Annotated in this window: 85 protein-coding genes and 1 pseudogene (1 of these 86 running past the window's edge); 28 read left to right on the top strand and 58 right to left on the bottom strand. The window is 44.2% G+C overall.

Translation table 11 applies throughout. The annotated features are described in order from the left end of the window. From FW774_RS13910 to FW774_RS13865, 10 genes are all read right to left on the bottom strand, one after another. A protein-coding gene (locus FW774_RS13910) for a beta-N-acetylhexosaminidase (RefSeq protein WP_149348814.1) crosses the window boundary here: on the bottom strand, positions 1–1,529 show its 5' portion. Its footprint begins 94 nt before the window's first position; the window shows 1,529 of its 1,623 coding nt (coding positions 1–1,529); the start codon lies at positions 1,527–1,529; its stop codon lies off the left edge, out of view. A 58-nt stretch (positions 1,530–1,587) separates the two neighbouring features. Continuing rightward, a complete protein-coding gene (locus tag FW774_RS13905; RefSeq protein ID WP_149348813.1) occupies positions 1,588–3,144 on the bottom strand; it encodes a DUF4955 domain-containing protein in 1,557 nt (518 codons plus the stop codon). Between the two features lie 176 nt (positions 3,145–3,320). Further along, positions 3,321–4,580 carry a glycoside hydrolase family 88 protein gene (locus FW774_RS13900; protein ID WP_242457837.1) on the bottom strand — a complete coding sequence of 420 codons (1,260 nt, stop codon included), beginning with the start codon at positions 4,578–4,580 and terminating at the stop codon, positions 3,321–3,323. Positions 4,581–4,817: 237 nt separating this feature from the next. Continuing rightward, entirely contained in the window at positions 4,818–5,696 is an 879-nt protein-coding gene (locus FW774_RS13895; protein WP_149348812.1) for a DUF5017 domain-containing protein, read from the bottom strand. A 26-nt stretch (positions 5,697–5,722) separates the two neighbouring features. After that, entirely contained in the window at positions 5,723–7,282 is a 1,560-nt protein-coding gene (locus FW774_RS13890) for a RagB/SusD family nutrient uptake outer membrane protein (RefSeq protein WP_149348811.1), read from the bottom strand. A 44-nt stretch (positions 7,283–7,326) separates the two neighbouring features. After that, entirely contained in the window at positions 7,327–10,455 is a 3,129-nt protein-coding gene (locus FW774_RS13885; protein ID WP_242457836.1) for a SusC/RagA family TonB-linked outer membrane protein, read from the bottom strand. Positions 10,456–10,632: 177 nt separating this feature from the next. After that, positions 10,633–12,027 carry an alpha-L-fucosidase gene (locus FW774_RS13880; protein ID WP_149348810.1) on the bottom strand — a complete coding sequence of 465 codons (1,395 nt, stop codon included), beginning with the start codon at positions 12,025–12,027 and terminating at the stop codon, positions 10,633–10,635. A 157-nt stretch (positions 12,028–12,184) separates the two neighbouring features. Then, positions 12,185–13,663: a T9SS type A sorting domain-containing protein gene (locus FW774_RS13875; RefSeq protein ID WP_149348809.1), complete on the bottom strand. Its 1,479-nt coding sequence runs from the start codon at positions 13,661–13,663 to the stop codon at positions 12,185–12,187. A 37-nt stretch (positions 13,664–13,700) separates the two neighbouring features. After that, positions 13,701–15,167, bottom strand: coding sequence for a sulfatase (locus FW774_RS13870; RefSeq protein ID WP_149348808.1), 1,467 nt, complete (start codon positions 15,165–15,167; stop codon positions 13,701–13,703). Positions 15,168–15,169: 2 nt separating this feature from the next. Continuing rightward, a complete protein-coding gene (locus tag FW774_RS13865) occupies positions 15,170–19,516 on the bottom strand; it encodes a polysaccharide lyase family 8 super-sandwich domain-containing protein (RefSeq protein ID WP_149348807.1) in 4,347 nt (1,448 codons plus the stop codon). Between the two features lie 174 nt (positions 19,517–19,690). Between FW774_RS13865 and FW774_RS13860 the strand changes: the two genes are divergently transcribed. Then, the gene (locus FW774_RS13860; protein ID WP_149348806.1) at positions 19,691–19,921 is read left to right on the top strand and encodes a hypothetical protein; all 231 of its coding nucleotides are present in this window, start codon (positions 19,691–19,693) and stop codon (positions 19,919–19,921) included. 551 nt (positions 19,922–20,472) lie between these two features. Next, positions 20,473–20,937, top strand: coding sequence for a response regulator (locus FW774_RS13855; RefSeq protein ID WP_149348805.1), 465 nt, complete (start codon positions 20,473–20,475; stop codon positions 20,935–20,937). Positions 20,938–21,238: 301 nt separating this feature from the next. Here FW774_RS13855 and FW774_RS13850 read toward each other — a convergent pair whose 3' ends face one another. The 6 genes from FW774_RS13850 to FW774_RS13825 form a co-directional block, all read right to left on the bottom strand. After that, positions 21,239–21,640, bottom strand: a complete 402-nt coding sequence (locus FW774_RS13850) for a response regulator (protein WP_149348804.1) — start codon at positions 21,638–21,640, stop codon at positions 21,239–21,241. 4 nt (positions 21,641–21,644) lie between these two features. Beyond that, positions 21,645–22,730, bottom strand: a complete 1,086-nt coding sequence (locus FW774_RS13845) for a hybrid sensor histidine kinase/response regulator (protein ID WP_149348803.1) — start codon at positions 22,728–22,730, stop codon at positions 21,645–21,647. A gap of 115 nt (positions 22,731–22,845) precedes the next feature. Continuing rightward, on the bottom strand, positions 22,846–25,005 hold the full coding sequence (locus FW774_RS13840) for a 7TM diverse intracellular signaling domain-containing protein (protein WP_149348802.1): 2,160 nt from the start codon (positions 25,003–25,005) through the stop codon (positions 22,846–22,848). Positions 25,006–25,100: 95 nt separating this feature from the next. Further along, positions 25,101–25,814, bottom strand: coding sequence for a hypothetical protein (locus FW774_RS13835; RefSeq protein ID WP_149348801.1), 714 nt, complete (start codon positions 25,812–25,814; stop codon positions 25,101–25,103). A gap of 2 nt (positions 25,815–25,816) precedes the next feature. Further along, the gene (locus FW774_RS13830) at positions 25,817–28,129 is read right to left on the bottom strand and encodes an Rv1355c family protein (protein WP_149348800.1); all 2,313 of its coding nucleotides are present in this window, start codon (positions 28,127–28,129) and stop codon (positions 25,817–25,819) included. Positions 28,130–28,666: 537 nt separating this feature from the next. Continuing rightward, positions 28,667–29,125: a carboxymuconolactone decarboxylase family protein gene (locus FW774_RS13825; protein ID WP_149348799.1), complete on the bottom strand. Its 459-nt coding sequence runs from the start codon at positions 29,123–29,125 to the stop codon at positions 28,667–28,669. 394 nt (positions 29,126–29,519) lie between these two features. Between FW774_RS13825 and FW774_RS13820 the strand changes: the two genes are divergently transcribed. Both FW774_RS13820 and FW774_RS13815 read left to right on the top strand, forming a co-directional pair. Next, positions 29,520–30,824, top strand: a complete 1,305-nt coding sequence (locus FW774_RS13820) for a PQQ-dependent sugar dehydrogenase (RefSeq protein ID WP_149348798.1) — start codon at positions 29,520–29,522, stop codon at positions 30,822–30,824. Between the two features lie 578 nt (positions 30,825–31,402). Then, complete coding sequence (locus tag FW774_RS13815) at positions 31,403–31,846, top strand: c-type cytochrome (RefSeq protein ID WP_149348797.1); 444 nt, start codon at positions 31,403–31,405, stop codon at positions 31,844–31,846. 8 nt (positions 31,847–31,854) lie between these two features. Here the strand turns inward: FW774_RS13815 and FW774_RS13810 are convergent, their stop codons facing one another. Then, on the bottom strand, positions 31,855–33,252 hold the full coding sequence (locus FW774_RS13810) for a polysaccharide lyase 6 family protein (protein ID WP_149348796.1): 1,398 nt from the start codon (positions 33,250–33,252) through the stop codon (positions 31,855–31,857). A gap of 82 nt (positions 33,253–33,334) precedes the next feature. Further along, on the bottom strand, positions 33,335–35,257 hold the full coding sequence (glgB, locus tag FW774_RS13805) for a 1,4-alpha-glucan branching protein GlgB (protein WP_149348795.1): 1,923 nt from the start codon (positions 35,255–35,257) through the stop codon (positions 33,335–33,337). 266 nt (positions 35,258–35,523) lie between these two features. On the opposite strand from glgB, the gene FW774_RS13800 reads away from it, so the two are divergent. The 3 genes from FW774_RS13800 (at position 35,524) to FW774_RS13790 (ending at position 37,357) form a co-directional block, all read left to right on the top strand. Continuing rightward, entirely contained in the window at positions 35,524–35,889 is a 366-nt protein-coding gene (locus tag FW774_RS13800; protein WP_149348794.1) for a hypothetical protein, read from the top strand. After that, entirely contained in the window at positions 35,890–36,555 is a 666-nt protein-coding gene (locus FW774_RS13795; protein WP_149348793.1) for a CBS domain-containing protein, read from the top strand. Positions 36,556–37,177: 622 nt separating this feature from the next. Then, a complete protein-coding gene (locus tag FW774_RS13790; RefSeq protein WP_149348792.1) occupies positions 37,178–37,357 on the top strand; it encodes a hypothetical protein in 180 nt (59 codons plus the stop codon). Positions 37,358–37,427: 70 nt separating this feature from the next. Here FW774_RS13790 and FW774_RS13785 read toward each other — a convergent pair whose 3' ends face one another. After that, entirely contained in the window at positions 37,428–39,893 is a 2,466-nt protein-coding gene (locus FW774_RS13785) for a glycoside hydrolase family 31 protein (protein WP_149348791.1), read from the bottom strand. A gap of 175 nt (positions 39,894–40,068) precedes the next feature. Here FW774_RS13785 and FW774_RS13780 point away from each other — a divergent pair, with 175 nt between their 5' ends. The 3 genes from FW774_RS13780 to FW774_RS13770 are packed head-to-tail and all read left to right on the top strand — an operon-like array spanning position 40,069 to position 43,887. Beyond that, entirely contained in the window at positions 40,069–42,501 is a 2,433-nt protein-coding gene (locus FW774_RS13780) for a penicillin acylase family protein (RefSeq protein ID WP_149348790.1), read from the top strand. A gap of 3 nt (positions 42,502–42,504) precedes the next feature. Then, entirely contained in the window at positions 42,505–42,879 is a 375-nt protein-coding gene (locus FW774_RS13775; RefSeq protein WP_149348789.1) for a hypothetical protein, read from the top strand. A gap of 24 nt (positions 42,880–42,903) precedes the next feature. Further along, a complete protein-coding gene (locus tag FW774_RS13770; protein WP_149348788.1) occupies positions 42,904–43,887 on the top strand; it encodes an acyl transferase in 984 nt (327 codons plus the stop codon). On the opposite strand, the gene FW774_RS13765 is transcribed toward FW774_RS13770, so the two are convergent. The 3 genes from FW774_RS13765 to tyrS are packed head-to-tail and all read right to left on the bottom strand — an operon-like array spanning position 43,888 to position 46,162. Then, complete coding sequence (locus tag FW774_RS13765; RefSeq protein ID WP_149348787.1) at positions 43,888–44,343, bottom strand: RES family NAD+ phosphorylase; 456 nt, start codon at positions 44,341–44,343, stop codon at positions 43,888–43,890. Continuing rightward, on the bottom strand, positions 44,343–44,828 hold the full coding sequence (locus FW774_RS13760) for an antitoxin Xre/MbcA/ParS toxin-binding domain-containing protein (protein WP_149348786.1): 486 nt from the start codon (positions 44,826–44,828) through the stop codon (positions 44,343–44,345). Before FW774_RS13760 ends, FW774_RS13765 begins: the two co-directional genes overlap by 1 nt. 53 nt (positions 44,829–44,881) lie before the next feature. Continuing rightward, a complete protein-coding gene (tyrS, locus tag FW774_RS13755; protein WP_149348785.1) occupies positions 44,882–46,162 on the bottom strand; it encodes a tyrosine--tRNA ligase in 1,281 nt (426 codons plus the stop codon). Between the two features lie 135 nt (positions 46,163–46,297). Between tyrS and FW774_RS13750 the strand changes: the two genes are divergently transcribed. Further along, positions 46,298–46,972, top strand: coding sequence for a hypothetical protein (locus FW774_RS13750; protein WP_149348784.1), 675 nt, complete (start codon positions 46,298–46,300; stop codon positions 46,970–46,972). After that, positions 46,972–48,069 carry a hypothetical protein gene (locus FW774_RS13745; protein ID WP_149348783.1) on the top strand — a complete coding sequence of 366 codons (1,098 nt, stop codon included), beginning with the start codon at positions 46,972–46,974 and terminating at the stop codon, positions 48,067–48,069. Before FW774_RS13750 ends, FW774_RS13745 begins: the two co-directional genes overlap by 1 nt. A 56-nt stretch (positions 48,070–48,125) precedes the next feature. Here FW774_RS13745 and FW774_RS20735 read toward each other — a convergent pair whose 3' ends face one another. Beyond that, on the bottom strand, positions 48,126–48,248 hold the full coding sequence (locus tag FW774_RS20735) for a hypothetical protein (protein ID WP_262714443.1): 123 nt from the start codon (positions 48,246–48,248) through the stop codon (positions 48,126–48,128). Between the two features lie 119 nt (positions 48,249–48,367). Beyond that, on the bottom strand, positions 48,368–48,778 hold the full coding sequence (arfB, locus tag FW774_RS13740) for an alternative ribosome rescue aminoacyl-tRNA hydrolase ArfB (protein WP_149348782.1): 411 nt from the start codon (positions 48,776–48,778) through the stop codon (positions 48,368–48,370). A 66-nt stretch (positions 48,779–48,844) separates the two neighbouring features. Here arfB and cmk point away from each other — a divergent pair, with 66 nt between their 5' ends. Further along, a complete protein-coding gene (gene cmk, locus FW774_RS13735; RefSeq protein ID WP_149348781.1) occupies positions 48,845–49,531 on the top strand; it encodes a (d)CMP kinase in 687 nt (228 codons plus the stop codon). A 218-nt stretch (positions 49,532–49,749) separates the two neighbouring features. Here the strand turns inward: cmk and secDF are convergent, their stop codons facing one another. The 6 genes from secDF to FW774_RS13705 all read right to left on the bottom strand — a co-directional run bounded on the left by secDF (position 49,750) and on the right by FW774_RS13705 (position 56,293). Next, positions 49,750–52,734, bottom strand: a complete 2,985-nt coding sequence (gene secDF / locus FW774_RS13730) for a protein translocase subunit SecDF (RefSeq protein ID WP_149348780.1) — start codon at positions 52,732–52,734, stop codon at positions 49,750–49,752. 122 nt (positions 52,735–52,856) lie between these two features. Then, complete coding sequence (locus FW774_RS13725) at positions 52,857–53,345, bottom strand: dihydrofolate reductase (RefSeq protein WP_149348779.1); 489 nt, start codon at positions 53,343–53,345, stop codon at positions 52,857–52,859. A 106-nt stretch (positions 53,346–53,451) separates the two neighbouring features. Beyond that, positions 53,452–53,766 carry a preprotein translocase subunit YajC gene (gene yajC / locus FW774_RS13720; protein ID WP_149348778.1) on the bottom strand — a complete coding sequence of 105 codons (315 nt, stop codon included), beginning with the start codon at positions 53,764–53,766 and terminating at the stop codon, positions 53,452–53,454. Positions 53,767–53,782: 16 nt separating this feature from the next. Then, positions 53,783–54,214: a DUF1573 domain-containing protein gene (locus tag FW774_RS13715; RefSeq protein WP_149348777.1), complete on the bottom strand. Its 432-nt coding sequence runs from the start codon at positions 54,212–54,214 to the stop codon at positions 53,783–53,785. Positions 54,215–54,217: 3 nt separating this feature from the next. Next, complete coding sequence (gene nusB, locus FW774_RS13710; protein WP_149348776.1) at positions 54,218–55,165, bottom strand: transcription antitermination factor NusB; 948 nt, start codon at positions 55,163–55,165, stop codon at positions 54,218–54,220. A gap of 39 nt (positions 55,166–55,204) precedes the next feature. Next, positions 55,205–56,293: a Glu/Leu/Phe/Val dehydrogenase dimerization domain-containing protein gene (locus tag FW774_RS13705; RefSeq protein ID WP_149348775.1), complete on the bottom strand. Its 1,089-nt coding sequence runs from the start codon at positions 56,291–56,293 to the stop codon at positions 55,205–55,207. Positions 56,294–56,686: 393 nt separating this feature from the next. Between FW774_RS13705 and FW774_RS13700 the strand changes: the two genes are divergently transcribed. The 3 genes from FW774_RS13700 (at position 56,687) to FW774_RS13690 (ending at position 62,364) form a co-directional block, all read left to right on the top strand. Then, positions 56,687–58,477: an ABC transporter ATP-binding protein gene (locus FW774_RS13700; protein ID WP_149348774.1), complete on the top strand. Its 1,791-nt coding sequence runs from the start codon at positions 56,687–56,689 to the stop codon at positions 58,475–58,477. 82 nt (positions 58,478–58,559) lie between these two features. Further along, the gene (locus FW774_RS13695) at positions 58,560–58,889 is read left to right on the top strand and encodes a DUF3276 family protein (RefSeq protein WP_149348773.1); all 330 of its coding nucleotides are present in this window, start codon (positions 58,560–58,562) and stop codon (positions 58,887–58,889) included. A gap of 496 nt (positions 58,890–59,385) precedes the next feature. Next, positions 59,386–62,364: a choice-of-anchor Q domain-containing protein gene (locus FW774_RS13690; RefSeq protein ID WP_149348772.1), complete on the top strand. Its 2,979-nt coding sequence runs from the start codon at positions 59,386–59,388 to the stop codon at positions 62,362–62,364. 170 nt (positions 62,365–62,534) lie between these two features. On the opposite strand, the gene FW774_RS13685 is transcribed toward FW774_RS13690, so the two are convergent. From FW774_RS13685 to FW774_RS13675, 3 genes are all read right to left on the bottom strand, one after another. Further along, positions 62,535–62,720, bottom strand: coding sequence for a histone H1 (locus FW774_RS13685; RefSeq protein ID WP_149348771.1), 186 nt, complete (start codon positions 62,718–62,720; stop codon positions 62,535–62,537). A gap of 327 nt (positions 62,721–63,047) precedes the next feature. Then, positions 63,048–64,019: a type IX secretion system membrane protein PorP/SprF gene (locus FW774_RS13680; RefSeq protein WP_149348770.1), complete on the bottom strand. Its 972-nt coding sequence runs from the start codon at positions 64,017–64,019 to the stop codon at positions 63,048–63,050. Then, positions 64,016–67,579, bottom strand: coding sequence for a PKD domain-containing protein (locus tag FW774_RS13675; protein ID WP_187774902.1), 3,564 nt, complete (start codon positions 67,577–67,579; stop codon positions 64,016–64,018). The genes FW774_RS13680 and FW774_RS13675 overlap by 4 nt, the downstream gene beginning before the upstream one ends. Positions 67,580–68,143: 564 nt before the next feature. Between FW774_RS13675 and lon the strand changes: the two genes are divergently transcribed. Beyond that, positions 68,144–70,627 carry an endopeptidase La gene (gene lon, locus FW774_RS13670; RefSeq protein ID WP_149348768.1) on the top strand — a complete coding sequence of 828 codons (2,484 nt, stop codon included), beginning with the start codon at positions 68,144–68,146 and terminating at the stop codon, positions 70,625–70,627. Between the two features lie 42 nt (positions 70,628–70,669). Continuing rightward, a complete protein-coding gene (locus tag FW774_RS13665; RefSeq protein WP_149348767.1) occupies positions 70,670–71,632 on the top strand; it encodes a lipid A deacylase LpxR family protein in 963 nt (320 codons plus the stop codon). 231 nt (positions 71,633–71,863) lie between these two features. Here the strand turns inward: FW774_RS13665 and FW774_RS13660 are convergent, their stop codons facing one another. The 4 genes from FW774_RS13660 to glmM form a co-directional block, all read right to left on the bottom strand. After that, on the bottom strand, positions 71,864–72,481 hold the full coding sequence (locus tag FW774_RS13660; protein WP_149348766.1) for a YhcH/YjgK/YiaL family protein: 618 nt from the start codon (positions 72,479–72,481) through the stop codon (positions 71,864–71,866). Between the two features lie 148 nt (positions 72,482–72,629). Then, complete coding sequence (locus tag FW774_RS13655) at positions 72,630–73,940, bottom strand: sugar MFS transporter (RefSeq protein ID WP_149348765.1); 1,311 nt, start codon at positions 73,938–73,940, stop codon at positions 72,630–72,632. Between the two features lie 3 nt (positions 73,941–73,943). Continuing rightward, the gene (locus FW774_RS13650; protein WP_149348764.1) at positions 73,944–74,609 is read right to left on the bottom strand and encodes a carbohydrate-binding family 9-like protein; all 666 of its coding nucleotides are present in this window, start codon (positions 74,607–74,609) and stop codon (positions 73,944–73,946) included. Positions 74,610–75,386: 777 nt separating this feature from the next. Further along, positions 75,387–76,775, bottom strand: coding sequence for a phosphoglucosamine mutase (glmM, locus tag FW774_RS13645; protein WP_149348763.1), 1,389 nt, complete (start codon positions 76,773–76,775; stop codon positions 75,387–75,389). A gap of 103 nt (positions 76,776–76,878) precedes the next feature. Here glmM and FW774_RS13640 point away from each other — a divergent pair, with 103 nt between their 5' ends. The 6 genes from FW774_RS13640 to FW774_RS13615 all read left to right on the top strand — a co-directional run bounded on the left by FW774_RS13640 (position 76,879) and on the right by FW774_RS13615 (position 83,693). Continuing rightward, positions 76,879–77,616, top strand: coding sequence for a class I SAM-dependent methyltransferase (locus FW774_RS13640; protein ID WP_149348762.1), 738 nt, complete (start codon positions 76,879–76,881; stop codon positions 77,614–77,616). Then, positions 77,609–78,190 (top strand): phosphatase PAP2 family protein, encoded by a 582-nt coding sequence (locus FW774_RS13635; protein ID WP_149348761.1) that lies wholly within the window; start codon positions 77,609–77,611, stop codon positions 78,188–78,190. The genes FW774_RS13640 and FW774_RS13635 overlap by 8 nt, the downstream gene beginning before the upstream one ends. Further along, entirely contained in the window at positions 78,172–78,882 is a 711-nt protein-coding gene (locus tag FW774_RS13630; RefSeq protein WP_149348760.1) for a ZIP family metal transporter, read from the top strand. The genes FW774_RS13635 and FW774_RS13630 overlap by 19 nt, the downstream gene beginning before the upstream one ends. Before the next feature lie 331 nt (positions 78,883–79,213). Then, positions 79,214–81,346 (top strand): ribonuclease R, encoded by a 2,133-nt coding sequence (rnr, locus tag FW774_RS13625; RefSeq protein WP_149348759.1) that lies wholly within the window; start codon positions 79,214–79,216, stop codon positions 81,344–81,346. A 177-nt stretch (positions 81,347–81,523) separates the two neighbouring features. Next, complete coding sequence (locus FW774_RS13620) at positions 81,524–82,492, top strand: polyprenyl synthetase family protein (protein WP_149348758.1); 969 nt, start codon at positions 81,524–81,526, stop codon at positions 82,490–82,492. A gap of 589 nt (positions 82,493–83,081) precedes the next feature. After that, entirely contained in the window at positions 83,082–83,693 is a 612-nt protein-coding gene (locus tag FW774_RS13615; protein ID WP_149348757.1) for a TlpA family protein disulfide reductase, read from the top strand. A gap of 160 nt (positions 83,694–83,853) precedes the next feature. Here the strand turns inward: FW774_RS13615 and FW774_RS13610 are convergent, their stop codons facing one another. From FW774_RS13610 to FW774_RS13580, 7 genes are all read right to left on the bottom strand, one after another. Next, the gene (locus FW774_RS13610) at positions 83,854–84,939 is read right to left on the bottom strand and encodes a metallophosphoesterase (protein ID WP_149348756.1); all 1,086 of its coding nucleotides are present in this window, start codon (positions 84,937–84,939) and stop codon (positions 83,854–83,856) included. A gap of 47 nt (positions 84,940–84,986) precedes the next feature. Further along, on the bottom strand, positions 84,987–85,586 hold the full coding sequence (locus tag FW774_RS13605) for a histidine phosphatase family protein (RefSeq protein ID WP_149348755.1): 600 nt from the start codon (positions 85,584–85,586) through the stop codon (positions 84,987–84,989). A 365-nt stretch (positions 85,587–85,951) separates the two neighbouring features. Then, entirely contained in the window at positions 85,952–87,385 is a 1,434-nt protein-coding gene (locus FW774_RS13600; protein WP_149348754.1) for an FGGY-family carbohydrate kinase, read from the bottom strand. Then, entirely contained in the window at positions 87,385–88,830 is a 1,446-nt protein-coding gene (locus FW774_RS13595; RefSeq protein WP_149348753.1) for an FGGY-family carbohydrate kinase, read from the bottom strand. Before FW774_RS13595 ends, FW774_RS13600 begins: the two co-directional genes overlap by 1 nt. Before the next feature lie 4 nt (positions 88,831–88,834). Beyond that, a complete protein-coding gene (locus tag FW774_RS13590) occupies positions 88,835–89,809 on the bottom strand; it encodes a 2-hydroxyacid dehydrogenase (protein ID WP_149348752.1) in 975 nt (324 codons plus the stop codon). Between the two features lie 25 nt (positions 89,810–89,834). After that, positions 89,835–90,503 carry a GDSL-type esterase/lipase family protein gene (locus FW774_RS13585; RefSeq protein ID WP_149348751.1) on the bottom strand — a complete coding sequence of 223 codons (669 nt, stop codon included), beginning with the start codon at positions 90,501–90,503 and terminating at the stop codon, positions 89,835–89,837. 13 nt (positions 90,504–90,516) lie between these two features. Then, on the bottom strand, positions 90,517–91,800 hold the full coding sequence (locus FW774_RS13580; RefSeq protein WP_149348750.1) for an MFS transporter: 1,284 nt from the start codon (positions 91,798–91,800) through the stop codon (positions 90,517–90,519). Positions 91,801–92,176: 376 nt separating this feature from the next. Between FW774_RS13580 and FW774_RS13575 the strand changes: the two are divergent. Both FW774_RS13575 and FW774_RS13570 read left to right on the top strand, forming a co-directional pair. Continuing rightward, positions 92,177–92,613, top strand: a pseudogene (locus tag FW774_RS13575) (7TM-DISM domain-containing protein); the annotation flags it as partial. A 57-nt stretch (positions 92,614–92,670) separates the two neighbouring features. Next, positions 92,671–94,137, top strand: coding sequence for a 7TM diverse intracellular signaling domain-containing protein (locus tag FW774_RS13570; RefSeq protein ID WP_410522743.1), 1,467 nt, complete (start codon positions 92,671–92,673; stop codon positions 94,135–94,137). Between the two features lie 236 nt (positions 94,138–94,373). Here the strand turns inward: FW774_RS13570 and FW774_RS13565 are convergent, their stop codons facing one another. From FW774_RS13565 to FW774_RS13500, 14 genes are all read right to left on the bottom strand, one after another. Continuing rightward, positions 94,374–95,474, bottom strand: a complete 1,101-nt coding sequence (locus FW774_RS13565; RefSeq protein ID WP_149348747.1) for an SGNH/GDSL hydrolase family protein — start codon at positions 95,472–95,474, stop codon at positions 94,374–94,376. A 418-nt stretch (positions 95,475–95,892) separates the two neighbouring features. Then, positions 95,893–97,758 carry a beta-N-acetylhexosaminidase gene (locus FW774_RS13560; protein WP_242457835.1) on the bottom strand — a complete coding sequence of 622 codons (1,866 nt, stop codon included), beginning with the start codon at positions 97,756–97,758 and terminating at the stop codon, positions 95,893–95,895. 281 nt (positions 97,759–98,039) lie between these two features. Beyond that, the gene (locus FW774_RS13555) at positions 98,040–99,512 is read right to left on the bottom strand and encodes a sulfatase (RefSeq protein ID WP_149348746.1); all 1,473 of its coding nucleotides are present in this window, start codon (positions 99,510–99,512) and stop codon (positions 98,040–98,042) included. A 37-nt stretch (positions 99,513–99,549) separates the two neighbouring features. Continuing rightward, positions 99,550–101,118, bottom strand: coding sequence for an arylsulfatase (locus FW774_RS13550; protein ID WP_242457834.1), 1,569 nt, complete (start codon positions 101,116–101,118; stop codon positions 99,550–99,552). Continuing rightward, the gene (locus FW774_RS13545; RefSeq protein ID WP_149348744.1) at positions 101,084–102,178 is read right to left on the bottom strand and encodes an SGNH/GDSL hydrolase family protein; all 1,095 of its coding nucleotides are present in this window, start codon (positions 102,176–102,178) and stop codon (positions 101,084–101,086) included. Before FW774_RS13545 ends, FW774_RS13550 begins: the two co-directional genes overlap by 35 nt. A 397-nt stretch (positions 102,179–102,575) precedes the next feature. Continuing rightward, a complete protein-coding gene (locus FW774_RS13540) occupies positions 102,576–103,985 on the bottom strand; it encodes a Gfo/Idh/MocA family protein (protein WP_149348743.1) in 1,410 nt (469 codons plus the stop codon). Positions 103,986–104,153: 168 nt separating this feature from the next. Continuing rightward, positions 104,154–105,497, bottom strand: coding sequence for a BNR repeat-containing protein (locus tag FW774_RS13535; protein WP_149348742.1), 1,344 nt, complete (start codon positions 105,495–105,497; stop codon positions 104,154–104,156). A 4-nt stretch (positions 105,498–105,501) separates the two neighbouring features. Continuing rightward, positions 105,502–106,503 (bottom strand): nucleoside hydrolase, encoded by a 1,002-nt coding sequence (locus FW774_RS13530; protein WP_149348741.1) that lies wholly within the window; start codon positions 106,501–106,503, stop codon positions 105,502–105,504. A 72-nt stretch (positions 106,504–106,575) separates the two neighbouring features. Then, on the bottom strand, positions 106,576–109,089 hold the full coding sequence (locus FW774_RS13525) for a phosphocholine-specific phospholipase C (RefSeq protein ID WP_149348740.1): 2,514 nt from the start codon (positions 109,087–109,089) through the stop codon (positions 106,576–106,578). Between the two features lie 85 nt (positions 109,090–109,174). Next, entirely contained in the window at positions 109,175–110,095 is a 921-nt protein-coding gene (locus FW774_RS13520; RefSeq protein ID WP_149348739.1) for an endonuclease/exonuclease/phosphatase family protein, read from the bottom strand. Between the two features lie 78 nt (positions 110,096–110,173). Continuing rightward, positions 110,174–111,556 carry an FAD-dependent oxidoreductase gene (locus tag FW774_RS13515; RefSeq protein WP_242457833.1) on the bottom strand — a complete coding sequence of 461 codons (1,383 nt, stop codon included), beginning with the start codon at positions 111,554–111,556 and terminating at the stop codon, positions 110,174–110,176. 288 nt (positions 111,557–111,844) lie between these two features. Further along, a complete protein-coding gene (locus FW774_RS13510) occupies positions 111,845–113,089 on the bottom strand; it encodes an MFS transporter (protein ID WP_149348737.1) in 1,245 nt (414 codons plus the stop codon). 209 nt (positions 113,090–113,298) lie between these two features. Beyond that, positions 113,299–113,784 (bottom strand): hypothetical protein, encoded by a 486-nt coding sequence (locus FW774_RS13505; RefSeq protein ID WP_149348736.1) that lies wholly within the window; start codon positions 113,782–113,784, stop codon positions 113,299–113,301. Positions 113,785–113,975: 191 nt separating this feature from the next. Continuing rightward, on the bottom strand, positions 113,976–114,329 hold the full coding sequence (locus tag FW774_RS13500) for a FecR family protein (RefSeq protein WP_149348735.1): 354 nt from the start codon (positions 114,327–114,329) through the stop codon (positions 113,976–113,978). A gap of 111 nt (positions 114,330–114,440) precedes the next feature. Between FW774_RS13500 and FW774_RS13495 the strand changes: the two genes are divergently transcribed. Together FW774_RS13495 and FW774_RS13490 are read left to right on the top strand one after the other, a co-directional pair. Further along, a complete protein-coding gene (locus FW774_RS13495) occupies positions 114,441–114,686 on the top strand; it encodes a hypothetical protein (protein ID WP_149348734.1) in 246 nt (81 codons plus the stop codon). 1 nt (position 114,687) lies between these two features. Beyond that, on the top strand, positions 114,688–115,020 hold the full coding sequence (locus FW774_RS13490; RefSeq protein ID WP_149348733.1) for a hypothetical protein: 333 nt from the start codon (positions 114,688–114,690) through the stop codon (positions 115,018–115,020). The last annotated feature ends 323 nt before the right edge of the window (positions 115,021–115,343 follow it).

The following is a 115,343-nucleotide window of genomic DNA, read 5'->3' as shown; positions in this document are numbered from 1 at the left end:
AGCCCCGAGGCCTTATACAAGGCCAGATGCGGATTTAACCGGTTCTTGAACTGTCCAAAATCTTTATTAGCCGGAGCTGTCCATGCAGATTCTGCCAGGGCTGCAATCCGGGGAAAAAGCATATATTCCAAACGCTGTGTGGTGGCAATCTTTTCCGTCCACAGGTTGGCTTGCATGCCTAATAGCAATGAATTGTTACCGGCATTTGGAATGTATTCAGTCCCCGAAAAGTTGTATAGCTTGGTCAGCGATGCAAAATCCCCGGCCCACCTGCGACCTACCTGGTGGGTACTATCCTGCACAAAATCAAAATACAGGGGTATTCGCGGACACAGCACCACGCTGTACTTTTTATCCAGGGCCATCTTCAACTGCTGTGGTTTATCATGCCGCCACCAAAGCACAATGGTCTTGTTAGCCGGCAGGTTGGTGCTAACGGCTTCATCCCAGGCCAATACTTTATTATTCATGACAAATACGCTATCGGCCATACGCTGAATGAAATAATCTTCAACCGCTTTCAGGTCTTTTAACTGGTACTTGCTCCTGAGCGCCTGAATGCCGGAGTCAGTGGCCCATTTCTCATTTCCATAGCTCACCTCGTCTCCGCCCAGGTGAATCATTTGCGATGGAAATAACGCATCAGTTTCTTTCAGGATATTGGTCAGGAAAGCGTACGTTCCTTCCTTACCGGGATTAAAAGTAAAATCGGGATGCGCCGCCGAACCGCCACCGCTATAGGCTGGATATGCCTTATTGGCCGCGGTTGCATGTCCCGGCATGTCCACTTCTGGGATTACTTCAATAAACCGCTCGGCCGCGTAGCTTACAATTTCCTTAATATCTTCCTGCGTGTAAAACTGTGCCGGCTTTGCAGGATTCGAATAATCGCCAATACCGCCAACCAGTGCCAGCTTAGGATATCTTTTCACCTCAAATCGCCATCCCGGTTCATCGGTTAAATGCCAGTGAAAACGGTTCAGCTTATAAAAGGCCATCCAGTCGAGGATATTTTTCACAACTTCTTTTCCGAAGAAATGCCGCGATTCATCTAACATGATACCACGCCAGCCGTATAAAGGCTTATCGCTGATGTTCCAGCAGGGAATCTGTACAGCCCGTCCGTTATTCGGGGAAAATAAAGCCAATTGCAAGAAACTCTCTATCCCGTTAAATAAACCTTCGGCAGAAGCCGAGCTGATAGTTACTTTGGCCGGTTGTATCTGCAGCGTATAAGCTTCTCCGTCGGCCCTTCCGGGAATTAAATTCAACTCAATAGCAGGCGATTTCCCAACTGTATTTTCTGCCAATGCAATACCGGTTAGCCGCAATACTTCCTTCTGAAGATAATAAGCCTGGGAAGCTGATGCTTTCCCGCGGATGGCAACAGTAGCCCGGCTATTCAGGTTAAAGGTTCCGGCATTTTTCTGACAGGTTGCCGGTTGTGGAATAATCGGACAGGTTTCTGCTACGGCACTACCCGTGATGATACATAACCATAATGCAATGAAGGAATAAGCTGTTTTCATCAAGTTGAAGATTAAAAAAGTTGAAAGTTGAAGGTTAAAAGTTAAATTTTGTTACAGTTCAGTTATCATCGCCGGATTTTAATTTGAGCACCCAGTCCGGTATTTTTTTAAGACGTAATTTTAACTGGGCCTCATACAAGGACTCAGGCTCAACCGGCTGCCCGATGGATTCTGAATATTTAAGCTGCTCCGGTTTAAATGTTGTTGCAGCGCCATGAAATCCTACAATTACAGGATTCGGGATTTTCCAATAGCGCCGGTTTGCAGGCCAGAAATCAAATCCGGCAACGGCTTCATTGGTTTGCTTATAGTTCCATAAAATTAAATTTTGCATGTGGTTGGGCATATTCTGTATGGCTCCGCCCCCACGGTTATCCAGCAAGCCGCCCTGTACACAATCTAATAATGTATTCCGGGGTTGTGACGAATGGCTTTCAAAACAGGTAGTTGGCGGATAAGTTACCCGCCAAACCACCGTGTTCATGGAAAGTGCATTTGTACCAACTGAATGCCACATGCCTGCTTCATCGGTAATTTTGCCGAAAAACACATTGGTTGAACCGGTATTTGTAATGGCTTCATGCCCCTCGTTACCGGTAATGATACAGTTTATAACTGATATATTGGCGCCCTGCGTAGTGGTAAATCCAACATTTACATCGGTAAACCGGCAGTTCCTGACCCAGGAATTGGTAAGCCGGGCAAACCGCAGCATGGTCCAGCCGCTATCGTGCACCCAGGATTTATGATGCACAAATTTCTCTTTCCAGTTACCCACAAAGGCAATATCTTCTACCCCAACCTCGCTGCTGCCGGCGGCTTTATATACCTCCCATTTATACTTCGGGTCAACCGGGTAAGTTAACGGCTCAACCAGCGTGACGTAGTTATTCGATACTTCTTTTACCTGATGATAGACCTTGATAAAAACGCCGTTTTTCACCAGCGATGTCCAGGCACTATCCGGCTTGTAATTACCCAATTCTGCCTGTATCAGCGCCGGACTATTGTTCTGCATCCGTAGCATAACCCAGTCGCCCGGCTCAAGACTTCCCGTTGAGGTCAGCTTGATATCAAACGTTCCTACTGCGGCCTTATTGGCTATTTCGCCAATGCGCTCGTCTTTTTTTGCCGTGGTAAATACAAACATGGGCGGTGTGGTCCACATTTGCTCCGGGTTAGCCGGTTGTAAACTGTTCTTCATGTACAATTCTGTGCCACCCGGCCCGCTGCCGCTGCCACGAAATACAATATTGCCTGAGGTAATGAGTATGCTTTCGGGCTTATCAGTATCTTCATTAACCCGGAAACGGCCTTTCGGGAAAAATATAATGCCCGAACCGTTAATGCGTGCTGCCTGAACGGCTGCCTCAATGGCCGCTTTATCAGAAATGGTATCGTTGGGCACAGCACCGAATTTGGTGACATCAAATACCCTGTAATTCACCGTTGGGATAGCCTGTTCGCCATGATGATAACCGGCGTACGAAAAATCGGGAAGGATAGCTCCTGCCGGCTTTTTTTTGAATGACTCAAACAGGGTTGATTCCTTTTGCCCATATCCTGAAAGGGTGAACAAACATAAAACAACACTATATATGCAAAACCTGGACATTTATGATTTATGATTTTAGAATTACGATTTACGATTCCATGTCGTTTAGCCGGGTGTTTCGTGAAGACACGAAACACGGCATCAAGGACATTTACGATTTTAGATTTACGATTTTAGATTTCATGTCATTCAACGGTGTTTCGTGTCTTCACGAAACACGAGCCTGATTTACGATTTTATCCTTCTTTTTGATACCGCAGCAACGCCTCTAAAAAATAGTAGTCGGCATAAATTAACGGAACATCTATTTCTGTACCGTGCGGAATACTGCCCACCGAATGCTCTAAAATAAAATTGTTGTTAGAACCGGGTTTAGCCAGGTAATCCGGAGACGATAATGATTGCAGTATTTTTTCGGCTGCCTGCTTATACTTCTTGCCGCCATTGCCCAGATAAGTGCTCATTTCAAACAAGGCCGAGCTTACTACGGCTGCCGCCGATGCATCCCGCGGCACTACCGGAAACTTCGAAGCATCGTATTTCCAGTCGGGCTTATAACCCGGCTGATTTACGTTAAAGTCCCAATAGGGCACTTTATCTGCCGGAAGATTTTTATTATTCAGGTAGAAATCGGCCATTTTACGGGCAGTTTCCAGGAAACGCTTGTCTTTGGTTTCGCGGTATACCATGGTAAAGCCGTAAATACCCCAAGCCTGACCGCGTGCCCAGGTTGAATTGTCCGAAAATCCCTGGCAGGTTTGCCGGTTCAGCACCTTGCCGGTTTCAGGATCATAGTTTACCACATGATATGAGCTGTAATCCGGGCGAACGTGGTCACGCATGGCATTTTTCGCATGGCTGATAGCGATATTCCGGTATTTGGGATTTCCGCTTACTTTGGATGCAAAGAACAACAATTCCAGGTTCATCATGTTATCAATAATTACCGGGTAATGCCAGGTGTTTTTACCATCCCACGACGCTTTACTGTTCCATGACTTGATAGAACCTACTTTGGGGTCAAAACGGCTCGACAACGATTCTGCCGACTGGATTAACACTTTTTTATATTCGGGATTTTTGGTTAAACGGTAGCCATTGCCATAGCTGCAATACATTACAAAGCCAACATCGTGATGGACGGTATTATACTGACCTTTTGCCAAAGCTTCTGTCCATTTTTCGGCAGCCTGTTTCCACTTTACGTCTTTGGTATATTCATACAAATACCAGAGCCCGCCGGGGAAGAAGCCGCCTGTCCAGTCGCCTACACCGGTATATTTTAATGTACCGTTGGGCGCTGTGGTACGCGGAAATTTGGTTAGATCTGTCGCTACGGTAAGCATCCGGCTATATTGATTCTCGGCAAGGGCAAAATCTTTTTTGATCAGGTCGTCTTTTCCGGTTACCATGCCGGCCACCTGGAAAGCAACAATACCGAGACCTATGCCATAAACAGCTATTTTGTTGAATACGTTATTTTTTGTTAACCCCATTTCTAAACTCTTTGGCTAAAAATACATACGATATAATTTACAGCAACCACTAATTTTATTTGGAACAGCGTGTATTTTCAATACATTGCCTTCCCTGAAACACTCACTACTCACAATTCCGGTTCGAAACGGGGCTGACCAAAAAGCGCTGGCTTCAGCCGCTGCTGGTGTCCCCACCAGCAGCAATAAAGCCATTGTTTCATGAAAATTAAACATGTTCTTAATCTAAATATCCCCCTAAGGTGCAACTGTTATACTTAACTGTTTCGAAGTAGTTTCTGAACCGTAAATATTGGTATTCGACGCTACAAATACCGGCGTATATGAGCCGGCTGTAGTATAAACATACTGGTATTCTTCCATACGGGTACTCACGTTTTTCAGAGCTACTCCCCTATCCGGGCTTACTTTAGTTAAAAAAACCGGCTTGGTAATTATCCAGCCTAAATTATCGCCAATACCTGCCGCACCACCCTGAAACTGTATCTGGGTAGCATTATAGGTCCAGCTTCTGGGAGAATTATTCAGATTAATGGGAACCCAGCCTGCATCGGCGATAGTAGTTACAGCTATTTGACTGCCGTTGCTCAATACATTATTAATTACCAGGTTTTTAATGGTCCAGGTTCGTTGCGTTGAAGCTGTTGAACCGTTAAATTTAAAAGCCAGGTACATCGGCTTATCCGACTTGAAATCTGATAAATCAATCACTCCGGACGGGGTATTATCTGTCCCGGTGGAAAGCGTGGCACGCGATGTGATATCTGTCCAATGAGCAGCAGCAATACCATCTGCGGTGTACGTGTTGTTAAAATCGGTGGAAACCAGGATGTTCAGTGTGTTATTTTGTGTACCATATTGCCGGTACGAAGTAAACTGAAGCTGCGGCGTACCATCGGCATTAGTACGGTCTTTATATTCATACTGGTGCCCCGGCTCTCCGGAATAAAAAGTCAGAAAATCGGGATTACCGCTTATTTTGAAAGTTACGGTATCGCCTGCTTTGATAGCCGTTTTATCGGCAGAAACATCAAAATGTAATGAGGCTACTTCCTTTTTATTGCAGGCTGCCAGCACCAGAAGCAGCGCAGGAAGAATAAATATCTTTTTCATCATTGATCTCTTTATGTATTCATAAATAATTACCAGCCGGGATTTTGCACCATTGCCCGGTTCAGCGAAATCTCATTAATTGGAATAGGGAATAATTTGTGTTTCACCCGCACGTTTTTGCCGGCCAATGCACCGTATGAATAATTGGTTCCGCCGGTATTGGTTATATCTGTGCCGATATCATTCATGGTGGATACAAATTCGCCCCAGCGTATCAGATCGTGTTTGCGCAACCCTTCAAAGGCCAGTTCGCGGTAGCGCTCGGCTTTAACCAGCTTTCTAAAATCTCCCGGATCTGAAATTGCTGTGGTCAGATCTGAGGCATGAGCACGATCCCGAACCTCCTTTAACGCATTTTTGGCAATATCGGTTGGCCCATTGACCTCGTTTTCTGCTTCGGCTATCATCAGCAATACGTCTGAATAGCGTAATAACGGAAAGTTGATGGGTGTATAATTCTTGTTTCGCGGCAGCACTTTTTCATAAATGCGACGCCATTTACCACAGTTACGATTATATATCTGTGTAGAAGTAAAGAATGTAGAATCTTTAACCGTACTTACACCGTTTACCACATTATATGTATACTGGTAAGGAGCAATGGTCCAGTCGCGGCGGGTATCCGTACTCTCGTAACTATTATACAGCTTGGCCGTGGTATTGATAAATCCGTAAGAATAACCATAATCCTGGTCATTGCATTGCAGCCCGATGGTATTGCCAATACGGCCGGCTTCAAAATCGCCACCACGGTTACCATACAGCTCTACTTCCCACATGGATTCTTTGATGTCATACTGGTCACTGCAATAACGGATAAATATATTCTTGAAGTCGGAGTTGAGACTGTGCAACCCGGAAGCTTTTACTTTCTGCGCCCACTTCAATGCATCGGCATATTTAGAAACGTCTTTCAGTGGCTCGCCGGCCATAGTAAGATAAACACGGGCCAGAATGCCTTCTACCGTAGTTTTTGAAATACGTCCGCCATAGCCAATTTTATCTGCTGTATATACCATTCCTTCGGCCTCTTCCATCTCGCTTACAATAAAATTATACACTTCTTTTACAGGCGTACGGGCAATATCCACATTATTAACAGAAGTGCTTGGCGTTGTTTTCAGCGGTACATCACCAAAATAATCTACCAACATAAAATAGTAGTACGCCCGAAGGAATTTGGCTGCGCCTTTAATAGCGTTCTTGGCGGCTTGGTCGTCTACAGGCACATTGTCTATGTTAGCAAGCAGCAAATTAGCACGTTCTATACCCTGGTACAGGTAAGTCCACAGCCACCCTACGGATGAATCTGATGCATCGAAATTATATACCTGGGTTCCGGTGGTTTGCGCACTGCGTGAATAAAAACCTTCGTCGGCCTGTGCATGCATTAACGGAATATAACTGCCATATACTTCTTCTTTACCCAGAATATCGTATACACCGGTCAGGGCCGAGTTTAAACCGGCTTCGTTAGTAAAATAGTTCTCTGGCGAAATAAAATCCGTAGGTGTCTCTTCCAGGAACTTTTTACAGCTTGTAGTCAGTAATGCTACAAGGGCTATGCTGATTGAAAATATCTTTCTCATTTTACAATGATTTATGGTTACAATAGCTATGTTACAGGCCATGCTTATAATGAAACATTAAGGCCGAATATGATTGTTTTTGGACGCGGATAAGATGAATAATCAAATCCCGGCGTTAACGCGGTATAATACACAGACACTTCCGGGTCATACCCTGAGTAATTTGTCCAGGTTAACAGGTTTTGTGCCGAGGCGTACACACGCAATGTTTTCACATTGATCTTTTTGAGGAATGAGGCCGGCAAAGTATAACCCAGCGATACTGTTTTTAACCGCAGATACGAGCCATCTTCTACTACCCGGCTGGAATAAGCTACCGGGCCTTGTCCACCTACCCGGGGCATGGTCGTATTGGTATTATCCGGCGACCACCGGTTTTCGTAGGTGGCATACTGGTTGAGGTAAATTTTATTTCCGGCCTCAAACAATAACCTGTTGGCATTGAAAATATCGTTACCGTACGACCATTGCAGGAACACGTTCAGGTCAAAATTTTTGTACCGGAAGTTATTCGAAAAGCCTCCCTGGTGAATCGGATAGCCACGACCAATAATAGTACGATCATAATCGTTAATTACACCATCGCCATTCAGATCGCGGTATTTAATATCACCGGGCTGTGGTAATGTATTCCTGTCTGTTGCATTGGTAGTTACGTTATCTTTCAGCTTGTAGCTGCCATTGGGCAGTTTATCAAAATCATCATACTGATATACGCCGTCCCAGATATACCCGTAAAGCTGGCCTAAAGGCTGACCTATTTTGGATATGTATAATGGCAGGTTCCTGTAGTTCTGATCCCAGTTAACGGTCGTCAGCAAGCTTTCCTGGTTTTGCGTAAGCGCTAAAACTTTATTGCGGTTAAAGGCAATATTGAAGCTGCTTGTCCAACCGAAGTTCTTGGTATCAATATTATTGGTGTTCAATGTTAATTCAAGACCGGTGTTGCTGGTTTCGCCGATATTTTTGTATGCCTGTGCGTAGCCTGATGTTGGCGGTAACTGGGCATTAAGCAATAAGTCGGTTGTATTTTTATGATAAAAATCTGCGGTAAGCGTAATGCGATCTTTTACAAAGCCCAAATCAAGACCGATATTACTTTGTGCTGTATTTTCCCATTTAAGGCCCAGGTTTGCCAAACTTGACGGATATACTCCCTGAACCAGGCTGTTATCAAAGGCATAATAAGCATTGTACTGGCCGCTGGTATTATCAAAGCTTAACCGGGCATAGGTAGCATATTCGTCTACACGATTATTTCCGGTAACGCCCCAGCCCAAACGTACTTTGGCATTAGAAAGTATATGCTGATTTTTCATAAAATCTTCGTCGATCAATCGCCATGAGAGCGCTGCCGAAGGAAAATAGCTCCACTGATTTCCTGAACGGAATTTTGACGATCCGTCTGAACGGAAGGTGACCGTTGCATAATACCTGCTCTTGTAATTATAATTTACACGGGCAAGTGCAGACATCAATGTCCACGCAGATGTTATAGCCGTTACCGGCTGCTGAATACCTTCGTCTAAACCGCTAAGCCCTAACGATTCGTTGGGAAGATGCGTAGCTTTTGCACCATAGCGTTTATAATCGCTACCCTGGAAAGTAATACCGCCTACTACGTTTAGCGAATGATCTTTGTTAAACTTCTTATTGTAGGTTAACGTATTTTCATTTAACCAGTTATTCACATCGGTATACAGAACAGAACCGTTTACTTTATCGGTACTGCCCGAATAACCGTAGCGGGTTTGTGAGTTATTAAATGTTTCGTTACGTGATGCTGACCGGTTAACACCGCCGGTAACCCGAAGTTTCAGATCTTTAGTTATCAGATACTCAGCGTAAACATTACCAATAAAGTTATTTTTAAATGTTTGACGGAGCTCGTTTTTAGCTGACAAAATAGGGTTTATACGGTAATCATTTGCCGGATTGACGTCCGGATCTACCAGTGAATTTTCAAGGTCTGAATTACCTACCGCAACCGGGCGATAACCCCAAACACTGTACATGAGATAGTTCATGGCAGAAAATGAGGCATCGGGCGCCGAAGGCGATGTTCCGAATGTTTTGGTACTGGTATATGTAATGTTCGTACCGGCTTTTAACCTTTTATTAATGGTTTGATCAAGCGTGGCCCGGCCCTGGTATCGTTTAAACCCGGAGTTGATGATTACACCATCCTGTCCGAATAAATTACCAGATACAGAATATTTAGTTGCCGATGTACCGCCACTTAATGATAACGCATGATTTTGCATTGGTGCTGTTTGAAACAACAGATCCTGCCAGTCTGTACCTTTTACACCAAGATAGTCCTCAGGAGTTTTTCCATTGGCCAGGTAATTTAGCTTTACGCCTACGGGATCCAGCTCCTGCTGGAGCTTTACAAATTCATAAGGCCCCATTAATGGTATAGTATTGATATTGTTCTGGAACCCGTAATACCCGGAATAGCTGATCACCGGCTTGCCGGTTTTACCTTTTTTGGTAGTGATCATTACCACCCCGTTAGCCCCGCGGGCCCCGTAAATGGCTGTAGCCGATGCGTCTTTCAGCACCTCGATAGATTCTATCTCTGACGGATCAATGATATTATTGTCAGGGCCCTCTATCGGGAATCCGTCTATAACATATAAAGGTGAGTTACTCTGCGTAAGCGAGTTAGAACCACGTACAACAATGTTGATACCCGCACCTGGCTTACCTTCGGTAGAGCTTACCTGCACACCGGCAACCCGGCCAGCCAGGGCCTCGTCAAACGAGCGTACAGGCGCTTTATTCAAATCGTCCATTTTTACCGAACCTACTGCGCCGGTAAGATCTTTACGGGCAACCTCGCCGTAGCCGATCACCACCACTTCATTCAGTTCCCTGGTGTCGGTTGCCAATGTTACATTAATTACCGTACGGCTGTTTACAGCCTGTTGCTGCTGTATAAAACCAATGTACGAAAATGTCAGTGTGGCGTTTGACGGTGCCTTTATAGTATAAGCACCATTGGCATCAGTTGCTGTAAATGTTGATGTTCCGCTAACCCTTACCGATACGCCGGGCAAAGGATCGCCTTTTTGGTCTTTCACTGTACCTTTAATAGTAATAGCACTTTGAGCTATCGCCATGTAACAGGCAAAAAGCAGACACATTGTAAGTGTAATTCGTTTGCTCATAATTTAAAATTTGGTTAAACAAATATGATCTAAATGTTAATTTCCGGGGGGATATAAATTCGTTTAAATGGGGGTAAAAATCCGCACAGATAGCAATGGCCCACACTATTTCAAAATACCAAGGCCATTACAGAATAAAAGGCTGCACGATAATTGTCTCTTTATACTTTGTCATAATTACTTGCTGATAACTTTAAAAACATATATGGGTAAATTGCCGGGCAATTGTTTGGGTACATCAATTAACAGGCTATTAGCATCTTGTTTCCAGGATAATTTATTGTTGCTTCTGTTTAATAATTCAACACGTTTAATGTTTATATTTTTTGTGCTTAAGCTTTTAGCTTCTATTTTTCCTGCTTTCCAGCTACGGGCGTATAAATAAACAACATCCCCCTTTTGTGAGAAATAGAGATCAGGGCTTATCTGCTTAGAGGTATTATCATTATCGGTATCTTTTATAGCATTGGGATTATTTTTTGCTCCCTGCTCCGTTTGTATACCTTCATTTGTTATTTTCCAGGGAGTTACACCATAAATAGCCTCTTTATTACTATTCATCCATTGATGAATAGCCTCCAGGTTATCAATGCTTTTCGCTGGAAATTCGCCCTGACCATCAGGATTTACGTTGAGTAATAAATTTCCGCCTTTACATACAATTTCTATCAACTGCCGGATGATTAGCTCCGGGCTTTTCCATGCATGATCATATTTATTAAAGCTCCATTTACCGCTCATAGTAATGCAGGCTTCCCAGGGTTTTAATACAGCATTAGCCGGTATTTTCTGTTCAGAAACAAAATAATCACCTTCTCCATTCCCAATACGGTTATTGATAATGCAATCCGGTTGTAATTTCCTGATAAGATTTTCTAATTCAACACTTTGACTTTTTGTAATAAAGCCTTCGGGAGTGTCAAACCACATCACACCAACCGGCCCGTAATTGGTCAATAATTCGGTTACCTGAGGTTTTACCTTTCGTTCAAAATATTTAGAGAAATCTTTGGCATCTTCGTCCGGAAAATCCCAGGTATTACTGCGTCCTCCTTTTGTTGGCCAATCGGTTGGCACATCCGGATCTTCCCAATCACGCCCAAGCGAATAATAAATACCTAACTTCAAACCATATTTTTTACAAGCTGCGGCCAATTCCTTTAACGGGTCTCTGCCCCACTTAGTAGTTTTTACAACATTATAATCACTGCTTTTTGAATTATACATGGCATAACCATCATGATGCTTACTTGTAAATACAATATATTTCATCCCTGCATCTTTAGCCCGTTTTACCCACAGATCGGCATTAAATTTTACCGGGTTAAAATCATCAGCGATTTTCGCGTATTCTTTTACGGGAATACGCTCATACAACATAAAGTGTTCATTACCCCTGGATGGTTTGCCGTTCCACTCTCCGGCAGCCTGTGAATAAAGCCCCCAGTGTATAAACATGCCAAACTTGGCGTTCTGCCACCATTGCATACGGCCAGGAAGAGCATTTACCTGCTGTGCCACGACTACAGATGCAACCAGTAGCAAACTCAATAAGATCTTTAATATCTTCATTTAGAAAATTAGGAGAATTTAAAACAATCCCTTATAACGACGATTTGAGACTGTTGCCTAAAGTTTTTCTATTACAAACACAGGCAACAGTCTCACTTTAATAAAATTCCCAGCGCAGACAGCGTTTGGAACGCTGTCTGCGTTAATCTACCTGTTTTTATTTCACAAACTTTACGCTTTGCTTATTACTGCCGTCGGCAAGCACCGCCACGTAAATACCAGGCTGCAGGACAGGCAGATCCAGGATAAAGCGGTTATATCCCTTTTTAAGTTGCAGTGAAGTGTTTAACAGTTGTTGTCCCGACAGGTTCAGCACCCGGATAGCTGCACTGCTTCCGTTAACCGAATATACTGTTGCATTCAATTGATTGCCAGCCGTAGCAAATACCGAAAATTTATTTTCGTTCAAACCGGCCTCAATAGCCACAACACGGTCATTATAAATGGTTTCCCGGCCATCGCCATCTACCTGTTTCAGCTTATAGTAATTTATCCCGGCCAACGGACTAAAATCTGTAAATGAATAGTTCTGTGGTGTGTTTGAGTTGTTATGACCGTCTTTACGGCCAATGGCTGTAAACTGCTTTCCATCCGCAGAACGCAACAGCTCGAAATAGGCGTTATTTTGCTCTGATGCTGTATTCCAGTTTAATACTACATTATCACCTTGTTTTTTTCCGTTAAACGAAAGTAAGGAAACGGGCAGGGTGCTTACGTTGTAGTTTAAAGTAATACCTCCGTCAATAAGCATATTCGCATAGTTACTGGTATTAGCTGAGCCTTGTGCCAAGAATGAATTTAATGAAGTATTCGCCACAATACTTAAATCGCCCGTTGTGCCGCCTTGTGATGTTTCCACTGGTTTAGGTACATCATAAGTCGGGCCGGAAATATAATATCTTTTAGCATTTTCCGCATCGGTAACATTCGTTGCCCAAATATGGTAACAGCCTGGGGCTACGGTATACATATTACTGTTTTTACTATAATCTTTAGAAACAGACGAGTTATTAGCATATATCTCTACCGCGTATTTTTTATTAGACAAAAATGTACCGCCGCTTAAAGTTGACCAAGTGGTTGTAGCCGCAGAAGCACTTGTTTGTGTGGAACTGGCCCTATACTGTAATGTATAACTACCGTTGGTAAGGTTATATAACCATCTTAAAGCAACAAAGAGCGCATTAGGTGAACTGGATGGCACATTAACCGCGTTTGAATTACTATAGAGATTTCCTGTAGTATAATTACCTAACGACCAGACAAAAGCTGTATTGTTTGCAGGAGCTGACGTCTGACCAAATGTCATTGAAAATGCTATGCTGGCTATTTCTGTAACGCCTGAAATATTATATGTGGTAAATTTACTTACCCCGGATGCACCACCAACTATATTCAGTGTATTAGCTGTAGCATCAAGAGTTATCGGGCCACCGGAATTTGATGCGACAAAAACTGTGGGAGTTCCTGAAGGAGGCGCTGGCATAAAAGTGGTGCTTACTGCACTTGTACTATACGTACCTGATGTCCCGCTTGTAAAATCATACACCCAGCTTGAACCGGGGTTTTCCCATTGTGCCTGGGCAAATCCAATACCCAGTGCAAGTACAGACGAAAGTAGAATTTTCTTTTTCATGTGATTTAAATTTTGTGGTTAATATGCTGTTGTTAAACTAATCGGGCAATGTAAACGGATCATTTGTTTTGGCAAGCCAGGCTTTAAGCTGTTTTGTAAGCGCTGCCACTACATCTTTCTTCTCATTACTGATGTTATTCAGCTCGAACGGGTCTTTTTGCAGGTCAAACAGGTACACCTTTTTGGTCTTACCTGAAGTTTCATAAGCCAGCTTATAATTTGTATTCCGAACTCCGCGGAAACCGGTATCCTTATTGGAAGGACTAATGCTTCCCATAAAATACTGCACAGCCGGCAGCTTATCTTTCCGTTTCAGGAAGTAACCGGCGTAGCTTGTGCCTTCAACAGTATTGGATAACCTGTTTTGCAGCGGAAGCATATCCAGCAAGGTGGGATAAATATCAGCCACGGTAAACAACAACGTATGGTCGATTGCCGGCATGATATGTCCTTCCCAATGGATGATAAACGGTATGCGTACCGATTCTTCGTAAATAACATTTTTAGAAACCTCATCATGCATTCCCAGGCAATTACCATGGTCGGCCATAAAGATCACAATGGTATTTTTGCTCAGCCCGCTTGCCCGGAGCTGTCCCAGCAACCGGCCAACCTGCTCATCCACGCCGGTCATAGCAGCATAATACTCGCGAATGTTTTTGCGATAGAAATCGCCCATTTCCGTGCCGGCAGCAGGAATATTAGGCTCCTTCAGCATCGCTTCATCTGGAATATCCTTATAGCGGTCAACATATTTTTCCGGAGTACGGTTATACGGCGAATGCGGCGGATTGATGGACACAACCAGCGAAAAAGGCTTTCTATTATCGCGGTAGCTGTTATCTGTATTTTTCAGGAACTCAATCGCTTTATCCACATCATGTTCCGGCTCCCATTGCTTTACGTAATGAAAATCGTCCCGGCCGGCATGGGTATCCCAATACATGGGCATATCGTGCTCATCGTACGTACCATACGCATACCAATAATCAAATCCGTGCCTCCTGTTGGGCGGCGTCCATTCATTCCAGGCAACACCTCTCATGTTATTTGAGGTTGGAATATAGGGTTCGTGCGGTGCATCCAGGTGCCATTTACCAATGTAACCGGTGCTGTAACCATTGGCTTTCAGCACATCCGACCAGCAGGTCATATCTGTAGGAAGCTCTACCCCGTACGGCGTTGATTTAGAGTTTACATTGCTGTACACATTGTTCTTTAAGGGGTAATTACCGGTCATTAAGGTGGCCCTGCTGGGCGAACAAAGCGGATAATTGGTGATGGTTTGCGCCAATACCAGGCTTTTCCCCGCCAGCGAGTCCAGGTGAGGGGTTATTACCGGTTCCTGCTTCAAAACGCCAAGCGCCTCGCCCCGCCACTGGTCAACTAAAACAACCAGTACATTAGGTTTTGATTGCGCAGGTTTATCATCTCCTGAGGCAAACGAGCTTGTTAGCCCGCCTATACCTGATAATGCTAAAAAAAGAGTCTTTGCGTAATTCATTTTTATTGTTTAATCAGTTTAACTTTTTCATGCGTAGCAGCGCCGGTTACAGTAACCAGGTACATGCCCGGTACTAAAGCCGACAAATCCATAGTAGCACTATTGTAACCCGCCGTGACCGGGAAAAGCTTGTTAACTACCAGCCTGCCCGATAGATCGCTTACGCGAATGGTTGTTGTTTCGCTGATCCCCGCCAGGTAGCGCAGCTCTGCCGTGCTTACAACCGGATTAGGAGCTATAGTAAGAACCCCACGGTTAAGGTTGAGTTTTACCGGGATGGTATGGTCATAGCTGATTGTGCCATCTTTATCTGTAGCCTGTAACCGGTAATATATTGTGCCGGAATACCCGGATATGGAATTATCGGTAAACGTGTAGTATTGTTTTTCCGGGCTGTTCCCTGCTGCCTGTACCGTACCCATTACCGTAAAATTGACACTGTCTGTACTGCGCAATACGGTAAAATAACCGGTGTTCAGCTCCATGGCAGTTTGCCAGTTCAGCCTGACACTATTGTTTCCGGCGCTGCCGGTAAAAGCCAGCATGGAAAGCGGCATTGCCGTAGGCTCTGCATAGTTTACCTGGATATTGCTTAATGTAATTTCGGCCGCATTGGCGTAAGGTGCGGTGCTTGAAGCACCCTGGAATAAATAGCTGTTCAATGTCATTTCCGGCACAAGCTCTCCCGAGGATGGAATATCGTAGCTTGCGGCATACATCATCCGCACACTGCCGGATAAACCACCGGCCGGATGTACCCACAGCTGAAATTTTCCGGGGGCAATGGCATAGCTCACTCCGCCACGGGTATACGACTGTTCTACAGCAGAATTATTACAATAGATTTCTACCTGGTACGCTTTTCCTTTGGCAAATGCCGAAGCACTGATCAGGCTGTATGTACCACCCGTTTCACTGGCAGACGAGCGGAAATTAAAGGTTATCCCGCTTGCAGTAATTACCCATTGCAAAGCGGTAAACAACTCGGTTGTTTTTTTATATACAGCGCTCGAATTAGTAAATAAATTACCGTCTGTACCGGTGTGATTACCAATAGCATAGATCCATGTACCATTGGTAGAAACATTATCAAAGGCAATAGTAAAAAACAGGGATGCCACGGTGCTGGCATCAGCAATATCATACGTTAACAATTTATTATTGCCGCTCGCCGCAGATGCCGGCATTTTTATGGAATTGTTACTATTCAATACAAAAGTCCCATTAGAGCCGGATGCTGCATCAACCAGTATGACCTTGGCGTTTCCGGAGGGCGGATAAGGCAAAAATCCTGGCGTTGAGGCCGATGAAACGGAATAGCTGTATGTGCCGGTATCAGTACCACTACCCTGCTGAAAGATTGGCGGTGTGCCAAATTCGGCCAGGCTTGTGCCCGTGCCCAGGTCATAGTTCCACGAACCTTTAGGCGCATCCCATACTCCCGGCGCATCTGATGAAGATTCATCTTTCACCAATTTAATTACCGCAGAAGCCCCATCAATAAGCGAGAACGTAGCTGTAAGCGAATTATCCTGCTTGGATATCCCTGCATTTGAACTGTTTTCTGCCACATTCCAGTTGCCGGCCAATTCAATGGCTACCGTACTGGCTGTAGAAACCCAGGTGCTGCTGGTATTGGCAACTGTATTCAGATCTGGATTGGCAATGTGTATCAGCAATGAATCGCCGCTTTCGCGGATGCTTACCAGCGCCCGGTTGCTCACACTTTTTAGGTAACCGATGTTGATATCGTTTTTGGGTAAAAAGCAGACATAACCGGTCAGGTTTTGCGGGATATATTTCACCACATGCAGTGAATCGGTTTGTCTTAATACGGTATAAACCTGGTTGCCGGCCAGCTTAGCGGATAGCGCCTCCATTTTGGCGGGCGTAGTGCCGGGCACTACGACGTACTGATAAGTGGCGGCGCCCGGACTTACGCCATGTTCCAGCCAGGCTTTGCTGGCATTGGCGGTATTGGTCAGGCTGCCATCGTTACTGCTTTCGTCGGGTGTGGTTTGGGTTCCCCGGAAAATGTGTACGGAACTGTTCCCCTGCGGGATATAGAAACCAGTGGTCTGCCCGTTAACCAGCCATAAGCCGGAGCTTGCTGTTGACAGGCTCTGGTCGTAATTAGCGCTTAAGGGATTAGTGCTGTTGATGTAAATAGCGGGATTGGCTGACGCGTTAATTCCCTGGAATAGTGTCGTAATAACGGCATCGGATGCGTTGGTTGAGCTGATGCCGCTGCCCAAACATACCATGATACTGTCGAACGCGAACACTGACTTCCTGAATTTCAGGTTGCTGGTGGTGTATTTGTTTCCTGCATTCTGTACAAAGTTCATCCCGAACAGGCCGTTATTGCCCAGGGTCAGGGCTCCGGCAAAGGCGTCGCCCTGGTATTCGGAGGCTGTTCCTGAAATGGCGGGCCGTAATGCCGTCCAGCTTTGCTGCACGGTGGTTGTTCCCGGCATCATATTCCAGTCCCAGCCTTTACCATCGGCAATGTAGCCGGTTGCGGCCAGGCTGCCGTCGTACAGTATTTCCAGCGAGCCATAGCTCTGGTACCGGCCGTAACGGTTTTCGGAAGCATAGATCTCGCTTCCAAACAGCTTATCGGTAAAGCCACGCATCGTGGCTACCCAGTTATTTTTACGCCACACGCCCAACTGGGCATAATTGAACTGGTGAAAGCCATCCAGGTTTACAGCGGGCACGGCATAGGTATTGGTTTTATAGATGTAGTTATACAGGGCCGCCATTTCCGGTTCAACCGATGCATTTATTAAATCGCCGCCTACCTGCACAAATCGTTGAAAGTTTGTTGAAGTTACAGGTACAGACGAGGGAAACGGCCCCCTGCCCGATTCTGAATGAGAATAAATTGCGCCTTTAGAGGTTTCCAGGAAGAGGCTTTTCAGTGCAAAGCTCATGTTGGTGTAGGCGGTATTGCTTATGCGGAAGGGGGTTCCTTTTAGCTCGTAGGCCCGGGTTATCCAGGTGCCGAAGGCATACATATAGCTTACATGGTGCGAGCCGTGGTGGAATCCCGTACCGTCGGGCTTTATACCGTCGCGGGCGCCCTGGCCGATGTAGGTAAATTGTTCCAGGTACCGGCTAAAGCTTTTCAGGTCGCGGCTTACCTGGTCATTGGTATCGCCGGCAAGGGCAAGCTCTACTAAAAAGTTGGATTTTACATGCAGAAAGTCGGTATTCAGGCCCGGTGTAACAGTGGCTGCATAAATGGTATTATAGGCGTTTGACCATTTCAGCATGTTGAGCACGTCTGTGCGCAGCGTACCGGTATAGTAAGGCAATGCTTCCAGGAAGCCTACCGGAAAGGTCCGGCTTTTGGTGTAGTCGTTGGTGGGCATTACGTCCCGGCAGCCTTCGGCTACGCCCTGGTCTACCAGGTATTCGGTGAACTGGCGCAACATGGTCAAGGCTTCGGTGTCGTTATTGCGGCCGTAAGCCCGTGCAAGTGTACCGCAGTACGTCGATAGTTTAATGAGTGTGTCGGCATTGGTGGTGGCCACGAGGCCCCGCCCGGTAATCGAACCATCGGTATTGCGGCTAATAGTGCAATAGTTGACATAGTTTTTGGCTGTTTGTACATCGGCCGGTGTTACGGTGCCCAGCGTACGGGTGTAAAAGCTTTTCACCTGTGCTATACCGGCCAGCTCATCGCTGCCTGGTGTGGTTGCGGGTATATCCGGTGTATTGAGCCAGCTTTGTAAGGGATTGGCTAATGCGCTACTTTCGTCGTTTTTTACAAAATGCACATAATCCAGCAGCAGGTGCGGGCCGGGCAAACGGGCTTCGGTATTGCCTATGAGTGTGGCTTCATCGATATAAATGGTTTTTGACGTTCCGGCATTGGCCGCTTTATACTGGATGGTCATGGTGTTCAGGGCGAAAGAGGCCAGCTCATTTCCGTTGTTATAATCGTAACGGTAGCTGCGGTGGTATTCCCGCCAGCCCTGGTAGTTCAGCAACATGTGACCTTCGCGTTTGAGATTGCCTGAGTTATCTAAGAACTGGAAAACCAGCGTATCATTGGAAACTGCCGGACTATAGATGAAGATCTGTGCGGAGCTGGCTGATGAGCTTCCTGTTTCGGACGAGGGAATGGCCAGGTTGGTTGCGGTCAGCTTATCGCCATCGTGCACTGCCCATTTCAGGGATCTTGCACCGCCTTTAACGTGCTCTGTGCTTAGTGCAAGCGGTGTGGTTCCCGATGTTGTCCAGCCTGACGGTAAAGTGCTGTCAAAGCTCACAAAACGCTGCTGGGCCTCGGCCTGAACCTGTAATAAAAATAGTACGCCTATTAGTAAAGGTATCCTCATAATTGATTGTTACGGTAAACGGCTGTTTGCATTTACATAACGAAGTTGGGCATCCCGGAAGAATTACAGGGGTGAATAATTCGTGCAAATGAGGGTACAAATTCGTTTCCCGGAAGAATTTACAGGTTCAACTGAATGAAATAAATCCTAATTTTAACTATTAAACCGAAGCGTATGGCTCATTCATTTCAATTTTATATTCACCACAACGGACGTAAGGAATTATGTAACATCACGGTAAATGATGATAACTACGACGTGTATTTCGATGATAAATTTATCACTCATCTCCGTTACGACCATCACGGCAAATGGTACCGCCTGGGTGGAGAAGAGTTACCCGAAGAAACCGTAGAAAAAATTGGCGACGGGATTGACAGTTATTTATTGTCCGGAGGAGGATAATTTTTAGAAAAGCACAACCTGCATAATATTGGTTAGGGTAGCCCGGCTTTACGCTCATACGCCTGCAAGGCCTTAGTCACAGGCCGGTATCCGCTACAATCCGGTTTAGCTAACATAGGGCAGTGCCTATAAAAATATCTCAATAGTTCTTTATTCGTATTAAAATAACCTTTCATAAAGTATCACTTTATTTAAATTTCAATATGTGTTGGTCATTGTGAATGAGGGTGTTTAAAAAAAGTCATAACAATCATTCCGCTGCGGGTACCCGGGAGATCCGGAATCTCCCCTAATGGCGGCATAAGCGCCGCTTTGATCCTATTCAATCCGGGACAGGATGACGGAGAATCGGACTTTTCAGACACCCCTCATGACCCTGGCTGCTGATCGGGGCTACCAGCAGCAACAAAAACATTATTTCATGAAATTTAAAAACATGTCTAAAAAAAATATAACTTTATAGCAATTTGCATATTAATTAGAACAAATATCCTTCAACGGGGTTTTTAACTTTATTGTGTTATTATTGCATGATTTTTAAATAAGCGCTCATGTCTGATAAAAAAATCACGGTGTTATACGTTGATGATGAGGAGAACAATCTGGTATCATTCAAAGCCACTTTCAGAATAAAATACAATGTGCTTACCGCAATCAATGCCGACGAGGCAATGAAGGTAATGGAAACCAAACCTGTTGATATTATTATTACCGACCAGCGCATGCCTGGTATGACCGGCGTGGAATTTCTTGAAAAGGTGTTGGAAAAATTCCCCAATCCGATGAGAATATTACTTACCGGGTACGCCGACATGAACGCAGTTGTTGATGCTGTTAATAAAGGTAAGATATTTCACTACCTGGCTAAACCGTGGAATGAGGAAGAGCTTGACATGACCATAAAACGGGCCTATGAAGTGTACCAGGAGAATGAAAAGATAAAGGATATGAACGAGAAGCTCTCGATATCTAACAACCAGTTAGAGTTTCTTTTACGCCAGAGATTGTTATCGTAGAAAGGTTAGAAAGGCAGAAGGTAAAGGAAGGTTTAAGGCATAGGGTAGCTAATGGCTTATGGTTCATGGTTCATAGTCCGGAAGCCGGGAAAGTCAGAAAAGACCGGAAGCGAGAACGGTGGAAGGCATAGGGTAGCTAATGGCTTATGGTTCATGGTTCATAGTCCGGAAGTTGGAAAAGTCAGGAAGTAAGAGAGAAACAAGAATATAGAAGCAAGAAACAAGACATAGAGAGGTAAAAAGTGGAAGGTTTAAGGCGTAAGGCAAACTAATCACTAACAACTAACAACGATCTCAATACTTAATCCCACTCCAAACCTTCCTGGCTAATGATGGCAGAAACAGCATTAATGGTTACGGGTTTATCTATCACTCCTTTTACAGCTTCATAATTCTTAATACGGGCTATATCTGTTTTATTCATAGATGACGTAATGGCAATGATCAGAAACTGTTGCTGCACCTGAGCCGGCATAGTGATGAATGATTCTAAGAAATCAAAGCCATTCATCACCGGCATCATAATATCTAATAAAATAACCGCTTTATCACCATCAGGCTGTTGTTTGCTGATATGTTCTAATGCTGATGCTGCATCGATAAAAGATTTAAATCCGGCACTCTTACCCGTATGGTTAATCAGCTTCTCTGCAATATAACAGTCAAGCTCACTATCATCAATCACAATAAATGAAAACTTCATTAGCTTATTTATTTGGTATTTTAATAGTAAAAGTAGAACCTATGCCAAGTGTGGAATCTACATGCACCTGGCCATTTAATTTTAACAGCGCATCTTTTACATTGTATAACCCGAAACCGGTTCCGGCATCAAGGGCACTGGCCCTGAAAAACAGGTTAAATATTTCGCCAATATGCTTTTCGGGAATGCCAACACCGTTATCTTCTACTACAAAGGTAGCCATACCATTCTGTACATCAATACTAAGTTTTACCATGTGGTAGCTATTGTCTCTTTTCTGGTATTTAAAAGCGTTTGAAAGCAGGTTATTCAGGATAATTTTAAGCGATAATTCATCACTGCGAAAAGGCTCTGTCTGGTGTACACTGGTTTCAAAATGAATATTCCTGGTGGTGGTATATATCTTATAAATTTCTTTCAGATCGGTTATCAGGTTATCAAAATTTATATCAGCAATATGCAGCTCGCCTCTCTTCAGCGAATAATAATCGTGCATGCTCATGATAAATTCATCGAGCTTTTTAACCGATTTACCCATTAACCTGAGCATATCTTTAATTTCGCCGATATCGTTCATCTCACTGGCCAGGGTAATAGCTCCGGCTATACCTGAAAGCGGCCCCCTGATATCGTGGCTGACACTGTATGCAAACTTATCAAGCTCGTTATAGGCCTTTTGCAGGATATCGTTTTTAACCGACAGCATGGAATTTGCCAGGTAAAATTTATTTCCTTCGTCTATGGCCGATACAATGTCTTCATTAATCCAGGGCTTTTTAACATACCTGTAAATATGACTTTTGTTAATGGCGTCTATAACCGACTCGATATCGGTATAACCCGTTAACAATATCCGTATAGGTAAGGGATATTTCGCCCTGACATCCTCAAAAAACTCCACACCTGTTTTATCAGGCATACGCTGATCGCAAAAAATGATCCGCATATCGGGATGGGATTCCAGGTGCTTCAAGGCGTCTTGTGTATTATCAGCAGTATAAATCTGATAATCTAATCGGAATGATGCTTTAAAACTGATCAGGTTATTCGGCTCGTCATCAATATACAATACTTTTATCTTTTCTGACATGCGGGTTTCTTATTTAAACTTGCAATGCTTTCCCGGCATCAATCCACATTTAGAATAGCCAGATGGGTGTTTAAAATTAGTTTCTATCAGGACTTGGTATACGTACATATTGACTTTAGGTTGCCTGTATTTTGTGTACAATTGGCAACTCCAGTATAAACGTTGTCCCTTCTCCAACGGCAGACTCTACAAAAATCTGGCCATTATGTTTTTTGATGGTATTGTATGCGATAGACATTCCCAGGCCTGTACCCTCACCAACTTCTTTGGTAGTAAAAAAAGGTTCGAATATCTTTTTCTGTGTATCGGCATCCATACCTGTACCGTTATCGGTAATTTTCACAAAAACATTGTCGGCATCAAAGTAAGTACTAATGGTTAATTCGCCGCCCGTATTATCGCCAAATACAGACTTTATAGCGTGTATGGCATTGGTTAACAGGTTTAGAAATACCTGATTCAATTTACCCGGATAACATTCTATCAAGGGCAGGTCGGCATAGTTTTTTGTGACTTTGATTTTGTTGTTCAGCAGGTTATTTACAATAACCAATGTTGAATCTAACCCGGCATTAATATCGGCACGCTTTAAATCGTCTTCATCCACACGTGAGAAAATACGTAAGCCCTTAACAATTTCTGCCGTACGCGAAGCGCCCTCATGAATACCGTTCAGCAAATGTGATATTTCAACCTTAAGATAATCGAAATCCATTTCTTCTTTCAGCTCATCAATGCGTTTCTGCTTATCGGCAACAGCCAGGTCTGATACGCTCAATTCTTCGAGACTGGTAATAACGTCTAAAAGCTGGCCAACATCACGCTTTAGCGGATTTACGTTTGAGGTTACAAAGTTGATGGGGTTGTTGATCTCGTGTGCTATACCGGCAGTTAACTGACCCAACGAGGCCATCTTTTCTGACTCTACCAATTGTGTTTGCGCCTGTTTCAGGTCTTCAAGTGCTTCATTCAGCTCTTCGTTAGCGGCCTTTAATTCCAAAGTGCGTTCATTTACCTTTGTTTCAAGTATAACGTTTTGCTCACGGATAATGCGTTCGTTTTCCTGCAAGGCCCTAACGGTTTCTTCCTGCGATCTTTCTTTCTCCTTTTTATAGATGTTGATCTTATCGGCCAACGCAAACGAAAGCAGGGTTGCTTCTAAACCTGAGCCGATCAAAATGGCGTTGCTGGTAAAATTATTCACCGGCAGCACACCGGCATCTTTCAGGATATATATAATTACTCCACCGAGGAAAAACGACCAGGAAATGTTAAAAAACAACGCTGGCTTATATCCCTTTTTATAGGTATAAAATCCACACGATAATATTACTACCGACACCAGGCTAGTATTTGCCTGTAGAATTTTCTGCCCGGCTATATACCCTCCACTCAGATATACAGCTATAGATACAAAGTAAATTACAATCAATGTATTTAATACTATATATACCTTGTGCGCATATTGCCTGACATGCAAAAAGTTAAATGTAAACAGTATTGAAAAAATACCTGAGCAGGCAGTAATAATATGAGGCGCCTGGCGTATCAACCACTCATTATTGGGCCACAAAAATTTTACGGCGTACCCTTTCAGACAGGCTTGTGTAAGCCCAACAACCAGTATATAAAACACATAATACAGGTATTGATCATCCTTGACTGTGAGATAAATGAAAATATTATATAAAAACATGATCAGGATGATACCTGAATAAATACCAAAAAACCACTGATCCAGATTGATATCGTCTAATATGCTGACATCACTTTTAAGACTCATGGGCAAATCCATCACATTATTGCTCGAAATTCTCAGATAGCATGTAAGGGCAGAATCAGGTAAAAGTGTGACTTTGAATAAAGGGTACTGGCTATTAAACTCTCTTTGTTTTAACGGTGTGGTATTCTTTATAACCTGGGTATTGATCAGCCCATGGTTAACCGTATAAAATATAGAATTTGAGATAGTTGCATTCTGAATTTTAAATAAGAAATCCTGTTCATTAGTATGATTGATCATATCTATTTTGAACCAGTAAACCGAATTTGTTAAGCCGTAGTTGGGTGCGTTGGTTAATAAAGGCTGAAATTTCTGATTGGAGATATTGTTTATAGTTAACCGGCCATCTTTGTCTTCTAACACTTTTATAGAGTAGACTAATCCTCCACTCTGCTTTATTTCTTGTTTTTTCTGTGCATACAATACATTAGAGCCGACTAATTGGCAAAAAAACACAAACCCGTATAAAAACCTTAATTGTAATATCTTCATTAACGTGATTTATTTTTTTTTATAGTATCTATTTTAATCTAAAAAGAATGACGTTAGGGGCTTTTTAGCCATTCTTTAAAATCATGAAGCTATAATTAAATGGCCTGATCAATATTATTAAGTAACAAATTATATTCTACCATGATCTCTCCCTTTGGGCCCTTCTCAATTCTATTCTGTACAGGATGATTAATAAAATCCTCAACAAATTTTCTATTTTCTTCGGTAGCGCTCGGAATATTATTAATATCCTCAATAACCATTGCTGTAGCTATAAGATCTAATTTCGGATAATTGAAAAATCCATCATTTCCTAAAGATTTCTCAATAATAAAACCGGCTTTTGCACACATATTCACCGTGGCAGGAGCGCAGAGTGCAAAAAGTGTTTTAATATTAAGCTGTCCTCTGGCCAACGCAATAGCTGCTCTTGTTAAAAAGAAACTCCCAATACCATAACCTGCAATTTCACGCGAATTCCACAAACCACAGAGTTCTGCCGTACGCTGTGGCCGGTGACTTTTAACAACGTCAAATATTCTTTTATCTACAATTCCAACTGCATCTTCGATAGGAAGTAAAAGATCATCATCTGCAATTTGCAAACGTGCCCCACCTAAAGGTCTTCTATCTTCTATCGATTCTACTAAAATTACATACGTATTTTTATGATTTACCCACAATGCTTTATTAGAAGTGATCATTGTAATTCCGAATATTTCAAGCACCTTTCTGTGCCCTTCTATAAAACGGGCACATGATTCAGGCTCATCTATAGCACGAAATGCTCGGAATGCGACAGAGATCATCCTTATTTTTTGCTGGTAAAGTAAACCTTATCTAAGTCTAACCGAAGGGATTTTGAGCTTGGTTGTTCACCTGTAAATAATCTAACCAGGAACAAGGGTTCTTCCTGCTGTCCATCCAGCTTAAACAGCTTATTAAAATCTTTATTTAATTTTCTGAACTCCTGCTGAATATTTGCCGGCATATCAATGCCATTACCGTAATTTAAACGGGCAAAATGCAGTATGGCGGCCATTATTGGCTGTAATGAAATAGCATGTTTATTGGCGGTAAGCCACACACGCTCTAACGCTACACCAGCCCGTATACAATTGACCGGATCAAAGGCGGGCATAGTTATCAATGCTGCGGCAGCAGATGTTGCCACCAGCTTGGCGGTCATGTTTTCTAACGCTTTTCCTTTATTCCAGGAAGCAACCATCTGCACAGCCCTGAGATCTCTGGCTACGCGGAATCCGATAGCATCTTTGGGACTTAATTCTAACGTGCGTATATCTAATCCATCTTTTGCGGTCTCAACTTCTTCTTTGCTCCAACGCATTTCTTTTTCAAAAAGCTCGTAATGACCTTGCGGGATAAAAAGCCGCAGCTTTTCGGCCTGACCGGTGATATCAGCCAATGCCTCCATATTCTGTTTTCCTTCAATGATCTTCAGTGCTGCCCCGGGAACCTCTGAAGCAACCGAACGCATTTCGGCCAGTTGATCTGCTTCTATCTGACCACCCTGCCCTAAATGCCGGTTGGTAAAACGGATGGTTATATAGTTTACCAGGTCATCTTTACGAACGGCTGCTTTCTCAAAGCTGAATACGGCGATCAACAATGGCTGACCCTCTAACGGGAATAGTTTTTCTGTTACTTTCAGGCCTAACCCGGCGGCCTTAAGCTTCAGGTTTTCGATAGCTGTACCAAACGTTACGTACGACACCATATTTTCAAAATCGCCGTACGATTCTGAACGTTCTATATCATGAAAAAGATAGATCTGCTTACCGTCTGAGTACCATTTCCAGGGTTGGTTATTACCTGCCGAGGGTGCTATGGCCGCCGCTGCTACCAGTGTTTTTAACGTATCGGCATCGGTTACGCTGTTCTGATGATATAAAGGCTCAACTTTTGCTGCTTCGGCAGCCATTTGCTGCTCATTTAACGATCTTTTGGTATACCGGAATACCGGTTCTTCTTCCTTCGGATCACCAACCAGCTCTTCGATATCAATAAAATACCGGCCAGACTGATGATACTGATCCAGCAGCACCCTGCGGCATATATCGGCAGTCATGCCACCGCCCATAGTTACCGCACTGGCCAGCTGAGGCCACGTAGATATGGTTTGTCCTATTTCTATTGCCGAGGCTTTAAGACGGGTCGACATGGTTTCCACACCTACTATCGGTAATATATAAGGCAGTTTTTCTTCCATGGTTTTGGCATCCTTAACGTTAGAGAGATCCAGATGCTCAACGTACCCGTGTAAAATAGGCCTGTCGGGCTCCAGGTCAAAACGCTCTACATCAATAGTTGCCCTGTCGCTGGCTTCCATCAGTACCGGGATACGATGTTTTTTAGCGGCTATGCGGCAATTAATTTTCACATCTACCCCATCGCACTCATCAATCAGCACATTCAGCTTGCCACCTTCCAGTAAAAAGGCTTCCATATTGGTATCGGTTATCCCCTCGTGAAAACAGGTAACTTTCAGAAAAGGGTCTATCTCGGCAATTTCACGGGCAACCAGAACGGTTTTTTTCAGACCCATGTTGTGTATGCCGCTTCGTAAACGGTTCAGGTTGGTAATTTCAAGCTCATCAAAATCGGCAATACGCAACTCGCCAAAGGTACGCTCCATAGCCAGTGTAAGCGATACGGATTGCCCAACTGATAACCCGATCACGCCTATCCTCTTTTCAGAAAGCTTTAACCGTTCTTCATCAGTAATTTTATACCGGTTCCGGTTGGTTCTTAAAGCAATAAATTCTGCCTCATCTACTATATGCACCAATTTCTCGCTCCACGGATAGTATACCCAAACGCCATAATCATGCGGATCGATACCATTCAGGTGTCTTTCAACAGCTTCATGCTGCTCTTTATCGGTTAATGTTTCGCTGGGCTGAAAAGATTTTACCAGTTCTCCAAGTTGCGACTGAATAGTGTCATACACCGTTATGTATGGTTTTTCAGTAAGCAGGTCAAACAATTGCTGCTTTTGCGCACGATCTGCAAGCCTGAAAAACAAAGGCTGATAGCCATTGTAATGCTGCTGGGTTGAGCTTTTTTTAGTTAAAATCTCATTTATAGAAAGCTGGGATGCCATTTTTATGTATTTTAATGTTTTTATTAACTGGTAAAATAAAAGGTAACAAATGTGATTTTTATCTACCGATTACAAATTAAAATAATTGCTCCTGAATATTTTTAAACACGTTTACCTTCGAACAATAAAAGTATATGAAAAACATGAAAAAAGGCAATTTAAAAAAAATTAAACCTTACTTTGTTTTCCTCCCGGTTCGGGAATCTGGTTTAAAGCGTATTGGATAATGTTTTTTTAGATAGGCCCACAAGGCTCAAAGACACTAAAAGCCTGTTAGTTAGGTTATACGGAGGGGGGCTGACTAAAAAGTCAAAAAGCAGCGTCATTTCGATCCCGAAGTCTCGCATAGGCGTCAAGTTAATTTTAGGGTTTTTGCTATCAATTTATTGATTATTAGACAGTTATTAGCAAAAAAACGGCAAGTAAAGTGGGAGCACAGACAGAGCTAATACGAATAGCCGGGATCTCACTACGTTCAACCCCCAACCCCGAATTACTCGGGGGGATCGCTGTGCTCAACTTTTTACTTTTAACTTTTCAATGCTGCCCTACTTTATAATTTCCGGGAACACTTCCAAACGAACGCATCAAACGGTTCCAGGAATTGATCTGGGCCACAGCAAGGCTAAGGTATGCTATTTCCTGTTTAGAGAAATATTTCAGCAGATCTTCATGGATATGGTCGCTGTGCTCCTCTTCCCGCATCCGCGTAAGCGTTTCGGCGAAAGCCAGCACTGCTTGTTCTTTTGGCGAATAATATGGCGTTTCCCGCCAGGCTGATACAGAGATCAAACGTAACGGCGTTTCGCCTGCATGAATAGCTTCTTTATAGTGCATATCCATACAATAGGCACAACTGTTTATCTGCGATACTCTCATACGTAGCAGCTCAAGCAGCTTGCGATCAAGTCCTGAACCGTTAATGTAAGCTTCTACCTGCCTCATAACCTGCATCAGGCCGTCCGGCAGCTCGTTGTACGATATTTTTTCCATCATTAAATTATTAAGCAATTAAAACTGTCAACCTGTGTTCTTAGGTTTCCATGAGCCTAAAAGTAATATTCTGAAACGTATTATCTGATATTTATAATAAAGTTGTGATTACCATGATTATCTGCCCATAACCGGACAAGCCCGGGCTTAAAACGGGTATACCCAAAGCCAAATTCTCAAAACAAAAAGCCAAACCCGGTTATTTTTTATATCGGCTGGTTTTAGCAACTTTACGCTTGATCTGAAAACAAATTGGCCGGGTATTCAAACCGCTGATTGTAAACGGTGTTATATTTTATTGATAAACAATTATCTCATGAAACCAGCATGCTTAAAATAAACATTAGATAAGCATCGAAGGTTTCATCTGACCATTAAAAACATAAAAAACAAACAGATGAAAAAGCCCGTCATTTTTCTCCTCCTGACAGGAATTTCGAGTACTGCTTTTTTTGGATTTTGCGCCAATCATGAACAACCGAAGACAGCCCCGGCTCAAACGTTACCTGCTCCTGACCAGGACAATGCTGGTTTAAAGCTTCCGGCGGGGTTTAGTGCGTTAAAAGCTGCCGACAAATTGGGCAAAGCCAGGCATCTTGCCGTAACGCCCCAGGGCGATATTTACGTAAAGCTTGCCCGCCCGGTTAATAACAATGGGATCATCTGGCTGCATGATACGGATAACGATGGCCGCATGGATGAGCAAAAAGGCTTTGGAAATTATGGTGGCACAGGCATTTACTTAAAAGACGGTTATTTGTATGCCTCATCTAACGAGGAGGTTTTCAGATACAAGCTGGATAATACCAATAAGGTAACCGATACAGACAACCCTGAAAAGCTGGTTACCGGGCTGATATCACGCCGTCAGCATGAAACCAAATCGATTGTGCTGGATAATGACAATAACATTTACGTCAACATTGGCGCTTATAAAAATTCCTGTCAGGTTCAGGATCGCACCCAGGGCTCACCGGGCATTCCGGGCTGTCCGCTGCTTGATTCGGCCGGTGGGATCTGGCAATTTAAGGCCAATAAGCAAAACCAAACGTATAGTGATGGCGTACATTACGCAACCGGTTTACGTAATGTGGTTGGCTTAGACTGGAATACTCAAAACAATACATTATTTGTCATGCAGCACGGCCGCGATCAACTGGATATGTTCCCGCAATATTATGATGCCAAGGCTTCCGCCGATTTGCCTGCCGAATGTATGTATATGATAAAAAAAGGCGACGATGCCGGCTGGCCATACACCTATTATGATCCTTTTAAAAAGAAAATCATGCAGGCGCCGGAATATGGCGGCGATGGTAAAAAGGAAGGAAGTAACAAATACCTGAAACCTGTGGTTGCTTTTCCGGCCCACCTCGCCCCTAACGGATTACTATTTTATACCGGATCGATGTTCCCGGAAAAATATAAACACGGTGCCTTTATTGCCTTTCACGGTTCGTGGAACAGGGCTCCTGAACCGCAGGCCGGTTATTTTGTGGCATTTGTTCCGTTTAAAGACGGAAAGCCATCCGGAGAATGGGAAATTTTTGCCGATGGTTTTTCTGGTGTCAGCGAGGTTAAATCCCCAAGAGATGCACAACATCGTCCCTGCGGTTTAGCTCAAGGGCCTGACGGCTCGTTATATGTAACAGACGATGCAAAAGGAACGGTTTACCGGATTATGTATCAGGGTGGGAAGTAGCTGGTCACGGCTCATAGTTCATGGTTCATGGCTTATAGTCCGGAAGTCGGCAAAGTCAGAAAAGACCGGAAGCTTACTTGCTGATGGTTCATAGTTCATGGCTAATGGCTAATGGCTAATGGTTCATAGTTCGGAAGTCGGCAAAGTCAGAAAAAACCGGAAGCTTACTTGCTGATGGTTCATAGTTCATGACTAATGGCTAATGGCTAATGGTTCATAGTTCGGAAGTCGGGAAGGTCAGAAAAGACCGGAAGCAAGAAAGGTGGAAGGCAGAAGGTTTAGAGGTAGAAGGCTCAAGCTAAACAAATCGCACTGCCCGGTTCCCTTCTTCCGCCAGTTGGCGGAGTTAGGGATGAGGCCAAGCAAGGACATAGATGCAGGAAACGAGATGAATAGCACAGTCTTACTCCTTCCCTTGCGCCACCACTAAAGCTAAGGCGGCACGCGGTTGGGAGGGTCGGGGTGGCCCAGGCAAGAGACAAGACAAGGAGCAGAAACTACTCCCCTTCTGCCAGCCGGCGGAGGGTTGGGGGTGAGGCCTAACAACGAATGACGAACAACTAACAACTAACAACTAAATGAGAAAATACAGTCTTACTATAGCTATCGCTTCCTTGTTTATTTTTTTCGTACAGGCGCAAACTAAAAAGCCTGCCGTTCAGCCTAAAAAACCCACTGGCACAATAGTACAAACAGCGATGATCCATGGCAAGGCGTTGTACCTGCAATATTGCGTTACCTGCCACCAGGCAGACGGAGGTGGCGTTCCCAACCTGAATCCACCACTTATTAAAACTCCGTATGTATTAGGCGATAAAAAACGCCTGATCAAGATTTTGCTCCAGGGGCTTAATGAAGATATTGAAATAGATGGCGAAATTTACTCTAACGCAATGCCTGCATTCAGCATGAAAGACCAGGAAATTGCCGATGTGCTGACCTATGTACGCAACTCTTTTGGCAATAAGGGCCCGGCTGTTACCGCAGCAGAAGTAAAAAGTGTTAGAGCAACGTTAAAATAACGGTTAAACTAAAGTTTCACTTCGAGCTTTTCATTACGCTGCAGCCATTGCGGACCAATATCTTTTCCCTGTAGTAAATCATCAGGGTTAACGTATGTTTCTTTTATCGGCATTTTACGCTTTTGAGATAGCTCAGCGTTTAATAACGTTTCAGCTTTACTGCCTTTTTCAGGCAACCATAACCCGTTACCGGTTTTACGTATTCCCAGCTTATCCTGGGTAAATCCATCTGGACTACTCTTACCGGGTTTACCCTCGATCCAGTTATTTTCAATGGTTTTACCTTGCGGTTCGTCTGTAAATTTTATGGCGGGAGTTGATACCAGGATATTATTGATAAGCGATAAATTCTTCGGCGGCACCACCCGCTTGCCCTCTTTTCCATCCCGGCCGGCTCCAATATCAAAACCCTGCCTGCAATTCACCATCATGTTTTGTGCGATCAGCGCATTTTTCACCTGCCAGTATTCAAACAGCTGGGGATTTTCAAAAGCATCCATTACCGATATGGAGGATCGTAAACCATCACCGGCAAGCCCCTGCAAATAGTTCCGGTAAACCTGATGATTTTCGCCAATAACGCGGATGCCCCCGGTATTTTGCACACCGTTACCTATAAAATAATTTCCGTAAACGGATACAAAATTACCGTGCCGTAAGGTGAGCGTACCCACAGATTCGTAAAACAGGTTATTGCGAATAATATTGTAGCAGCTCTTGTTCGAGATGATTTCCATCTCGCCATCGCAGTGATAAAAAATATTATCTTCTACCAGTGTACGCGATTCGTTCATAGAAACCTGACTGGTACCAATCCGGATGGTTTCGCCGCCATTCGCACCCAGATCGGGACGGTCGGCAAAGAAATTATGGTCGATACGATGCTCGTTCGGCGTATTTTCTACCCAAACTACCAGTGTTGTTCCCTGGTGGGTTTTACCTTTAATGTAGCAGTGGTCAACACGATTATGGTTACCAAACAGCGATATCCATTTGTAATCCAGCTTTTTATCGGACGGATTATAATTTATAATTGCCGAATTGGTAAAACGGCAATGAGATGAATTCTTAGAAAAAACCACCACATCACTTTTAGAAGAATAACCGTCCCGGAAATTCAATCCATCAACTTCAAGATACTTACCGTCAATTAATAAGGTTGTTTCACCGGTTAGAACTGTTGCTTGCGGATTCTCGGCCTGCAAAATAACCGGCTGAGCTTCGGTTCCCTGCGCTTTAAATATCAAACGCTGGTTTTTCCATTCGCCGGATTTTAACAGTACTTTATCGCCCGGTTGCAATTTAAGGGCTGATAGCTCTGCAGCTGAACTTATTAAATAATCTTTCGCCTGGGCAAAATTACAAGCGAGAAGCAGCAAAAAGCCGCTTAACTTCAGTTTGTACATTGTTCGTTAATTCGTTGTTTTGATCTTTTGGTTATTTGGTTGCCCCATATCTTAAATACCTTATACAATCCTCAATACATTGTTATTTCGCCCGCTTTAATACAATACCAGCCAGTGGCGGTAATTGTATAGCTAATGAATGTTGCTTGTTCATCCACAGAATAGCTTCTGCTGTTAATTTGCCTTTCTGGCTTATGCCGCTACCATTATATACTGGTGAATCGCTGTTAAATATTTCCTTCCATTCGCCTGCTCCCGGAACACCAATCCGGAAATCATTTCGTACAACGGGTGTCATATTGAGTACAATAATCAGCTCATCATCCGGCCAGTTACCTTTCCGGGCATAAACCAGCACCGAGTTTGCTGCATCATTTACATCGATCCATTCAAAGCCATCGGCAGAAAAACTCCGTTCAAATAAAGCTGGTTCTGAGCGGTATAATGCATTCAGCGATTTTACCAGCTTACTTACGCCAACATGGGGTGCATACTCCAGCAGATGCCAGTCTAACGATTGAGCGTAATTCCATTCTGAGCTTTGCGCAAATTCATCACCCATAAACAACAGCTTGGTTCCCGGATGTGTAAACATATAAGTGTACAGTAGCCGTAAATTGGCAAATCGCTGCCAGTCATCGCCCGGCATTTTGTACAGCATAGACCGTTTGCCATGCACTACCTCATCGTGCGAAAGCGGAAGCATAAAATTTTCGGTAAAGGCATACACGGTGCTAAAGGTGATCTGTCCGTGATGATATTTCCGGTAAACGGGCTCCAGCTGAAAATAGCTGAGTGTATCGTTCATCCAGCCCATCATCCACTTCATCCCAAAACCTAAACCGCCCGAAAACACCGGTTTGCTTACGCCTGGCCATGCGGTCGACTCCTCTGCAATGGTCTGCACATCCGGAAAATTGCCATAGACCGCCGTATTGAGATCTTTAAAAAAGCTGATGGCATCCAGGTTCTCACGACCGCCAAACTGGTTAGGTATCCACTCACCTTCCTTGCGGGAATAATCCAGGTACAGCATAGAGGCCACGGCATCAACCCGTAAGCCATCGGCATGAAAACGGTCCAGCCAGAAAATCGCGTTACTGATCAGGAAGGCTCTTACCTCGTTACGCCCGTAATTAAAGATGTACGATTTCCAATCGGGATGGAAACCCTGCCGTTCATCGGCATGTTCATACAAGTGCGTTCCGTCAAACCGGTATAAACCGTGGGAATCGCCCGGAAAATGTGACGGAACCCAGTCTAAAATAATACCAATATCATGCTGATGCAGCTTTTCTACCAGGTACATCAGATCCTGCGGCGCACCGTAACGCGACGAAGCTGCAAAATAGCCGGTAACCTGGTATCCCCATGAGGGATAATACGGATGTTCCATCACCGGCATAAGCTCAACATGGGTAAAGCCCATTTCCTTAACATAAGGAACCAGCTTATCGGCAATTTCGCGGTAGCCCAGAAACTGGTCGGGCGATTCCGGACTGCGGGCCCAGGAGCCAATGTGCACTTCATAAACCGAAACAGGCTTATTCAGAGCGTTTTTCTCAGCCCGTCTGTCCATCCATTTTTCATCGTTCCACTCATACCAGGTATCCCATACAATAGACGCTGTATGTGGCGGCTCTTCCCAACGCAACGCAAAGGGATCGGCTTTTTCAAGCTCCTCGCCGTTATGCGAACGTATAAAATATTTATAGGTTTCGCCGGTTTTTACACCGGGAATAAAGCCTTCCCAAATGCCCGAACCATCCCACCGGACATACAATGTGTGTGTGTACCGGTTCCAGCCATTAAAGTTACCCATAACCGAAACCCGCTCGGCATTGGGAGCCCAAACCGCAAAATAAGTTCCGGAAAAACCCTGATGATCTGTAACATGTGACCCAAATTTTTCGTATAATTTAAAATGTTTCCCGGCTCTGAACAGGCTTATATCAAAGTCTGTAAAACGTGAAATAGCAATTACCTGGTTCGGCTCTTTTTCCATCAGGAGATATTTTTTAAAGTAAAAACAGTTTTACAAGTTATAAAAAGAATTGTGAGAATGAGAAAATAAATATGCAAATAATGGAGATATCTTTGGGGGGCGGCTCTGAATATATCAAACACGGGGTAACCCGCTGATAGCCATTGCAAAGTACATCCGGTTGAAAATTATCTCTAAGAAAGTGTAACGATTTACATTTTTTTAAATAAAGAAATTAACTTTTAAAAAATTATATTAAATTTGTTTCAATAGTTTATCAGGCAATTATGAGCAAGACAGCCCGGAATAACAAATCAGAGCCTCATTACAGCATCAGCCTCTCTTTTGAAGAAATAAAACTTCCGCCTTTTCATGATATATTGGTAGTTGGCAAATATTCTCCGCAGGGGAAACATGGACTAAGCCGGTCTTTTGATCTGCTTATACCGAATGGTTTTGAAATGTTCGAAGTAAAAAATGAATATGTTGAGGCCGTATTCATTAATAAAAAGATATTAAGAAAAATACCACATACAAAGATCATTGATATTTTATCGGTAAAGGTATTTCCTTTTATTGCCGAAGGAGAATTGTTAAAAGTTGATTTTAAAATAGCTGTTTCGTTTTCAAATATTGAGCAATCCGACATATAAATGAATATCTCAGAACTGATACGCTATGATTTCAAAGTAGTAAAACCCTATGTAAGTATTAACTCTGTAAGACAGGAGCTGATTACATATAAGGCGCTTGCTGTTATTGATGATGATACAAATATTTTTCTTGGAGTGCTTACTCCGTTTGATGTTACTGCAAAGCCTCACAACCTGGTAATTGATTGCCTTACGGAGAAAACTATCCTTACGGCCGATTGCTCGGTTACTCATGTCCTGCAAACTATGGAGGATGGTCATTCTGAGGTATTGCCCGTTTTTAAAGAACAGCAACTGGATGGCCTGATCTTTAAAAAAGACATTGTGGATTTTCTCTCTTCCCGGAAGATCGAACTGGAAGAAAGAATTGCAACCGAAGAACAAACGGTATTACAGCAACACCAGGCGTTGCAAAAACAAAATCAGTTACTGAAAGAGATTATTCATACGCAATGCCACAAGCTCAGACGACCGGTTGCCAATGTGCTTGGCCTTATGGAAATTATTGACTACACCAGTCTTTCTGCAGAGAATCAGCGCACTATTGCCTTACTAAAGGAGTCTGTAGAACAATTGGATGATGTGATCAAAGATGTTGTGCGGAAAATTAACGATACTGATAATGATATTACACCAGATTTCCCGGATGATAGTTTAACGGTTTAGCACTAAGAAGCTGTTTAAAAATGAAAAAGATAAGTTATGCAGAGCAACACCAGCCCCCGCTGAGACCATGAACGGTGTCTTCACCGTCCATGAATTAAGCCTGTAAAAACTTTATATAAAATTTAAACAGCTTCTAAGTTTTACCGCTGCGTGCTATTGTTTTAAACAGCAAAAGAGCCTTTGATTTTAGATAATAATCTCATTCCTTTGTAACTATGAGATTATTATCGGTTCTATTAATAACCTGCATCATTTTCATATCCTCTTTTAACGGGATAATGAAGCCTGTTATGGAACCGGTGAAAAATAGCTCATGTTGTCAATACCTGTCTGGCAACCTTGTCTGCCATCGTAATGCAGCAAATAAGCAAGATGACAATTGCAATAAACCGGGATGCCCGATGATGTTTTCCTGCAGTACATGCGGTTTTTTGTTTTCAGAACCCATCAACATCCGCAAACCTGCTACAAACCAAATCCAAAAACCGGTACTACTACACAAAATAGGGCATGTATCTGCCTATTATTCTTTACATTGGAAACCTCCCAAAGCCTGTTAATAAATAAAGCAAACCTGAACCGTTGCAATTTTATATTTATTAACATTTAATTCTAAAAAGAAATGAAAAAAATAGGTTTAAGCATGCTGGCAATTGTATTTGCCGCTGCTACTGTTATAGCTAACGGAGAAGTTCCCGTTAAAAAGGCCAATACCAAACAAGCAACTTGTACCAGTTGTAGCAAAGACCATTGCACAACTAAGGCAGATTGTCCGGCAAAGGAAAATTGTCCTTGTAAATAACGGTCTGTTATAGCACAAAACCCTGGTCTCCCAGGGTTTTGTTATTTTAAGTAGCTATAGCTTATACCCATCAAGCCAGCACCTGTATGTATTTAAAGTTTTTATTCACCTTTATCCGGATACATTTCAGTTCATCTTCCTCCAGCGATCCGGCATAATCTTTATTATCAACAACAATACGTGCCGGTTTAAAAGGCAGGCTAATGATCTTCAGATCATAAGTTTCATATCTCGGTGTAAACAAACCTTCTATAGATTGCCTGATGGTAAACGAAGAAGCGTCACCATTTACAACAAACTTCTTTTCCATGTAGATATCCTGCTCGTATGCAAAGGTATCGCCGTGGTCTTCGTAGCAAAATGAGTTAACTTCATAATCGGCATAATAAACCTGGAACATTACCTCGTCCGGTTCAAATTCGCCAACATATTGCATCAGCGGCGATTCGGGAATAACCGAACCAGCCCTGACAAAGATCGGCATACTGTCTAATGGCGTATTTACAGTAATTTCAGCGCCCCCTTCAATCAGGTCGTGCGTCCAGTAATCGTACCATTTACCTTTCGGCAGATAGACGATCTTGCTTTTCTGACCAGGCTCTGTTACAGGAGCAACCAGGATTTTATCGCCAAATGTAAATTCGTTCTCACGGTAGTGATTAGTTTGATCTGCCTGCTCAAGCATTGCTACGGGCCTCAATATCGGGAAGCCATAACGATGTTGTTCCCAGAATGCAGAATAGATATAAGGCAATAAACGGTATCGCAGCTCAATGAACTTACGGTTTATAGCCTCGTATTCCTCGCCAAAGCTCCAGGGTTCGCGTTCGCGGGTATCGCCGGCCGAATGGGCCCGCATAAATGGCGAGAATACGCCAAACTGTATCCAGCGGGTAAATAATTCAGCATCGGGCTCACCGCTAAATCCGCCGATATCCGTTCCGCAAAATGAAATGCCCGACATCGATAATCGCTGGCATTGCACTGTACCCAGCTTAAGGTGTTCCCACGATGCCACGTTATCTCCTGTCCAGACAGAAGAATACCGCTGAACGCCGGAATAGCCGGCTCGTGTTATAGTAAACGGACGTTTGCTTTTATATTGTTTTTTAAGCCCGTCGTACGTGGCACGCACCATTTGCATACCGTAAACATTATGCGCCTTGCGGTGCGACCCGCGATAACCATCGTAATTATGCCGCACATCTACCGGGAATGTACCGGTTCCGAAAACTGCAGGCTCGTTCATATCATTCCATACTCCTGCAACGCCGGTTTCCGCCAATTCTTTAAACAAACCGCCCCACCATTCACGTACTTCAGGATTGGTAAAATCAGGAAACTGACAGCGTCCGGGCCAAACATAGCCTTCCATAAAGTAATCGTCACACCGGCGACAGAAATACCGTTTTTCCTTTCCTTCGCGAAATACCCAGTAATTTTCATCTACTTTAATTCCGGGATCGATAATTACAACCGTCTTAAATCCATCATCCGCCAGCTCTTTGATCATCCGTTTTGGATCGGGAAAATATTTTTTATTCCAGGTAAAACAACGGTAGCCATCCATATAATCAATATCCAGGTAAATGGCATCACATGGAATTTTACGTTCCCTGAAGTTCCGGGCTATATCCTTTACTTTACTTTCGGGATAATAGCTCCAGCGGCACTGATGAAAACCTAAAGCCCACATAGGCGGCAACTGGTGAGTTCCGGTTAAAATATGGTAACGTTTTACCACATCTATCATTTTAGGCCCGTGTATATAGTAGTATTGCAGTTCACCGCCATCGGCCCAGAAGCTGGTTTGCCCGGCATTTTCATGGGCAAAATCAAACTGTGTTTTAAAGGTATTATCAAAAAATATCCCGTAGCTGGTTTCGCCGTTTATGCCGATATAAAAAGGAATTGAGCGGTACAAAGGATCCTGGCCTTTGGCAAACGAATAGGTATCCGAATTCCAGTTTTGCAGGCGTGAGCCACGAAGGTTAAGGTCTACGGTTTTATCGCCCAGGCCATAAAAGGCTTCGGTTTCGGTAGCTTTTTTAGTTGCATAAACGTAGTAACCGCCATAATCCAGGTTTTCCTCCCAATGCATGGCAATCGCGTCCTCGTTAATAATCGTATCTATATTATCCGCAAAAGCGATGTGGAAATTTTCCTTATAAATAATACATGCAATAGTGTTGGTAGAAACTTTATACGCATCAACAGTCTCGTTGAACGAAAATACAGTTGCCCGCTGCTCTGTTTGCGGAACAGCATACGAGAAATCTTCCAGGAAAGTACCGTGGGGCGCCATCCGCACACGGATTATTTCATCGCTAACCACTCTTACCTCTACCCTGGCATCGCCATCAGAAAAATAAAAATTATTATAAAGCTGGTTATATTCTTTTACGGCTGTTAAGTATTTCTTTTCTACAGGCTGCACACCTACAACCGGGTTATTTACATGCTGTATGCCTTCATCCAGTTGCTCTATACTATATTGATTCTGAGTCTCTTCCGTAATCTCTTTCTTATCTTCCATTGTGTTCATTTCAGGCCATTAAACTCAAATATACACAGATATCGCAATTAAACGCATTAAACATATCAACATCGCAATAAATTCAACAAATTATTAAACATCTAATGCACAAAGCCTCAAAAAAATCAAACTTTAGCAACCGCACAAATACGTGTTTATTTGTACTTTAGCTTGTATGAAATACGCTAAAGCTATTGGTCTATCAGCCTTTGTTATTGCATTCACCATCATTTTAAATACCAAATTAGGCGATATCCCGCCATTGGGTAAATTTTTAAATCCATTCCGGGGATTCTGGAAAAACGCCGAGAAGATCAACCGGTTTTCTTTACAGGATATGGCGCTGGATAGCCTCAGAAGCCCGGTAAGCATCACGTTTGATGAACACCGGATTCCACACATTTTTGCCCAAAACGATGATGATCTATACTTTATTCAGGGATATTTAACCGCCCGCGACCGTTTGTGGCAAATGGACTTTCAAACCCGTTTCGCGGCAGGAAGGCTATCGGAAGTTGTGGGCGCCAAGGCCCTGGAGTTAGACCGTTACCAACGCCGTATGGGGATGGGCTACGGCGCCGAAAATATGGTTAAGCAGTTGGATAATGATCCTGAACAGAAGCGGGTATTGCAACGTTATGCCGACGGTGTAAACGCGTACATCAACCAGCTAAAGCCCGGAGATTACCCCATCGAGTTCAAGCTACTGGATTACAAACCCGAAAAATGGGAGATCATTAATTCGGCCTTATTGCTCAAGCTCATGTCGGCTACGTTGGCCGGAGGTTCTGATGAATTTTATATGAGCAATATCCTGAAAAAATACGGCCCCGAAATTACCAGCGACCTGTTTCCCGATTTCTATTACAAATCCAACCCGGTCATACCCGCCGGTACAACCTGGAATTTTAAGCCCGTAGCCATTCCAGAAATACCAGATACCTATACGGCATTCAATTCAACTATCACGACAAAGCAACATGAAAGCGGCATTGGAAGTAACAACTGGGCCTTATCCGGCAACAAAACAGCAAGCGGGCATCCCTTGCTGGCTAACGACCCACACCTTAACCTCACCTTACCGGCCATCTGGTACCAGGTGCAGCTCAGTTCGCCCGGAATGAACGTGTATGGTGTATCAATTCCCGGCTCGCCGGGCGTCATTATCGGGTTTAACCAGCATATTGCCTGGGGCGTTACCAACGTATATGCCGATGTGCTGGATTGGTACAGCGTAAAATTTAAGGACAACCAGCATAAACAATATTGGTATAATAACCAATGGAATACTATAAAGCAACGTATTGAAACTATCCGTGTTCGCGGTGGAAAAACCGTATCAGATACGGTTCTGTACACGCACCAGGGGCCTGTGGTTTATCTTGAAAATCAAAAACCGGGCAATTTTTCAAAAGCCGCCAATGTGCCGCAGGGATATGCCTTACGGTGGATTGCACACGACCCGTCATCAGACATCAAAACATTTTACCTGCTTAACCGGGCAAAAAATTACGATGACTATCGCAAAGCCCTTACCTGCTTTACGGCTCCGGCACAGAACTTTATCTTTGCCAGCACCAATAACGATATTGCCATTACACCCAATGGTTACTTCCCGCTAAAGTGGAAAGACCAGGGCAAATTTTTGCTGGATGGCAGCAATCCCCAAAACGACTGGCATGGCCGCATCCCGGCAGACCAGAACCCAACGGTAAAAAATCCGCCGCAAGGTTACCTTGTTTCGGCTAATCAACCTTCTACTGATAGTACATATCCTTATTACGTTAACTGGGAATTTTCGCTCAACGAACGGGCCGAGCGCCTTAATGCCCGCTTGTCTGCCATGAGCAACGCCACCGTTGACAGTATGCGCAACCTGCAAAACGACAATTACAGCATGCTGGCAGACGAGATTCTGCCTACTTTATTATCATACCTTAACCGGGATAATCTTTCAGCTACCGAGGGTGAATGTTTATACCTGATGAAAAACTGGAACAAACGCTATAATGCCGATGAAAAAGCAGCTAGTATTTTCGAGATATGGCAGCAAAACCTGTCAAAAGAAATTTGGGATGATGATTTTGGCGACACGAAATTCCCCATGCGTTATCCATCGCAGGATAGAACCGTTCAGCTTATTCTACACGAACCGGATTCCCGCTGGTTCGATAATGTAAAAACCCCGCAAAAAGAAACACTAAAAGATTTGGTTGATAAATCATTCCGTTATGCGGTTGATAGCCTGGTAAGAGGATTCGGCCCTGTAAGTTACCAATGGCAGTGGGGCAATGTAAGAAGCCGGCGGGTAAATCACCTGGCTAAAATTGCCGGATTTGGTTCCAGGATATTGCACATTGGCGGCGCTAAAGGCGCAGTGAATGCCTTAGGGCCGGAAAGCGGCCCTTCATGGCGTATGGTTGTTGATCTAAGCAACCCTGTAAAAGCCTACGGTATTATTCCCGGCGGGCAATCCGGTAATCCCGGCAGCTTTTACTACGATGATATGCTGACCATCTGGTCAACGGGCAACCTGGATAGCCTGCATTTTCTTATTTCGCCCGTAACAGATAAAAAGTTCCATACGGTTAAATTTTCAAATCGCTAAGCCATGTTATTTTTATTTATACTGATTGTCGCTTTTATTTTGCAGCTCTTTTTACCCTGGTGGATTATTGTTCCTGTAGCTTTTGCTTTGTCATTGTGGCGCTCAACAGCCGGCAAAAACGCTTTTAAATCCGGGTTCTGGGCAATTTTCTTGTTATGGATAGGCACTGCCTTGTATTATACCATTCCTAACCAAAATTTGCTGGCCAACCGGGTAGCGCAGTTGTTTATGTTACCCGAAACCAGCATTAGTTGGATAGTAATTTTACTGGTTACAGCTTTGATCGGAGGACTTGTTGCCGGCTTGGCTGCCCTGGCAGGATATTTTTGCAAAGCAGCATTTTTTACAAAAAGCTTAAATCCGGAACACAAGGCCTGAATCTTTTAGCTGTATCTTTGCCCTGTGAATATTCCTATTCAGCAATTATTTTCAGCGCACAGCCCTGTCCGCTTTGAACAGTTAGCACTTGATATTTTCCGGTATCAGGCCACGGCCAATAAAGTATATGCCAGTTTTGTTAAAAACCTGGGAATTGACATACCTGCTGTCAGACAAATTGAACAGATCCCGTTTTTGCCTATCGGGTTCTTTAAATCGCATGATGTAATTTGTGACGACGCTAAACCGCAGATTGTGTTTACCAGTTCGGGAACAACAGGAATGGTTCAAAGCAGGCACCTGGTAACGGATGTATCGTTGTATGAACGAAGCTATCTGGCGGCTTTTAATCATTTTTACGACGACGTGTCACATTACGCCATATTAGCGTTGTTGCCCTCTTACCAGGAGCGTGAAGGCTCATCATTAATTTATATGACGGATGACCTTATCCGTAGAAGTAATCATACGGAAAGCGGTTATTTCCTGTATAACCAGCATGATCTATATCAAACGCTGCAAAACCTCAAAGCCCTGCAAATACCAACTATCCTGCTGGGTGTAACCTATGCCCTGCTGGATTTCATCGAGCAGTATACCGTTGATTTCCCGGAATTGATTGTGATGGAAACAGGCGGTATGAAAGGCCGGCGAAAGGAAATGATACGCACCGAGCTACACCAATTGCTTTGCAAAGGCTTTGGAGTAACGGCAATCCATTCTGAATATGGGATGACCGAGCTACTCTCGCAGGCATATTCAAAGAGCGATGGAATTTTCCGGTGCCCGGGATGGATGAAGGTATTGCTTCGTGATACCAACGACCCGCTAAGCCTGATCGAGCATGGCCACACCGGAGGAATTAATGTTATCGACTTAGCTAATATCCACTCGTGTTCCTTTATTGCCACGCAAGATTTAGGAAAGTTGTATCCTGATGATTCGTTCGAGGTTATTGGCAGGTTTGACAACAGCGATATCCGCGGATGCAACCTGCTGGTGCAATAGTTACTCCTTCAGGCGGTTATCAAACTCAAAAATCTTCTTTTCTACCAACCTGACTTTCAAAGCATCCGGATGCAGTGGATTAAGCAGGTAATTATATTCGCCCTCAACAATTGCCGAGGGCACTTTCATCAGCAAATGCTTTTTTTCGGCTATAAAATATTTTCCAATGTATTTGAGGCGCAATGCCCTGGCGCTATCTTTCCAGTCTATGGATAAATCGGACATTGAAATAGTGTCAATACTATTTTCAGGCACATCAAAACAGGCTGAGCAATAATCTCCCTGAAGCTGGTCAGGCCGGATATGCACCAGCACTTCCAGCACAGCCAGAGGTTTTGAAGATGCAAAATATACCATGGGTACGCCAACTTCATTCCAGCGGCCACCGTACAAACGGGCACCGGTGCCACTTAAATCGGTAACATAAGCGCAGGTAGCTATCCGGTATATGAGCATTAGCAGAATATACCATGTTCTATACGGCCAAGCTCTGCAAGCACCATATCGAACCCGATTGACGTATCTAATAAACTTAACGGAACTTCGTTATGCAAGGCATAATTGGGGGTGTTCATCCAGGATTTAAACGCCTCTAAAGTACCCAGAACCTCTACCCCACGGGCATACAAACGTGCAAGCTCAATGGCCTTTTCTGAGTGCTCCGGCTTAATCAGGGCGTTATCATCATAGCGTTGCAACGTACGCTCTGAAATATGCAGAATATCTGCGATATCCTGAATGGTAAGCGATATTTTTTTAGCCAGTGTTAGCAATGACTTTTTGGGGATACCCCGCCGGGTAAGATTTAAAAACTCAAAATCTGAGCTTAATGACCCGGTTAGGTGCAAAATATTTGCCCCCCCGAACAGGTTCATTACCGAAGATTGCGGCAGGGCATTGTATGCAACAGCAGGTTCTGAAACTTGATTTTTCTTTGCCATACATCAGACATTAATACTCAAAGCTACGACAAAAGTCTGAAAAAAATCAAATTTTATTGAAAAATAACCAGGTAATAATTCTTCTTCCCTTTCTGGATAACCATAAACGCATTATTAACCAGCTTATCTGTCGTCAGCACTTCATTAATATCCGTAATCTTAACCCGGTTAATGGCAACACCACCGTTTTGTATCATTTTCCGGGCTTCGCCCTTAGACGGAAAAATACCGGTATCAGCCAGCAGATCCATAACAGGAATACCTGATTGTAAACCGGTTTTTGATGCATTTAATTGCGGAACACCATCAAACACGTCCAATACTTCATCAAAGGTCATATCCTGTAAAAATGCAAGCGAACCATTTCCAAAAAGGAATTCCGAGGTTTTTAAAGCGGTTTGCAGCGCTTCCTCAGAATGGGTACGTGCAGTGATTTCTTCGGCAAGCGCCTTTTGTAAAATCCGCAGGTGCGGGGCCTGGTCATGCTCTGTTTCAAGCGCTTCTATTTCTTCCTGTTGTTTTAAAGAGAATATACGTATCCAGCTTTTTGCATCTTCATCCGTAGTATTCAGCCAGAACTGGTAAAATTTATAGGGCGATGTTTTTTTCGGGTCAAGCCATACGGCGCCACTTTCAGTCTTACCGAATTTGGTACCATCTGCTTTTTTAATAAGCTGGGTTGTTACGGCAAATGCGGTTCCGGCGGCCTTGCGCCTGATAAGCTCTGTTCCGGTAACGATATTCCCCCACTGGTCTGAACCGCCCATCTGTATCTTACAGTTTTTTTCTTTCCAGAGCCAGTAAAAATCATAACCCTGCACCAACTGATAGCTGAACTCGGTAAACGACATTCCGGCATCGCCTTCAAGGCGCTTTTTTACCGAATCTTTAGCCATCATGTAATTAACGGTAATATGCTTACCTACATCACGAATAAAATCCAGGAAATTAAAATTTTTGAACCAATCGTAATTGTTCACCATTTCGGCACTATTGGCCCCGCAATTAAAATCCAGGAATTTCTTCAGCTGTGCTTCAATGCAGCGAACATTATGCGTTAATATTTCTTCCGAAAGCAGGTTACGTTCAGCAGATTTCCCGGATGGATCGCCCACCATACCGGTAGCGCCACCTACCAGTGCAACCGGCTTATGACCGGCCCGCTGAAAATGAATTAAAGTCATGATCTGGGTAAGATGCCCCACATGCAACGAATCTGCTGTCGGGTCAAAACCGATATAGCCCGCGACCATACCTTTGTTTAATTCTTCTTCGGTACCGGGCATTATATCGTGGAGCATACCTCTCCATTTCAGTTCTTCAATAAAATTCATGGATGAAACTAATATTAAAATTCGCGTTGCAAAGATAGGAGAATTGTACAAACGAGCTAAGCTTGCCTGAAATCACGCTATACACATTTCGGCTATTCTGAAAAAATCCTTATTTTGTAGGAACAGGAAACGAACATGAACTTTTTATCACATTTTTATTTCGACCGGTATTGTCCTCATCCCGAAAGGGTACTGGGAACGGTGCTGCCCGATTTGATAAAAAATGCCAATAAATCATGGATCATACATCCCAACAAGCATGCGGAACAATTACAGGCTGATACGGCGTTATCTCTTATCCTTAGGGGATGGAACCGGCACCTCGAAGTAGACAAGCATTTCCATAACTCCACTTATTTTTTCTCACAGACACAGCTAATTAAGCAGGCTGTTCTGCCGGTAATCGGAGAATCGCCGGTAAGGCCTTCCTTCCTGGCTCATATAACGCTTGAGCTTTTGTTAGATCATCTGCTTATCACAAAAGAAATTGTTGATGCGGGGGATTTCTATAATTATCTGAAACAGGTAGAAAAAACTGCAATCGATCAATTTTTAGCTATAAATGGCATTGATCAGATCCCTCATTTTTTCAGGTTTTATGACGAATTTATACGTAGTGCCTACCTGCATCGCTACAGCGAAATAGAAAACATTACCTATTCCCTGAACCAGATATGCGCCCGTTTATGGAAAAATCCGTTTACCGATACACAAAAAGCTCAGCTAAGCGATGTAATAAGCAATTATGTCAATAACTTTGATTTTGATTTTATGATTATATTTGAAGAAATTGACACCCGCTTAAATTAATGCGCCTTACTTTTTATCTTTTCTTTTTGTTTTTTATCCCATTAGCGGGATTTGCCCAGCAGAAATACAGCAACGAATTTCTAAGCATTGGCGTTGGCTCGCAGGCATTTGGCATGTCGCAATCGGTAGTGGCATCGGTAAATGATGTAACTGCCGGGTACTGGAATCCGGCGGGGTTAATGCGGATGGAAAACCCAACACAGGCCAGTTTGATGCACTCCGAATATTTTGCCGGATTGGCCAAATATGACTATGCCGGCTTTGCCACTGCCGTTGCCGACCATACGGCTGTTGTGGGCGCTTCCATTATCCGCTTCGCGGTAGATGATATTCCGGATACATCAGAGCTCATTGATGCTGATGGCAACATTAATTACGACCGTGTAAAATCTTTCTCTTCGGCAGACTATGCGCTAATACTATCGTATGCCCGAAGAAAAAAGAACAACCGTAAAGATAGTACGGGCAGTATCATCCCGGCAAATGGGCTAACTTATGGCGCTAATGCAAAGATCATTCACCGTAAGGTTGGACAGTATGGAAAATCGTTTGGATTTGGAATTGATATTGGCCTGCAATATAAGCTTGGCAAATGGGGTTTTGCTGCTGTTGGACGTGACATTACCACCACCTTTAACTCCTGGAGCTACAATGCCGATAAGCTAAGTACGGTTTATACTACCACCGGGAACGATATACCTGAAAGCAGTACCGAAATTACCTATCCACGTATTATTTTAGGTACCTCGTATAGCAGCAATATCGGCAAGAATATCGGCCTGACCGGCGAAGTTGATCTCAATTTTACAACCGATGGCAAGCGAAATGTCCTGGTTTCGGCCAAACCGGTAAGCATAGATCCAACCGTGGGGTTAGAAGTTAATTTCAAAAAGATAGCCTATCTGCGTGGCGGAATCGGAAACATTCAGCAATCAATTGATTTTGAAGGCCGTAAAAATTATATGTACCAACCGAATATGGGTGTTGGTGTACGCATTAACAATGTTTATATTGATTATGCGTTGACTAACGTTGGTAAAGCATCTGATGCTTTGTACAGCAATGTGTTCTCGTTAAAACTTGATCTGGGAAAATAAGAACAGGCAACGATTATATGAATAATTGCTGCAATATTAAGTACAGCTGTTCTCCATTACTGGTTGCATGAATTGATGATCATGGTTACCAGCAGTAGTACAAACAAGATGCTGTATAAAGCAAAATTGTAATCGACAGACCGTTTTACCTTGTACTTGTAAACATTTTTTGTTTTCATAAATTCCTGTTTTACAGATAAAGTTCAATAAATGCACCAAAGTTAAAAAACAGCTTTTAACAAAGCGGGAAGACGGTTTTCACGACCAAAGTGTATATTTTTAAATACAATTATACTATCTAATCAAAGAAATCACTACGACGCCCCATTTTCTTAAGCGCCTGCTTCCGTTTTTGCTCTAACCTGCTCTCAATTGCCGAACGCTTTGGTTTAGTCGCCTTACGGGATTTGTTAACTTTTAATGCCTGATGCAACAATGCGATCAGCTTATCCTGGCAGCGTTGCTTATTGGCAAGCTGGCTACGGTCTTGCTGGCAAATAATCTGTAACATACCGGTTGAAGATATCCGGTTAGCTAACCGGTCCGTGATCAGTTGCTTTTGTTCCGGTGTAAACAACGAAGATTGGCTAATATCAAAATTCAGTTCAACCTTTGATGATACTTTATTGACATGCTGACCACCTTTTCCCCCACTCCGGGAAGTTTTATACGTAATATTCGGCTGTAAATCGCCAATGGTAAAGTGCATGTACAAAGTAAGCAGAAAATCAAGACTAAATTACTGATTAATGTTTTAAACATTACATTTGCTGTGATGGGTAATATTATCATTGCCATTGATGGCTATTCTTCATGCGGAAAAAGTACACTGGCCAAAGCATTGGCTAAAAAGCTTCATTTTATTTATATCGACAGCGGCGCCATGTACCGGGCTGTAACATTGTATTTTTTACGTAATCATATTGATTTAACCGACGAGAAAGCAGTTGCCAAAGCGCTTGAGGATATTCATCTCAGTTTTCATTCCCGCGATTACCAATCGCATATCACACTGAATGGAGAAGAAGTTTCCGAAGAGATCCGCCAGATGCCGGTTTCTGAGAATGTAAGTGCCGTGAGCGCCATTAAAGCCGTCCGTACCGATATGGTAAAACAGCAACAACGGCTGGGCAGATCAAAGAATATCGTGATGGATGGCCGGGATATCGGCACAAAGGTTTTTCCGGATGCCCAGCTAAAGTTTTTTATGACTGCCGACCCAAAGATCAGGGCCGAGCGGCGCTACAATGAGCTGATCACTAAAGGCGAGAGCATCACCTTAGAGGAAGTTTTCGAAAACCTGGCTCATCGCGATTACCAGGATACTACCCGCGAAGAAAGTCCGCTGGTAAGGGCCGAAGACGCTATTATTTTAGATAACACCAATCTAACCGAGGAAGAACAATTACAATTTGCAATAGAGAAAGTAAAGGCTTTAGGCTGGAATAGTGAAACAGCTTAACGCTGGCAACATCCCAAAATGCTGCCAGATCTTCTATCTTTTTAATCTTACTCATCCTCTTCTGAGCGCAAACCGTAAGCAACAAACAATTTCCCAGAGGTTTTGCCATTATTGCCTCAAAAAGAGTCAATGGCAGGGCAATATCGTCTTCATTATAAATACAAAAAGCCCCAATTTTTCAATTGGAGCCTTCTGCTATTATTATGAAAACAAAATACTTATTTGGTTTCTTTACTACCGAAGTCGATTACTATCGGGGTAGAAATACACAGCGATGAGTATGTACCGATGATACGACCGATCAGCAATGCAAATATGAAGCCCCTGATGCTGTCGCCACCGAAAATAAAGATCACCAACAATACGAAGAACACGGTCAGCGAGGTCAATATCGTACGGCTCAATGTGCTGTTCAAAGCAAAGTTGATCAACTGGTTACGTTCTTCGCCGTGGAGATCAGATTTGCCCCGTTCGGTAAGCTTTTCACGGATACGGTCGAATACAACAACGGTTTCTGTCATGGTATAACCCATTACCGTCAGAATTGCGGCTATAAAGTCCTGTCCAATTTCCAGAGAGAAAGGAACCAGGCCATCTAAAATAGTATAGAAAGAAAGCACCAGGAACACGTCGTGGAACAAGGCCACCACAGCACCCAAACCGTATTGCCACTTTCTGAACCGTACAACAATGTATATAAACATCACCAGGCAGGAGAACAATACGGCTGCATAAGCGCCATATACAATGTCATTCGCAATAAGCGGGCCTACCTTTTGCGAGCTTAATATATCATACTTCACCCTGCTTTCTGCCAGACCTTTTTCAAGCGCTGTTGTCACCACTTTATCAGCCTGCTGATTTTGGTCGGCTACATGGTACGTGGTAGTAATTTTCAGCTGATTATCTCCACCTGCTGTTTTAACTTCAGGCACTTCATTATCAAAATGAGGGGTCAGCTTGGCTTTTATATCCTCAGCATTAACATTCTTATCAAAATGAACGATATATGTTCTACCGCCCTTAAAGTCGATGCCTAAGTTTAAGCCTCCATGTTTCAGGTAGAAGATAATACCCAGAACAATGATAGCCGATGATATGGAATAGTACAGCTTACGATGGCCTACGAAATTAAAGGCTATATTCCTGAAAGCATCATGGGTAATTTTGTTATCAAATGATACGTGATGTTTATGATCCAGCAGGTATTCAAAGATAACACGTGAGATGAGCACCGCGGCAAACAATGACGACACGATACCGATACATAACGTGGTGGCAAAACCCTGTACCGGGCCGCTACCGAATATATACAGGATAATACCGAGAATTAAAATGGTAACGTTAGAGTCGATAATGGACGACATGGCATGCCTGAATCCTTCACGTATCGCGATTGATATCTGCTTTCCGTGGGCAAGCTCTTCACGCACCCGCTCAAAGATAAGAATGTTCGCATCTACCGATAAACCGATGGTTAACACAATACCGGCGATACCGGGCAGTGTCAGTACAGCTCCCAGCGATGCCAGTATCCCCATGATGAAAAACAGGTTGATCAGCAACGCAACGTTGGCCACCCATCCGGCACGGTTATAGTAGAATGCCATGAAGATCAATATCACACCAAAAGCTACTATGAATGAGAGCAAACCGTTATGAATAGCTTCCTGACCCAATGAAGGGCCAACAATATATTCACCGGCAATCCGTGCAGGTGCTGGTAAACGTCCGGCTTTTAACACGTTGGCTAAGTCCTTGGTATCGCTTAGCTGGAAGTTCCCGGTAATTTGTGATATACCGTTAGGGATTTCGTTTTGTACCGTAGGAGCGGAATACACTACATCATCCAGCACAATGGCAATACTTTGCTTATTGTTAGCATCAGCCGATGCAGCGGCCGTGATCCGGCGCCATTCACGGGCTCCTTCGGAGTTCATGTACATGGTAACATCCGGGTTACCGTGCTGGTCAATATCGTCTTTAGCATCGGTAATTACACTTCCATCTAAAATGGGAGCTCCATCGCCACGGGTAATTTTGATAGCGTATAACTCGAACACTTTGGTTTCCGGCGACATTGGTTTCACTGACCACAGCAGCTTAACATTTCCCGGAATAATGGCTTTAACGGCTTCCGAATGGAAGTAGTTGTTTATCTTAGCCGTATCTTTCTGAGCAGCATATCCTACAACCGGGCCGGGGCGCAGCGCTTGTTGCCCGTTTTGTGTTTGGTAGAAGGCCGGGGTTAACAGTGAAAATAGAGGGTTATTTTTAACCTGCTCTGCCATATTTTTGGCCAAACCTGCGCTGTCTTTACCGGTGGTATCTTTTTTAGCGCCCAATGCTGCCAGCTTACCTCCGGCTTTTTGAGCAGCAGTATCCGCACTACTGGTAGCAACTGCTTTTTTGGTGGTATCGGTGCTGCTTTGGTTGGCAGCCAGAATTTTATTGATATTTTCAAGCAACGGGAAAATCTGCGTATTATCAAATGTTTCCCAGAATTCCAGCTTCGCCGATCCCTGAAGCAACTTACGTACACGGTTAGGGTCAGATACGCCTGGAAGCTCGATCAAAATACGGTTAGTACCCTGCTGACGCTGAATATTGGGAGAGGCAACCCCGAACTTATCAATACGGGTACGTAATATGTTAAACGAGCGATCTATGGCACTGTTGGCTTCCTTTTGCAGGAAACTCAGCACATCGCTGTTGCTTGCATTAATTTTAAGGTTATTGGCATTATCTTTTGTAGCAAAGAACTGAACCAGCTTCCCGTTAGGGTTTAACTTTTCATATTCTTCGCCAAATAGTGAAATAAAATCCTTTTGTGATGTTTTGGTGCGGGCTTCGGCATTCTGCAAGGCTTTGTTAAAGTTGGCATCGCTCGGGTTATTGGCCAGGTTACGTACCAGGTCTTCCAGCGAAATTTCCATGGTAAGGTTCATACCGCCCTTTAAGTCAAGGCCCAACGGAATTTCACGCTCTTTGCAATACTGGTAAGTAAACTTGGTAAAACCTAAATTATACACCGGCACGGTAGCTATAGAATCCAGGTAAGCTCTTTCTTTAGCGAGATCACCTTTGGCATATTCCTTAGCATCTTTTTCAACCTTACGCGATACCCAGGTGAAAGAAAGCGAATACAAACACGCAATGGCCAGCGCTATAGCCACAAATTTTATCAGTCCTTTACCTTGCATTTTAATGAATTGTAGTTCTTTTAGTTATAAAGCTTTTTTTAATAAGACGGCAAATCTAATTAAATTTTTTATTCTTAATAATTAGTTTTTGATTTAAGCCAAACAATATCCAAAAATGAGTGTTACACGCCCTTCTTCCGCTTATACGTAATAAATGTATAAGGATACGGGTTTTTATCATCGGCTTGATGTTGTTCTGCGTGCATTTCTTTCCAAACCTGCGCATCAAGTTCCGGGAACCAGGCATCGGCTTTAAAGCGGTGATGAATGCGGGTCAGCTCTACTACATCGGCTAATTCAATTGCTTGCCGGTATAGTGTTGCACCACCAATCACAGAAATTTTTTCACTGCCCTTACATAAAGCAATAGCTTCTTCCAATGAATGGGCAATGTCGCATCCTTCAATAGTTATATCCTGATGCGTTACCACGATATTCTTTCTTCCGGGTAAGGGTTTACCGATAGATTCAAATGTTTTACGCCCCATAAGTACCGGGAAGCCTACCGTGAGACTCTTGAAATGCTTCAAATCAGCAGGTATATGACACAGTAACTGGTTCTGATAACCAATTCCGTTGTTTTCATCGGCAATTACGACAAGCTGTACCATGATTTAAGTTAAAAGTTGAAGGTAAAAAGTTGAAAGCTGTTTACGTATACAAAAATATCCCGCTTGTGTCTACAAGCGGGATAATAATATAAACGCTATTCTAACCTTACTTTTGCGTGTTTGTATTCAGCGCTTTGGATGCGTCAAGCGATATAGCCGACTTATCAAAACGGATCTTACCGCCACCTTCGGTCTCGATCAGAAAAGTTGTTTCGTTCATATCCACAATCTTACCATGTATCCCGGCGGTGGTGATAACCCTATCGCCTTTTTTAAGCTCGGCTACATATTTTTTAAGGTCTTTCGCTTTTTTCATTTGGGGGCGTATCATAAAAAAATAAAACACCACAATGATTAAAAGCATGGGTAACATACCCATTAATCCAGAGCCTCCGGCTTGTAATAAAATAGTTCCTGACATAGTTTTGAGTTTTAATTTATTTTGGTTCCTGTACTTCGCCGTTCAGATAAACAACCGAAGTTGCCGGTACGGCGTTTGACGTTATAGTGATTGATTTGGTTTGCTTTCCTGATTTGCCGGCGCTGTTAAATACTACTTTTATAACACCATCGGCGCCGGGAGCAATAGGCTCTTTCGGGTATTCGGGCACGGTACAGCCACAACTGGCCTGCGCTGCCGAAATTACCAACGGACTTTTACCTGCATTGGTAAATTTAAATTCATGTGTAACCTTTTCGCCCTGTTTTATTACACCAAATTCGTAATTGGTTTCTTCAAATTTCAACACGGGCGCATTTACAGAATCGGTTACGGCTGCTGTTGAATCTGATGCGGAACCGTTACGTTTTTCGCTGTTACAAGCGGCTATAGCCACTGCCGCAAATGCAATTAAAATTATTTTTTTCATCTGTTATTCAATTAGTCCACGACCAAATTTATGAATCTTACCGGCCGATTTCAGGTCGGCAAGAATTTTATCTAAGATACCATTTATAAATGAGTTGCTTTTCGGTGTACTAAATTCCTTCGACAGCTCGATATATTCATTAATAGTTACTTTAACGGGTATAGACGAGAAATGTAACAATTCAGTGATGGCCAGCTTCATCAGCAGCACATCCATCATGGCGATACGGTCGGCTTCCCAGTTCTTGGTTTTTTGTGAAATCAGTTCCTGGTATTGTTCATCGTACGCTATGCACTTGCTAAGCAATGCTGTGATAAACTCTCTGTCTTCAGACCAATTGGCGCATAATTCGGCGAGGTGATTTTCTGCCGGGTTATCGCTGGTAAAGTTTTTAAACGTTTTCGCAATAAGCGCCTGCAACACTTCTTTATCTACCGGCCAGTTTATAAACTTTTCTTCAAAAACCTGCTCTATTGCCGGTGTTTTCAGGATAATCTTCTTGAAAATATGCTTAATGATCTCTTTCTCGGCCCGCATATCGTCGGCCGGATTTTGAAGATATGCCTCGTACTCGGGCGAGGTTTTTAATATCCCCACAATGGAACGGGCAACTTCAGGGTCAAAGCTCCAGGAGATCTTATACTTTTTTACGGCATCCATATACTCCGGATTGTTACGCAATGATTCGATGAATTTATTGGTATGTAACCGGGTATTGGCATTCAGGTCTTTTTCGGTAGGTAAAAATTTGTTGGCCCGCTCTTCGGCATCCAGCACCACATAATCGGCCACTTCAATAAACAATGAAAGTACCCAGACATACATCTCATAAACCTCATCTACATTTTTCAGCAAACTTTTTTCAAAAGCCTTTACCGATTTGTTTTCTGACTGATGATAAGCGTAAAGTGTTTGCAGTACTTTTACCCTGAGGTGCCTTCTGTTTAGCATATAATTTATAAGAACGACCGGCCGAAACCGGGAATAATTTTAGTATAATCCTTTTATTTTTTTGATGTCAGCAATACGTTTTTCGGCAATGCGGTCGGCTGCTATATTGGTTGGAATATTCTCTGCCTTTGATTTCCGCAGCACTTCCCGTGTGGCCTCATATATGTTTTCTGTTAATTGCAGTGTGCGCTTTTTGTTGTGTCCGGCAATTTCAGAATAGGCACTGATAATTCCCCCGGCATTGATGAGATAATCGGGAGCATATAAAATTCCTTTTTCCAACAACATCTGCCCGTGTAACTGCTCGTCTGCCAGCTGGTTATTGGCTGATCCGGCTATAATAGCACATTTCATTTTGTTGATAGTATCGGTATTTACGGTTGCTCCCAGAGCGCAGGGTGCGTAAATATCGTACTCCATATCAAAAATATTATTGTTTGAAACTGCTTCAGCGCCATAACGTTTGGCAACCCTTCCCAACTCATACTCATTGATATCGCTTACGTACACCTTAGCATTTTCTTCGCGTAATAAAGCTACCAGCTTTTCGCCTACGTGACCGATGCCCTGTACCGCAACCGATTTCCCGGCAAGCGTATCGGCTCCAAAAAGTTCTTTCAAGCAGGCTTTGATACCCATAAATACACCACGTGCTGTTATTGGCGAAGGGTCGCCGCTGCCTCCCATTGATTCGGGTATACCTGTAGCGTATTTGGTTTCCATACGGATATATTCCATATCTTTCGGACTGGTTCCCAACTCTTCGGCAGTAATAAACGAACCGTTAAGGTTTTGTATAAACTGCCCGAACCGGCGCATCAACGCTTCACTTTTATCTTTACGACTATCGCCAATGATGACCGCTTTTCCGCCTCCCAGGTTCAAACCGCTTATAGCCGCTTTGTAGGTCATGGTTTTCGATAAACGCAACACATCCTGCAAGGCTTCGTTCTCTGAACGGTAAGGCCACATCCGCGTTCCTCCGAAAGCCGGGCCTAACGTGGTATCGTGTATGGCAATAATGGCTTTAAGCCCCGTATCTTCATCGCAACAAAAAACTACTTCTTTATGACCTGTTTTCTTGAGCTGATTAAAAACGGTGCTTTCTTCTGGATTGATCAATGTCATATTTTTATTATGATGGATACGGCTTGGGCACAAAAGTACTAAAATTTATAATTTATACAGGGTTGTGTATTTGTTGTTTAAAGCCTCACCCCAACCCTCTCCAAAGGAGAGGGGGTAAAACTGTGCTATTCATCTCGTTTCTTACATCTATGTTCTTGCTTGGCCTCTCTCCCAGCTCCGCCAACTGGCGGAAGAGGGGAGCTGAACCATGCACACATTGTCAGTTGTCAACTATCCATTGTCCATTATTAAAGATTACTTTCGGTCTTTTCTGACTTCCCGACTATAAGCTATGAACCATAACCCATAAGCCCTTCTCATATCGTAACTCTAAAATCATAATTCATAAATCACATAACTACTGCTATAAAAAAAGCTAATTTTACCAACCGAATGAAAGACCTGGCTTACCTTAATAAGTTTCTGTATAAATATCGCTGGCGGCTGATACCGGGTATATTCTTTGTTATTGTATCTAACCTGTTTGCCGTACTGCCCGCCCAGGTCATTCGTTTAGCCTTTGACCTGGTAAAAGAAAATATCAGCCTGTACCGCTTGTTTGACGGTTTTAGTAGGCAGCAACTGGTTTATCAGACCTTTGGCTACAGCCTGTTTTTTTTCGGCGCTGTTGTATTGCTGTTATCCATTATACGGGGGCTATTCCTGTTTTTTATGCGTCAGACCATCATCCTGATGTCGCGGCATATTGAGTATGACCTTAAAAACGAAATTTACGGACATTACCAGCAACTTTCAATGGCCTTTTTCAGGCGCAATAATACCGGTGACCTCATGAACCGGGTAACCGAAGATGTAAGCCGTGTCCGGATGTACCTGGGTCCTGCAATCATGTACACCATTAACACCAGCGTGCTGTTTATTCTGGTAATTTACGCCATGTTCAGCGTAAACGTCCGGCTGGCCGTATTCTGTTTACTGCCTATGCCCATACTGGTCTTTGCTATTTATTACGTAAACGGGATAATCAATTATCGCAGCGAGCGCATTCAGCAACAGCTTTCAAATCTTTCCAGCTTTGTCCAGGAAACCTTTTCAGGGATTCGTGTGATAAAATCGTACGTTCGCGAAAGCGACAGTCGCAGTAAATTCAGGCATGAGAGCGATGAATACCGGCATAACTCAATGGCCCTGGTAAAAGTTCAGGCACTCTTTTTCCCGTTAATGATGTTATTGGTGGGAATCAGCACGATCATAACGATCTATGTAGGCGGCACCGAAGTGATAAACGGCAGTCTCACAGCCGGAAATATTGCCGAATTTATTGTTTATCTTAACCAGCTGACCTTTCCGGTGATATCATTGGGCTGGATCACGTCACTAATTCAACGGGCATCGGCATCGCAAAAGCGCATTAACGAGTTTTTGCATACCAAGCCCGAAATTGTATCGCCTGCTGTCAATGCGCACACCATACAAGGATATATCGAGTTCAGAAATGTCAGCTTTGTTTATCCCGATACAGGTATAAAAGCGCTCGACAATGTATCGTTCAACCTGAAACCCGGCGAGTTGCTGGCTATTATCGGGAAAACCGGATCCGGAAAATCAACCATTGCCAACCTGCTGATGCGCATGTACGATACCACATCGGGCGAAATATACATCGACAACCAGCCAATCCAATCGTTAAACCTGCATAACTACCGTAAGCAGATCGGATTTGTACCACAGGAAGTCTTTTTATTTTCGGATACTATAGCGAATAATATCGCGTTCAGCTCTGAAAAGATAGACCGCGAAGCGATAGAGACCGCTGCCCGCAATGCTGCCGTTTACGATAATATTGCCGCTTTTGATAACGGCTTTGACACCCTTATCGGCGAACGCGGCATCACGCTTTCGGGTGGACAGAAGCAACGTGTTTCTATTGCACGGGCATTGGCAGCGAATCCGCAGATCCTGATTTTTGACGATTGTCTTTCGGCTGTTGACACACGTACCGAAGAGGAAATTTTACATAATCTGGGCAGGGTGATGTCGGGAAAATCGGCCATTTTAATTGCCCATCGCATTTCGACCATCAAAAATGCGGACAAAATCCTGGTTCTGGATGAAGGAAAAGTTGTTGAACACGGAAAACATGAGGATTTAATTGAGCTTGGCGGCCGCTATTTCGAACTTTACGAAAAACAATTGCTGGAAGAACAGGAAAATCTCTCATAAAATGCGTTTATCGCATTTTCTATTTTGAACTTTAATAATTAATCCGTTTATTTACTGCAACCAAAACTTAGCTTACCAAATTATGGGAGATTTCGACAACAAAGAGAGAGAAGAGGTTTTTTCAAAGAAAGTCAGGGCAGGCAAGCGCACTTATTTTTTTGATGTAAAAGCTACCCGCTCTAACGATTATTATGTAACAATTACAGAGAGCAAAAAAAGATTGGAAGATGGTGTTTTTGTAAAGCATAAAATCTTTTTATATAAAGAAGATTTTGAAAAATTTGCAGAAGGACTAAAGGAAACGGTTGAATATATTAAAGACAACCAGGAAGTTGTTGAAAAACGTTACGAGTATAACGACTCGAACGAAAGCCCTGTAAAAAGCACGATAGAAGACGATTTTTCTTTCTAAACATTTCACGATAAAAATCTTGTATGGCATCTTTTCCTGAGGGAAAGATGCCTTTTTTTGTGCAATGTTTTACTGAAGCTCAGCGACAGAATAGCTGTATGACACTGCGTTGTTTCCGTCATTCACACCGCGTCATTTCGATCGCAGGGAGAATTGAAAATCAACGAAGTTAAATCTTTTCAATAGTCGCACAATTCCATTAATACCAAACTGCTTTATCAGGGAAATGCAGGGAATCAACAATTATCTTCCCGTACCTCGTCGATATGACAGCGTTTATGTCATCCTATATCAACAAGTTAAAATCCGTGCATTGCAGATTAAAAACATAGCACTATCTTTAGTGTCAGGTAATGGATGATCATTTGAAATTGATCAAACGTCTGCATGATACCGGTGGAACTATCTTTACACTGTTGTAAACGATGATTGATATCATCATCCATAGCTAAGAAAATTTAGAACTAACATCGTGTTTTAAATAATAAAGGCAACTATGAAACGTCTACCCCAACTATTGCTAAGTGTTTTACTGCACAACGTTTTAACAGCATTCTCCGCAGTGGCACAAATAGTACCCAACAACCACATTATCTACGTAAAAGAAAGCGCAACAGGCGATGGTTCCTCCTGGAGCAATCCTGCCAGCCTTGCTATCGCCCTGCAATGGGCGCAGGCCAATAAAGACAATGCCCTTTGGGATGCCGGTAATCCTTTAAAGATATACGTGGCAAAGGGAACCTACAAACCCAGTGTAGACCCTGTAACTAATGATGTAGAAACAAACCGTGACGTAACTTTCCTGATGGTTAAGAACGTACAGCTCTACGGAGGTTTTGCCGGCACAGAAAGCACCCTTGCCGGCCGCGACTTGAGTATTACCGCCAACGCCAGCATCCTGAGCGGTGATTTAGACAGCAACGACGATGCCAATGGCACCATTAATGGCAACAATGCTTACCACGTGATACTTTCCGCAAGCGATGTGGAAAAGGCCCTTCTGGACGGTTTTACCCTTACCGGCGGTAAAGCGGATGGCAGCAGCTCTATAACCGTTAACGGGCAATCAGTTTTGCGAACTTCTGGTGGGGGTATGTGTAATATTTCTTCTTCGCCGTTGCTGGCCAATGTGACCATTTCAGGCAATATGGCCAATTCTAATGGTAGCGGAATGTTTAATTCATCATCATCGCCGGTGTTGACCAATGTGACTATTTCGGACAATATAGCTAATTATTACGGTGGCGGGATGTATAATTATTTATCATCCCCTTCGCTGGCCAACGTAGTCATTTCGGGCAATACGGCTGTTTCTGGCGGCGGGATGTATAATAATTCATCATCATCCCCTTTGCTGACCAACGTGACCATTTCGGGCAATACGGCTGTTTCTGGCGGTGGGATGTATAATTTTTATTCTTCTTCGCCCAAATTCTACAACAGCATAGTATGGGGCAACAAAAAAACAGACAGCAGCATTGATAACATCTATAATGACAGTAGTACCCCTGTATATGCCTACAGCATTATACAGGGCAGCAGCAGCGGTTGGAGCAGATTCGGGACCAACAACGGTAACAACCGGGATGCCGATCCGCGGTTTACCAATGCAGCCAACGGCGATTATACCCTGCAGAATACCAGCCCTGCTATTAATACGGGCAGCAACAGTTACCTTACCCTTAACACAGACCTTGCCGGTAGTACCCGTGTGCGCAATAATACCGTAGATATAGGGGCTTACGAATACCAGGACGGTAATACCGTACAGGTTATTCATACCGCTACCAACAACATCATCTACGTAAAAGAAAGCGCAACAGGCGATGGTTCCTCCTGGAGCAATCCTGCCAGCCTTGCTATCGCCCTGCAATGGGCGCAGGCCAATAAAGACAATGCCCTTTGGGATGCTGGTAATCCTTTAAAGATCTACGTGGCAAAGGGAACCTATAAACCCAGTGTAAACCCTGTTACTAATGATGTAGAAACAAACCGTGACGTAACTTTCCTGATGGTTAAGAACGTACAGCTCTACGGAGGTTTTGCCGGCACAGAAAGCACCCTTGCCGGCCGCGACTTGAGTATTACCGCCAACGCCAGCATCCTGAGCAGTGATATAGACAGCAACGACGATGCCAATGGCACCATTAATGGTAACAATGCTTACCACGTGATACTTTCCGCAGGCGATGTGGAAAAGGCCCTTCTGGACGGTTTTACCCTTACCGGCGGTAAAGCGGATGGCAGCAGCTCTATAACCATTAACGGGAAAACCATTCGCCAAAATTCTGGTGGGGGGATGTATAATGATTTTTCTTCGCCGAAGCTGACCAACGTGACCATTTCAGGCAATATGACTAATAATTCCGGTGGTGGAGTGGCTAATTATTCTTCTTCCCCAACGTTTACCAACGTCACCATCTCGAACAATAAGGCTATTAATGGAGGCGGAATGGTCAATAATTCCTCATCATCCCCTTTGCTGATCAACGTGACCATTTCGGGCAATACGACTGATTATTACGGTGGCGGGATAGCTAATTATTATTCTTCTTCGCCTAAACTCTACAACAGCATAGTATGGGGCAATAAAAAATCAGACAACAGCGTCAATAATGTCTATAACGGCAGTAGCAGTACGCCGGTATATGCCAACAGTTTGATACAGGGCAGTGGCGGCAGTAGCGCCTGGCAAAGCGATTTCGGTACTAACAACGGCAACAACCTGGATGCTGACCCACTGTTTACCGATCCTGCTAACGGCGATTACACCTTGCAGGCTACCAGTCCTGCCATAAATATGGGGAATAACAGCCTTTACACAGGTTTAGATGCCAGCACCAAAGACCTTGCCGGCAATACCAGGGTATATAAATACAATGATAGCGGTATTATAGATATAGGCGCTTACGAGTACCAGGGCGACCCGCAAACTCTCCCCGTAGCTCTACTTAATTTTACAGTAAAAGCCGAAGGCGATTACGCAAACCTGCAATGGCAAACGGCATCAGAAACCAACAGCAAAGGTTTTATTATTTACCGCAGTGGCGATGATGGCGAATTTATAAAAATTGGCTCGCAGCCTGCGGCTATACGGGCGAATGATTATTCGCCCCAACAATATACCTTTACAGATAAAAATCCCTTAAACGGCAACAACTATTACCAACTGGTACAGGTAGATAAGGATGGCAAAACCACCGAGTTAGGCACCCGGACCGTACGCTTTGAGCTTTCGGCCTTGAGCCTTCAGCTTTACCCGAACCCTGCAACAGACAAGCTAACCGTAACGTTTGAAGCAGGCAGGTATGACTTTTTAACATTAGCAAACCTCAGCGGAAAGATATTGCAAACCGTAGCAATACCACCAACAGAAGGAGAACTTACGGTATGGATACAGAACTATCCGGCAGGGGTTTACCTGTTAAAGCTAACAGGCAGTAAAGCTAATACGTACAGGATAGTGAAATATTGACTGGCTCAAAATATTTATCCCCTTTTCTATTCACCCAGGTGGTTGGAAGGCCTTATGAGATAAATTGTTTCGCTCCATTCACATAAAATAACATTGAAACACAAACTCATAAAACAACAAGGGGGAAGCACTTTATCGTGCTTCCCCCTTGTTAATACCGTTATGGTTAGTTATTTACTGTTTTTTGCCGCCTGAATTTCCAGCCGGATAGCCTGGGCAAGATTTTTTGCATCCTGCAAACCTTTCCTTACACGTGTACCTGCGGCGCTGTTACCTTTGTTGTAAAATTTGTCAGCGTCTGCCTCTAAACCCAAAATCAGAGCTTTAAGCTCATTAAATTTTTCAATTTTTGCCATTTTAGTTACTCCTTTTTATTTTTTGTTAATGTTCGAAATGTTTGATAAATCTAATGTAGAGCCTTTTTTTATTAAAAAAAAGCCATTTAAACATCAAACAGGCAATTATTTTTCCACATTTTTACAGCTTTGCACATCTTGAGGAGATTATCAGAGTACCGGAAAACCTTCTTTTACAGCTCACCCCATCCTTTGAAATTAATATGTATTCAGTAACCCACTCCAACTTCTCTCCTCCATATAGGAGTCCTTTGGCCAAAGGGAGGGGAGTACGCTTCCGGTCTTTCCCGACTATGAACTATGAACTATGAACCATCAGCCATGAACCTAAAAATCTATCCCCAATACAATTTCGTGTGTACCCGATGACACTTTTTGCAAAGCTGATGTAGTATAATCGTACGCGTAACCTACATTAACCATTTTGGCTATCTCAAAACCAAACATGGCCGAATAAGCATCGTGCTTGCGGTAGCTGCCTCCTATCCAGAAATTATTGCGGTAAGCCAGCCGGAGGTTTAAATCGTAAGCAAGAGGCAGTGGCCTGATGTACTTAATGGTTACCGAGGGACTGAATGAAAAATCTTCCTTCACCCAAAACCGGCAGCCGGACATGATAAAATAATGCGGCACTTCTTTACCTGTTGTATAATCAGCATTGAATGACAAGGTACGGTTCAGCACCTGCTGCACAACACCTCCTAAGTAGAATGAAGCCGTATAAAAGTGAAACCCGGCATTCAGATCAGGAGTCCAGCGGGTTAATGCAGCACTTTGTGCGGCAAGCGGTTCGTTCGGGTCGTCAAAAGTTAATGAGGCCATATCCACATTCACGCGGTTTACACCACCACCTACACCCACCGCCAGGTTCGCTACATCATTAATATTAATATGATAAGCATACGTTATATCGGCAGTGGTACGCGTTAACGCACCGGTTTTATCATTCAGTAACACCAGGCCAATACCGTGGTGAGACAATGATGACAGGTAACCATCTTTATCCGACCGTGTTGCGGGTGTTTCAATGCCATATTCCGCCGAGCCGGAACCGGAAAAATCGCCGCTAAAATTAACGGGAGTGCTTATGGTTAAATAGCTGGTCTTCGGGGCGCTTTCCAATCCGATCCATTGGTTGCGAAAACCGGCTTTCAGACTCACCGATTTATACATACCGGTTACGGCCGGGTTCAGCACAGCCATATTCTGCACATACTGCGAATAGTGCGGCTTCTGCTGTGCTGCATTGCGTTGCAACAGCAGTATCAGTAAACCAAATGTGAGGATATATTTTTTCATCGCAATAAGGTCACTGAGCCAACACATCGTTTCTGCCCGTTATTGGGTTCAATCACATAATAATATACGCCAACGGGTACATCCTGATTTTTAAACCGGCCATCCCAGGGAGTATTATATTGTCCCGACTGGAATACCTGCTGACCATAACGGTTATAGATCTGGATGGTAGCATGCGTCCAGGTATCCAGGTATTTAATGGCCCAGGTATCGTTAACGCCATCACCATTCGGACTAAACGCATTGGGGATAACCGGCCGGTCTATCACCTTCACTAAAACGCGATCTGATGCCACACAACCTGCATCGGATGTTACGGTAACGGTATATTCCGTATCCTGGTTGGGCGAGGCAATGGGTTGAGCGGCATTATCGCTGCTTAAACCGGCAGCCGGCGACCATTGATATTTCAGGCCACTGCCTGTTGCTTCTGTTTTCAGCTGAACCTCGCCACCGGCAAGTATATAAGCCGTTTTTTCGGTTTGCACAACAGGAACGGAATCAACAGTGATCCAGGTGCTGTCTTTTGCCGAACAGCCGTTGGTTGCCGTAAATGTACAGGTTACTTTATGCTTTCCTAAGCCCACTTTACCCGGATTAAACAGTCCGTCTGAGGCCTTATCATCAATAGTAAACGCTTTGCTTGCCGCGGTAAATCCATAACGTTCAGTTACCTCAGGTTGAAACGGTTCGGCATCTTCACACACTGAAACCGGCTTGAGCTTAATTTCAGGCACGCCTTTCACTTTGATCACACGCCAGTCGGTTTCACTACTGCATAATGTTCCCGAATAAGCTTTCATCTTCACCCGGTATTCCTTAGGTGTTACGGTATGCACATTAGGGTAAAAGTGAGTGAATACCTGATCGGGTTGCGGATTGGGAATTTCCAGCTTATCGGCCGGGTTATCCGCATCAAAATACAGTTCGATCTTAGTTATTTTACCGAAATCTACGGTAGATTTATTGATAAACGAAACTGCTTCGTTACTGCAAAGCATATCGCCTGCTATTTCAAAATCGGGTTTAATTTTATCGCCATTGATCTGGAACTGTTTTTCAACAGATACGGAGCAACCATATTTAGAAGTTACCGTAAGCTTTAACGTGTAGGTTCCTGATGATGTATAAAGATGCGAAGCGTCTTTAGTAGGTGAAGTGTTTGCAGCCCCCGATGCCGGATCACCAAAATCCCACAGGTAATTCAGCTCACTATGGTCGCTGATGGTTGTTAAATTTCCAAACGTTGCCACATCGGACGAGCAGGCATCCGGTAACGAGAAATCAACTACGGGCGAAGGACGAACTACAATGGTTGCTGTATAAACATCGCTCTGGCAGCCTTTATCGGTTTGTACCTTCAGCGTAACCGTGTACGTGCCACTGTTTACATAGGTATATGTAAACGGCTCGCCCGACGCCCGTTCTTCGGTTGTTCCATCTCCAAAGTCCCAGAGCCACTTTTGTATCGTTCCCTCTTCGGGAGATGACTGGTCTGTGAAAAGCCCCGGCTGCCTTTCGCAGGCTTTGTCCGGGTAAGAGAATGCGGCTTTGGGGATTTTCGCAACATGGATCATTAACGGCTGAATAGCCAGCGAAGTGCAACCCGTTGCACCTTCAGTGACCAGGTTTACCGGGTAATCGCCCGGAGCCGTATAGGTATGCGAAGGATTTTGCAAGGTTGATGTATTATCTGCTCCCGAAGCCGGATCGCCGAAATCCCACAACCATTTTGAAATAGGCATCCCGTTAGGGTTGCTCGTATCGGTAAACTTCACGGTTGTGCCCAGGCATATCAACTGCTTATCCGCCGAAAACGATGTAGTTGGCAGTTGATAAACATCAAAATCCATATCAAACTCTTCCGTTGACCCACAGCCATCTGATTGTGATTTATCGGCAAGCACCTTGATATGATACGTTTTAGCCGTATCGGATGAAATGTTTGTTGCAAGGTCATACACATAAATAGTCGTATTATTTTCCTGGTATGATGATAACAGGTTTATCGGAACATCAGCTGCAGGCCGGCCATCGCCCATATCCAGTTTTAGCTTAACTGCTTCAAAAGGCAGGGAAATTTTAAGCCGGTAAGAAATGCCAACACAACCGGAAGTTGCAATTTTATTACTGGCGATATCCTCTGCTTCAATACCTTTGGCTACCAGGTTTGCCCCGGCCGCGTATCCGTATGATTCGTATTGGCCAAAACCATACGCTATGGCATTAAAACCCTCAGAAGCCGATAAGGTGTGCACTCCTTCCCGAACGGATAACTGCGCATACGAATAATCCGGCTTGTCTTGCAGCGGTTTAAATTGCGCCGATACATCAGCTCCGTCTAATCTGAAAGTAGCTACGGCCTGTGTCGGGATGACCACATTAATAAAATGATTTATAATTTTGTACAGGCTGGTAGAATACATTGTAATTTTATTGAGCGTTTGCTCCAGCGGATTCAGGAAGATCATCTCCGGGTCACCGGCCGTTTCGGCAACGTCAACACAATTCAGGCCTTTACTTTGGGTAACCGCATACTGAATAACCTGTATAGGTTTATCAGCCTGTATATAATTTACCTGCTGACTTTTAAACTCATAATACAAATCGTTGGTAAATGTTACCGGCGAGCCATTCAAGGTCACCACGGCATCGGGCGAACTTTTTACAATACGGTAGATATCGTAATTGCGTGATTTGAGTGGAACCGTAACAAACGTTCTGCCCCAGGCGGCTGTGGGATAAACCTGCTGAAATAAATTATCAGCACTTCCGCTATTGTTTAAACCGGGTCCGCAACCAATGGCAATTTTTCCGCTTCCCGAGAAAACAGCTATCCGTTTACAAACTTCATTGGTAGTACTTACAGAACGTATTCTCGTACCCGTCAGATCCGTTCCTAAGTATTTATACACCGGCCTGTCATTCTGATCTTTACCAATTTGTACCTTTTCTGTACTATCACCCAGCACCTGGTAAACCTGCCCTTTATTTAACGAAATAATTTTTGGCTTACCAACCGGAAGCTTATTCTGATTCCCGGCCGTTGGCGTTATTTCTACCTGGGTATTATCTTCTACTGCTACAATAAAAAAATATGAAAACGCGTTAGGCTCATTGGAAACCTGCTCATAATTAAGCGAATAATAATCTTTACCCAGCGTATTTACCGGCAAAACCAACGTAGCGCCCGATACATTTTCGTTATAAATATGGGCATAAACCACCACCGGTTTTTCAGCGGTAACATGGATGCCTTTATCCGACAGGCCCCAGCTATCCAGGAAAGCAGACTGTGGTACCTCAACCTGGGTAATAGAATTAGCCGTCACTGCAAATGAAGCTATAGAATCCTGTACCTGAATTTTCCCCGTGGTATTTACATCAGAGGTGATGTATAATATCATTCTCTGTGTGCCATTGTCATAGCCCCGCACATGACTACCATATCCCAGCCAGAAATCTTTTCCCTTATTTGAGGCGTTTTGAGCACTTACATTACTATAAAAAGCGCTAAGCAGGCAAACCCACAACAACCTTTTAACCCACTGTATTTGCACAGATATATTAATAAAAAATAATAATGATCGAGCGAAAAATATCATGGCAAAATAGTAATTTGAAATAATAATATAACTATGTTAGTATGTTTAAATTTTAATAGTGGATAGTGGATAGTGGATAGTGGATAGTGGACAGTGGACAGTGGAGAATGGAGAATGTCTTCGTGCTGCATAATGGATAGCTCATGGTTGTATGTTATAAGTTTTACGTAGTACGTTTTAGGTAGAAGGCCGGAAGCAGAAAACGTGTTATGAGTTGTAGGTTATGGGTTACGAGGCGCATAACACGTAACACATAACAGGTAACAATACAACAATTAAACAATACAGCAATACAACAATTAAACAATTAAACAATACAACAATTAATCAATTAATCACTCTGAATCTCTCCAGGGAGTCTTTTGGATACACCGCATGCCTCAAACCAACTGCCCTCTGGCTGACTTTTTAACAGATGCCAAACATTGGCACAAGCCTTGCGACAATCAGCTTTGTCAATTAAATAGATGCAGGCCGGCGATATTGCTGCCATTATGACCGTTAAGGATATTTAAATACATGAATAAAGAGCCGTTCGACTTTACCCAGGCAATACCTGTTGTTAATGAAGATACCGAATTCTTCCCGCTGATGTCGCAGGAAGATGAAGACGAAATGAATAATGAGCAGACACCCGAAATACTGTCAATTTTACCTCTCCGTAATACGGTTTTATTTCCCGGTGTAGTTATTCCTATCACCGTTGGACGGGATAAATCCATTAAACTGATCAAAGATGCGTATAAGGGCGACCGCATTATTGGCGTAGTTTCACAAAGCGATGTAGCCATTGAAGACCCAACCTTTGACCAGCTCCATAAAGTTGGAACCGTAGCGCTTATTATAAAAATGCTGCAAATGCCCGATGGCAGCACCACCGTTATCATTCAGGGTAAGAAACGGTTCCGCCTCAACCAGGAAGTCCAGTCCGAACCCTATATCAAAGCCACCGTTACCCGTTTTGAAGAGGATACGGTGAAAGAAGATAAAGAATATAAGGCTATGGTTGCCTCTATCAAAGAGATGGCCATGCAAATTATCCATCTTTCGCCGCATATTCCCAGCGAAGCCGGTATAGCCATTAAAAATATTGAAAGCACCAGCTTCCTGATCAATTTCATCTCGTCGAACATGAATGCCGAGGTGCCTGTAAAGCAACAATTGCTTGAAATTGCCAATCCCCGCGACCGTGCAAAAATGGTGCTGGAGCATTTAACTACCGAGCTTCAAATGGTAGAACTTAAAAACCAGATACAAAGCAAGGTACGCACCGATTTAGACAAACAGCAACGCGATTACTTCCTGAATCAGCAGCTAAAAACCATACAGGAAGAGCTGGGTGGCAACACGCCCGACCTGGAAATTGAAAACCTGAAGCAACGGGCCAAAGCAAAAAAGTGGTCAAAAGAAGTTGGCGATCATTTCCAGAAAGAAGTAGAGAAATTAGCCAGAATGAACCCGGCTGCAGCCGATTATTCAGTGCAAATCGGGTACCTTGATTTATTGCTTGAGCTACCCTGGAATGAGTTTACCAAAGATAATTTCGACCTGAAACGGGGCCAGCGCATACTGGATAAAGATCATTACGGGCTTGAAAAGGTAAAGCAGCGCATTATTGAGTATCTGGCCGTTTTAAAGCTCAAAAAAGACATGAAGGCGCCCATTCTGTGCCTGGTTGGCCCTCCCGGAGTCGGAAAAACTTCGCTGGGTAAATCTATAGCCAAAGCGCTTGGACGCAGATACGTACGCATGGCCCTTGGCGGCATACGCGATGAAGCCGAAATTCGCGGACACCGTAAAACCTATATCGGGGCAATGCCCGGCCGCATCATCCAGTCGCTAAAAAAGGCTGGTACCTCTAACCCCGTATTTGTGCTCGATGAAATTGATAAGGTTGGCAGCGATTTCCGCGGAGACCCGTCTTCTGCCCTGCTCGAAGTGCTCGACCCTGAGCAAAACAACTCGTTTTACGACCACTACGTAGAAATGGATTACGACCTTTCTAACGTAATGTTCATTGCCACAGCCAACTCACTAAGCACCATACAGCCCGCCCTGTTAGACCGTATGGAAATTATAGAGGTTAACGGTTATACCATCGAAGAAAAGGTTGAGATCGCCAAACAATACCTGCTACCCAAACAGCGTGAGCAGCATGGGTTAAAAGCTAAGGATATTACCCTGAAGGCTCCGGTAATTGAAAAAATAATTGAAGATTATACCCGCGAATCCGGCGTACGCGGACTGGAGAAAAAAATCGGTTCGCTGGTACGTGGAGTAGCCACAAAGATCGCGATGGAGCAGGAATACAACCCCGCTCTCAGCAAAGCCGATGTAGAGAACATATTAGGCCCGCATATTTTTGATAAGGATCTATACGAAGGCAACGATGTGGCCGGCGTAGTTACGGGGCTGGCGTGGACACAGGTAGGCGGCGATATCCTCTTTATCGAAGCCAGTTTAAGTCCCGGCAAAGGCAAGCTCACGCTAACCGGTAACCTTGGCGACGTGATGAAAGAATCGGCCACCATTGCCCTGGCCTATTTACGTGCGCATGCAGCAGATTTCGGTATCGACTACCAGCTTTTTGACCATTGGGATGTTCATATTCACGTTCCTGCAGGAGCAACTCCCAAAGACGGCCCATCGGCTGGTATCACTATGCTCACTGCCTTAACATCGGCCTTTACACAACGCAAAGTAAAGGAGCACCTTGCCATGACCGGCGAAATTACCCTGCGTGGTAAAGTGCTTCCGGTAGGTGGAATCAAAGAAAAAATACTGGCGGCAAAACGTGCCAACATTAAAGAGATCATCCTGTGCAAAAGCAACCGGAAAGATATACTGGAAATTAAAGAAAGCTATATCAAAGACCTTACTTTCCATTACGTAACCGAAATGCGGGAAGTGATTGAGCTGGCGCTAACCAAACACCGGGTTAAAAATGCCCAGGATCTGAGCATACATTTTGAAACAACCAAAGATAGCAGGCTGGCGATATAACAAAGCTTCATTGCAAGCGTTTATCTTCCCTGTACGGCTTTTATGATCAACACCTTAAAAAAATATGCGCTCCGGTTGTTGGCTACCGGAGCTTTTTTATTAACGGCTTTTCCCCTTTCTGCCCAATATAAAAACGAGTTCGGGTTCAGAAGCGATAACGATTCTTACCTGGCCCAGGGGCAGGATCGCTATTATACCAACGGTTTGTTCATCTATTTCCGGCATGTCTTAAAAACCGATACATTAGGTAAGCTGGCAAAAAGAACCGGACAGATAGAAGCCGGCCAGAAAATGTATAACCCAGAATCGGGTTATGTCACTGATATCAGCCAGGTTGACCGGCCATTCGCGGGTTATTTATACGCGGGCGGCAGCATCAGCTGGTTCTTTAAATCAGAACAGGTTATACAGGCATCCTTGCAATTAGGTATGATCGGCCCTGCGGCACTCGGTGAAGAAGCCCAAAAACTCATGCACCGTACCTTCGGATTTTATCAGCTTAACGGGTGGCAATACCAGGTTAAAAATGAGTTTGGAGTGAATCCCTCGGTAAGCTACCTGCGCCTACTCGGCCGTACTGCCAACCGCACTGCCGATATCACGCTGAACACGTATGCAAACGCCGGCACAACATTTTCGGGGACGGGAGCCGGTCTGTTGCTGCGCCTGGGCGATAGCAATCCTTTATTCAATTCGGCATCTACAAATAGCAGAATTACGCAAGATAACAGCACAAAAGTCGCTAACGAGTTCTTTTTTTATGCCCAGCCTATGCTGCACGTCGTTGCTTACGATGCTACACTGAGCGGCGGACTTTTCCGCAGCGACAAGGGGCCCGTTACTTATTCCGCCAAGCCACTGGTATTCTCGCAACAGATAGGCGCCACATATTCCTCCAGGCGCTGGACACTCGACCTATCTTTTATCTTTAAGACCAAAGAGATTAAAAGCCCCGCAAAGCCGCACCAATACGGGTCTATCCAGGCTTTTTACAGGTTTAATTAGAAAAGCAGAGCTTGTATATACCGGTTCCGGTAGTAGTCCGGCTATCCGCTGCACGAAGCCTTAGCCACAGGCCGGTATACACTGCAATCGGAGTTTAGTTTGGCCGGGGGCAGTGCTTATTTAATTTTGATTTAATTTTGACAACTTTTAAAACGCTGTCTGCGTTGTACCTTAAATCCATGAGGCTTTTAAGTAATAGCACTAAGCAGGAGCTTAGCGCTATCAAACTTTTTACTTCATACCTGTATACCGTATCTTAATCACCACCTTCTTCACCACATCATAACCATCCACATGAATTACCGGCCGGTGGGCATCGGCGGGAAAGAACAGGTAAAATGTGCCTGGCTCGGCAATGTACTTTTTGCCATCGCCTGCATAATGCGCAACATCTTTTTTCTCATTATACGGGTCTGTTACGGTTAGCTTTGCCGTATCGGCAGCAATAATACCTTCCTTGCCACGTACAATATATTGCAGGTCAATAAACTTACGATGCGATTCCCACCCGGTTTTCTCAAAGGGTTTGGTAGCCGATTCAGTAACCGAAACCGTTACATCATCGCCATCCAGCTGAACCTTTCCGTTAGGCAGGTTAGCCAAATCGTTATCTCTTAAATAAGCAAAGGCTTTATCCCACCAAACCTTATTTGCATGATATTGCCGGGCAAATTCTTCAGCATCCACATCACTATATACGTTCAGCTTCAGGCCGTTCTTCCATTCACCGGATTTCACCCATTTCCGGGCCGATCTCTTTGTCCAGTTCTCTTTTGAAGGAGTTTGCGCATACACGCCTGTATACAACAACAGCATTAAAACAAAAGCTGCCTTAAAAATTCTTTTCATTATTTATTGATTAATTGGAACGTAAATATAGGCGAAACTCAAACAGAAACTCAGGCAACAACGTAAAATTTCTGAATGATTATATAAAAGAAAAGGAACAACACTATGGGTGTCGCTCCTTTTAACTTTTTAAACTTTTACCAGATACCTACTTCTGCTTAGCCCCCACCTTATGTCCCCAGGTGGCAAAATAAAATATAAACAGGTAACAAGGCACCAGCAGCCAGAATGCCTGCTGCATACCGGTTGACTCTGCAATAGTAGCCCATATCCGTGGCATAATAGCTCCGCCTGCAATACCCACGATCAATAATGCCGAGCCGGTTTTCAGAAAACGGCCTAAACCATGAATACTTAACGGCCAGATAGCAGGCCACATCTGGGCATTGGCAAATCCCAGTAAGGCCAACAATAATACAGAACTATGTCCGGGTGCATAGATCACACCTAATGATAATAGAATACCCAACAGGGCTGAAATTTTCAATGCGGTTTCCTGTTTGATAACTTTCGGGATCAAAAGAATTCCCAGTAAATAACCTGCCAGCATACCCAGCATGGTATAGGTAGTATAATGCTTAGCGGTATCTAACGGGATATTAAAAAAGTTATGAGCGTACAGCGGTGTAATATCGCCGGCAATAACCTCTACGCCTACATACAGGAAAATAGTTGCAAACCCTATCCATAAATAAGGGTAAGAAAATATGGAATCTCTGCTGCGTGCAACTACAGGTTGCTCATCATTATCATCGGCATTAGCTACATCAGCTTCATTTTTAATATCGGGTAAAGAAGAATAGCGGATCACAATAGCCAGAATGACAAAGCCGAGGGCAATTACAATATATGGATAAATGATTTTAGAGGCCAGCTCACCCAGCAAAACTTCTTTTTCGGCTACAGGCAATCCCGTAAGGTTTTTAAATTTATCCATACCGTCTAACAGCAGCGTTCCCATAATTAATGGGGCGATAGCGCCTGCCGTTTTATTACAGATACCCATTACGCTGATACGTTTGGCAGCACTTTCTATGGGGCCTAATATGGTAATATACGGATTAGATGCGGTTTGCAGAAGGGCCATACCTGTACCCATAATAAACAAACCGGTTAAAAACAAACCGAACGTCCTGCTCATGGCTGCGGGAATAAATACCAGCGCACCTACCGCCATAACCATCAGCCCGACAATCATACCGCGTTTAAACCCGGTTTTTGACAATATCCATGAGGATGGAAACGCCATGACCGCATAAGCGATATACGATGCAAATGTTACCAGAACCGCTTGCGACGGTGTCAGTTCGCAGGCCATTTCCAGGTATGGAATTAAAATACTGTTTATCCAGGTAATAAACCCAAAAACGAAGAACAATGCCCCAATAATAACAATGGGATTTAGCCCTTTAAATCCCTGCTCTGAGGCTTGGGAATGCTGAATGTTAGCAGATTTCATATATTAATTAAGATGATATTGATTTTGCTTGAATACTACTTTCCCAAAAAATTCGGGGCGGTGAAAATCGGGCTGTGCGGTTTCAATATTGTTCCAGCTTAGAAAATGCGGCTGAGGCAAATCATCGCCACATTTATAGAAGTTAGCCCGGCAGGTCTGGTTTTCTAATGAAATAATATGATGATAATGAAACGCTTCGAATGGTATCACCACTGTGAGCTGCCACCTGATAGGTGCGCCGGTATCTGTATTTTGGGTAGCCATGCTTGTTTCTGTCTTGATTTGCTTTATAATGTTTACCGGCAACAGGGTGCGGGCATCTCTGCCTGCGCCAAACCCTGCCAGGCAATTGCCCGCACAATTAAATTCAAAATTATAGTAATTATCCTCATTATCAAATGCTACGAAAAACTCTACACAGCTATCTTTATATACCGGCTCATTAATGCGGGTATACAAGGCCTGGGTAGCATTTTCTGATACGTAAAATTTAAGATAGACAGCCGAATCGCCGTAAGCAATGGCAAAAGATACTTCGGGCTTGTAGGGATATGCCGCTGCCCAGGGCGCATAATTCAATGTCTGACGGGGCTGCTCATCCAGCGCTGTTGATACCGCCTGAGCATTATCCGGTGAGTCTATATAAGGAATTTCCAGTTCGGGTTTCATAAAAATACAGTTGCGTGTGCGAACACAAATATATTAAAATATCAATGTGAACGCACACACCGGCAAAATTATTTATTGCTAAAACTTAAGCCAGGCGGTGAGTAGATTTGCGGGCTTCTCTGTTGCAAAACTTTACAACCTGAGTTCGATTAATATTTAATATTTGTTTGATTATGCACAGATTGTTTCATTCCAACGCACAATTCCAGCCCTTTCCCGAAGTATCGCATAGGCGTCAAGATAATTTCAGGGATTTACTGTAATTTATTGATATTTATATAGTTATTGATAAAAAAGCAGTAAGTGAAGTGTCAGCACAGACAGAGCTAAAAAGCCCGGAACCCCGTCACCCTGAACTTGATTCATCCCGAGACTTCGGGAGTAAAGCGGCGCTTATGCTGCTATTTAGGAGATTCCGGATCCCCCGAGTACTCGGGGCGGACGGCAAGGGCTTTTGAGCTCTTAACTTGACGCCTATGCGAAGCCTCGGGACGAGGACGATAGGGCGAAGCAATCTTTGTTAAACCTGTTTTGAGCAGGATTATTAATCGAACTCAGGTTTATAGGTTTCACTATTACCGCAGACAGCGTTCAGAACGCTGTCTGCGGTACGGTTTACAGCACTGCCCCGACCTATCTAAACCGGATGGAAGCGGATACCAGCCTTGTGCGTAATGCCCCACGAGGTATCGGGGCAGGCTCGCAGGCGTATGAGCGGACAGCCGGACTACCGGAAGCTAAGCAGCAAAGGTTTTGCTTTTCATAAAAACAAATTTTTTACTGCTTGCCCAACACTTCTTTGATATCGGCAATGATTTTGTTGGCCAGGTGGTTTGCCGTGGTTTCTGAGGCCGACTCGGAATAGATGCGTATAATGGGCTCTGTATTGGAACGGCGCAGGTGCACCCACTCTTTGTCGAACTCAATTTTCAGGCCGTCTATGGTAGAATAAGGCTGGTTTTTATATTTTTCTTCTACCGCCTTCAGCAGGCCGTCTATATCCATGCCTTCGGTCAGGGTGATTTTGTTTTTTGAAATAAAGTAATCGGGATAGCTTTTGCGCAGGTTCAGGATGCTTTTGCCCGACTTAGCCAGGTGGGTTAAAAACAGGGCAATACCCACCAGCGCATCGCGACCGTAATGTGATTCGGGGTAAATAACACCGCCGTTGCCTTCACCACCGATGACGGCATTGGTTTCCTTCATTTTGTTAACCACGTTCACTTCGCCCACGGCGGCGGCATTGTAGGTGTTGCCGCTGCGCTCGGTTACATCGCGTAAAGCACGTGTTGACGACAGGTTTGAAACGGTATTGCCGGGCGTATGGCTTAATACGTAATCGGCAACGGCCACCAGTGTATATTCTTCGCCAAACATAGAGCCGTCTTCGCAAACAAAGCATAAACGGTCAACGTCCGGGTCGACGGCGATACCTAAATCTGCTTTTTGCTTCACCACTTCCTGCGATAATGCCACCAGGTTTTCGGGCAGGGGCTCGGGGTTGTGCGGAAACTGGCCATCGGGCGTACAATATAATTGGTGGATAACAGTAACGCCAAGCGCCCGGAGCAAGGCCGGTACAAAAATGCCGCCTGTGGAGTTTACGCAATCGATGGCTACTTTGAAATTAGCTTTTTTAATGGCATCTACATCTACCAGTTTCAGGCTGAGAATATGGTCGATATGTTTTTGCAGGTAGGTGTTGTTAGCGGTTACTTTTCCAAGGCTGTTTACATCTGCAAATTCTATTTCGGTATCTTCGGCCAGGGCCAGCACTTCCTTACCGTCGGCATCGCTGATAAACTCCCCGTTCGCATTAAGCAGCTTGAGCGCATTCCATTGTTTGGGGTTATGGCTGGCGGTAAGAATAATGCCTCCGCCGGCACTTTCGCCGGGCACGGCAATTTCTACTGTTGGTGTTGTGGACAAATCGAGGTCTATAACATCAATACCGATGCTTTGTAAGGTACCTATCACCAGGTTTTTAACCATCTCGCCGGATATACGGGCATCGCGGCCTACCACAATTTTTTTCTTTCCGGATTTTTTGATAACCCAGTTTCCGAAAGCCGAAGTAAATTTAACAATGTCTACGGGCGTTAAGCCGTTGCCGGGAGTACCTCCTATGGTACCGCGGATTCCTGAAATTGATTTAATTAATGTCACCTGAAATGAATTTTGTGAGCGGTAAAATTATAAAAAAAGCGCAAGCTTACCTCATAAACCCTACGGGCTAATCCATATATTTGCAGCGATTACTTTTTTGGATATGTCGCGTAAATGGTTTCAGAATTGGTTTAATTCGCCTTATTATCATATTCTGTATAATCAGCGTGATGACGCTGAGGCGGAATATTTTATTGATAATTTGTGCGCCTACCTGAAACCTGATGCCGATGCCAGGCTGCTTGATATTGCCTGCGGACGCGGCAGGCATGCGGTTTACCTGAATAAAAAGGGGTATGATACGGTTGGTATTGACCTCTCGGTTGCCAACGTTACGTATGCCCGGCAATTTGAAAATAAGCACCTGCACTTTTTTGTGCATGATATGCGGCGTTTGTTTTATATCAATTACTTTGATTTTGCGTTTAACCTGTTCACCAGCTTTGGGTATTTTGATACTAAAAAGGACCATATCAATGCATTAAAGGCATTCAGGAAGGCTTTAAAGCCGGATGGTGTTTTGGTGCTGGACTATTTTAATACGCAAAAAATAGTTAAAAACCTGTCTCCGCAGGAGACCAAGACTATTGAAGGAATTGATTTCTATATCACTAAAAAAGTAACCGGCGGAAAGATCATAAAAACCATATCTTTTGAGCATCGTAATAAGGATTTTGCCTTTAAGGAAGAGGTGGCGGCATTTTCTATGGCCGATTTTACGGAGCTGTTTGAACTAAGTGGTTTTTATGTGCAGGATTATTTTGGCGATTATGCGTTGAATGCTTATGAACCTGACCAATCTGACCGACTGATTTTTATATGTAAAAAAACACATGCTTGAAGCACTACTGAAATTTGATCATCAATTGTTTTTCGCCATCAATCATGGGTTATCCAACCCGTTTTTTGATTGGCTGATGCCTTTACTGCGCAACCGCTTTTTCTGGACGCCCTTGTACTTGTTCCTGATCATATTTTTTATACGGAATTACGGACAGCGGGGGTATATGCTCATTCTGTTTATGCTGCTTACGTTTGCCTTTACGGATATGTTTAGCGCCGGTTTTGTTAAACATGCGGTAGAACGGCTGCGTCCATGCAATGACCCTACGTTGAAGGTAATGGTAAACTCGGTAGTGAGTTGCGGTTCGGGGTTTAGCTTTCCGTCCTCGCATGCCACCAACCATTTTGGTATAGCGGTTTTTCTGGTTACCGTATTTTCTAAAAAGTGGAAATGGATAACGCCGCTGGCCCTGGGCTGGGCGTTCATCGTGAGTTTTGCACAGGTATATGTCGGTGTACATTTCCCGGTAGATGTAACGGCAGGCGCTATTATCGGTTCAATTATCGGTTATTTGACCGGCACAATTTTTCTGGCTGCAATAGGCGAAAATAAATGGAATACTGGCAATTAATTGTATTGTTTGGCAGTTGTTTTCTGGGCGGCATATCTATCTTTTTTTTCAGGAAAGATGCTACCCGCGATCTGAAGCTGCTTTTATCGTTCAGCGGCGCTTATTTGTTTGCTATTACGGCCTTGCATCTAATGCCTGATGTGTTCAGAAGTAACGACCCGAATATTGGTTTATATGTGCTGGGTGGTTTTTTGTTCCAGGTTGTCCTGGAGCAGCTATCGCATGGTATAGAGCACGGCCACGTGCATGCCCATGAGCATGACCGGGTTGCATTTCCCTGGGGAATTATGCTGAGCTTGTGTCTTCATGCTTTCCTGGAAGGTATGCCCATTGCAGAAGGGCATCAGAATGAGCTGGTTTTTGGTATTGCCTTACATCATATTCCTGCCGCTTTTGCACTGGCCAGTGTGCTGCTGCAAAATCATGTACGAAAGAATGTTATTATCATATTGCTGCTTGTTTTTGCCCTGATGGCTCCGCTGGGTTACGTGAGCAGCTCGGTGATAAGTCATACCACGTCCATTGGTATCAGCGCTTATTTTGATAAGATGATGGGGATTGTTATCGGTATTTTTCTGCATATCTCTACCACAATACTGTTTGAATCGAGCGTAGACCATCATTTTAACCGCCGTAAACTGATAGCGGTGTTAGGTGGCGTTGGCGTGGCATTGATAGGTTTCTTTATCTGAAATACGTTCACACTTTTGTTGTTAGGCCTCACCCCCAACCCTCCGCCGGCTGGCGGAAGGAGAGTAATTTCTGCTCCTTGTCTTGTCTCTTGCTTGGCCCACCCCGGCTCCCAACCGCGTGCCGCCTTAGCTTTAGCGGTGGCGCAAGGGAGGGAGTAAGCTTCCGGTCTTTCCCGACCTTCCCGACTTACGGACTATAAGCCATGAACTATGAACCATTAGCTACCTTATGCCTTAAACCTTCCGCCTTAAACCTTTCACCTTCCTTTAGCCTCACATTAAACTTTATCCCTCCCCTTATTGTTAGTATCTTTAGCCAAAATATTAATGAATGTCAAAAAAGAAAGCCAATCCCGTTAAACACGTTCTGACTCAGCTTATCAGCGATGTCTTTGAAAAATCGGGTAACCGGCCGCTCAACTATAAACAGGTTTCAGCACAGCTTAACCTGAACGACCCCGAATCCCGTAAAACGATTCTCGAAATTTTACAGGAAGAAAGCCGAACCGGAAAGCTCAGGGAAGCCGAAAAAGGCAAATTTCAGCTCAAAGAGCTTAAAAATTTCATCACCGGTAAGGTGGACATGACCGCCGATGGCTCGGCCTATATTGTACCCGATGATGAATTTGAACAGGATATTTATGTAGCACCCCGCAAACTTCGCAATGCCCTGCATGGCGATGTGGTGAAAGTGTATGCCTATGCAAAAAATAAGGGCCGCCGCAAGGAAGGTGAGGTTGTAGAGATCATCAGCCGGGCAAAAATGACCTTTACCGGTATTGTCAAGCTCTCTAACAAATATGCTTTCCTTATCCCGGACGACCGGAAAATGTTGCACGATATTTTCATTCCGCTTAATGATTTAAACGGAGCCAATGACAATGACAAAGCGGTAGCCGAAATTATCGACTGGCCGGAAGGTGCCAAAAATCCTATCGGGAGAATCACCCACGCCTTAGGCCGACAAGGTGAGAACAATACCGAAATGAACGCCATTCTGGCCGATTACGGTTTTCCGCTGGCATTTCCTAACGAAGTTGAACAGGAAGCCGATGCCATCCCCGAAGCCATCCCGGCCAGCGAAATCGGTAACCGCCGGGATATGCGGAATACGCTTACCTTTACCATCGACCCGGAAGATGCCAAGGACTTTGACGATGCGATATCCTTCAAAACACTTGATAACGGCAACTACGAAGTGGGTATCCATATCGCCGATGTATCTTATTATGTAAAACCTGGCTCGGCCTTAGATAAGGAGGCTGAAGAGCGGGGTACTTCGGTTTACCTGGTAGACCGTGTCATCCCGATGCTGCCGGAACGGCTCTCGAACGGCTTATGCTCCCTGCGACCTAATGAGGATAAACTATGCTTTTCGGCTATTTTTGAATTAGACAAGGATGCACATATTATCCACGAATGGTTCGGTAAAACCGTTATCCATTCTGACAAACGCTTTAGCTACGAGGACGCCCAACAGCTTATTGAAGATCGCAGCGGCGAATACAGCACCGAAATGCTGATACTGAACGACCTGGCCTATAAACTACGTGACCGCAAGTTTAAAAACGGCGCTATCAGCTTTGAATCGGTTGAAGTAAAATTCAGGCTTGATGCCAGTGGAAAGCCCATCGGCGTATACGTGAAGGAGCGTAAGGATGCACATAAGCTGATTGAAGATTTTATGTTGCTGGCTAACCGGAAAGTCGCTGAATTTGTGGCCAAAAAAGGCAAGGGAAAGCAAAAGTTCACCTTTGTTTACCGCTCGCACGATGCGCCGAACGAACAAACTTTATCCAGCTTCGCACAATTCGCATCGATGTTCGGGTATAAGATCAGCACCAAATCAGACCGTGAAATTGCCCGTTCACTCAACAACCTGATGGAAGATGTGGAAGGTAAAAAAGAGCAAAATGTGTTAACCCAACTGGCCATCCGCTCTATGGCCAAGGCCATTTACACCACTAAAAAAAGCAGCCATTACGGACTGGCCTTTGATTATTATACACATTTCACTTCTCCCATCCGCCGTTACCCGGATGTGCTGGCTCACCGCCTGCTGCAACATTACCTGAACGGAGGTAAGTCTGTGAATGCCGATGAATACGAGAAAATGTGCATCCACGCTTCACAAATGGAAAAGAAAGCCGCCGATGCGGAACGGGCTTCGGTAAAATACAAACAGGCCGAGTTCCTGGAAAACAACATCGGCCAAACCTATACCGGTATTATATCCGGCGTTACGGAATGGGGCATGTATGTGGAAATCATTGAAAATAAATGTGAGGGAATGATACGCTTACGCGATATTACCGACGATTTTTATGTACTGGATGAGAAAAATTATGCGATTATCGGTCAACGCCGGAAGAAAAAATACCAGTTAGGCGATGAAGTAACGATCAGGGTAAAAAAAGTAGATTTGAGTAAACGGCAAATAGATTTTTCACTGGTACAGGAGTAGGAAGTAAAAAATCAAAAGTCAAAAATCTCCAACTACCTTGAAATAAATAACATAAAAGCGAATTTAATATCAGTTTATAGTTCACTTTACAATACTATCATCGTGGTTCCCATTCAGACGTTCAAAAAACCAAGCGGCCCAAACTTTTAACTCTAAACTTTTCACTTTCAACGTGTCATGTGTACTCCCGAACAATTACAGCAACTTATTGTACAACAGCTAACAACCATACAACTTCCCGCACATCCGGCTAATTTATACGCTCCTATCAACTATATTTTAGAACTGGGCGGTAAGCGCATCCGGCCGGTGCTGGTACTTATGGCTACCGATCTGTTTGGAGGTGATGTTAACAAGGCCGTTAAGGCGTCGCTGGCTATTGAGGTGTTCCATAATTTCACGCTGGTGCATGATGACATTATGGATAATGCCCCGCTGCGTCGTGGGAAAGCTACCATTCACGAAAAATGGGGCGTTAACAATGCCATTTTAAGCGGCGATGTAATGATGGTATTATCCAACCAGTTGCTCACCGAAACTGAACCGGCCTATCTCAAACCGGTACTTGATACGTTTAACGCGACAGCGCAGGGCGTTTGCGAAGGTCAGCAGCTGGACATGGAGTTTGAGCAACGCGATAATGTAACCATCGGTGAATACATCAACATGATACGCCTTAAAACGGCGGTTCTTCTTGGCGGAGCATTGAAAATAGGCGCCATTATCGGCGGCGCTGATGAAGACCAGGCAAACCTGATCTACCAGTTTGGCGAAAACCTGGGCATCGCTTTTCAGTTGCAGGATGATATCCTCGATGTATATGGCGATCCGCTGAAATTCGGCAAACAAGTAGGCGGTGATATCATCGCAAACAAAAAAACCTTCCTTTTACTCAAAACGCTTGAGCAGGCATCTGCCGAAGAAGTAGCACAGCTCGACCTGCTTGAAAACCACGGTAATCCCATTCATAAAGTTAAAGCCGTAACCGACATTTACAATAATAACAGCATCAGAGCATTAACTGAACAGGAGATGCAAACGTACATCGATAAGGCTTTCGCGGCGTTACAGGCCATCCGGCTGCCGGCAGAACGTAAACAGCCGCTGCTTCAACTGGCCCAACAGCTAATAGACCGGGATAAGTAGGAGACAAAAGAGACAAGAATCAAGAAAGTAAGTCTTCCTGCAATAAAAATATCATCGGTGCTTCTATTGAAGATTTTAAATCTTTAACTTGCATTTATATTGTGATGAAATTCTATCCGGCAAAAAAGGTGAAACAAAATTCCGCAATACGGATAATAACCGTATCGCTGCTAAGCACGCTGTTCTTAGTATCCTTATGCCCTTTTAAAAAAGGACTTTATAACCTGCTGGCTAATAAAAACGCTGCGACACACACTCAATCACAGCACACTATCTTAAAAAAGCAGGTAATAACATTACAGGAATGTATTAAGCAAGTCACCTCGGCTAAAAATCAAGAGCAAACATTGCCATGGGTTTGCGTCTTATTAACCTTCACGTTATTTATTCATTGCTTCAGGAGCTTTTACCGGTTACGATTTTCATTAAGATTATACAATCCAACAACAGTCCCCATATACCTTAGAAATAAGACATTATTAATCTGAAGCTTATCCAAGCTAAGCACAACCTATTATCTTTTAAAGGTAAATACGTAACATAAAAAGTTATTCAGGGAAATCTGTTTCCCAATTAAATTCAATTAATCATGACGATCAAAAAATATTTAAGATCCAATTTAGGGTTCATCATTACGCTTATTGCCATTATGCTCATGGCTTTCAGTCCCACAGTAAAAGGCATTGTTATGCAGGGACTTATCAAAACAGGATTATTTAATCCGGATGTCAACGACAGTGACAAAACCGGCGAATCGCAACAAGCCGACCAATCCATTGCCATGCCTGTGGCACCATCAGCGACCTTTACCGGCGAAGATGGCTCGGCAATCGACCTGACCGATTTAAGAGGTAAGGTCATATTTTTGAATTTCTGGGCAACCTGGTGTCCGCCATGTATGGCCGAGATGCCATCGGTTAATGCCCTGCATGAAAAATTCAAAAACAATCCATCCATTGTTTTTATGCTGGTTGATGCCGATGGCTCACTGAAAAAAGCTTCTGCCTTTATGAAAAAGCGTAATTTCAGTCTTCCGGTATATATTCCGGCAGCTAAAATTCCGGAGGAGTTGTTTCAGGGAAGCCTTCCCACAACAATTATCATCAACAAAAAAGGAGAAATTGTTTTTGGCCATGAGGGAATGGCCGATTACAATTCGCCAAAGGTTCATCAGTTTTTAAACAAGCTGATAACTGAATGATATTATGAAGAGGGTGTCTAAAAGTCAACGAAGCCATCAATTACGGTCACGCTGACCCCGAATTCTCGGGGGAAGCGCCTGTAGCCACGATGAATCAATCCTTCGACAGGCTCAGGATGACCATAGCATACTTTTAGACATCCTCTTCTATCCCTTCTAATTAATCAAGCGTAAACGTAAACTCGTCAAAAGACGCTGTGCGCCATGCAAACTGCTGCGTAGTTGGTGAGATAGCAAAAAGCGGCGAAAAGGTCTTTACTTTTACGGTTTTGCCGTCGGGTAAAAATTCAAGGATACGCAGCCAGCCATCACCACCATTTCCGTACCAGCCGCCACCCAATGCCTGTGCATTAAATACCATTTGCTGTACTTTTTTGCCTCCGGCGTTGGTATCGGTACGGAAAGCTACATGCGCCCGCATGTTATTGGGCTTGCCGATATGACCGGCGATAACCATTTCAATATTTTTTGATGGTTTTACCAGTTTTTGCCAGATATCTTCCCCATAATTGGCATCGGCAATTTTATAATTTTCCTTTTTTATGCGCTCATTATCGGCCTGCATATATGAGTGGGTAATTAAAATCACCGTATGGTCTTTATACTTCGGTTGGTTCACTACCTTATTGGCCCAATCTATAACAGCATTCCGGGGCGCAAACTCAAGCGCCAGTACCAGAAACTTTCTGCCTTGCGGCGAAATCAGTTCATACGCCGCGTTTTCAAGTGTAGGTACGCCTTCGGCATTGAGGCCAATCTCACGTAAAATCGCTTTGTTTAGCGGGTTTTTATCTACCGGGAAATAAGTTCCGTAATGTGATTTCCGGTCATCGGCAGGCTTAATAATACCATAATCATGATTACCGGCTACAGCTACGTACGGTACTTTGCCATCCAGCTTGCCTAAACCCGCAGCTACAGCTTTCCATTGCGCTTCCGGGGATTGATTTGCTTTACCCGGATCCAGATCTATGGTAGTATTATGCTCTACCAGGTCGCCGGTGCACAACACCATTTTAATGTGCAGCGGGTCAATATTCTCACCAATCCAGGATGTCATCAGGTTAAAGATCGGCTGGTTCCGCTCAAACTTTACATACGTTTGCGGATCCGGCAGCAAAATCATCGACCACGAATCGGGATTACTTAATGCCGGCGGCGTGTACTTTTGCTGGGCATGAACGCCTGCTGTTAATACCAATCCTGTAATAAGGATAAGGTAAAAGCGAATGATTTTTTTCTTCATTGCAGTAAATTTAGTTAGCAGTTAGTATTGGAAGCAAACGGAGGTATCTATCCTTTACTATTTAATTTTTTCAAAGCAATTTCCCCATGATCATCCAGGCTAAACAGCGTGACTGATGAATTTTCCTGTACCAGCCGGCGATAATTTTTCAGCTCCATACTCAGTTTCCAGGCCATGTAAAGGCGATTCACACCATTATGCGCCACTACCAAAATGGTTCCTAATGGGTATTTCTTTTGCATCTCGTTAAAGAAATCATCAACCCGTGTCACTACATCGAGAGCAGTTTCGCCCGTACCACCAGCTTTTGCCGTTGCCGGGTCATTACACCAATCGGCCCAGTATTGCGGATTTTCGGCTACAAATTCCTCACGGGTTTTACCTTCCCAGGTACCAAAATCAGCTTCTATCAGGCGCTCATCTTTTATAACTTCCTTATTTCCGCTTGCGGTTAAGGCTGTTTGGTACGCCCGTTCAAGCGGAGAGGAATATATCGCGTCAAACGCAATATTTTTCAATTGTTCTTGTACAGTTTGTGCCTGCGCCTTACCCTTATCGGTCAACCCGATATCGGTACGACCGCAATAACGGTTTCCGTCGGCATTCCAGTGTGTTTCCCCGTGACGTAATAAATAAACAGTAAGCATAAAAAAAATTCAAAAGTAAAAATTCAAAAAATAGAAACAGATAACCGGTTTAAAATCATTGATACATGGATAAATCTGTGCGCATAAAAAAGTAAAAATTCAAAAGACAGAAACGGATAACACGCTGGCTCAATGCCGGGCCTTTTTACTGTTTAACCTGAAATCGATTGTTATTTAGGCTGCTTACTAACAGATTGCTTCCCCCTATTGCTCAAACCCAGCGCTTTCCCGAAGTCTCGGGACAATGACGCTCCTATTTTCGTTCCCGAAATTTCGGAACGAGAAGTTACGACGAATCTTTGTTAATCTGCCTTTGAGCAAGACTATTAATCGAACTCAGATTTTTACTGTTGAATTGTTACTTTTTACTTATCATTAATATATCCCTTTTCTGCCAGCATCGTTACAAAACGTAAGTAATCTTTTTGATAACGCTGTGTTAATTCCCTGTCGGGATGGATTTCCTTTTCAATCTGCGTTAACGCGACCGTCGCTTCGCCAAGCGAGCTAAATCGTGTTTTAGATGCTGCCAATATAGCCGCCCCAACCGCACCGGTTACATGCTTCATTTTATAAACCGGTTTGTTGAGCACATTACTCCGGATAGTCAGCCATACATCGCTGTTACTACCGCCGCCGGCAGTGTACACCGCATTTACTTTTTCTCCCGACAGCTTTTCAATCAGCTCAAACGCGTAGCGCTCAATATAAGCCACGCCTTCCATATTGGCGGCAAAACGTTCTGCCGGCGTTAACCCTTCGGGCTCAAAACCCCTCGCCTGAGGTGCAATAAACGGAAACCGCTCACCATCCTGCCGTAAGGGATATGCCATTAATCCTGTTGGAATCAACGTTGCGGCCTCGGCATTTACAGCGTCTAACATCCCGCTAAATTCCTGGCTTACCCAGTCGGCACCGGTATTGCTGGCCCCGCCCGGCATCCAGTACCCTTCGGGATGACGATGACAATATAAGCGGTCTTCCGGGTCAATAATTTCCTCGCGGGTAACACCTTTCACTACTAAGGTTGTCCCGATGGTGGTGTTCCAGTCGCCGGGGTTTACCGCTCCCGACGCCACCTGCGATGCACAGCCATCTGTCATTCCGGCAACCACGACAACATCGTTATTCAATCCCAATAAACCGGCTAACTCCGGCGTAATTGTCCCGATAGGCGTGCCCGAGGGAACTACCATTTGCAGCCACTCTTTTTTCAGCGGAAGCTGCTCATAAATGTATGCGGGCCAATTCTCGTTCTTCACATCATAACCCGATTTTAGCGCATTAGTATAATCGGTTACGTTGTAACGGCCGCTTAGCTTGCCGATAACAAAATCGGCAGCATGTATCCACAAGGCTATCTGATTGGCTTTTTCGGGATATTGCTGCACGAACCAAACCATCTTCGAAAGTCCGCTGGAAGCATTAAAGCCCAGGTAACCGGTAATACCGGCATCCACAGCTGCCTGCTTGCACCATTTCGCCACTTCTGCCGAGCGTTTGTCGCTGTACATGATGGCATTATGCAAAGGCTCATGATTCCCGTCGAGCGGGATGACCGTACCCGAGGTAGAAGTAACCGATACCGCTTTAACCGTTACGGCTCCTGCCGCTTTCAATACCGTTTGTAACGAACGCAGGCAGGAATCCCACCAAACTACCGGCGATTGCTCTTCCCGGGAATCACCGGTTAACGCAAAATCTTCCTCACTGCTGCCCAGCACATTTCCATGCTCATCCAGTAAAACTACCCGTGCACCCTGTGTGCCGATATCAATTCCTAAAAAACAATCGGCCATTAAACTACTTTTTTAAAGGTTGACCGGGCATGTTTCCACTCTTTGTACAGCGAGGTATAATAATCGCGGTTTTCGGGCTCAACCACCTCAAGGGTTTCAGGAAAATGTTCCTTTTCGCCTAAGGCAGCGTTACAGATATAGGCTCCGCCAACTACGGATGATTGCCTGAAATTATCACGGATTTTAATCTTTTTGTTCAGCAAATTGGCAATGAATTGGCGCAATATGCGACTTTGAACGCCACCACCACAGGCCCAGATATAATCGTAACTGTGATTGGTTACATCGCATAAACTGTGGTAATTTTCTTTGATGCTGCAGGCAATATCCCATAAGGTGGCCCACACAAAACTGCCACGGGTTAGCTGATGCGATACCGGCGTATTGAAAATAAATCCACCTTTGGTTAGCGGCGCTTTTTCATCGGCCAGCAAAGAACCCAGGGAGGCTACACACTGAAAATGTGTCATTTCTGAAAGTTCCTTTTCAATGACTTCGTAGCTTTCGTTCGGATAAAATATCTCTTTAAGCCGCTGATAATTCAGTCCCGTTACACCGGCATTGGCTTCCAGGATGAAGCTGTTTTCATCGGTATGGCGGCTTGTCCAGGTGCGCTCTTTTGAATCGGTAATGTACGTATCTATCAGCTTAATAATGGGTGTGGTTGTGCCCGAAACAATCACAATATCATCAGTTGTTGGGTTGGTGCTGCGTATGGCCAGTTGTGTATCGGCTCCACCTACAACCACAACCGCGTCATCGGCTATTCCAAACCGGTCGGCGCTTTCGGCAGTGATTTTGCCCAGAATAGTACCGGATGCTTGTAACTGCGGTAAAATAGATGGGCTTAAATTAAACACTCCGCACAACTCGTCCGACCAGTTTTTGGCGGCAACATCATACAACAGCGTTTCTGATGCCTGCGAGTGCTCATAACGGGCAATGCCGCTCAGCTTATATTGCACCCAATCGCTGATGCTTAAAAAAGTGGAAAATTTATCCCAGATATCCTTACGTGCTTCGCGGGTTCCTACCAGCTTTAAGGCTGAGAATAAGGAAGTGGGGAAGCGGCCGGTTAGCTGGTAAACGCGGCTTTTATCTTTTATGATATCTTCCCATTCGCGTCCGCGATGGTCAATATTAGGCTCCCCGATCAGCGATTCACCATTTTTTCCTATCAGCACAATACCTTCACGCTGGCTGGTTGCCGTTAAGGCTTTTATACGCACATCCGGCGTACGGCTTAAAGCGGTTGTTGCCAGGCGGATGATCTGATCCCACAGCTCATCCGGATCAAAATAAATGGATTCAGGATACTGTTCATCCTTCTCATAATGAACATTTTCGCGTTCTATACTAAGGATTTCACCGGAAGCGGTTACTACAGCAACCCGTACGTTACCGGTTCCTATATCGATAACAATGTATGCGTCTTTCTGGGCCATATTATTATTTGGCTAAGGTTTGATTTTCTTTTTCTGCGGTGTACCAGTTCACCAGCTTTTTGTTCAGGATATTGACGTGATGGTCTTCTACCTCGAAGGTAGCGCCTGCGGTATGCGGCGTGGCCAGCACATTGGGCATTTTAATTATTTTATAATCAACGGCATCGGGCGGCTCATGGTCAAATACATCCAGCACCGCACCCCGAATTTTGTTATTTTCCAGCGCATTAAGCAACGCTTCGCGTTTCACGACTACCGCACGGGCCGTGTTCACAAAAATAGCATCGGGTTTCATGCGTGAGATCAGGTCTTCGCCAATCATCCCTTTGGTAGCATCATTTACCGGCAAATGAATGGAAACAACATCGCTGGTTTCAAACACATCTTCGATGGTTGTTTTTTCATATTCCGGTTTTGGTGAATCAATATACGGATCAAAGAATTTTATCTGGCAGGGAAAGTTCTCAACCATTTCGGCAATACGCTGCCCTACAGCACCGAAGCCAACCATGCCGATGGTTTTGCCGGCCAGCTCATTACCTTTAAACTGCAGGTAGGATGTGTGCGCACCTTCGCCCCAGTTTTCGCCGGTTAGCCACTGCCAGCTCGGGATGGTTTTGCGCAGGAGATTGATCACATTTGCGATAAACATCTCGGCTACAGCCTGCGCATTACGGGCCGGAGTATGGAATACAGAAATTCCCAGCTCTTTAGCGGTTTGCACCGATACATTGGATGGTGTACCGCGGCATACACCGATAAACCGGAGGTGTGGAAATGCCCTGATCACTTTTTCGGTTACCTCATCGTGCTCGGTTATGAGGGCATCGGCCTGCGTTTCCTGCAATAAGCTGATCAATTCCTGCTCGTTATACGCCCGGCCATGCGGTTTCCATGGCCGGTATATTACCTCACCAAAAAGTTTCTGAACTTCTCTCTGTCCCTTATCATTGTACGGCGCTGTTATTAAAATTCTCATGCTTCTAATCGTTATATGGTATTATTTATTTCAGGTAAGGTTGCAGCACTTTTGCCCACACCTGGTAGCCGGCGGCATTCAGGTGCAGCCCTTCGCGGGTATATTCGCTGCTCAGGCGTCCTTCGCTATCCAGGAAATGCGAATGCAGGTCTATCAACGTAATGTGCTCTTTGGCGGCGATCTTTTTTAAGCCTTCGTTTACGGCTGCAATGTGTTCGTCTTTATTATAATGATTGGGGTACTGTGTAAACGTGTTGTTTACCGGCAGCACGGTCTGGAAATAGATCTTCGTTTTCGGCGAGCCGGTTTTAATGCGGCTTACCATACGCTGGTAGTTGTTAATGATAACATCATCCGGAATGTTACGCGATATATCATTAATACCTATCAGGATGAATACCTTGGCCGGATGCCCGTTGATCACTTCGTCCAGGCGTTCCAGCACACCGAAAGTAATATCACCCGAAATGCCCCGGTTTTTGGCCTGCGGCAGATTCAACAGCTCATGCCAGTCGGTTCCGGCAGTTATGCTGTTACCCAGGAAAACAATATCGCTTGTTGAATGACGATAGCTTTTAAACTGCTCAACCTTCAGCTCATAGCTGCCCGGACGGTAGGTGCTGTCCCATTTTACGGTTTGCGCAGCGGCAAACGTAACCGGTAGCAGGAAAAGAATAATTAATCTGATCTTCATGACATTCAATTTTTTAGCTCACCACAGGATCTGTTTTAACGGCTTCGGCATGGTGCGCTGTTTTGGCGTTATCCGGCAAGGTGATGAAGCGGGTAAGTATGGCGCTCAGGAAATATAACCCGGCCAGGATCCATACCACTCCTTCGTTACCTGCACTTCCAATAAATAAACCGACAATTGCGGGCCCGACAAACACGGCCAGTCCTGCGCCAAGGTTTAATATCGCCATAGCGGCGCCTTTATCTTTCTTAACCAATGATGGAACCAAGGCCGACAGCGGCACATAACCGGCCAACAACGCTCCCCACAATACACCGCTTAGCATAACCAGCCAGAAGCTGCTTCCAAATAGTGCAGGCGAATAGTAAAACAGCAACGTGGTAACACCACACCCGAAGCCGCCGAACCACATTACTGTATTGCGCCAGCCGAAATTATCGCCCACAAAGCCGAATATCAGGTTAAAAGCTATGTTGGCCGTAAAAATGGTTCCCCATATTTGCAGCCATTCGGTAGTTGAAAACCCGTGTGTTGCCATATAAGTAGGCATGAATACCGGAAACGCAAATTGCGCCGTAGTATTAATAATGCGCACAATGCCGCCTAACAGCACTTTGGGTTCTTCCTTTATAATAGTAAGACCTTTTGCCAGTTCCTGTGCTTTGCTTTCGCCACGGGCCTCGCTGGTTTTAAACTTATCGCGGTTTAACACCAGGGCGAACAACGCACCTAATGACACCCAGAAAATTGAGCTCCACAAGGTGTTCAGGTAGCCTAAATTGATGATAGCCCAGCTTGAGTAATAAGCGCCGAACACGTTTAATCCGCCGGTAAATACAAACCAAAACCAGCCTACTGCCCGGCCCAGCTTTTCGCGGGGACTGTTGTAGGTGATCCAAACCAGGAATGAATAAGCAAACAAGGGATAGCCGAATCCGCGGATAGCATAAGTGATCAGCATCACACCGAAATGCAGATCGGGCATACCCAAACCTACAAAGCCTGCCGTACCTAAAATGTAAAGCAGCAATCCCATCAGCATGGTCTTTTTAGGGCCAAAACCTTCGGCCAGTACGCCCGAAAACCAGGAGGAAATGGCAATGGTAACGCCATAAGCGGTAAACAGCGACGCCGATTGCTGAATGGTCATGCCCCGACCGATCAGGTACGGACTTAACCAACCCTGCTCTACCCCATCGCCCATCATGAAAATTAAAATACCTAAGTAGCCCCAGCCAAGCTTACCGGGAATTCCCACTTTATCCAATAAAGAAGGTTGTGAATTGTTTTGGTTCATCTTTTCGTTTTATTAGGTTATTGTTAGCTTAAGAATCAGTTAGATGTTATCAGCGGCTTATTCATAGTTCATTCAAATAAACAAAACAAAAACTATTTAAACAAAATTTAAGAAAAAAAAAGTGTTTTAAATGGGTTGGTTAGTGGTTAGTGGTTAGCTGCAACCTGGTACATTTACTTTGTTGCAATCGTTGTTATTCGACAATGTTTAAACGTTATCGAATTTGTTATCAGCTATCGCTATTAACCTAATGGTTGCAGGTCATAATCACAACGCCCCCAACGCAAAATGTATGACGTAAAACTTACAACTTCAAACAACCAATAATATCAATTGATTTCCTAACTTAGTACCTTATTAATCAACGCTCTTTCGGATGCCCAAACTAAAATTGGCACTATCTTTTTTTGCACTGCTTTTTCCATTGCTACTGCATGCACAGAAAGCAATTGATATAGCCAGCCAACCCTATGAAAATCTTGGCAAAAAGTTAGGTTTTTACGAGGATACCACTACAAAGCTGACCATTTACGATGTTTCGTCGCCTGATTTTCAGGCCAATTTTAAGCCCGGCAAGAAAGATATTTTCGGCAAAGGCGTTACCCGCAACGCCTACTGGATAAAAATGGTTTACAAGCCCTGGCCCGTGGCGAAAATTACCTGGTTTTTGATCAGCCTAATATCGATACCATTAAACTCTATTTCAAGCAGAACGGTCAGTATACCACATTAGTATCAGGAACTCATGCTCCATTGGCAAGCAAATACCTGGTTTCTTCGAACTTTATTTTCAGGCTTCCGGACAAGGGAAAAACAGACACCTTATACGCCCGCATCAGTGGTAGCAACATTATCAGCATCCCGGTTAAAATGGGCACCTCAAAGGTGATCTTCAATGCCCTCATTAAACGCCACTCGCTGGAAATAATTTATATCGGCTTCTTTATTTCCCTCTTTTTATTCTACTTATTCCTATGGATATCAGTTTGGGATAGAAGCACGTTTTATTACATCTTATTCATTTTATTCGGCGGATTTTACATCGTAGGATACCTGCGGGGCTACAGCTATTTATTTGGCGACGGCTTTAAAGATTTTACGGTACATTTCAGCTTCGCCATAGCCGGCGTAGGCAATATGGCAGCCATTATGTTCTCCATCCGTTTTTTAAAGTTAAAAGAGTACTGCAATACCTGTTACAAAATAGTAAATATATTGCTGGCATTATGGGCCTTGCATTTAATTGTAGCACTGTCTGGCATGCGTTCGCTGGCAACCAACCTGTTACAGATATTAGCCATCCTCCAAACCGTCATCTTCATGATCGCCGGGATCCTTGTTTACAGAAAGGGATTCAAACCGGCCAAATATTATATCATTGCCTTTACCGGCCTGTTCATTGCCATTGCCTACACCATTCTAAGCTTTTATAACGTCTTCCCCATGACGGATTACACCTGGCAGTACATTCCTATAGGCGCCACTGCCGAGATGCTATTGCTTGCCTTTGCCCTGGCAGACCGCATTAAAGTGTTACAAAAAGAAAAGCTGGCAGCCGAAGAAGCCAATACCAGGCTGATGAACGAAAAAAACATATCCCTGCAACAAGCTATTGATGAAAAAACGGCAACGCTGCAGGAAACCCTGGCCAAGCTACAGGACAGCAATGCCATTAAAGACAAGCTGTTCAGCATTGTAGTTCACGATATGCGAAGCCCGTTATCAAATCTTGCCGGGATTTTAACCTTAAAACAGGAAAATCTTATCGACGATGCAGAGTTTAACCTGTACATGACCGACACTAAAAACCAGATCGAGCTGGTTAACGACAGGCTTAACAACCTGCTCTTATGGTCGTTCTCGCAAATGAAAAACACCGGCAGCAAACCTGAGCGTATTAACCTGGAACAGTTTTTCGAAGAACACATAAAGCTGTATCAGCATCTGGCGGCGGCCCGCAAAATAAAGATGCACATCAGCATGACCTCACCGAATGAGGTGACCACAGACAAAGGACATTTATCGGTCATTATCAGGAACTTCCTGGATAATGCCACCAAGTTTACACCGGATAACGGCTCTATTGAGCTTGGCGCCGAAATTGCAGACGGGAATTACAAAATTTATGTTAAAAATACCGGAACCATAGCTCCCAATAAGCTGAGTGAGATTCTGGAGAACAATGCCGTTACTATTAAAGAGAGTGCCAGAAAAGGCATCGGGCTGGGCGTATTGCTCTGTAAGGAGTTTGCCCTCAGAATGGGAGCAACATTCGGTGTAACCAGCGCCAATAACGAAACGGTCTTTTTTATCCTGCTGCCCGGGACAGCTGGCTAATAGTACACCTTTTATTTTTGGAAAAGCAGGTGCAGCAAGTATCGGTTGGGATAGTCCCGTGTTACGCTCATACGCCTGCGGGCCTGCCCCGATACCTCGTGGGGCTTTACACACCAGGCCGGTATCCGCTTCACCCGGGTTTATTTTTGTTAAAACAATGCTGCTATTATCTTTCTTAATGCAGATCAACGCTGACAGGGTTTAAAACCCTGTCAGCGTTATCCCTCCCGCACCAGCTATTTTCCGGCAATGCCGTATTTCTTCAGAATGTCTATGATCTGCGGCTTCAGCTCGGTCAGCATGCGGTCAAAACCCAAATCGGTGGGGTGAGTTCCGTCAACGGTGGCCTCGTGGTCTGTACCTAACAGGCTTTTTCCTTTTATCATGTACAAATCTTTTACTCCTGCATTTTGCAGGGCGGTTACCTGTCTTACAATTTCAGTGTTCTGATCGGCTACGCGTTTACGAATGACCTGGTCGAAATTTCCTCCTTCACGTACAACACTTTGTATCACTATGATGGGCGCTTTGGGGTGCGCTTTACGAATAGTGTTTACCAAATAAGCCGTACGCTCCTTAATTTGCTCCGGCGACGGGTTTGCCACGCAATCCAGGATATAGGCATCTGCATCAATATCAATGATCATATCAGCCGCAGCCTTCTCCATTTTCCCATTCCCACTCAGGCCAAGGTTCAGGAAGTTAAGACCGGTTTCACGGGACAAGCGGGCAGGATAAGCCATACCGGGCCTGCTGGCAGCCGCACCTTGTGTAATGCTGGAGCCATAGATCAGGATACGCTTGCTAAACGGATCGGGCAATACCCTGAACGAAGCATTTTTTTCCACGCCAATTTGCAAACTGGTTGTTTCATCATAAGTAGGCAAATACATCAGACATTCCTTGGTTCCGCTTTCCATATTTTGCACTAAAACACCTTCGTTACATTCTTTTGAAGGTTTACCTACGCCCGCAAAAACCCACTGACCATCTCGTTTAATATACAGGTCAAGTCCTTTTTGATTGATCGGTACCTGATTGACTCCCGGCTTATTGTCTTTAACACACCATTTAGCTCCTATTTTAGTACTGTTTGTTGTAAAATGCACAGCAATACCCGCAGATTGTGTCAGCAGATATTTTACTGCTTTCGGTAATGCAGGATACGTTGCAGTATCTACCCTGTGATAGGGATTTTTGGTTGGTAAAACCTTACCGGTAAGTGGCAATGACGCTACATCAGTGTAAACCAACTGATTTTTATCCTGTGCTTTAACGACCACAGTCAGACACAAAGCCCATGCAGCAATAATGAATTTTAATTTTAGGTGATCCATGTATAATAGTTTTGATATTAACTTGTTATGTGGTTACCGCTGGTGTAAATTAATTGCAATCATAATCGGCAGAACAAATAAACAAAATTTAAGGAAATTTAAGGAATGCCACAAAGTCTCAAAGACACAAAGGTTCCAATTTTATCTTCTAATGCCGTCAACAATATGTTATTTCTTGATACACCCACAAAGGCACAAAGGTTGCAGTGTAAATGCCTTAAATAGCTGCATGTACCGTTGTTTCATAAACCTGGGTGAAGCGGATACCGGCCTGTGGTTAAGGCCCGCGAGGTATCGGGGCAGGCTTGCAGGTGTATGAGCGTAACACAGGACTACTGTAACCGATGTTTTGCCGTATTTGCTTTTCTAAAATATTGGCTTTGCCTAAAATCTTATGTTTGATATCTAAAGTCTGACCTCACGGATTTACCTGTTTTATGGTTACTTTACTCAGCTTTTCATTATTCCTGAAGTTGGCGGCTTTTATGGTTACGGGGCCGGTTACTTCAAACGGCTGCGTATATTTTAACGATGCGGTTGTGGGTTCCGAACCATCGAGCGTGTAATAAATCTGCGGCTGATAGCTATCGGTGGTTAACGTTACAGTAGCCTTTTTAGCTGCCTTATCTGCCGTTACTGTTGGCCATACGTTATACGCACTTTTAGCATAGTTTATATTCATGCTGGCATAGCGATCGTACTGTTTCTCCATACGGCGTTTAAAATCTTCCCAGTTTTTCAGGTTGGGTTGTGTCCACGCCACTTCTGCCGCAGCAGACAGCCTGGGCATGGTCATGTACTCTGCCTGGTAAGGTTTATGAATGTATTCGCCCCAGATATTGGCCTGTAATCCTTTAATATATTTTGCTTCTTCGGGAGATAGTTCGGCCGGAACGGGTTCATATTGATATACTTTTTCAAGTGTGGTTACCCGCTTGCCTATGGCAACAGGCTCTAATGAAGGCTCGCCCTGGTAATAGTCCAGGTACAGGGTTGTGTTGGGCGTCATAATCACATCGTGATGCTGCTTTGCTGCCGCAATACCGCCTTTTACGCCCCGCCAGCTCATTACCGTGGCATTGGGAGCCAGTCCACCCTCAAGAATTTCATCCCAACCGATAATGCGTTTATTTTTGGTGAGCAGAAAGTCTTCAATGCGTTTAATAAAATAGCTTTGCAGTTCATGCTCGTCCTTCAATCCCTCGGCTTTAATGCGTGCCTGGCATTTCGGACAGGCTTTCCAACGGTCTTTGGGCGCCTCATCGCCTCCAATATGAATATACGGACTTGGAAACAGCGCCACTACTTCGGTTAATACATCTTCCAGGAATTTAAAGGTCTGCTCATTCCCGGCACAATAAATATCTTTCTGTATTCCCCAGGCTACCGGCATTTTGAACGGGCCGCCGGTGCAGGATAATTCCGGGTATGCCACCAGAGCCGCCAGCGAATGCCCCGGCATTTCAATTTCGGGCACAACGGTGATATAACGCTTTTGCGCATAAGCCACCACATCCTTGATCTGCTCCTGGGTATAGAATCCGCCGTTGGCGGTAGAATCAATCACAACCGGCGAATGACTGACCTGCGTACCGGTGCGCCATGCGCCAACCGAGGTTAATCGCGGATATTTTTTTATTTCGATACGCCAGCCGTGGTCTTCGGTAAGGTGCCAGTGAAACACATTCATTTTGTGCATGGCCAGGTAATCGATGTACTTCTTGATAAAATCTACCGGGTAAAAATAACGCCCTACATCCAGCATGGCCCCACGCCAGCCGAAACGGGGTTTATCTGTTATTTCAACAGCAGGCACAGCAAGTGACTTTACCGTTTCTCCTTTCTTCATCACAGGGAGCAACTGGTAGATAGTTTCCACACCATAAAAAATGCCATTGGCTTTTGGTGCTCTTACCGTAATCTGGTTACGATCAACGGATAAGGTGTAGCCTTCATTCCCTAATGTGTCGATGGCATTTTTTGCAGTTAGAACAATGATGTTTGCGCCCACACCGGCATTTATAACATTGGTTACTTTAACCGGATACCCTAAACGGCTTTTCAGGTTTGCAGCCAGGTCAGCAGCAATATCTGCTAATCCGGGTGTTGTTTTGTCATAAACGATCTTAGTTGCTGAATTTATCCGGAACTCGCCGGCATTTTCTTTAAGATGCTGTGGCTGCGGAATAATTGAAAGATCATTACTCTGAGCATGTGCCATCATGTTCAAGCTGCTAAAACCGGCGATCAGCAGGCTGGTAATCAGTTTAGGGATTTTATTCATAATGAGGTGGTTTATTTAGTCTTTAGTTTACGTTGTTAACTTCCAGCACCTAAGTTAATTTTTAAATCGGAAACAAACGAAACAATTGATGAAGTAAATTTCACATTATTCCGGTTAAAAGTTTTCTGACAGTTGTTAACTAAAGCTCGTAGTTGAAACCTGAATTTTCGTGATACCGGATCGCAGATCGTATTTATTAACGACGGGATTACAAATCCCGTTGAGCAAAATTATAAAATCCCGCCGAGCAAAATCAGGCGAAATCGGGCAAAAAGCAGCCGCTACTTTTTAGCTATTACTCCTGCCGGCCGACGGTTCCTGCCTTCTCTTTTGGTCAGGTTATCACCTAAATCTTCACGGGCCTTTTCTGCCAGAGCCTGCAATTCGGCAACTTTTTCGGGGTAAAGCGAGATCACATTGTAACGTTCGCCCGGATCACGTCTTAAATCGTACAGGGCCAGCGAATCGATATGACCGTTATTGTAAGGACCAGGCAAGCCATTTTGTCCAGGCATTACCCCCTCGTACGAACGGTATTTATGCGGGAAAACCAGCTTCCATTTACCCATACGAACGGCTTCCAGGTCATTCTTATGATAATAATAATAAAGCGTAGTTCTGGGCGAAACGTCTTTCCCTTCCAGCACCGGCAGCATGTTAACTCCATCTATTTTATTGGGAGGCAATTTTGCGCCGGTCGCAGCGGCCAATGTGGGTAGCATATCAATAGAACACATCAGCTTATTACTCACTACACCTTTAGGTATGACTTTAGGCCACGACATAATGCAAGGCTCCCGTGTACCGCCTTCCCAACTGGTGCCTTTGCCTTCGCGAAGTCCGCCTGTGGTACCGTTGTAATCGCCAAAATTCAGCCAGGGGCCATTGTCGGATGTAAATACGATCAGGGTATTCTGGTCTATGCCCTGCTCCTTCAGTGTTTCTACGATCTGCTGCACAGACCAATCTACTTCCATCATCACATCACCGTATAAACCCTGTTCACTCTTTCCTTTAAATTTCGACGAAACAGCTACAGGCGCATGCGTCATATTATGAGCCAGGTACAGGAAAAACGGCTTTTGTTTATTTTTCTTAATATAATCCACTGCTTTTTCTGTATAAATAGTGGTCAGCTTTGCCTGGTCGTCCAGCGTGCGAACGATCATGGCTGTGTCTGGTATCTGTTGTCCGGCCCTGATACGCAGCATAGGTAACGGCGGTGTACGTTTTGCCTTGGAGTTATTTGGCGGCAAGGGTTTACCATCATAACTTACCGGCCACATATCGTTGGAATACGGAAGTCCCAGGTATTCATCAAATCCCTGTTTGGTCGGCAAGAACTCTGGTTCGTTACCTAAATGCCATTTCCCGATCATTGCGGTAGCATAACCTACCGATTTCAGCATTTCGGCTATGGTTACTTCGTCAGGATTTAAACCGATCCCGGCATTCGGGCCAAATGCACCATACATATTTATCCGGTTAGGATACGTACCTGTCATCAGAGCTGCCCGTGAGGCCGTACAGGTTCCCTGCGGCGAGTAAAAACTGGTAAACCGCATTCCGTTTTTAGCCAGCTTGGTAAGATTAGGCGTTTTATAACCCATTCCACCATAATCTTCCAGATCGCCATAGCCCATGTCGTCCATTAAAATAATGATCACGTTTGGCTTTTGCGGTACCGGCTTTTGTTTGGCAAAGCCAGTCAGGCAGCATACAATGAATGCTGATAGTGCTGTAATTTTCTTCATCGTCTATAAAGTTATACACTATAAGTTTGACTTCTTACTATTTTTCCATAGGAAATTTAGGATTAATAAATTCCCATTCTTTAATATGCGCCGGCTGATGTTCTTTTTCAACAATAGCATCGAAACGCTTTATTAATTCGGGATGTTGAGCTGCCAGATTCTTTGTCTCGCCCCGGTCTTCCTTTAAATTGAACAGCATCCAGGGCGTGTTTTTATATCCGCTCTTCTTAACATGAATTTTCACCCCTTTCCAATCGCCTAAGCGGATAGCTACCTGCCCGCCCTTTTCAGGATATTCAAAATACAGGTATTCATGCTGCTTTTGTGCGGCGGAATTTCCTAATAAGGTTGGTTTTAATGAAAGTCCGTCATTCTTAGGGGCTTTTATACCAATCAGATCGGCAAAGGTAGCCATCATATCAAACTGAACAGAAATCATATCGGTTACTTTTCCAGCGGGAATTTTACCTGGCCAGCGGGCAATAAAGGGTTCGCGGATGCCGCCTTCAAAAACATCCATCTTTAATCCGCGTAAGCCGTCTACACTGTTAAAGAACTTCGCATTAACCCCGCCATTAAACGTTGTTCCGTTATCGCTTGAAAACATAATGATGGTATTTTTATCCAGTCCAAGCTGCTTTATTTGTTCCATAATTTCGCCGACATACATATCCAGTTGGGTGATCATAGCGGCATAAGCGGCAAGCGGCTCTTTATTGGGCGTATAACCTTTTTCAGCGTAATACGGAATGCTGTCAAACTTGCCTTCGTACATTTTGTAAGCCTTGCTGCCGGGAGGTATCTGTAGCGACACATGCGGAATAGTATACGGCAGATACAGGAAAAAAGGCTTGTCCTTGTTGGTTTTGATAAACTCTTTCGCCTTAAGGGTCATTACATCCGGAGCGTACTCTTTGCCGATAAAGCTGGCAAAACCGTCATCACTCAACGTTTTATTTACTTTAGGATGTACCGAGAACGGCGGATTATTTAAGGGATAGGGTTTATCGTTTTCCCACAAGTGGGTGGGATAATAGTTGTGCGCCTGCTTCTGGTCGATATAACCGAAAAAATAATCAAACCCCTGTTTGTTGGGAGCGCCGGTAGTATTGACCATACCAAGTCCCCATTTGCCAATAGCACCGGTTATATAACCTGCACCCTGGAACATGTGACCAATGGTGTACGTTCCTTCGGGCAAAGGCATCTGACCGCCTTCCAGGCTGTCGGGAAAATCGCCCAGCTCATAGTTTCCACGGATGTATGAATGACCGCCATTGCGACCGGTTAACAGCATACAACGGGCCGGAGCGCACACAGGTGTGCTGGTATAATGCTGGGTAAAGCGGATGCCTTCTTTGGCTAAGCGGTCAATATTGGGAGTTTTAATTTTCTGCTGACCATAGCATCCAAGCTCCGCATAGCCCATATCGTCGGCATAAATGTAGATAATATTGGGTTTGCCAGGCTCTGCAACCGGGTGGGCAAAAAGATCATTGACTGTTAGCAGGCATAAACCCGCTAAAGCGATCGTTTTCTTTATGATTTGAAGAATTTGCGCAGAATGCATTTTACAGATCTTTTGCCATTTCTTTATATAAAGCATCAGCAAAAAGTGCAGCGCCCTTTACCGTTAAATGTACGGGATCTGTTTTATCGCCAGGCTGTAAATTAGCTAACGAAGTAATTTTATCCCCTTCTATCAGGTACAGCTTTTTATCACGGGCCTGGTATTCGGTAACTACCTTTTTAATAACGCCACGAAAATCATCAGGAGTTACATGTGTCTTTGGATTTTCTTTCCGTTTGGTGTAGAGTAAGGTGATACAAAATATTTTAGCCTTCGGCTGATTTTTTCTGATCTTTGACAGGTATTCACGGTAATCTTTTTCAAACTGCCCGGCAGAATGACCGGCCGCATTCAGATCATTATAACCAATAAGTACGGTAATTACATCCGCTTTGGGCAGATCTTTGGTCATTTCGGCAACCGGAATAGAAACTTTAGCACCGCCGATAGCCAGGTTATAAAAATCCATGTTCAGCTTTTCCGATACAAGGAAAGGATAAGTGAGATAGCTGGCGCCATCTTGTCCGCGACCATGGGTAATACTATCTCCAATACCGATATAAACTTTTCTTTTTGCCGGCTGATAACTTGCCAGATCACTGCTATTGTCTATTTCAAAATGGGTTAATGATACATTAGTATAGCTGGGAAGAATGACTTCGTAAACGGATTCCTTTGCCGTATTCAATGAATCCAGGTTGACCTGGATATCTTGCTTAGCCGCAGCGGCGTCAAATGAAACGATCTTTAGCTCAGCGCCGTCTTTCAAGATTTTAAAGGAACCTTTTTCACCTAAACCCGGTTCGGGAGAGAATGTTAAATGGACAAACAGGCTTTTAGTTTTGAATTGTAAAATAATACCGCTGGTAGACGAGGCCGTTTTAACAGAAAACATCCGGATATCGTCCGGCGCTTTTAATACCTCGTCAGAAAAACGCTGAAAAGACAACTTTTCAGGATTACGGAATATATAGGCGGCGCCGGTTACATGAATATTTTTGCTATCCAGGGGAACTGTTTTGCTGTAAGCGCTAAGCTGTAACAATAAAAAGGAAACAGGCAACATCAGCCTGAGTGGATTTTTTACTACTTTCATTATTATACTGGTTATTTTGCTAAGCTACAGACATTATTAAAGATATTAGGTTTAAATTTTGTTACTTAAATAAAAAATGGGCGCATTATCGCTCGCCCATTCTATTTTCTGTAAAATAACGTGAGTTCGGGATAGGAAACGCACAACCTGTTTGCGCTCGTTTGCAAAACGAGCGCATAAATCTCCGGCGTTTGTAACGCCGATAATAGCGGCCTCCTGTTTGCGCTCGTTTGCAAAACGAGTGCATAAGTCTCCGGCGTTTGTAACGCCGATAATAGCGGCCTTTGAACATTGCGGCGTTGCAAACGCCGTTCTATGGCATCCCGATTGCAAATCGGGATGAGCCTGCGCTTTTTTGGCTCTACCTATGCTACTTCGATTCGTTCAACTTTTTACTTTAAACTTTTAGCTTAGCATCGGGCATCTTCACTGCCATAAACTTATTTCGCTTGCGACTTTCCTCGGCCATAAAACCCATAATATGGCTTTCTATCGATTCATCGATGGTTGATGTAAGCAATTGGGGATTCTGATGGGCTACAGCCTGTACAAAATCACGGGCGAGCAGCCAGTCGCCGCCACCGTGTCCGCTGTTTTTATAATCATCTACATCTTCGGCTTTAGGTACCAGCTTAATGGATTTCCCTGTTTTAAAATCGTTCACCACCAGCTCTTGCATATCGCCAACCATATCGCCGGTTGAGCCCATGATCCGGGTACGCCGACCTCCTGAATCGGTAAAAGCTTCCATCGAAAAGCTGGCTGTAACATTATCGGCAAACCGGATATTGGTAATGTAATGGTCAGGCTGATCGTTATCCATACGGTACACACAACGGCCATAATTAGTGGTACGCAATTTCTCCAGGATGGCTTCATCCCATTTAGACTTATCATCGGGCAGGTCAAATACATACAGACGGCTGCGTTTATCCTTATAGGCCCGTATAGCCGAATACGGACACTCCCGTTCTACTTTACAGCCATCTGTACAACGGGCAGTGCTGCCTTCAGGAGCATTTTCTTTCCGGAACCATTTCAGGTCGCCCATAGCTGATATTTCTTTACAGGGTTTATTAATTACCCATTTGATGATATCCAGATCATGGCATGATTTGGCCAGAATAATGGGTGATGTTTCTTTGGAATTATGCCAGTTACCCCGAACGTAGGAATGCGCCATGTGGGTATATTCTATCGGCTCCAGGTGCTGTACGCTGATCACCTCGCCAATAGCGCCTTTGGCTACCAGCTCTTTCATCTTAACAAAATAAGGCGAATAACGCAACACGTGACATACCGCCACAATGCGCCCTGTCTTTTTAGCCAGCGCCAGAATATCCCGGCATTCTTTTTCTGTAGGTGCAATGGGTTTTTCAAGTAAAATATCGTAGCCCATTGCCAACGCTTTCATGCAGGGCGCATAATGCAGCTTATCGGGTGTGGATATGATAATAGCATCGGCAAATTTCGGGCGGGTAAACACCTGCTCCCAGGTATCAAAGCGGTTTTCGTCGGCAATTTTATGCTTGGCAGCATAGCGGTCATTACGTATTTTGATGGGCTCTGCTACGCCAATAATATCCAGCTGGTCTGGAAACCTGAGTGCAAAGCCACCATATACATTGCCCCGGCTTCCGGCTCCTAATGTAATGGCAGTAACCGGTTTAGTTATGGGCTTGCTTAATGGATTAGCCGGGAGCGTGTATTCGTACACATTCTCTCCAATCCCGGCAAACGTTTCGTTACTGATAAAGGATGCGCCAAAGCCTACGCCTAAGGTTTTTAAAAGGGATCTACGGTTCATGGGTGGAAATTCTATTGTTTAAGTGAATAATGGTTTACTCAAATAAACAAATTAAACCGAACAATACCAAACCAAAAGAATAAAACAGAAACCAAACAAATACAAACGAAAGAAATATTCGGGGCTGACTAAAGTCCGAGAGCTTTTTGGTCAGTCTCGCATAATAACCTATTGTATTTTGTACACCACCAGGTCTGATGGTGCCGGATAAGGCGGTTTGGGCGCCCTGTCCTGGTTAGGCTGTACCGTTTGCCATTGCATGATAAATTTTCCGGTATTATCGGTTACCCGGTGCAGACGCATATCGCTTTGCGGGGTGCGGGGATCAGGCAGCTTGTACGATGGCCCTGATTCCTGACCGGCTTTTTGATCATCCTTAACCCGGAGCGTTGCCTGGTCTAATATCCATTTGCCGGAACCATATTTCTTATGACTGTAATTAACCTGCAACAGTCCCGGCCCGTACTGCTTAACACCGGATATCCTGACATCGCCATTAATAGAACCTCCGCGATTCAGATCCCAGGTAAAACCGGGCCAGTTACTTAGTTGGTAAATATGCCACCCATCGTTCTCATAGCGGGCAGCATACGCCTGACTGACGCCATTACGGTCAAATTTATGATAAGTGATATACAACTGCTTTTGATCATCCCAGCTAATACCAAAACCCATATTGATCAGTCCATTCCAGGGATCTACAGGATCTGCTATGGTAGTACTGTTACGCCACTGTACAGGCAATGTAAGCGGCTCGCCTTTGGCATTTTCCCAGTGCACCAGGTCTTTACTGCGAATATAAGACAGGTTATGGTTGGTATTGGCGATGGGCGTTTGTCGCCACATATATACGATATGAAAATAGCCGTCGGGGCCGGCAATAGGATCTGAGGAGTAGGCGCTGGCCTCATTTTCACCGTCAAACAAGGGTTTATCAAAAGCCGGCGACCATGTCCCCGTAGAGGTATCGTACCTGTTCCAATAGGTTATCCCGTTGCCGCTGCCGCCATTGCGGTACTGAAAGAACAGATTGCCCGAAAAATCTTTAAAGAATAAGGGATAAGTTACGCGGTCTTCATTTTTGCCCGTCATAGGCAGTTTTTCGAACGTATCGATGTCCTCCGGTTTAGCGGATCTAAAATAAACAAGCGGCCTGGCGTGCATATTGCCCGCCACATGAATAAAACCATCCCGGTCAATAACCATGGTCACATTGTTATGGCTGTCCCATCCTACTACCGATGGCAGTTTTGTCTTTTTCCAGGTTTTGGAATTCAGCTTTCGCTGAGCTATGGTCATATTCCGGCTGGTATCGTAATAGCATACGTACTGGTATTTTTGCGTGGTAAGTATATCAAACCCTACAGATAAGCCGGAAAACACGTTGTCTACCGGAATTGCATCTATGCTGGAAATCGGACTACTTTGCTGACCGAGACCGGTGAACGCCGGACAGATTCCGGTCAGTACTAAAAAAACCTTACGCAATAACTTCTTTACCTGTATTTTCATCGCATTACCTGGGTTGATGCATAATTACGTTTTCGATATAAGTGGCAACTTTTTCCGGAGGCATTTTATCCACCAGGTAAGCCTGATTTCCACGTTTATTATTTATCCACGAATCGCTTCCGTCAGGATTGACCTTGATATTGCCCCTGACCAGATCATAAAACGGTTTATAACCTTTAATGGCTATCAGTACGGCTGTCTGATCCCAGCCCATTCTTCCCTCATGGTCAACCGGACTCATGGGCATGGCAATGCGATAAGCATCCTTAACGGGGCTGTTTTGTATTGCCGGATTGTTCACCAGCGTCAGTCCTGTTTTTATTTTCGCCCCGATTTCCCAACCGGTAAACAACACAGGAATATCCCAAGCGGCAAAAACCCGGTAACCTTCGGCAGGGCGCTTGATAATGTTAAACTCTTTTCCTTCCGGAAATTTGCCGGCCATGCTTACCAGCAAACGCACTTTCTTTTTAACAAGTTCTTTCCCGCTTAAGGGCGAATAGCTGTCGGCGCCGGTTTTCAACAGGTTATCGAGGTTAGTAAAAAAGCCTACAGTGATCAGGGTGACACTATGATCGGGTTGAGCGGCCAGTATCTTGCGGTATAACTGAACTGCATCGGGCACTTCATTATTACTTTTTATACGATGCGGGTATTTCGCTACCAGCGTATCGCTCCAGTGCTGCCGGTCTTTGCCGTAAAACGCATCGCCTTTAGGCACTCCTACCGGGATATCCGGCCGTTTGAAATAGGTATTAAAAACACTGAATATGCTGGCAACTTCTTCGTACCGGGTGCAGGCTATAGTTGCTAAAATATTCACATAACCGCTGTCTGCATACGCATGCAGCATGGCGATAGCGCCTACATCATCATAATCCGGCCCCATATCGCTGTCAAAGATCACATTCAGTTTTTCACCTTTTGCAGGCTGAAACTGGGCATAAAGATTTAGCCCGGCGAGACACAGGAACATACCTAATAAAATCGGTTTTATTGTTTTCATACGGATAAATAAAAAGTTTAAATCTTGCTATGACAACTTTTTCAAAGCTGTTATAGTGATTGCCTGAAACTGTTAAGCTAATGCACCTATCTGCGGATCGGTATGACTTGTTTTACCAGTCTCTACCCTGCCGGCATAACGTTTTTCAACGTTAGTACCCTGAATACGAACGCTGAAATCATACCATCCGAAGCTTTTATCCAGGTTGAGCACTAAGCTTTCACCGGCCTTTATGGTTTTCTTCAGGTTATTGTGTTTATAGCCATGATCGGTAATCTCCACATCTGCCCCGCCGCCAACGGCAGTTAACTGAATATTGCCGGTAAGCCCGCTTTTATTCTTTTCCTGTTCATATCTGCAATTTAGAACAAGCTGCGGATCCTTAGCAGAACCTTGATATTCCCGGTAAAAACCGTTTGGCCCATACACCCGCAGATGATACTGCCCGTTTTCGAAGGCGTTTAACGGCCAGCTGTATGTAACTGTATCGCCGGGCTTAACGGCAAACCACCAGTTTCTGGCTATCTCCGATGAATCGGTATCGGTATATTTACCCGGAGCCACCACTGTAAACGGAGCGCCGGCGGCACGTTTACCAAATACCTGGTTTCCGGCGGTAAGCCTGATCTCTATATTCTTCTTGTCGTTGCTTAATGTAGCCTCGGCATATAATTCATAAGGCAGGGCGCATGACGAACGCATACCTGGTTCTTGTTTCGGCATGAACGCTAAAGCCGAGGGGTTTTCTATGGCCGTTTTCAAATCAGCTTTCGAAAGCTTCACATATCCGGAAGGCTCCTTTTTGAACTGTGCATTATAGATACGCTCTACGTGAGTATTGCGGTTAAGGAACGGCAGCTTCTCTGTTTTTTCACTGAAAGGTGTAAATGCCGATGTCAGATTGCCGCAAATGGTACGCCGCCACTCACTAATGTTATCGAGATGAATATTTTTCCCGAATTTTTTCTTCGTAAAATCTTCCAGGAACTGTAAGGTGGATGTATGATCAAAAACCTCTGAACAGACTTTCCCGCCACGGCTCCAGGGTGAAGCTATGATCATTGGAACACGGAATCCAAGACCAATGGGAGCCTCCCGGGCAAGCTTTTTGGGAATACCCTGCGCTACTTCATTTTCCAAACGCACATGCTCTATTTCGGTTTCGATTCCGGGTGAGCATTTTCCTGTGCCAGGCTTATTGTTATCGGGAATAGAGAACGGTGGAATATGATCAAAGTAACCATCGTTTTCATCGTATGTAAGTATAAAGATGGTTTTCTTCCAAACTTCCGGGTTTTGGGTCAGGATATCCAACACTTCGGATACATACCATGCGCCATACCAGGGTGCGGTTGGATGGTCTGAGAAATTCTTCGGACTTGCCAGCCATGAAACCGTGGCCAGCTTACCTTCATTTACATCTTTACGGAACTGATGCAGCAAATCACCTTTGGGAACAGTTACTTCGTACTCCTTACCGCCATCCTTATATTTTAAGGTATCCAGGCTCCTGAAATTCGGATCACCAGCATTTGTTGTAAATGCCCTATGGTACAAGCTTTTCTCCCTGGGAGATAACTTCTCAAAATTCTCCGGCGCAAATTTCGCTAATTCGGCACGGGCATTATCCAATGCTGCTTGTTTTTTCTTAACGGACGCTTGAATTTTCCGGGCTGCCTCTTCGCTTGACGGACTTCGTTCAAGTAATTCATCAATTTCGCCGGGCAAGGTATCAACCAGGGCTTGCAGGCTTTTAATGTTACGATCTGAGAATCTGGTGTTATACACCTTGAAAAATTCCAGGTTATTACACCCGAAATTGGCCAGCCAGGCACGCTCTTCATCGGTGAATCCGCCGCCGCAGTATACATCGTTCTGGTAAAAACGCCACGAAATTCCGTTATCTTCCAACAACTCAGGGAAAGTTTTCCAGAGCATTTTACCGTGACTAAAATCGTTATTACGAATATTGGCTTTGGGACGGCCATCTTCTACATTGGATATTGTACCCGACCAGAAAAAGGAACGGTTAGGCGTGGTGCTGGTCATTGCCGAGCTGAAATTCTGATCGCAAACGGTAAAGGCATCCGCCATAGCGTAATTGAACGGCAGATCTTCGCGGTTGTAGTAACCCAGCGTCAGCGGCATTTGGGCATATTTTTTATTTCCTGATTTTTTGGCGTCTAACCACTTATCATGCTTCCCGGCATTAAAAGCATCTACCTGCGTGTGCCTTGAATGCGATAAGGAGCCCATCCAGGTAGCTTTACTTCCCTGGATGTTTAACCGGAAAGGGGCATAAGTTTCGCCAACGGCATTGGTTTGCAGCCAAACCGGCTTTTTATCAGGCAGCGTGATGGCACGCGGATCGTCATAGCCTCTTACACCCTGTAATGTACCGAAACAATGGTCGAATGAGCGGTTCTCCTGCATCAGGATAACAATATGCTCGGCATCGAGATAGGTGCTTCCGGGAGCGGGGTCAATAGCCAGCGCCCGCTGGATGGAAGGCGGCAATACAGTTGATAGTCCTGCTGCGCCCGATAATAAAAGGGTTTTCCGTAGAAATTCTCTCCTGGTGTCCATGATTATAATTCAAAAGTTAAAATTCAAAAGTCCGGAAAGCATCAATCACAATGCCAATTACCGGTTTATATTTTATGGTTAGTTATTATAGTTCAATATCTGCCGATACAAAATAATGATCGCTGGGATAACGTCCATTGACCGCATCTTTTATGATTTGCGAGGCGACAGGCTTCACCTTTCCCCTGGAAAATATAAAATCTATTTTACCATTGGGCTTCCCTTTTACATACTTTTCGCCCTGAAAATCATGATAGGTATAGCCCGGATCTTCCGTGCCATGTACGGCCGTATAGGTATCAGTCCAGCTACTTTCGTGAATGATATCAAAGACGGGGTTTGGAACATGAGCATTAAAATCGCCGGTTAAAACCTGCGGAAAATCCGGTTGATACTGCGCACATTCGGCCATTACGGTTTTTACCTGCATTTCCCTTGCCGTCTGGTCTTTATGATCCAGGTGCACGTTGACAAGCCTGAATTCTTTTCCTGATTTTTTATCTTTTAAACGCAGCCAGTTGGCATGACGGGCACGGGCGGTGTTCCACGATTTGCTTCCGCCGATCAATGGCGTTTCTGACAGCCAATATGTTCCGGCAGCAACCAATTCATAGCGTGCTTTTGAGAATAATACCGGGTTTTTGGCGATACCGAAATAGGCCTCATGCTCATGACCATCCATTTCAGGGCCTTCAAAGCCGAAGATCATATAATTATTAAAATAGGCCTTGAAATCATCGGCCTGCACTTTAAGCACTTCCTGCAAGCCAATAATATCCGGGTTATGCGCTTTTATAATTTGCAAACAGGCACTTTTGCGATCTTTCCATCCTAAGCCTTTGGCATCGTCTTCGGCCAGAGCCACCCGGATGTTGCAGGTTAAAATGCGGTGTAAGGCGCTATCCGGTAAGGCAGTGTGATGTTCAAATGCTTCGGCGGTTTTTACCAGCCACGAACTGGCCGACAGAATACCGAGACCCTTTAAAAATTTACGGCGATGTAACATGAGTTAGAAAGTCAAAAGTTAAAATTTAAAACCGGCAATTGGCTTATATTGGCAATTATTTCTACGATTTACAGTTTCTTAAACCACTGCTTCCTCTGCCGGACGCAGGTATGCATCGTGCTCCAGCAGTTCTTTACGCAGCTTCTGCACATCAATATCTGACGGTGCAATGCCATCATGCACAGCCATTTTCGCGGCACGGCCCGCAGCCTCGCCCATCGCCATACATGGAGCCATTACCCGGATAGCCGACATCGCCTCGTGTGTGGTGGAGATACAACGTCCTGCTACCAGCAGGTTTTTTACCTTCTGCGGCACCAATGACCGGAACGGAATATCGTAACAGTCACCGCACCATTCCAGCGTACAATCGCCTCCCTGCGGATGGTGAATATCCAGCGGATAACTGGCAACAGCAATGGCATCATCAAACCGGCGACAGCTTAAAATATCATCGCGGGTCATGGTATACTCACCTACAATACGCCGTGTTTCGCGGATACCCAGGAAAGGAGCCATTTTAGTAAAGCGGGCATTCTCAAAACCGGGGACATATTTTATAAGATATTTCTGTATTTGCTCGATCTGCTCACGGGCTTCAATCTCGCCATGCGAAAGGCTTACCGGATCGGTTCCGTCAACACCGCTTACACGGGTCATGTTCACCCATATCTCACCTTCGCGTAAGCCGGTTATCAGAATGGTACGTTCTACCGGCAGCTTGAAGCCGTCTTCCCGGGCTTTCTGCATCAGGCTGCGCAGACCTACTACAATAAACTGGTTATTCTGCCCGAAATATTCATTCGGGATAAAATCAGTCAGGTAAGTTCGCGGTTCTTCGGCAATACTCATGCGCAATTTTTCCGTATCTACCCCACCCAGGCAGAACATCAGCGTAGGCGGCTGCATACCTCCCTGCTCGTTACCCTGTTCGCACGGAACACCGGCACGGTAGGCTACGTCGGCATCGCCGGTACAGTCAACAATTACTTTTGCCAGGATAACCTCACGACCGGCCTTGCTTTCAATAATGATGCCCCGCAGTGTATCTCCATCCATCACTACACCGGCACAAAATACGTACAGCAATACATCCACGCCGCTTTGGGTAAGCATTTCCAATCCAACCGTTTTTACTGCTTCGGGCTCAACCAGGGTTATGCCCATGTGCAACGGGCAATAACGGTGCTCGCTTGCGGCATCGCGGGCTGCTAAACGGTCAATAAATTTTTGTGGAAGCCCTTTAATAATTTGGTTTCCTTTCTGTCCTAAAAAGCCCAAAATAGGCAACCCGATGGTCATATTGCCACCCACAAAGCTCCGGCTCTCCAACAGCATCACTTTCAGTCCGTCTTCGGCTGCTGCCTGCGCCGCAATAATACCCGACGGTCCTCCTCCTACTACCAGAACGTCAACTTCTGCCCGTACCGGCAAGGTGCGAGCCGGTTCTGTGATATTCATCTTATCCATGTTATATGTTATAAATTCAAAAGTTAAAATTCAAAATTCAAAAGCTGGCCCATCCCGGCCCTCCCTAACCGCGTGCCGCCTTAGCTTTAGCGGTGGCGCAAGGGAGAGGGTAAGGCTGTGCTTATTTATCTCTTCTCTCTGGTTCGTGAAGACACAAACCAGCATAGAGCTTCGTGAAGACACGAAGTCTGGCTTGATTTATACTCCTCTTTACCTCTAATTCTTCCTTGGTAAAGCGTACAACTTTCCGTCTTGTTTCTTGCATCTATGTTCTTGTTTCTAAATCTGCTCTTCCGGTTTCTCCGGGCGAACCATTTTCCATAAAATCAATACAGCCAGCGGATGCAAAAAGGCCATTACTAAAAATAACTTATCTGCACCAACTGTCCCAATAAATTGTCCGATAAAATAGTTAAACAATACGGCCCCTACAGCGCCAAAACCAGCGGCTATACCCAACACGCTAGCAACATTTTTGACCGGAAACGCTTCGGCAACTACCACGCTAATAGTAAACAGCCAACTGATACACACCGCAGCTACTACACAAAATATAGCTAATGTAGCCACGACATTAGGCAAATAGGGTGTCAGGGCACATAATGGGGCAAATATGGCCACGATGGATAGCATTACTTTCCGGGCCTGCAAAGGCTGACGGCCACGCCTGACCATCCAGTCTGACCAGGCTGATGTACTAATTCCGCCTATATCGGCAGCAAGAAACGGAATCCAGCCAACCATACCTACCTGTGCCAGGCTAAGTCCCGATTTTTCCTGTAAATACCCGGGCAACCAGAACAGGCAAAAATACCAAACCGGATCGCTCACAAAACGGATAAGTATAATTCCCCACAGACTTTTCGTTTTCCATAACTGCGACCATTTAAAAACCTTTTCTTCAGTTGCAGCAGCTGTATGGGTTGCTTCCTGCAAAATATCTGCCGGCGGTTCACGATAGATCAACGCCCACAGTACGACGATAATCAGTCCGATGATACCGGATACAATAAATGCGGCATGCCAGTTGTAGGTAATGGCCAGCCACGCAATAAGCGGAGGTGCTATAATTGCACCGATGGAGCTTCCGGCTACACACAGGCTGTTTGCTGTTGCACGCATGCGGCCCGGAAACCAGACGGTCACTACCCGTATCTGTGCCGGAAAGTTAGAGGGTTCGGCCATACCCAGTAATCCGCGAAAGAACGCAAATTGTCCAACCGTACGCGAGATTCCCCCGCCAATACAGGCTATAGACCAGGTTAATACACCATACAGCATGACCAGTTTGGCCCCGAAACGGTCTACCAGCCAGCCGGTAACCGGATACATCAACGCGTAACAGATAGTAAATATATTCAGAATCATGGCATAACCGTCGTTGCCAAGGTTAAATTCTTTTTTTAATGTGGGCTTGAGTATAGAAACAATCTGCCGGTCGACATAATTAAATACAATGGCCAGAAAAATAATGGCAATGATAAACCAGCGCCTGTTCTCTGGTTTTAAACGCGAAAATATCATGCAAGAACCTGTCTTTTAAATAATTATTGGTTATAATTTATCCTTAATTCATTCACCCTGAACTTATGCCTGCCAGTTATTCTAAAACCCGCAACAAGTTACAAATTAAATCAATCATAACAAAATTAAATAAATTTAAACCATATAAAAGATTTTTAAAGTTATTTAATGAATGTATCGTAAATTGTTACACGGTTATTAGTTGTTGGTTAGGTTAACTGTGTACTGGTTGAATAACCGGTAGAGGGTAAATTATCGCTCCACTTATTGGTATAATTTATTTTGGTTGATATCTGGAATTTATCGGCCATTTTATGGCTGGCCGATAGCGCTATGGTGTTGCGCTTGTAGCCGGTGTTCGGCACAATCCAGGTATTATCTGCATTGGTGTACGAAAAACGGAATATCGTATTCTTTGTTCCTCCATCCAGCGAAACGGTATTGGTAAAGGTTTTACCGGCATCAAAAAAATCCCTCACGTTACCGGGATATGCAATCCAGGGAGTTCGCTCTGCGCCTCCGGTATGTGTTACCGGATCATACTGGTAATACATTTGCCCGGCAAATTCTGGCCCCCAGGCAGAACTGATACCGCGTGTGTTTGCTCCACCGGCAGTATTACCATACGAATAATAATTATTACCCGTAAGACCCTGACCGTATTCATACTGGTAATCCGGCCCATGGGAAACCACCTGAAAGGCTGTAGTGGAATTAACGGTAACGCCTATACCTTTGATCCTGGGCCTGCCGGATTTGGTGGTAATAATAATAGCTCCGTTAGCGCCCCGCTGTCCGATATTTTTATCCCCTGTTTTTACCTGGTAACCATATATATTTTTTATAAGTAATGCCAGTTCATCAAACGCAGCCCCGTCAAGCCTTATCAGGCCATCCTTCCATGAATTGGCATAATCTGCAGATAAGTACCGGTATGCGCAATATTTGTTGCTTTGGTGTACGCTACCTGTTGGTTAGCGGCTAACATAGCCAGCACTTTATGATTGGCGGTAACACTCGCCTTACCTGTAGCTACGCTTACCCTTACCTGAGCCAGTTGCGGATAAGCGTTAATATTAAAGGAAGTACCCAATACACAGGTATTCAATCCATCCGTGTGTGCAATAAAGGGCTTTTGAGGATTATGGGTAACCTGGAAGAAGGCTTCGCCTGTCAAATAAACTTCCCGGGTATTGCCGTTGAACCGGCCTGGCAAGCAAACTTCGTAAGTCTGCAACATCAGTGAGCTTTGTGTGAAAAGTCACATACCAGTAAATATGAACGAGCGCCCCCTCAAACTCAACTCACGCTATTTATGTTTTTCTTATCTAAAGAATATTGTATTTTTGTTATGATGACAACGCTTACTGTAAATATTGACAACAAGAAAACTGAAAAGGCCATTAAAGCCGTTCTGGATGCCTTTGGTTTGGATTACAATATAGAGCAGCATTCTGATGCTGCAGACAGAGCGCTCACTAAATCCGAACAGGTTATTTTTAACCGGCTGAAAAGATCGGCAAAACAGATCAAGCTCTACAAAGAAGGAAAGATCAGCTTAAGGCCTATCGAGGATGTTTTAGCAGAACTTTCATGATATGGCAATTCTTGTCGTGCCTACCGACGATTTTGTTAAAGAATTAAAACGAATCGCTAAAAAACAAAAAAGCATATTATCCGATATTGCTAAATTATCGGCACAACTAAAGAAAAATCCCACAATGGGCATTGAGTTGGGCCATAACTTCTATAAAATCCGGATGTCCATTTCAGGAAACAACAAAGGCAAATCCGGTGGCGCAAGAGTAATCACTTATGTTATTTTAGATCAGGGAACAGTTCTGCTAACCGAAATCTACCTTAAAACCGAATATGATACGGCTGATATCAGCACCCTCATCCAGCGATTGAAAGATCAGGGACTGATATGACATCTGATTGTTCTATTGCCAGATTATTCTATTGCTACCTTTCGAACGGAAAAATAACTATGAGCATTGAGTGAGAAATCCCATGTCAGCACATAGACTTACGAAGTTTATATCAGGCTGGCAAGCAAACTTCGTAAGTCTGCAACATCAATTATCCCATTGGGTTGAATTGCTCTTTCAGGAAACTAATCCACGTCTATTGCATCACAGTATCCCCTAACGGAACAATAGTCTTTTGTCCCATAGGGCAATGTCATTAAGTTAAGAAAATAGGGATATAAAAGGATTACAGTAGTTAGTTTTGAATCGACTAAAACACAAAA

This window comes from Pedobacter sp. BS3, assembly GCF_008274585.1.
Lineage (GTDB): Bacteria > Bacteroidota > Bacteroidia > Sphingobacteriales > Sphingobacteriaceae > Hufsiella_A.
Note: the sequence above shows the minus strand (reverse complement) of the source record. Positions and strands in the feature narration are given on the sequence as shown.

What these genes read in the sequence shown, in the direction of transcription:
- FW774_RS13680 (WP_149348770.1), bottom strand. Translation starts at nt 64,019, where the DNA reads ATGAAAAAATATATCCTCACATTTGGTTTACTGATACTGCTGTTGCAA.
- arfB (WP_149348782.1), bottom strand. Translation starts at nt 48,778, where the DNA reads ATGCACTTTACCATTGGCGATTTACAGCCGAATATTACGTATAAAACT.
- FW774_RS13555 (WP_149348746.1), bottom strand. Translation starts at nt 99,512, where the DNA reads ATGAAGAAAATTACAGCACTATCAGCATTCATTGTATGCTGCCTGACT.
- FW774_RS13655 (WP_149348765.1), bottom strand. Translation starts at nt 73,940, where the DNA reads ATGAAATCTGCTAACATTCAGCATTCCCAAGCCTCAGAGCAGGGATTT.
- glgB (WP_149348795.1), bottom strand. Translation starts at nt 35,257, where the DNA reads ATGGAAAAAGAGCCGAACCAGGTAATTGCTATTTCACGTTTTACAGAC.
- FW774_RS13595 (WP_149348753.1), bottom strand. Translation starts at nt 88,830, where the DNA reads ATGGCCCAGAAAGACGCATACATTGTTATCGATATAGGAACCGGTAAC.
- tyrS (WP_149348785.1), bottom strand. Translation starts at nt 46,162, where the DNA reads ATGAATTTTATTGAAGAACTGAAATGGAGAGGTATGCTCCACGATATA.
- FW774_RS13660 (WP_149348766.1), bottom strand. Translation starts at nt 72,481, where the DNA reads ATGAAAAGAATTTTTAAGGCAGCTTTTGTTTTAATGCTGTTGTTGTAT.
- FW774_RS13570 (WP_410522743.1), top strand. Translation starts at nt 92,671, where the DNA reads ATGGGCACCTCAAAGGTGATCTTCAATGCCCTCATTAAACGCCACTCG.
- FW774_RS13500 (WP_149348735.1), bottom strand. Translation starts at nt 114,329, where the DNA reads ATGTTGCAGACTTACGAAGTTTGCTTGCCAGGCCGGTTCAACGGCAAT.
- FW774_RS13800 (WP_149348794.1), top strand. Translation starts at nt 35,524, where the DNA reads ATGAGCAAGACAGCCCGGAATAACAAATCAGAGCCTCATTACAGCATC.
- FW774_RS13795 (WP_149348793.1), top strand. Translation starts at nt 35,890, where the DNA reads ATGAATATCTCAGAACTGATACGCTATGATTTCAAAGTAGTAAAACCC.
- FW774_RS13840 (WP_149348802.1), bottom strand. Translation starts at nt 25,005, where the DNA reads ATGAAGATATTACAATTAAGGTTTTTATACGGGTTTGTGTTTTTTTGC.
- FW774_RS20735 (WP_262714443.1), bottom strand. Translation starts at nt 48,248, where the DNA reads ATGAAAACAAAAAATGTTTACAAGTACAAGGTAAAACGGTCTGTCGAT.
- FW774_RS13750 (WP_149348784.1), top strand. Translation starts at nt 46,298, where the DNA reads ATGAACTTTTTATCACATTTTTATTTCGACCGGTATTGTCCTCATCCC.
- cmk (WP_149348781.1), top strand. Translation starts at nt 48,845, where the DNA reads ATGGGTAATATTATCATTGCCATTGATGGCTATTCTTCATGCGGAAAA.
- FW774_RS13880 (WP_149348810.1), bottom strand. Translation starts at nt 12,027, where the DNA reads ATGAAGATATTAAAGATCTTATTGAGTTTGCTACTGGTTGCATCTGTA.
- FW774_RS13600 (WP_149348754.1), bottom strand. Translation starts at nt 87,385, where the DNA reads ATGGCCGATTGTTTTTTAGGAATTGATATCGGCACACAGGGTGCACGG.
- FW774_RS13845 (WP_149348803.1), bottom strand. Translation starts at nt 22,730, where the DNA reads ATGTCAGAAAAGATAAAAGTATTGTATATTGATGACGAGCCGAATAAC.
- FW774_RS13530 (WP_149348741.1), bottom strand. Translation starts at nt 106,503, where the DNA reads ATGAAAACAATAAAACCGATTTTATTAGGTATGTTCCTGTGTCTCGCC.
- FW774_RS13725 (WP_149348779.1), bottom strand. Translation starts at nt 53,345, where the DNA reads ATGGTACAGCTTGTCGTAATTGCCGATGAAAACAACGGAATTGGTTAT.
- FW774_RS13835 (WP_149348801.1), bottom strand. Translation starts at nt 25,814, where the DNA reads ATGATCTCTGTCGCATTCCGAGCATTTCGTGCTATAGATGAGCCTGAA.
- FW774_RS13815 (WP_149348797.1), top strand. Translation starts at nt 31,403, where the DNA reads ATGAGAAAATACAGTCTTACTATAGCTATCGCTTCCTTGTTTATTTTT.
- FW774_RS13890 (WP_149348811.1), bottom strand. Translation starts at nt 7,282, where the DNA reads ATGAGAAAGATATTTTCAATCAGCATAGCCCTTGTAGCATTACTGACT.
- lon (WP_149348768.1), top strand. Translation starts at nt 68,144, where the DNA reads ATGAATAAAGAGCCGTTCGACTTTACCCAGGCAATACCTGTTGTTAAT.
- nusB (WP_149348776.1), bottom strand. Translation starts at nt 55,165, where the DNA reads ATGCTAAACAGAAGGCACCTCAGGGTAAAAGTACTGCAAACACTTTAC.
- FW774_RS13775 (WP_149348789.1), top strand. Translation starts at nt 42,505, where the DNA reads ATGTTATTTTTATTTATACTGATTGTCGCTTTTATTTTGCAGCTCTTT.
- FW774_RS13875 (WP_149348809.1), bottom strand. Translation starts at nt 13,663, where the DNA reads ATGAAAAAGAAAATTCTACTTTCGTCTGTACTTGCACTGGGTATTGGA.
- FW774_RS13690 (WP_149348772.1), top strand. Translation starts at nt 59,386, where the DNA reads ATGAAACGTCTACCCCAACTATTGCTAAGTGTTTTACTGCACAACGTT.
- FW774_RS13695 (WP_149348773.1), top strand. Translation starts at nt 58,560, where the DNA reads ATGGGAGATTTCGACAACAAAGAGAGAGAAGAGGTTTTTTCAAAGAAA.
- FW774_RS13510 (WP_149348737.1), bottom strand. Translation starts at nt 113,089, where the DNA reads ATGATATTTTCGCGTTTAAAACCAGAGAACAGGCGCTGGTTTATCATT.
- FW774_RS13860 (WP_149348806.1), top strand. Translation starts at nt 19,691, where the DNA reads ATGGCTCATTCATTTCAATTTTATATTCACCACAACGGACGTAAGGAA.
- yajC (WP_149348778.1), bottom strand. Translation starts at nt 53,766, where the DNA reads ATGTCAGGAACTATTTTATTACAAGCCGGAGGCTCTGGATTAATGGGT.
- FW774_RS13790 (WP_149348792.1), top strand. Translation starts at nt 37,178, where the DNA reads ATGAAAAAAATAGGTTTAAGCATGCTGGCAATTGTATTTGCCGCTGCT.
- FW774_RS13685 (WP_149348771.1), bottom strand. Translation starts at nt 62,720, where the DNA reads ATGGCAAAAATTGAAAAATTTAATGAGCTTAAAGCTCTGATTTTGGGT.
- FW774_RS13715 (WP_149348777.1), bottom strand. Translation starts at nt 54,214, where the DNA reads ATGAAAAAAATAATTTTAATTGCATTTGCGGCAGTGGCTATAGCCGCT.
- FW774_RS13700 (WP_149348774.1), top strand. Translation starts at nt 56,687, where the DNA reads ATGAAAGACCTGGCTTACCTTAATAAGTTTCTGTATAAATATCGCTGG.
- FW774_RS13560 (WP_242457835.1), bottom strand. Translation starts at nt 97,758, where the DNA reads ATGAATAAAATCCCTAAACTGATTACCAGCCTGCTGATCGCCGGTTTT.
- FW774_RS13665 (WP_149348767.1), top strand. Translation starts at nt 70,670, where the DNA reads ATGATCAACACCTTAAAAAAATATGCGCTCCGGTTGTTGGCTACCGGA.
- FW774_RS13620 (WP_149348758.1), top strand. Translation starts at nt 81,524, where the DNA reads ATGTGTACTCCCGAACAATTACAGCAACTTATTGTACAACAGCTAACA.
- secDF (WP_149348780.1), bottom strand. Translation starts at nt 52,734, where the DNA reads ATGCAAGGTAAAGGACTGATAAAATTTGTGGCTATAGCGCTGGCCATT.
- FW774_RS13535 (WP_149348742.1), bottom strand. Translation starts at nt 105,497, where the DNA reads ATGAAAATACAGGTAAAGAAGTTATTGCGTAAGGTTTTTTTAGTACTG.
- FW774_RS13825 (WP_149348799.1), bottom strand. Translation starts at nt 29,125, where the DNA reads ATGATGGAAAAAATATCGTACAACGAGCTGCCGGACGGCCTGATGCAG.
- FW774_RS13855 (WP_149348805.1), top strand. Translation starts at nt 20,473, where the DNA reads ATGTCTGATAAAAAAATCACGGTGTTATACGTTGATGATGAGGAGAAC.
- FW774_RS13820 (WP_149348798.1), top strand. Translation starts at nt 29,520, where the DNA reads ATGAAAAAGCCCGTCATTTTTCTCCTCCTGACAGGAATTTCGAGTACT.
- FW774_RS13630 (WP_149348760.1), top strand. Translation starts at nt 78,172, where the DNA reads ATGGAATACTGGCAATTAATTGTATTGTTTGGCAGTTGTTTTCTGGGC.
- FW774_RS13780 (WP_149348790.1), top strand. Translation starts at nt 40,069, where the DNA reads ATGAAATACGCTAAAGCTATTGGTCTATCAGCCTTTGTTATTGCATTC.
- FW774_RS13865 (WP_149348807.1), bottom strand. Translation starts at nt 19,516, where the DNA reads ATGAGGATACCTTTACTAATAGGCGTACTATTTTTATTACAGGTTCAG.
- FW774_RS13580 (WP_149348750.1), bottom strand. Translation starts at nt 91,800, where the DNA reads ATGAACCAAAACAATTCACAACCTTCTTTATTGGATAAAGTGGGAATT.
- FW774_RS13830 (WP_149348800.1), bottom strand. Translation starts at nt 28,129, where the DNA reads ATGGCATCCCAGCTTTCTATAAATGAGATTTTAACTAAAAAAAGCTCA.
- FW774_RS13520 (WP_149348739.1), bottom strand. Translation starts at nt 110,095, where the DNA reads ATGTTACATCGCCGTAAATTTTTAAAGGGTCTCGGTATTCTGTCGGCC.
- FW774_RS13515 (WP_242457833.1), bottom strand. Translation starts at nt 111,556, where the DNA reads ATGAATATCACAGAACCGGCTCGCACCTTGCCGGTACGGGCAGAAGTT.
- FW774_RS13550 (WP_242457834.1), bottom strand. Translation starts at nt 101,118, where the DNA reads ATGCTTTATATAAAGAAATGGCAAAAGATCTGTAAAATGCATTCTGCG.
- FW774_RS13605 (WP_149348755.1), bottom strand. Translation starts at nt 85,586, where the DNA reads ATGCTTACTGTTTATTTATTACGTCACGGGGAAACACACTGGAATGCC.
- FW774_RS13900 (WP_242457837.1), bottom strand. Translation starts at nt 4,580, where the DNA reads ATGGGGTTAACAAAAAATAACGTATTCAACAAAATAGCTGTTTATGGC.
- FW774_RS13495 (WP_149348734.1), top strand. Translation starts at nt 114,441, where the DNA reads ATGATGACAACGCTTACTGTAAATATTGACAACAAGAAAACTGAAAAG.
- FW774_RS13590 (WP_149348752.1), bottom strand. Translation starts at nt 89,809, where the DNA reads ATGAGAATTTTAATAACAGCGCCGTACAATGATAAGGGACAGAGAGAA.
- FW774_RS13525 (WP_149348740.1), bottom strand. Translation starts at nt 109,089, where the DNA reads ATGGACACCAGGAGAGAATTTCTACGGAAAACCCTTTTATTATCGGGC.
- FW774_RS13545 (WP_149348744.1), bottom strand. Translation starts at nt 102,178, where the DNA reads ATGAAAGTAGTAAAAAATCCACTCAGGCTGATGTTGCCTGTTTCCTTT.
- FW774_RS13765 (WP_149348787.1), bottom strand. Translation starts at nt 44,343, where the DNA reads ATGCTCATATACCGGATAGCTACCTGCGCTTATGTTACCGATTTAAGT.
- FW774_RS13705 (WP_149348775.1), bottom strand. Translation starts at nt 56,293, where the DNA reads ATGACATTGATCAATCCAGAAGAAAGCACCGTTTTTAATCAGCTCAAG.
- FW774_RS13565 (WP_149348747.1), bottom strand. Translation starts at nt 95,474, where the DNA reads ATGGATCACCTAAAATTAAAATTCATTATTGCTGCATGGGCTTTGTGT.
- FW774_RS13885 (WP_242457836.1), bottom strand. Translation starts at nt 10,455, where the DNA reads ATGAGCAAACGAATTACACTTACAATGTGTCTGCTTTTTGCCTGTTAC.
- FW774_RS13870 (WP_149348808.1), bottom strand. Translation starts at nt 15,167, where the DNA reads ATGAATTACGCAAAGACTCTTTTTTTAGCATTATCAGGTATAGGCGGG.
- FW774_RS13810 (WP_149348796.1), bottom strand. Translation starts at nt 33,252, where the DNA reads ATGTACAAACTGAAGTTAAGCGGCTTTTTGCTGCTTCTCGCTTGTAAT.
- FW774_RS13585 (WP_149348751.1), bottom strand. Translation starts at nt 90,503, where the DNA reads ATGAAGATCAGATTAATTATTCTTTTCCTGCTACCGGTTACGTTTGCC.
- FW774_RS13615 (WP_149348757.1), top strand. Translation starts at nt 83,082, where the DNA reads ATGACGATCAAAAAATATTTAAGATCCAATTTAGGGTTCATCATTACG.
- FW774_RS13635 (WP_149348761.1), top strand. Translation starts at nt 77,609, where the DNA reads ATGCTTGAAGCACTACTGAAATTTGATCATCAATTGTTTTTCGCCATC.
- FW774_RS13490 (WP_149348733.1), top strand. Translation starts at nt 114,688, where the DNA reads ATGGCAATTCTTGTCGTGCCTACCGACGATTTTGTTAAAGAATTAAAA.
- FW774_RS13650 (WP_149348764.1), bottom strand. Translation starts at nt 74,609, where the DNA reads ATGAAACCCGAACTGGAAATTCCTTATATAGACTCACCGGATAATGCT.
- FW774_RS13640 (WP_149348762.1), top strand. Translation starts at nt 76,879, where the DNA reads ATGTCGCGTAAATGGTTTCAGAATTGGTTTAATTCGCCTTATTATCAT.
- FW774_RS13850 (WP_149348804.1), bottom strand. Translation starts at nt 21,640, where the DNA reads ATGAAGTTTTCATTTATTGTGATTGATGATAGTGAGCTTGACTGTTAT.
- FW774_RS13895 (WP_149348812.1), bottom strand. Translation starts at nt 5,696, where the DNA reads ATGATGAAAAAGATATTTATTCTTCCTGCGCTGCTTCTGGTGCTGGCA.
- FW774_RS13540 (WP_149348743.1), bottom strand. Translation starts at nt 103,985, where the DNA reads ATGAACCGTAGATCCCTTTTAAAAACCTTAGGCGTAGGCTTTGGCGCA.
- FW774_RS13905 (WP_149348813.1), bottom strand. Translation starts at nt 3,144, where the DNA reads ATGTCCAGGTTTTGCATATATAGTGTTGTTTTATGTTTGTTCACCCTT.
- rnr (WP_149348759.1), top strand. Translation starts at nt 79,214, where the DNA reads ATGTCAAAAAAGAAAGCCAATCCCGTTAAACACGTTCTGACTCAGCTT.
- FW774_RS13610 (WP_149348756.1), bottom strand. Translation starts at nt 84,939, where the DNA reads ATGAAGAAAAAAATCATTCGCTTTTACCTTATCCTTATTACAGGATTG.
- FW774_RS13760 (WP_149348786.1), bottom strand. Translation starts at nt 44,828, where the DNA reads ATGGCAAAGAAAAATCAAGTTTCAGAACCTGCTGTTGCATACAATGCC.
- FW774_RS13785 (WP_149348791.1), bottom strand. Translation starts at nt 39,893, where the DNA reads ATGGAAGATAAGAAAGAGATTACGGAAGAGACTCAGAATCAATATAGT.
- FW774_RS13745 (WP_149348783.1), top strand. Translation starts at nt 46,972, where the DNA reads ATGCGCCTTACTTTTTATCTTTTCTTTTTGTTTTTTATCCCATTAGCG.